Source organism: Vibrio sp. 811 (assembly GCF_033339195.1).
Genome location: NZ_JAWOUB010000004.1, coordinates 230,686 through 318,656, shown reverse-complemented (window position 1 = coordinate 318,656; position 87,971 = coordinate 230,686). Strand labels below are relative to the sequence as shown.

Below are 87,971 nucleotides of genomic sequence, written 5' to 3'. Positions count from 1 at the left end.
CTTTAAAATACAAAACGCCCGATGAAGTACATCGAGCGTTTTAGTTAAAAAGTGTCAACCCATATCAGGACGGGTCACTCTCAGTAAAAACGAGATTAAGCTTTTGCTTTAGCCGCTGCTTTAGCGATTGCTGCGAAGCTTTTCGCGTCTAGAGAAGCGCCGCCAACAAGAGCGCCGTCGATGTCTGGTTGTGAGAAGTAAGCTTCAGCGTTTTCTGGCTTAACAGAACCGCCGTATTGGATGATTACTTGTGCTGCAACTGCTTCGTCTTTCGCTGCGATTAGTGCGCGGATAGAAGCGTGGATGCGTTGTGCGTCTTCAGCTGTTGCTGCTTTACCAGTACCGATAGCCCAGATTGGTTCGTAAGCGATGATTGCGCCGTTTAGAGCTTCAACACCGTAAGTGTCGATAACTGCGTTGATTTGACGTGCACATACTGCTTCAGTTTCGCCAGCTTCGTTTTGCGCTTCAGATTCACCGATACAGAAAACAGGTGTTAGACCGTTTTCTTTTAGGAAGTTGAATTTCTTAGCGATGAACTCGTCAGATTCGTTGTGGTATTCACGACGCTCTGAGTGACCGATGATGATGTGAGTAGCACCGAAATCTTTCAGCATTTCTGGAGACATATCGCCAGTGAACGCACCGCTGTTGTTTAGGTCAGTGTTTTGAGCACCTAGGATGATCTTGTTACCGCCTTCAGCGATTACGCGCTCTGCTAGGTCGATGTAAAGTGCTGGTGGAGCGACTGCTACGTCAACACCTTCAACGCCTTCAAGTTCAGCGTTAAGACCAGTTAGCAGCTCAGTTACCATTGCTTTGCTGCCGTTTAGTTTCCAGTTACCCATCACTACAGGACGACGCATAGGAATATCTCCCTTATCTTTAATGTAAATAGTCAATTAATGTAAAAAATCTACGTAGGAATATAACAGAATAATGTGAACAGATCATGATTGGCGTCATGTCTTGTCCGGCTTTCTTTGTTGATTCGACCAAGCATCGATCCTGTTATTTTTGTCAAAAGCAACCGATTGGTGATCGCGTAGACAGAATGATAGTTCATTCCTCGGAAATTGCTGCTGAGATTGGTATTACTACGCGCTGGAATTAATTGTTGTAGAAAGGAATCAAAATGCCAAATCTCGTTTTAGAGTATTCAAACTCGGTGGAAGAACGCGTCAATGTTCAGGGGTTGCTGGAGGATTTACATAAAACGGCGTTAGAAAGTGGCCTTTTTGAACTCGCGTCAGTGAAATCTAGAACGCTCCGGTGCCACAATTGGTTAATAGGAGAGGAGGGTGATAGCCTCGACTTTATCCATATCAACTTTGATTTGTTATCTGGTCGATCCCAAGAACAAAAGCGAGAACTGTCACGAGCCTTGATGGCGACACTTCAAGAGCAAGCTAGTCACGTGCACAGTTTAACGGTCAATATCCGAGATATGGATATAGATAGCTTCCAAAAGGTAGTGAACTAGGTTGCGCTGAATTGCCCGAGAATAGCGAGGGGTTATTGTTACGAATTCTCAGCCTGGCTCTGCTTGTTGTAAGGTAGTTGTGGGCACCCAAGCTATCGGTGTCCTTTCCAAACTATATCGACTCGGCTAATCTATAACCTTTCTACTTTGGGGTAAAATTTGATGTCGACTAAAGAGTTACTGTTTTCTTTTCAAGGACGTATAAACCGTAAAACCTACTGGATTTGGAACGTCATTTACTATGTGTCCATTCTAGGCTTTGGTGCCGGTATCAGCCAACTGCTTCCTACTCTCTCCTATGTGCTTCTTCCTATTTTCTTGGTGGTTCTGTTGATCCCTGATTTGGCGATAACTACCAAGCGTTGGCACGACCGCAACAAATCGATCTATTGGCTAGCACTGAATATTCCGTTGATTATCGGACGAATTGCCACGCCAATGACCAGCCCTGCCGCGCAAGAGCCGTCGACCCCACAGATGTTCGTTGCTTCCATTTCTCTGATTTGTGGTTTATGGATTCTAATTGAATGTGGTTTCTTAAAGGGAACATCAGGACCAAACCAATATGGCCCTGAGCCGGAGTAATTACTTCAAGTATCGTGCTTGCTGAAAGTAGATTCTTAGTCTCGCTAAGGCTCGCTAGAATGACGAATTCTTTTGATTTAGAGTCTGTGAAAGCCATCGTCATTCTGAACAGCGAGGAACGAAGTGATTCAGAATCTATCGTCCGATTGAACAGTGGCCAAGGTGAGCGGGAAAGAATAGGGGCTTGCTGTTACCAGATCCTTAGCTTTGCTAAAGCTCGCTAGAATGACGATCCTTTTTGGTTTGGAGGCTGTTAAAGTCATCATCATTCTGAACAGCGAGGAACGAGGTGATTCAGAATCTACGCACAGAGTGCTCCGAGTTTGAAATAAACTGACTGAGCTCGCGAATTACAATGGAAAAGTAACAGCGAATAATGAAGGAGAATGAATCATCGATAAGACACCTTGCGTTTATATCCTAACGTCAAATAACAACGCCGTTCTCTACATAGGTGTTACCAGTCAGCTGCCCCAAAGAATATGGCAACATAAAAATGGAGTAGTGGAAGGATTTACTAAGAAATACAACGTTCATAAGCTCGTTTACTTTGAGTTATTCGACGATATGGCTACGGCTATAAACCGAGAAAAGCAGCTCAAGCAGTGGAAGCGTGAGTGGAAGTTAGCCTTGGTAAGAGAAACGAACCCTAACTTTCTCGATCTATCTACTGAGTATCAGTAAAAGTCATTCCTATCTTTAAACGCATTTAAGCTAACCACATCCGCTTTTTGTGTCGGTGCCGCTTCCCCTTCTAGCGCAGCTTTGAACTTCACGACCTGTTTTTGCAACTCGTTCATCAATACCACATTGGTGTGATGAGGGTTTTTACACGTTCTGATGACTCTATCAATGTGGCTTTGTTGAGCCCACAATCTTTCTTTCATATTTTCTGATGCGCTTTCGATCATCTCTTTCGCCATCTCATGACGAAATTGCTCAAAAGCTTCTGGGTCTCGCTCTGCCATTCGAACCATTTCATCGAATGGAGGAAGCGTTTGGGACGGGATATGACGTAGATTAGACATCGATGCTCTCCAAATCCTTATGGAAATTGCCTTTAGTTACTAAAAGCCTATACCACTAGAAAGAGGAGAGAGGATGAATTCTTCAGCCGTCTCACTTATAAGAGAAGCTTTCAGGAGTGAGATTGAATAAGTGCGGCATGTCGATGTTTGGTTGTGGTGGTTACTGCAGTTGTTGGATGCGGTAAACGCAGCGTCTTTGGCCACTAATGATGTGTTCGGTACGCTCTACTTTGGTGTCATGTCCAAGTAAAGACTGAAAGACACTTAATTCTGATTGGCACAAGCTTGGGCAGCGAGTTGCGGCTTTACAAATCGGACAGTGATTTTCGATCAAGATGAATCCGTTCTCATCTCTCTCGAGCTCTGCCATATAGCCTTCTTGCTCTCTTAATGTGACAAGTGTTTCTAGTTTGCTTTGCAGAGAGTCGCATTGCTCAAGATGCTGACGATAACTTTGTAACGTGAGTTTTTCCCTCTCTGATGTGACTTTTTCCAGTCCATCTTTGCCAAATATATGTTCGACAGCTTCTATAAACTGAATGGTCAACTCACCGTGACGGTCAGCAAATTGCTCATGACCTTTTTGAGTGAGAGACCAATGACGAGCAGGGCGACCAACTTTCACTTTTACGTCATGGATAGAAAGAATGCCATCATCTTCTAAACTTTGCAGGTGCTGACGAGCCCCCATGGTTGTCATACCTAGCTCAGAGGAGAGTTGTTTTGCAGTGACGGAGCCATCACGCTTAACGATTTGCAATATCCTATCTACGGTCTTCATATACCCACCATTTATACGTCAGTACATATTATGCGCGATAGGGTTAGTAAAGAAAAGTGTTGACTTAATTTGAGTGTGGATTTGTAGGGGCTATGTTCATATGAGCCAATATATGTCGTCATTCTGAACGGCGAGGAATAAGGTGATTCAGAATCTATCGTCCGGTTGAGCAGTGGTTAAGGTGACCAGCAAAGAATAGGAGCCTGCTGTTACCAGATTCTTAGTCTCGTTGGAGCTCGCTAGAATGACGAGTTCTTTTGATTTAGAGCTTATTAAAGCCTCCGTCATTCTGAACAACGAGGAACGAGAGTGATTCAGAATCTATTGTCCGGTTGTGCGAAAAGAAAGGCTCACACTCAGATTGAGCGAGAGCCTCGAGAAATGCTTAAAGAATAATATCACGCACTTCTGGATCTTTACGATCTAAGTAGTGAGTCGATTTGATGCGGCGAATAGTTCGGCATCGACCGCGTACGAGCAGCGTTTCTGTGGTTGCAATATTGCCTTGACGAGAGATACCTTCCAGCAAGTCACCTTTAGTGATGCCTGTAGCTGAAAATACCACATTGTCGCTACGAGCCATGTCTTCCATTTTGAGGACAACATTCGCTTTTACGCCCATTTCATCGCAGCGTTTTAGTTCATCTGCACCGTAAATGCGGTTTTCTTCAGTATCGCCTTTTACTTCGTGACGAGGAAGCAGGCGACCGTGCATATCACCGTCTAGCGCTCGAATTACCGCTGCTGATACAACCCCTTCTGGCGCACCGCCAATACAGTACATCATGTCCACTTCACTGTCTGGCATACAAGTTAGAATAGAGGCAGCGACGTCACCATCAGGCACCGCAAAAACACGTACGCCCATTGCTTGCATTTCTGCAATAACGTCATCGTGGCGAGGTTTCGCAAGGGTAATAACGACTAGGGTATCAAGTGGCTTGTTCAGGGCTTTTGCTACGTTCTCTAGGTTTTCTTTTAACGGCTTTTCTAAGTCAATTACGCCTTTTGCACCAGGGCCAACAACCAGTTTTTCCATGTACATATCTGGCGCTTTAAGAAAGCTGCCTTTCTCACCTGCGGCAAGTACGGCTAGTGCGTTCGATTGTCCCATTGCCGTCATACGCGTCCCTTCAATCGGGTCGACAGCGATATCCACTTCATCACCACCAATACCCACTTGCTCACCAATGTACAGCATTGGCGCATCATCGATTTCACCTTCACCAATGACAATTTCACCACTGATATCTGTTTTGTTCAGTAGCGTGCGCATAACTTCAACAGCTGCGCCATCGGCTGCGTTTTTATCGCCACGGCCAAGCCATTTGTAACCAGCCAGAGCTGCACCTTCAGTCACACGGGAAAATGCCATTGCTAAATCGCGTTTCATGATGTCTCCAAGTAAGCAAGAGGGAAGAAGAATTTGCGCGGCGATTCTATCACAAGGTCGAGTAAACGTTTGCCTTTTTGCGAGGCTTTTACTTTATCTAACTTGAATTTGATCAATACTTAGGGCGATTTTCAGCGTAGCGGGACGCAAAATCCTTGCTCAAAAATGCTTCGGCGACAAGAAAAGTCAGCGTTTAGTGAGATTGCGCTGATTTTTTGACCGAATGATGCAAAATATCGAATATAGTGAGTGTTTCTCATCGCGACGCTGAGTAGAATGAACCTTATATAGGTTAGGTGTGCATCAATCTCGCACATCGTCCCAACGGAATAACATAGGTAGGCCAAGATGTCTTTTGAAGTACTAGAACAACTAGAATCTAAAATTCAAACTGCAGTTGACACAATCACTCTTCTTCAGATGGAAGTCGAAGAGCTGAAAGAAGATAAAGCTAAACTTGCGGAAGAAGCTAACGAGCTTCGCTCTCAACGTGAAGAGCTAGAGCAAAAAGCACAACAAGCACAGCAAGAGCACGCACAATGGCAAGAGCGCATTCGTGCACTACTTGGCAAAATGGACGAAGTGGAATAATTCAGCTTCTTCATTCCAAATTAAAAACACCCGCGCTAAGCGGGTGTTTGTGTTTTAGGGAAGTAGAAAATGTTAAGACAAGGCTAGGCGCTGATAGCTAAGAGAAGACCCTATAACTTAGACACCTAAGACTCGCTATGCTTCTTCATCCAACTCTAAATCAATATTCAATGGTTCAGGCGACAGGATAATTCCGGTGCTATCAGCATAAATGTAATCTTCTGGAAGGAAGCTAACGCCGCCAAAGTTGACTGGTACATCCAATTCGCCAATACCCTGACTGGTCGCTCCAACAGGAATAGAAGCGAGGGCTTGAATGCCTAAGTTCATATCTTCAAGTTCATCTACTTCACGAACACAGCCGTAAACGACAATGCCTTCCCACTCGTTTTCTTCCGCAATGGTTGCGATTTCTGCATCGATAAGGGCTTTACGTAGGGAACCGCCACCGTCAATTAACAAAACGCGACCAAGTCCATCTTGCTCTAATGTCTCGCGGATCAACGAATTATCTTCAAAACACTTGATGGTGGTGATTTGCCCGGCAAATGAAGCGCGACCGCCAAAGTTACTGAACATTGGTTCAACCACATCTACCTGATCGAGGTAGATATCACAGAGTGCTGAGGTATTGTATTCCATAGCGTACCTTTCTAAACAGAAATTGGTTGTCTTTGAGTATATCTAGGCATTAAGTCAATGCAATGACAATCCTTTTTTAACTTACTAGAGTTTGAGCTACCACAATTGTTGCAAACAAAACGTTGGTGACTAAAGAGCATTTCACGATGACTGGCATCATTGGTGCTATCTGAGCGGGCTTTTGTGTATGCCAAACCGCTTTACCATGATCGGCCACGAAATAAATACTAAGTAAAAATGGCAAGCTAATCCAAACGGGTTTGTCTTGAATTAACAAGTAAGCCGCAAAGGCAAGAATAGCACCGCCAAGTAAAACAAAGTGGTACTGCTTGGCTTTGCGTTGACCCAAACGCACTGCGACCGTGCGTTTACCACACTCTCGGTCGTTTTCGATATCACGCATATTGTTGATGTTGAGTACTGCAACGGCGAGTAAACCGCAGCCTAGAGCAGGTAAGAATAGCGTGGTGTCTACGTGACCAGTATGCAAGAAGTAGGTACCGGATACGCCTAGTAGACCAAAAAACAAGAACACTGATATATCGCCAAGCCCCACGTAACCGTATGGTTTGCTACCCATGGTATAAGCAATGGCTGCGAGAATGGCCAAAATTCCCAGCCCGATAAAAGTAACAATGCTTTCCAGTGAACTTAGTGAATAGAAAACTAACACCAAGCCTGAGATTGCGGTCAGAACGATGTTAAAGATAATCGCTTGTTTCATCTGTTTAGCACTTACCGCGCCAGACTGCATCGCTCGTAATGGACCGAGGCGTTTGTCGTTATCTGTACCTTGAACGGCATCGCCATAGTCGTTTGCCAGGTTGGACAGAATTTGCAGCAATGTCGCGGTTACGAAAGCCATGATGGCAATCGTCAGTGAGAAATGACCCGCCGAGTACGCGAGCACGCTACCTGTTAAGATAGAGACCAATGCCAGAGGTAATGTTTTTGGACGAGCGGCTTCAAGCCAGATCTGTAGAGATTGTTTCATGGAAATTTCGTGCTAGTAACCAATGTGCCCAGTATAAGCACAAAGAGGCAGATACGCTATTGACCTAAAACAACTCAACTAGAAGTCAAAGGGTGATTCAGAATCTATCATCCGGTTGAGCAGTGGTGAAGGTGAGTGGGAAAGAATAGGCGTCTGCTGTTACTAGATTCTTAGTCTCGCTTGAGCTCGCTAGAATGACGAGATCTTTTTGATTTAGGTGTTGTCACAGTAACCGTCATTCTGAACAGCCAGGAACGAGGTGATTCAGAATCTATCGTCCCAATAGTGCCGTGGTTAAGGTGAGTGGGAAATAATAGGCGTCTGCTGTTACTAGATTCTTAGTCTCGCTTGAGCTCGCTAGAATGACGAGATCTTTTTGATTTAGATGTTGTCAAAATCACCGTCATTCTGAACAGCGAGGAGCGAGTGTGATTCAGAATCTATCGTCCCAATAGTGCCGTGGTTAAGGTGAGTGGGAAGGAATAGGAGCTTGCTGTTAGCTGAGTCTTAGTCTCGCTTGAGCTCGCTAAAATGACGAGGTCTTTTGATTTAGATGTTGTCAAAGTCACCGTCATTCTGAACAGCGAGGAACGAGTGTGATTCAGAATCTATCATCTGATTGTGCGGTGGTTACGGTGAGAGAGAAAGAATAGGCGTTTGCTGTTAGCAGATTCTTAGTCTCGCTTAAGCTCGCTAGAATGACGAGAGCTTTTGATCTAGATGTTGTCTAAGTCACCGTCATTCTGAACCGCGAGGAACGAGTTTGATTCAGAACCTATCGTCCGGTTGTGAAGTGGTTAAGGTGAGTTGGAAAGAATAGGCGTCTGTTGTTACCAGATTCTTAGTCTCGCTTGAGCTCGCTAGAATGACGAGACCTTTTGATTTAGATGTCGTCTAAGTGACCGTCATTCTGAACAGCGAGGAACGAGTGTGATTCAGAATCTATCGTCCGGTTGTGAAGTGGTTAAGGTGAGTTGGAAAGAATAGGCGTGTGCTGTTACCAGATTCTTAGTCTCGCTTGAGTTCGCTAGAATGACGAGAGCTTTTGATTTAGATGTTGTCAAAGTCACCGCCATTCTAAACAAAAAGCCCAGAAACAAGGTTCTGGGCTTTGGTAAAATAGATTGCGATTAAAGAATAAAGCGGCTTAGATCTTCATCTTCAATCGTGTCGCCTAAGCGTGCTTTCACATAAGCGGAATCAATAACGAATTTAGCGCCAGATTGCTCCGCTGCGTCGTAAGAGATTTCATCCATTAAGCGTTCCATAACGGTGTGTAAGCGACGAGCACCGATGTTTTCTGTGCTTTCGTTGACCGTCCATGCCGCTTCCGCGATTTGCGTGATGCCGTCTTCTGTGAATTCGATGTCCACATCTTCCGTTTTCATCAACGCAACGTACTGCTCTGTTAGAGAGGCTTTTGGTTCTGTCAGAATGCGTTTGAAGTCGTTGCTGCTTAGTGCTTCTAGCTCAACACGAATTGGTAGACGACCTTGCAATTCTGGGATCAAGTCAGATGGTTTTGCCACTTGGAATGCACCAGATGCAACAAACAGAATGTGGTCTGTTTTTACCATGCCGTGCTTGGTTGATACCGTGCTGCCTTCAATCAATGGAAGTAGGTCGCGCTGAACACCTTCGCGTGAAACGTCTGGGCCTGAGCTCTCGCCGCGTTTACAGATTTTGTCGATCTCATCGATAAATACGATGCCGTTGTTTTCAACGTTGAAAATCGCTGCTTCTTTTAGCTCTTCTTGGTTTACCAGTTTCGCCGCTTCTTCTTCCGCTAACGCTTTCATTGCGTCTTTGATTTTCAGCTTACGTTTTTTCTTGGTGTCGCCAGCGAGGTTTTGGAACATGCCTTGCAGCTGGTTAGTCATCTCTTCCATACCAGGAGGCGCCATGATCTCTACGCCCATTTGTGGTGCGGCTACGTCGATTTCAATTTCTTTATCGTCTAGTTGGCCTTCACGCAGTTTCTTACGGAAGATCTGGCGAGTGTGAGAAGACTCTTCCGTTTGCTCTGCTTGACCCCAGCTATCACGTGCTGGTGGCAGTAGCGCATCAAGAATGCGTTCTTCCGCTTGCTCTTCTGCGCGGAATTTCACTTTCTCCATCGCTTGTTGATGCGTCATTTTCACAGCGACATCTGTTAGGTCACGGATGATGGTTTCAACTTCTTTACCAACGTAACCCACTTCGGTGAATTTTGTCGCTTCAACTTTGATGAAAGGGGCATTTGCCAGTTTTGCGAGGCGTCGTGCGATTTCAGTCTTACCAACACCAGTAGGACCAATCATCAAGATGTTTTTTGGCGTCACTTCGGCACGCAAGCTTTCTTCAAGCTGCATGCGGCGCCAGCGGTTACGAAGTGCAATCGCAACCGAACGCTTGGCTTTTTCTTGACCGATAATGTGGCGGTTCAATTCATGAACGATTTCGCGAGGCGTCATTTCAGACATATTCTTTCCTTACTTCGTTACGATTACGCGGTTGGTTTTTCAGGCTCTACTGTTGAGTCTAGCTCTTCTACCGTGTGGTGATGGTTAGTGAAGACACAAATATCACCCGCGATATTGAGAGCTTTTTCCGCGATCTCACGAGCATCTAGATCTGTGTTTTCTAGTAGGGCGGTTGCGGCAGCTTGTGCGTAAGCACCACCAGAGCCAATCGCAATCAGGTCATGTTCTGGCTGTACGACATCACCATTACCGGTAATGATTAACGATGCGGTTTCGTCGGCAACGGCAAGTAAGGCTTCGAGCTTGCGCAAAGCACGATCGCTACGCCAGTCTTTGGCTAGCTCAACTGCCGCTTTGGTTAGGTGACCTTGGTGCATTTGCAGTTTGCTTTCGAAGCGCTCAAAAAGGGTGAAGGCATCCGCAGTACCGCCGGCAAAGCCCGCTAGTACTTGGTTGTTGTATAGGCGGCGAACTTTGCGCGCATTACCTTTCATTACGGTATTGCCTAGAGATACTTGGCCATCACCCGCGATGACGACTTTATTATTTCGACGTACAGATACAATGGTAGTCACAGTCGACCTCTTGATTATTTCTCTTTGGATTTAATTCAGTATATGGGGGAGGAGAAATGGGGATTCAAGGGGGCAAAAAGAAAGGCCCTAGGATCTTAGCTCCTAGGGCCTGAGTTTAAAGATTTTCTTTCCAAATCGCGCACGGCTCGATTTTCGCGCGTTGCAGTTTATGGCGGTCACGTTCTGCATCACGTTTGAACTTATACGGACCTAGCACCACGCGATACCATGAACTGCCTTCTTTCTTACGAATCTTGCTCGACATCCCTTGGAACGCGATTGCAAGCTTGCGCTCTTCCGCTTGTGCCTGAGTTTTGTACGCGCCACACTGCATGATGTAAGGAATTTTAGAAACTTCAATTTCTTTAGCCACAACTTCAACTTCACGTTTCGGTAGTGACTCAACATATTCCCATTTTTCTTCTGGTGGTGGCGGCAAGTCTTTTTTCGGCTTTGGTTTGCTGACAGTGGTTGTTGGCTGCTTCACGACTGGTTGTTTAGGTTCTGGGTCGCTACTCAAAAGGTAAAGACCATAGCCAAAACCGCCCACGAGCAAGATAGCGAGCAGGCCACTGCGCCAAGGTTTTTTTCTTCTCGGCGGCTGTTTTTTTGTCGACTTTTTTGGGGCGCCTCGCCCCCGTCTTACATAATCTCTATTTGCCACGGTTATTTCTGGTCATCAAGGATTCTTGCAAATATGTTAATCCAGAACGAGTTGAGAAAACACCCTATTGATAGAATCTTGATAGCTAAAGCGCGACAACGTCCGAGTGTAGGAGTGTGTTTCTGTTCTCGCTTATGTTTATTCGGGGATATACAAAAAGCAGGAGGGGTAAATAAAAAGCGGCGCCTTGGCACCGCTTTGGGGATGAATACCTAATCTTTAGGTTAAGGGCGCTGTGGTGGCGCTGCACTTCCACGAATGACGAGATTAGTTTCAAGCAGACGCGAGCCTGAATGCACGTCGTGGCCTTTTAACATCTCGAGCATCATTAGCATCGCTTGTCGACCAATCTCATAGCGAGGTTGAGAGATGGTGGTCAACGGTGGATCGCAGTACTGAGCGAAGTTAATGTCATCAAAGCCCACAACAGAGAGATCTTGCGGTACTCGTAAGCCAAGCTTTTTCGCTTCTTGAATTGCGCCGATGGCCATTGTGTCACAGTGACAGAAAATAGCCGTTGGTGGTTCTGGCAATTCGAGCAGTTTACGAACGGCTTTTGCTCCGCCATCAAAAGAGAACTCAGTAATGACACTATATTGTGGATCTTTATTGATGCCGGCACGGCGCAGGGCTTGTTGGTAGCCTTGCTGGCGGAACTGACACAATATTGCTGTATCTGGTCCAGAGATTTGAGCAATGCGTTTATGACCTAATTGAGTCAGGTAATTCACCGCTTCAAATGCTGAGGTCAGGTTATCAATATGTACTGTCGGAAGCTCGAGCTCTGGCGCAAATTCACACGCCATTACCATCGGAGGTAAGTTCTTTTGCTCTGGCTTACTGACATCGAATGGTAGATCTGTACCAAGCAGTAGCATTCCATCTGCCTGCTTAGTAAATACGAGGTTTACGAAAGAGCTTTCGCGTTTCTTCTGTTGTCCGCTATCGCCCAGCAGGACTAGATAGCCATGTTCCATGGCTGCATCTTCAATACCGCGAATAATTTCAGAAAAATAAGGATCACAGATGTCGGGAACGATAGTAACAATGGTTTTTGATTCGTTTCTACGTAAGTTACGCGCTAATGAGTTTGGAGAATAACCCGCTTCAAGTACGGCATCTTCTACTCTCTTTCTTGTAGAAGAAGAGACTTTCTCTGGATTCATTAAGGCTCGAGATACCGTAGCCGTAGACACTCCCGCAAGCTGGGCAACATCCTTCATTGTCGCCATAGTTTTTAACCTCTCATTTATTTTTTGCCAAGATGACGTTATTCCGGTTTGAAATCAGAGTAATCAAACCGAGTTAGAGCTGTGTTTGCTCTTCGCTCAGTTCGTGTTAACGAGTGGGAAAATGGATTCTTCACCGCGATATCAATTTGTGGGAATAGTCATTGTTTTAATCTAAGCCTGTGCAAACAAGTCACTTTAGACTTTTCTAATTTGGATAGTCTATTCATTTCTAAAGTGAAAGTTACGGTCTGTTTAACAAAAACTGTAATCTTGGTGTGATTCTGGTCACATTAAATGGTAATTCATTACATAGTTAAACGTTTGCTAGCTGAGATCTTGTGGTTCTATGTCTAAATTCCAGCGTACTTTCTTAGCATTTGGCAACAACTCAATAGCAGGTTTGGCACTGGTTAATAACTTTTGCATCAATGAACGATGCTGAGTTTGCAGTAATAGTTGCCAACGGTATTTACCAGCCCGCTTGGCCAAAGGTGAAGGAGTAGGGCCTAACACCATGCAGGAATCATCGAACAGAGGGTGTGACTCTAACGTAAAGCGAACCTGACGCAGGAAGTCTTCAACTACCTCACTTTGGTTCGCCTCTGCTTTAAACAGAGTCAAGAAACTATAAGGCGGAAGCTGAGCCAATTTGCGTTCTTCCAGAGCAGTCATAGCAAAGTGGCGATAGTTTTTTTGAAGCAGGGCCTGCAGCAAGCTGTGCTCAGGATGGTGGGTTTGTAGGATAACCTCGCCAGGTTTACTTGCGCGGCCGGCACGACCTGCGACTTGAATAAACAACTGCGCTAGTCGCTCGGAAGCGCGGAAGTCACTACTATAGAGAGAGCCATCAACATCCAAAAGAGCAACGAGCGTTACATTTGGAAAATGGTGCCCCTTAGCCAGCATTTGGGTGCCAATCAGAATTTGATGTTCACCTTTACGAATCGATTCAAGGGCATCTTCCAAACTACCTTTGCGACGTGTGCTGTCTCTGTCGATGCGAATGGCGTTGTATTCTGGAAATAACTGAGCCAATTGTTGTTCGAGTTGTTCCGTTCCTACGCCGACGGTAACCAATTGGGTTGAACCACACCCCTGACATTGATGAATCACCGGTTGTTGTGAGCCGCAGTGATGGCAGCGTATTTCGTTGCTGTAATGGTGGAACGTATAGTACGCATCACAGCGTTTACATTCTGCAATCCAACCGCATTCATGGCACATCAAAGCGGGCGAAAAGCCTCGACGGTTAAGAAACAACATTACTTGATTGCCCGCTTTTAAATGCTTGCGCATCTCGGCAATCAGTTGGGCAGATAAGCCACTTTCTAAATACTGACCTTTTACATCTAACACTTTATTAGTGGTTGGCACGGCAGAGCCAGCTCGTTGGGTTAGTGTTAAATGGTTATATTTGCCTGACAAGGCATTGTGCAATGTCTCCAGTGCAGGTGTGGCTGAGCCCAGAACAATCGGAACTTGTTCTTTATGAGCGCGCATTACAGCAACATCGCGTGCATGATAACGCAAGCTATCTTGCTGTTTGTAAGAGGTGTCATGTTCCTCGTCCACAATGATAATCCCGAGATCAGCAAAAGGCGCGAGTAGGGCAGAGCGTGTGCCGATAATGATTCCGGCCGCTTTGTCGCGTGCAGAAAGCCACGCATTCAGACGCTCCGTCTCGTTTAACCCGGAGTGGATGACGTCAACTGGCACATTAAAACGGCGTTTAAAGCGGTTGATGGTTTGGGGCGTTAAGCCAATCTCTGGTACTAAAACCAAGGCTTGTTTCCCTTGCTCTAAAACTGGCTTGATAAGGTTGAGGTACACTTCTGTCTTACCTGAGCCCGTGACGCCTTCTAATAAATAGGAGGCAAAACCTGTTTGGCTATTTACACTCGCAATAGCCAGCGCTTGTTCGTGGTTGAGCTTTGGCTTTTCGACGTCGCATTCAACGTGCTGTCCCCACTGGGTGATTACAGGCTTCTTCTCGATACGTTCAATCCAGCCTTTCTCTTCTAAAGACTTTAGTACTGTTGAGGCTATCTCTTGGTCGACAAATTCCTGGTGAGGCAAAGCGCCGTTAACCAACATTTGCAAGACCTTTTGTTGTTTGACCGCTCGACGATCAAGCCCTTGCATCAGCTTGTCTTTACCGGATTCGGTAATTTGCCACTCTTGTAGCGTCGCAAAATCTGCAGGCTTTCCTTTACGTAGAGCTGCTGGCATCGCATTGTGTAGCGTATCTCCAAGTGGGTATTGGTAGAACTGGCTGCACCAAGTCAGCAACGAATAAAGCTTTTCAGACCATATCGGCTGAGAATCAAGAACTGCTTTGATTGGCTTGAGTTGATCTTTGGGAAAGTCCGAGTGATTAACCATCGCGGTGACGATGCCAACTAACGTTTGGCGTCCAAAAGGTACGGAAACGCGTCCACCAATGATCGGAAACAGGTGCCCCGGAATGGCGTAATCAAATTGTTTGTCGAGCGGAACGGGTAATGCCACTCTAGCAATGGTTGGACGCATAAATTCTTAGCTATTAAAAAAGAGGGAAAGGAAATGAGAGTCTATTAAAATCGGTATGGAAATTCGAGTAAAGCAATGCGATTCAGCGTGAATCGTGCCTCTATGATTAGTCTGGCTAAAAAAGTGGCGAAAAAGTTGCCAAATGTGTTGATCCGAGCAATGTGATTCTTTACTATATCGCGCCTTGAGATATGGCTTCGGCAATTAGTTGATGCGGTATCCCATTTTATTATTAATTGCGTGTGGTGTGCGGCTTAGATTCGTATAGCGACACGGCCTACTATTGAGGTTATCCCATGAAAGCTGGTATCCACCCAGAATACAAAGCAGTAAAAGCGACTTGTTCTTGCGGCAACTCTTTTGAGTTCAACTCTACTCTAGGTAAAGAGTCTATCCACCTAGACGTATGTGACAAGTGTCACCCATTCTACACTGGTAAGCAACGTATCGTTGATACAGGCGGCCGTGTTGATCGCTTCAACAAGCGTTTCGGTGCACTATCAAGCGGTAAGAAATAATAGCAGCCGCTATTACGATTACAGTTTAGAAAAGGACGCTTCGGCGTCCTTTTTGTTTTAATGGCTACCAAGCGAAGAGGAATGTATGGGGTTTGGAATATTCCCGATTATTTTTCACTCAGCGCTTGCAACCTAAAGTGTGATCTGTATAATGCAGCGCACTGGTTAAGCCAGTTGTGAACCAATGAGCAGTGAGGAGCGAGCAAATCTAAGGATTTGCGAGGTAATGTATACTCAGCTTATGTTCGCGGTTAATACAATTAGCTATCTTTTCTTCGGAAAAACTATCCTCAAAGGTGACTTTGGCATATAGGGATAGTTAATCGAAAATTAACTGACAATGCGTCCTAATCTTGGATGCTACGGTTTCACATAAATCAATCGGCATTCTCTCGTCTTGACGAGTTTGAGTGGCGATATTGTTTGTGTAATTTATTAAATTTGGAGCTCTGTCTCATGCAGAACCAACGTATCCGTATCCGCCTAAAAGCTTTCGATTACAAACTAATCGATGCTTCTACAGCGGAAATCGTTGAAACAGCTAAGCGCACTGGCGCACAGGTTCGTGGTCCAATCCCACTGCCAACTCGTAAAGAGCGTTTCACAGTTCTTATCTCTCCACACGTTAACAAGAAAGCACGTGACCAGTACGAAATCCGTACTCACAAGCGTCTAATCGACATCGTTGAGCCAACAGACAAGACTGTTGATGCTCTAATGCGTCTAGACCTTGCTGCGGGCGTTGACGTTCAAATTAGCCTAGGTTAAGGGAGATTAGAAGTATGATTGGTCTAATCGGTCGTAAAGTGGGCATGACCCGCGTATTTACTGAAGAAGGCGTTTCTATCCCAGTAACAGTTGTTGAGGTTGAAGCTAACCGTGTTTCTCAAGTGAAAACTCTTGAAACTGACGGCTACGCAGCAATCCAGGTTACAGCTGGTTCTAAGAAAGCTAACCGTGTAAACAAAGCTGAAGCAGGTCACTTTGCTAAAGCAGGCGTTGAAGCTGGTCGCGGTCTTTGGGAATTCCGTTTAGAAAACGGCGAAGAGTTCGAAGTTGGTTCAGAACTAACTGTTGAACTATTCAACGAAACTAAGAAAGTAGACGTTACTGGTACATCTAAGGGTAAAGGTTTCCAAGGCGCTGTTAAGCGTTGGAACTTCCGTACTCAAGATATGACTCACGGTAACTCATTGTCTCACCGTGCTCCTGGTTCTATCGGTCAATGTCAGACTCCAGGTCGCGTATTTAAAGGCAAGAAAATGGCAGGTCACATGGGTGCTGAGCGTGTAACGACTCAAAACCTAGAGATCGTACGTGTTGACGCTGAGCGCAACCTGCTTCTTATTAAAGGTGCAGTCCCAGGCGCAACTGGCGGCAACGTGATCGTTAAACCAGCTGTTAAAGCATAACGTCTCAGGAGTAAGTAATGGAACTAATGGTTAAAGGTGCCGATGCACTAACTGTTTCCGAAACTACTTTCGGACGTGAGTTTAACGAAGCTCTTGTACACCAAGTAGTTGTTGCGTACGCAGCAGGTGCTCGTCAAGGTACTCGTGCTCAAAAAACACGTTCAGAAGTTTCTGGCGGTGGCGCTAAGCCATGGCGTCAAAAAGGTACTGGCCGTGCGCGTGCTGGTACAATCCGTAGCCCAATCTGGCGTACAGGTGGTGTTACTTTTGCTGCGAAACCACAAGATCACAGCCAAAAAGTAAACAAAAAAATGTACCGTGGTGCTATGAAGAGCATTCTTTCTGAGCTTGTTCGTCAAGAGCGTCTAATCGTTGTTGATAACTTCTCAGTTGAAGCACCAAAGACTAAAGAGCTAGTTGCTAAGCTTAAAGAGCTTGAGCTAACTGACGCTCTAATCGTGACTAGCGAAGTAGATGAGAATCTATTCCTAGCTGCTCGTAACCTATACAAAGTTGACGCACGTGATGTTGCTGGTATCGATCCAGTATCTCTAATCGCGTTTGACAAAGTTGTAATGACTGCAGAAGCAGTTAAGCAAGTAGAGGAAATGCTAGCATGATCACTGAAGAGCGTATCCTAAAAGTTCTACGTGCACCGCACATCTCTGAAAAAGCAACTATGGCAGCTGAGAAAGCGAACACTATCGTTTTCAAAGTAGCTAAAGATGCGACTAAAAAAGAGATCAAAGCAGCTGTAGAAAAGCTATTTGAAGTTGAAGTTAAGTCTGTAAATACTCTTATCACTAAGGGTAAGACCAAACGTCAAGGTCTACGCCAAGGTCGCCGCAGCGACGTTAAGAAAGCGTACGTTACTTTGAAAGAAGGTCAAGATCTTGACTTCGTTGGCGGCGCGGAATAACAGGAGTAGTTAAAAATGGCTATTGTTAAATGTAAGCCGACTTCCCCTGGTCGTCGTCACGTTGTTAAAGTTGTTAACGCTGACCTACACAAGGGCAAGCCATACGCACCTCTTCTAGAGAAAAACTCTAAGAACGGTGGTCGTAACAACAAGGGTCGTATCACAGTACGTCACATCGGCGGTGGTCACAAGCATCACTACCGTGTAGTTGACTTCAAACGTACTAAAGATGGTATTCCAGCGACAGTTGAGCGTCTTGAATACGATCCAAACCGTAGCGCAAACATTGCTCTAGTTCTTTACAAAGACGGTGAGCGTCGCTACATCCTAGCACCTAAAGGTGTTGTAGCTGGTGATGTTATTCAGTCTGGTGTTGATGCACCAATCAAAGCTGGTAACACTCTACCAATGCGTAATATCCCAGTAGGTTCAACAGTACATAACGTTGAACTTAAGCCTGGTAAAGGTGGTCAGCTAGCTCGTTCGGCTGGTGCTTACGCTCAAATCGTTGCTCGCGACGGTGCGTACGTAACTATCCGTCTACGTTCTGGCGAGATGCGCAAAGTTCTTTCTGAAGGCCGTGCAACAATCGGTGAAGTTGGTAACTCTGAGCACATGCTACGTGAACTTGGTAAAGCAGGTGCATCACGTCATCGCGGTATCCGTCCAACGGTTCGTGGTGTTGTAATGAACCCGATTGACCACCCACATGGTGGTGGTGAAGGCCGTACTTCTGGTGGTCGTCACCCAGTATCTCCTTGGGGTATGCCTACTAAAGGCTTCAAGACTCGTAAGAACAAACGCACTGACAAGTACATCGTACGTCGTCGTAACAAGTAATCTATATAAAGAGGAATCGCCATGCCACGTTCTCTCAAGAAAGGTCCTTTTATTGACCTACACTTGCTGAAGAAGGTAGAGAAAGCGGTGGAAAGCGGAGACAAAAAGCCTATTAAGACTTGGTCCCGTCGTTCAATGATCATCCCTACGATGATCGGTTTGACCATCGCTGTCCATAATGGTCGTCAGCACGTACCAGTATTTGTAACTGATGAAATGATCGGTCACAAACTGGGTGAATTCGCACCAACACGCACTTACCGCGGTCACGCTGCGGATAAGAAAGCTAAGAAGCGCTAAGGAGTAGATAATGGAAGCAATTGCTAAACATAACTTTGCTCGCATTTCGCCTCAGAAAGCTCGCTTAGTTGCGGATCTAATCCGTGGTAAATCTGTTGACCAAGCTCTAGAAATCCTAACGTTCAGCAACAAAAAAGCTGCTGCACTAGTTAAGAAAGTTCTAGAGTCTGCTATCGCTAACGCGGAGCACAACGAAGGTGCAGATATTGACGATCTGAATGTCGCAAAAATCTTTGTAGATGAAGGCCCAACCATGAAGCGTATTATGCCTCGTGCTAAAGGTCGTGCGGATCGTATCTTGAAGCGTTCAAGCCACATCACTGTTGTTGTAGCAGATCGCTAGAGACTAGGAGAGTAAGCAATGGGTCAAAAAGTACATCCAAATGGTATTCGTCTAGGCATCGTTAAGCCTTGGAATGCTACATGGTTTGCTAACACCAAAGATTTCGCTGACAACCTAGACGGCGACTTCAAGGTACGTCAGTTCCTTACAAGTGAACTGAAAAAAGCGTCTCTATCACGTATCGTTATCGAGCGTCCTGCTAAGAGCATCCGTGTGACTATTCACACTGCTCGTCCAGGCGTTGTTATCGGTAAGAAAGGTGAAGACGTTGAGAAGCTACGCGCAGCTGTAGCTAAAATTGCAGGTGTACCAGCGCAAATTAACATCGCTGAAGTACGTAAGCCTGAACTAGATGCGCAACTTGTTGGTGACAGCATCGCGTCTCAGCTAGAGCGTCGTGTTATGTTCCGTCGTGCTATGAAGCGCGCAGTACAAAACGCAATGCGCCTAGGCGCTAAAGGTATCAAAGTGGAAGTAAGCGGTCGTCTAGGCGGCGCTGAAATCGCACGTTCAGAGTGGTACCGTGAAGGCCGTGTGCCTCTACACACTCTACGTGCTGACATTGATTACGCAACTTCTTCGGCTCACACTCAATACGGTGTGATCGGCATTAAAACTTGGATCTTCAAAGGTGAAATCCTAGGTGGTATGCCAGCAGCTAACGCTGTAGAGCCTAAAGGCGACAAGCCTAAGAAGCAGCGTAAAGGCCGTAAGTAAGGAGTCGACAGATGCTACAACCTAAACGTACTAAGTTCCGTAAGGTTCAGACTGGTCGTAACCGTGGTCTAGCTAAAGGTACTGATGTAAGCTTCGGCGAATTCGGTCTTAAAGCTGTTGGCCGTGGTCGTCTAACTGCTCGTCAAATCGAAGCGGCACGTCGTGCAATGACACGTCACGTTAAGCGTCAAGGTAAAATCTGGATCCGTGTGTTCCCAGACAAACCAATCACAGAAAAACCACTTGAAGTTCGTCAAGGTAAGGGTAAAGGTAACGTTGAGTACTGGGTAGCCCAAATCCAACCTGGTAAGGTTATGTACGAAATGGGTGGTGTACCTGAAGAATTGGCACGTGAAGCGTTCCGTCTTGCGGCACGTAAACTGCCTTTCAAAACTACATTTGTAACTAAGCAGGTGATGTGATGAAAGCACAAGATCTACGCGAGAAAAGCGTTGAAGAGCTTAACGCTGAGCTAATGAATTTGCTACGCGAACAGTTCAACTTGCGCATGCAAGCTGCGACTGGTCAACTACAGCAAACTCATACTCTGAAAGCTGTACGCCGTGATATCGCACGTGTGAAAACTGTTTTGACTGAGAAGGCAGGCGCATAATGAGCGAAGTAAAACGTACTCAACAAGGTCGTGTTGTTAGCGACAAGATGGACAAGTCTATCACTGTTGCTATCGAACGTTTCGTAAAACACCCAATCTACGGTAAATACGTAAAACGTACGACTAAAGTACACGCACATGACGAGAACAACGAGTGTGGCCTAGGCGACACAGTTGAAATCGCAGAGTGTCGTCCACTGTCTAAGACTAAGTCTTGGACTTTGGTAAAAGTTCTAGAAAAGGCGAAGATTTAATCTCGTTAATTCTATGAAACTAAAGCGGCTCCAAAATATTTTTGGAGCCGTTTATTTTTTGACTACCCAATCACAAAAAAGGGTGGTACAATTCGCGTCCCTTTTAAAGAGGCAGCCCGACCCGTGATGGGTCTAGTTATTAATATTTAGCGGAGCACTAACATGATCCAAATGCAAAGTATGCTGGACGCAGCTGATAACTCAGGCGCACGCAGCGTAATGTGTATTAAGGTTCTGGGTGGCTCTCACCGCCGTTATGCACATATCGGTGACGTCATCAAAGTTACTGTGAAGGAAGCAATCCCTCGCGGTAAAGTTAAAAAAGGTGATGTTCTGAAGGCGGTGGTAGTGCGCACCCGTAAAGGCGTACGTCGTCCTGACGGTTCTGTCATTCGCTTCGACCGAAATGCTTGCGTATTGTTAAACGACAATACTGAGCAACCAATCGGTACACGTATCTTTGGTCCTGTGACACGCGAACTTCGTGGCGATAAGTTCATGAAGATCGTTTCACTGGCTCCAGAAGTTCTGTAAGGAGCACGTAGAAATGGCAGCTAAAATCCGTCGTAATGACGAAGTAATCGTTCTTGCTGGTAAAGACAAAGGCAAGAAAGGTAAAGTAACTAAGGTTCTAGCAACTGGTAAAGTTATCGTTGAAGGTATCAACCTAGTTAAGAAACATCAGAAACCTGTTCCAGCTATGGGTATCCAAGGTGGTATCGTAGAGCAAGAAGCAGCAATCGACGTTTCTAACGTGGCGATTTTCAACGCAGCTACTGGTAAAGCTGACCGTATCGGTTTCCGTTTTGAAGACGGCAAAAAAGTTCGTTTCTTCAAGTCTAACGGCGAAACCGTTTCTAACTAATAGAAGTAATTTGGAGTTCTACTATGGCGAAACTGCATGATTACTACAAGTCGTCTGTAGTCGCTGAACTGACCAAACAGTTCGGTTACACAAGCGTCATGCAAGTCCCTAGAATCGAGAAAATCACCCTAAACATGGGTGTTGGTGAAGCAATCAACGATAAGAAACTGCTAGAAAATGCAGCGTCTGATATGGCAACGATCTCTGGTCAAAAGCCACTTATCACAAAAGCGCGCAAATCTGTTGCAGGTTTCAAAATCCGTGAAGGCTACCCTATCGGTTGTAAAGTAACCTTGCGTGGCGAACGTATGTGGGATTTTCTTGAGCGTTTAATTAACATCGCTCTTCCACGTGTACGTGACTTCCGTGGTGTTAGCGCTAAGTCTTTTGACGGTCGCGGTAACTACAGCATGGGCGTTCGCGAGCAAATCATCTTCCCGGAAATCGACTTTGATAAAGTTGATCGAGTACGCGGTCTAGACATCACTATTACGACGTCTGCTGGTACTGATGAGGAAGGCCGTGCTCTGCTGGCTGCCTTTAACTTCCCATTCCGTAAGTAAGGTGAAGGGTTACTGTTATGGCTAAAAATTCAATGAAAGCACGTGAAGCAAAACGTGCGAAGCTAGTAGCTAAGTTCGCTGAAAAGCGTGCAGCGCTAAAAGCTATCATCAGCGATGTAAACGCATCTGAAGAAGATCGTTGGAACGCGGTTCTTACACTGCAATCTCTTCCACGTGATTCAAGTGCATCACGTCAGCGCAACCGTTGCAACCAAACTGGTCGTCCACACGGTTACCTACGTAAGTTCGGTCTAAGCCGTATTAAGGTTCGTGAAGCTTGCATGAAAGGCGAGATTCCGGGTCTTCGTAAGGCTAGCTGGTAATTGCCACTTAATCATTTGGAGTAAATCATATGAGCATGCAAGATCCGATTTCGGATATGCTGACCCGCGTTCGTAACGGTCAGGCAGCAAACAAAGTTGCTGTAAAAATGCCTTCTTCAAAGCTTAAAGTTGCAATTGCTGCACTACTAAAAGCTGAAGGTTACATCGTTGACTTCGCTGTTGAAGGCGAAGCAAAACCTGAGCTAGAAGTTACACTTAAGTACTTCCAAGCTAAACCAGTAATCGAGCAACTTAAACGTGTTTCTCGTCCAGGTCTACGTGTTTACAAGAAGAAAGATGAACTTCCTTCTGTAATGGGTGGTCTTGGTATTGCTATCGTTTCTACTTCCAAGGGTCTTATGTCAGACCGCGCTGCACGTAAAGCAGGTCTTGGTGGTGAAATCATCGCTTACGTAGCTTAATAAGGAGTAGACTATGTCTCGTGTTGCAAAAGCACCTGTCGCTATTCCAGCTGGCGTAGAGGTGAAACTAAACGGCCAAGAAATCACTGTAAAAGGTGCGAAAGGCGAACTAACTCGCGTTCTTAACAACGCAGTTGTAATCGCTCAGGAAGAAAATAACCTGACTTTCGGTCCTAAAGAAGGTGTTGCTAACGCATGGGCTCAAGCAGGTACTGCTCGCGCTCTAGTTAACAACATGGTTGTTGGTGTTACTGAAGGCTTTACTAAGAAGCTAACTCTTAAAGGTGTAGGTTACCGTGCTGCTATCAAAGGCAACGCTGTAGGTCTAACACTAGGCTTCTCACACCCAGTTGAGCACGAGTTGCCAGCGGGTATTAAAGCTGAATGTCCAAGCCAAACTGAAATCGTGATCACTGGTGCTGACAAGCAACTAGTTGGTCAAGTTGCGGCTGACATTCGTTCTTACCGTGAGCCTGAGCCATACAAAGGCAAAGGTGTTCGTTACGCAGATGAAAATGTGCGTACTAAAGAAGCTAAGAAGAAGTAAGGTAACACTATGGATAAGAAAGCATCTCGCATCCGTCGTGCTACACGTGCACGTCGTAAGATTGCAGAACTGGGTGCGACTCGCCTAGTTGTACACCGTACTCCTCGTCACGTGTACGCACAGGTTATCGCGGCTAACGGCTCTGAGGTTATCGCAGCAGCTTCTACTGTAGAAAAAGCGATCCGTGAGCAAGTGAAATACACTGGTAACGTTGATGCAGCTAAAGCAGTGGGTAAAGCTATTGCTGAGCGCGCTCTAGAGAAGGGCGTAACTGCAGTTGCATTTGATCGTTCTGGTTTCCAATACCACGGTCGAGTAGCGGCGCTAGCAGAATCTGCTCGCGAAGCTGGTCTGAAATTCTAAGGTAGGGTTGGAAGATGGCTAAAGAACAACAAGTTCAAGCGAATGATTTGCAAGAAAAGCTAATCGCAGTTAACCGTGTTTCTAAAACGGTTAAAGGTGGTCGAATCATGAGCTTCACTGCACTAACAGTAGTTGGTGACGGTAACGGTCGTGTAGGTTTCGGTTACGGCAAAGCTCGTGAAGTACCTGCAGCGATTCAAAAAGCAATGGAAAAAGCGCGTCGTAACATGACTACGATCGCTCTAAACGAAGGCACTCTTCACCACCCAGTGAAAGGTCGCCATTCGGGCTCTAAAGTTTACATGCAGCCTGCTGCAGAAGGTACTGGTGTTATCGCAGGTGGTGCGATGCGTGCAGTACTAGAAGTTGCTGGTGTACACAACGTACTATCTAAAGCGTACGGTTCTACGAACCCTATCAACATCGTTCGTGCAACGATCGATGCACTAGGTAGCATGAAGTCACCAGAAATGGTTGCTGCTAAACGTGGTCTAACTGTTGAATCTATTTCGGAGTAAGAACACCATGGCAACTATTAAAGTAACTCAAACTAAAAGCTCAATTGGTCGTCTGCCAAAGCACAAAGCTACTTTGCGCGGTCTAGGTCTTCGTAAAATCAACCACACAGTAGAACTTGAAGATACTCCGTGTATTCGCGGTATGATCAACAAGGTTTACTACATGGTTAAAGTTGAGGAGTAATCAGAATGCGTTTGAATACTCTAGCACCGGCTGCTGGCGCGAAAACTTCTGCGAAGCGAGTAGGTCGTGGTATCGGTTCAGGCCTAGGTAAAACTGGTGGCCGTGGTCACAAAGGTCAAAAATCACGTTCTGGCGGCAGTGTTCGTCCAGGTTTCGAAGGCGGTCAGATGCCTCTGAAACAACGTCTACCAAAATTCGGTTTCACTTCTCGTAAGAGCCTAGTGTCTGCTGAAGTTCGTCTAGCTGAGCTAGCGAAAGTTTCTGGTGACGTAGTTGATCTAAACAGTCTTAAAGCTGCTAACATCATCACTAAGAACATCGAATTTGTAAAAGTTGTTCTTTCTGGTGAAATCAACAAAGCAGTGACTGTTAAAGGTCTACGTGTGACTAAAGGCGCTAAAGCTGCAATCGAAGCTGCAGGCGGTAAAATCGAGGAATAATCTCGAGGAACGAGGTACAGATGGCTAAGAAACCAGGACAAGATTTTCGTAGTGCTCAGAGCGGCTTAAGTGAACTAAAGTCGCGCTTGTTATTCGTAATTGGTGCACTTTTAGTATTCCGAGCCGGCTCTTTTGTGCCGATTCCTGGTATTGACGCTGCTGTACTTGCCGATTTGTTCGAACAGCAAAAAGGTACCATCGTTGAAATGTTTAACATGTTCTCCGGTGGTGCTCTTGAGCGTGCATCTATATTAGCATTGGGCATCATGCCGTATATTTCGGCATCTATTGTTGTCCAATTGCTAACTGTAGTTCATCCAGCGTTAGCTGAACTCAAAAAAGAGGGTGAAGCAGGCCGTCGTAAGATAAGCCAATACACACGCTACGGCACGCTTGTACTTGCAACCTTCCAAGCTATAGGTATTGCAACTGGCCTACCAAACATGGTCGACAATCTGGTTGTTATCAACCAAACCATGTTTACGCTAATTGCTACCGTAAGTTTAGTAACCGGTACCATGTTTTTGATGTGGTTAGGTGAACAAATTACAGAGCGCGGAATTGGTAACGGTATTTCGATACTGATTTTTGCAGGTATTGTTGCTGGATTGCCTTCTGCAATCGGTCAAACAATCGAGCAAGCGCGTCAAGGTGAATTGCATGTACTTCTTCTGTTGCTAATCGCGGTATTAGCTTTTGCAGTAATTTACTTCGTTGTTTTCATGGAACGTGGTCAACGCCGAATCGTCGTTAACTATGCGAAACGTCAACAGGGTCGTAAAGTGTTTGCTGCGCAAAGCTCGCACTTGCCTCTTAAAATTAACATGGCAGGTGTAATTCCAGCGATCTTTGCATCAAGTATTATCTTGTTCCCAGGAACATTGGCTCAGTGGTTTGGTCAAAACGGTGAGAGCAGCGCGTTCGGTTGGTTAACTGACGTGTCTTTGGCTCTTAGCCCTGGTCAACCGTTGTATGTAATGCTTTATGCAGCAGCAATTATCTTCTTCTGTTTCTTCTACACGGCGTTGGTTTTCAACCCGCGTGAAACAGCAGATAACTTGAAGAAGTCTGGTGCATTCGTACCCGGTATCCGCCCAGGTGAGCAGACAGCGAAATACATTGATAAAGTAATGACACGTTTAACCCTTGCTGGTGCACTGTACATTACCTTTATCTGTCTGATTCCCGAGTTCATGATGGTCGCGTGGAACGTACGTTTCTACTTCGGCGGTACATCGCTACTAATCGTAGTTGTTGTAATTATGGACTTTATGGCACAGGTACAGACTCATCTGATGTCTCAACAGTATGATTCTGTGTTGAAGAAAGCGAATCTGAAAGGCTACGGCCGTTAATCCGGCGGTAGACTCAGTTTCATTTACGGAGTTTAGCAATGAAAGTTCGTGCTTCCGTTAAAAAAATCTGCCGTAACTGTAAAGTAATCAAGCGTAACGGTGTCGTTCGCGTGATTTGCAGTGAGCCAAAGCACAAACAGCGCCAAGGCTAATTAGCAGAAATTTTTACTTGAAAATGAAGGTTGGGTCGAGTATATTCCTCGGCCTACCTTTTGCGTGCAAAAGAAGTAGTATTCCGCAGCGTATCCATAACGGGCTTTGCTGCGGCTAATTCTTTTATAGAAACACTTAGGAGTGAATAATGGCCCGTATAGCAGGCATTAACATTCCTGATCAGAAACATGCAGTAATCGCTCTAACAGCGATCTACGGCATCGGTAAAACTCGCTCTCAAGCTATCCTAGCTGAAGTGGGTATTGCTGAAAATGTTAAGATCAGTGAACTAACTGAAGAGCAGATCGATCAACTGCGTGATGGTGTAGCTAAGTACACTGTAGAAGGTGATCTACGTCGTGAAGTATCTATGAACATCAAGCGTCTTATGGACCTTGGCTGTTACCGTGGTCTTCGTCATCGTCGCAGTCTACCACTACGTGGACAGCGTACTAAAACCAACGCTCGCACCCGTAAGGGTCCGCGTAAGCCGATCAAGAAATAATCGGGAAGGTAGAGTACAATGGCTAAACAACCAACTCGCGCTCGTAAGCGCGTACGCAAGCAAGTTGCAGATGGCGTTGCGCACATCCATGCTTCTTTCAATAACACAATCGTAACCATTACTGACCGTCAAGGTAACGCTCTTGCATGGGCTACTGCAGGTGGTTCTGGTTTCCGTGGTTCTCGTAAGTCTACTCCGTTCGCTGCACAGGTTGCTGCTGAGCGTTGTGCTGAAATGGCTAAAGAATACGGCCTAAAGAACTTGGAAGTTATGGTTAAGGGTCCTGGTCCAGGTCGCGAATCTACTGTTCGTGCACTAAACGCCGCTGGTTTCCGCATCACAAACATCGTTGATGCTACACCAATCCCTCATAACGGTTGTCGTCCACCTAAGAAACGTCGCGTATAACGTTTCTAGGACAATTGGAGAAGAATCATGGCAAGATATTTGGGTCCTAAGCTGAAGCTTAGCCGTCGTGAAGGCACTGACTTATTCCTTAAGTCTGGTGTTCGCGCGATCGATACCAAGTGTAAAATTGATAACGCACCAGGTGTACACGGCGCTCGTCGCGGTCGTCTATCTGAGTATGGCGTTCAGCTTCGTGAGAAGCAAAAAGTACGTCGTATGTACGGCGTTCTAGAAAAACAATTCCGTAACTACTACAAAGAAGCTGCTCGCCTAAAAGGCAACACTGGTGAAAACCTACTTCAGCTTCTTGAAGGTCGTCTTGATAACGTAGTTTACCGCATGGGCTTTGGCGCAACTCGCGCAGAAGCACGTCAGCTAGTTAGCCACAAAGCTATCCTAGTAAACGGTAAAGTTGTAAACGTTCCTTCTTTCAAAGTAGCGGCTAATGACGTTGTTTCTATTCGCGAGAAAGCTAAACAGCAAGCTCGTATCAAGGCAGCTCTAGAAGTTGCTGAACAACGTGAAAAACCAACTTGGATTGAAGTAGATGGTGGCAAGATGGAAGGTACATTCAAGCGTATGCCTGAGCGTTCTGATCTATCAGCTGACATCAACGAACAATTGATCGTCGAGCTTTACTCTAAGTAAGGTTTAAACTAAAGAGAGGACACAATGCAGGGTTCTGTAACAGAATTTCTTAAGCCACGTCTAGTTGACATCGAACAAATCAGCTCGACTCACGCAAAAGTAACTCTTGAGCCATTAGAGCGTGGCTTTGGTCATACTCTGGGTAATGCACTTCGCCGCATCCTTCTATCTTCTATGCCAGGTTGTGCTGTAACAGAAGTAGAAATTGAAGGCGTACTTCATGAGTACAGCACGAAAGAAGGCGTTCAAGAAGATATTCTTGAAATTCTTCTAAACCTTAAAGGTTTGGCTGTGCGCGTTGCCGAAGGCAAAGATGAAGTGTTCATTACTTTGAACAAATCAGGCTCGGGCCCTGTGGTTGCAGGTGACATCACCCATGATGGTGATGTAGAGATCGCTAACCCTGAACACGTAATTTGTCACCTAACGGATGACAACGCTGAGATCGCAATGCGTATCAAAGTTGAACGTGGTCGTGGTTATGTTCCAGCTTCTGCGCGTATCCATAACGAAGAAGACGAGCGTCCTATCGGTCGCCTACTAGTAGATGCTACTTACAGCCCAGTAGACAAAATTGCCTACGCTGTAGAAGCAGCTCGTGTAGAACAGCGTACTGATCTAGACAAGCTTGTTATCGATATGGAAACAAACGGTACTCTAGAACCTGAGGAAGCAATCCGTCGTGCAGCTACAATCCTAGCTGAACAATTGGATGCATTCGTAGATCTTCGTGATGTACGAGTTCCTGAGGAGAAGGAAGAGAAGCCAGAATTCGATCCGATCCTACTGCGTCCTGTAGACGATCTTGAACTAACAGTTCGCTCTGCTAACTGTCTGAAAGCAGAAGCGATTCACTACATCGGTGATCTAGTACAACGTACTGAGGTTGAGCTACTTAAAACGCCTAACCTTGGTAAAAAATCTCTTACTGAGATTAAAGACGTACTTGCGTCACGTGGTCTGTCTCTGGGCATGCGCCTAGAAAACTGGCCACCTGCATCAATCGCTGAAGATTAATCGATACTAGTTAGAAGGATTAGGTCATGCGCCATCGTAAGAGTGGTCGTCAACTCAACCGCAACAGCTCACATCGCAAAGCGATGTTCAGCAACATGGCTAGCTCTCTAGTACGTCATGAAGTTATCAAGACTACTTTGCCAAAAGCAAAAGAGCTACGTCGCGTAGTTGAGCCTTTGATTACACTAGCTAAGACTGACAGTGTTGCTAACCGTCGTCTAGCATTTGCACGTACTCGTGACAACGAAGTAGTTGCAAAACTATTTAACGAACTAGGTCCACGTTTTGCTGCTCGTCAGGGCGGTTACACTCGTATCCTAAAAGCTGGCTTCCGTGCTGGTGATAAAGCTCCAATGGCTTACATTGAGCTTGTAGATCGCCCAGCTGCTGAAGAAGCTGCTGAGTAATCAGTTCGTAAGAACGAGAAAGCCGAGCATTAGCTCGGCTTTTTTGTATCTGTAATTCAGTAAACCTTTATATCCAGCCTGCATTTATTTCAACCGATGCAGACTGGCAATTTAAAAAGTGATTATCACTTACGCTTATTTACTAGTATTCCACAACCCGCCCAACGAACTTAGAAGCCCTTCGCTAGCGCCTTGCTTGTTCAAGTAATCCAAGATTACTGGAGCAAACTGACTGATCATAGATGGGTCTAAACCTAACGTATCGAATGCACTTTTTACTGCACTGATATTCTCAATATTTCCTAGTAAGCTTTGTGCTCCTTGCAAGTTTGAAAGTCCAGGAATCAAAGACTGTAATTCACTACTATTTTCTTGCGAAAGCTGGCTTTGAGCCAAAGCGAGTAGTGCACCACTGCCTCCGGCTGCTTGCTCAGTGGATACTGGTAATTGGCTAGTTAGCATGTCTGTTAATGGAGACGACTCGGTGTTCAAGCTGCTGCCGACCATGTCCATCAGGCCACTTTCTTTACTTTTTTGAGTGACTGAATCTAAGAATGCGTGCGCACTACCAATGTTGATTGATAGGAGTGCTAGAGTTAGGAGTGTTTTACGCATAGTACCTCCAAAGGTTGAGCGTTTTTTAAAAGTGATTTTATTTTTAAAGGCTATCAGAGTGAAAGGTTCAGAGGTGAGAAAGTTTATTCAGTTTAGACAAAAAAACGGCGCTAGTGCGCCGTTTTATTTAATCATAATTGAAAATGGTTTCAATTAGATAATATCTAATAGTTCTACTTCGAAAACTAAAGCTGCAAATGGAGGGATAGCCGCACCAGCGCCACGCTCACCGTACGCAAGATCTTGTGGTACGTATAGCTTCCACTTAGAGCCAACAGGCATTAGTTGTAGTGCCTCTACCCAACCTTTGATTACACCTGTAACAGGGAATTCAGCAGGTTGACCGCGAGATACAGAGCTATCGAATACAGTACCGTCAGTTAGCTCACCGTGGTAGTGAACGCGAACTGAGCTTTCTGCTGTAGGAACTGCACCAGTACCTTCAGAAATGATTTCGTACTGAAGACCAGAGTCTAGAACGTTAACTTCAGGTCGTAGAGCGTTGTCTTTTAGGAACGCTTCGCCTTCTGCTGCCGCAATTTTTGCTGCTTCTTGGCGAGCTGTTTCTGCACGAGTGTGAAGTTCTTGTAGTGCTTTGTTGATTTCATCAATTTCGATTGATGGCATGTCACCAGTTAGTGCTGTTGCAATACCCGCTGCGATAGCATCAACGCTAAGACCTTCAAGACCAGAGCCTGCAAGTTGCTGACCCATTTGCAGACCAATACCGTAGCTTGCTTTTTGTTCTGCAGTTTCAAATTTAATTTCAGACATGAATGTCGCTCTTATTAGGAGTGATAAAGGTAACAGGATATCAGTTTCGAGCTTAGGTTTAAATGATTGCGACTGAATGCTTAATTGAGGCGGCCAGGTTGTGACTTATCTCTTACTCCAAGTGAAATTTCTGCTAATTTAATCCCAATTCCATTTTAGTTTGGTGAAAAACATATACTCTCCGCGTCGGTATTTTTATACTGACCGTAGAAGTATTAAGGGACTCATTACAATGAATCGTCGCAGAAAGAAAAAGCAGCAAGTCGACTATGTCGAATTGGTTAAACAAAAATTCGCTGCTATCGACTGGAAGCAGCCGTTCAACAAAGAGCAATGGTTGGAGCGTATACAGCCTGTTAAGCAGTTTTGGTTGCGTCTGCCTAAATTTCATCAGCGTGCTTTGATGGTCTTAGTGCCATTGATTCTGGTACTCCTTGTTATTCCTTTGCCAAATAAAACAGATCAACCAGTTGAGCAGACTGAGGTCGATCATCAACGCGTAGCGATTGAGCTGAACGCGCAGAGTTTAAGCCAGCAGAGAACCTCTCAGAACTCTGGACCGAAATCTGAAGACTGGAAAGAGTACACGGTTAAAAGTGGTGATACATTAGCGCAGGTTTTCAGAAGTAATCAGCTCTCTATGGCGGATCTTAGCGCTCTGGTCAAAATAGAAGGCAGTGATAAGCCGCTAAGCCAAATAAAGCAGGGACAGTTGATTCGCTTTAAGCTTAGTGACGAAGGCGAGTTAGATATGCTACAGCTGGAAAAAAGCGGGCGGTCCGTTATGTTTTTCCGTTTGTCGGATGGGACCTTTGGGCGTAACAAGTAAACGCTTCAAATGAAAAGACGCGAATATATCGCGTCTTTTTAGTTAGTTTTTTAATTCGATTAGTTTTCATAGTAACCAATCGAATTGAAACTTATAGCGCTACGGATTCTTTCCGCATATCCACATGAGGGATACCATCTTCAAGGTAGCACTCTGAGATAACCTTGAATCCATGACTTGCATAAAACTGGATGAGGTGTTCTTGAGCACCTATATCTATTGTCTGCCCTGGCCATAATGTTTCGCATTGTGCCAATGCCTTGTCCAATAACTTATGACCTAAGCCACCGCCTCGCGCGGTTTGCTTTGTCACCACTCGACCAATACTCACATTGTCATACGTGGTGCCTGCGGGCAGTAATCGTGCGCAAGCAACCAGTTCATCACTGTGATAGCCTATTAGATGATAAACGCCTTCGAGTGTGTCCTTACCATCCAGTTCAGGATAAGGGCAGGTTTGTTCAACAACGAATACATCCACACGCAATTTCATCATTTCATACAGCTGTGTGGTTGTTAGCTGAGCAAAGGGCAAAGTAATCCAAGTGAGCATGTTGTTATCCGTAATGAGAATAGAGTGACTGACTTTACTTTGTTTTGAGCTCATACTCATTAACAAAGGTTAATTAGCACTGGTTTTCCCACCAAATCTGGTGATAATGTGCCCTCTTTCCATCTCACCTGAGGATATCCCCGTGAGCAAACAAACATTCGATCAAGTTGGGCTGAACCCAGCGTTACTCGCCACACTTGATTCCCTGAACTATACCCACATGACGCCAATTCAAGCTTTGAGCTTGCCTGCAATCCTAAAACATCGTGATGTCATCGGGCAGGGTAAAACGGGCTCAGGTAAAACCGCTGCATTTGGTTTAGGGGTTTTATCGAACCTCAACGTCAAACGCTTTCGTGTCCAGTCATTAGTATTGTGTCCAACGCGTGAGCTTGCAGACCAAGTAGCGAAGGAAATTCGTACTTTAGGTCGCGGCATTCATAATATTAAAGTGCTTACTCTCTGCGGTGGGATGCCTATGGGGCCACAAATTGGTTCGCTGGAGCATGGTGCGCATATCCTAGTTGGTACTCCTGGTCGTATTTTGGATCACCTTGAAAAAGGCCGAATTGATCTTAGCGAACTGAATACCTTGGTGCTAGATGAAGCTGATCGCATGTTGGACATGGGGTTCCAAGACGCATTAGATGCAATCATCGATGCAGCGCCAAAGCAGCGTCAAACTCTACTTTTCAGTGCTACTTTTCCAGAAAAAATTGAGCAAATTGCGCAGCGTATAATGCAGACACCGGAAGTGATTAAGGTGGAATCGACGCATGATACCTCAAGCATTGCGCAGTACTTCTATAAAGTTGAAGGCTCGGAAGCACGTGATGAAGCATTGGCGAATTTGCTGCTGACTCACCAGCCAGAGTCCGCGGTGGTTTTTTGTAATACCAAAAAAGAAGTGCAAAGTGTCGCAGATGAGTTGCATCACAAAGGATTCAGCGTTATCGATATCCATGGGGACTTAGAGCAGCGTGAACGCGACCAAGCATTGGTGCAGTTTGCTAACAAGAGTGTGTCTATCCTTGTTGCAACAGACGTTGCAGCGCGTGGTTTGGACGTTGATAATCTTGATGCTGTCTTTAACTTTGAGCTATCGCGCGATCCTGAGGTTCATGTGCACCGTATTGGTCGTACAGGTCGTGCGGGTAGTAAAGGTTTAGCGTTCAGCTTTTTTGGTGAGAAAGACGGTTTACGTGTAGCTCGTATTGAAGAATACCTAGAGATGGACGTGGTACCAGCAACATTGCCTGCCAAATCAAATCAGCCGCCATACCAAGCGAAGATGGTTACGATTAACATTGATGGCGGTAAGAAACAGAAAGTACGACCGGGTGATATTTTAGGTTGTTTGACAGGAAAAAATGGTATTCCAGGCTCTCAAGTCGGAAAGATTCACCTGTTCCCTGTACGCGCTTATGTTGCCGTCGAAAAGTCTGTGGCTAAAAAGGCTCTACAGACCATTAGTAACGGCAAGATGAAAGGGCGCCAATTCCGGGCGCGAATTCTTAAATAGCTCAAATAGCAGAGAAAAAGCTCTTCGTTTGAAGAGCTTTTTTCTTTTTTGAGTTTATTTGAGAGTGTGATCTTTGGTTAAGCGCGCTTTGATTCGGCTCAAACTGATTGGCGTAATGCCGAGGTAGGCCGCAATTTGACTATCGGTAATACGTTGCTTTAAATCTGGGTAATGAGCGCAAAATAATTGATATCGTTCTTCTGGAGAGTAGAGCAACATAAAGCGTTCTTTGTTCTCTTTATTAATCAGTTGGTTTTCGAGTAGCTTTAAGTAAATGGCGTGCTTTTCTGCTCGCCAGTGATGCAACGTTTCAATTGGCAAGCAAAATAGCTGACAAGCGCTCAGCGTTTCCAATAAGTAAGGCGAAGGTTGGTCCTTTATTATGCTCTCAAACCCGATAACCCAGTCCTTCTCCCAATAAAATTCTTTACTGAATTCTTTGCCGTGCTCAGTAAGATAGCTTGCGTGGCATAACCCCTCAATGATGAAGTAAAGGTGTGAGCTAAACTCCCCTTGGTGATTAAGAATGTGGCGTGTAGGCAGTTCGAGCAACTCACCATTTTCAATAAGTTGGTTTGCTTCTGTCTCTAAAAAGCCATGTTTGACTAAGTCTGAAAAAAGATCGCTGTGCATGTGATAACTCAGAAACGGTTTTCTTTATTTTAACGGGTTTTATTGATAACAAAAAAGCGGCTCATGAGAGCCGCTTAGTGTTGTTGTCAAATCAACCTTATTTATTCAGATCGATTTGATAAATTGCGAAACCAATGTCGTCTGTTGACACGCGTTTCATTGGGTATTGTCCTTTCTCTTTGATGAACTGCGCCGCTTTATCGCTAGGGGAGGTTTCGAAACGAATATCTAGCTTGTTATCGGACTTAATCGGTGCGAAAGACCAGTTGTTGTCAGCGCTTGGTGTCACTTCTCCTTTTTCTTCACTCACGCGAGAAATATAAGTGGCGACGACAGAGCGGTTTTCATCTGGTGCGTCAAATGCAATGAAATCTGGGCCTGTACCAGGGAAAGTATTGCTATAAGCACGGTAGTTATTGGTTGCGATGATGAAATCTTGCTTCGGATTGACAGGCTTACCATTGAACGTCAGGTTCACAATACGCTGAGAATCCGGATTAATCACTTTACAATCCGCATCGTACTTCGGCGGTTGGGTAACGTCGATTTGGTAGTTAACCCCATCAATAACATCGAAGTTGTAAGTACGGAAATTATCCCAATCAATCAAAGATTGCGGTTTAGGATTGTTGATGTCGATGTGGTTGAATTGACCCGCACTGCACTCTAGCCATTCGCGAACTTCTTTACCTTTCACTTTCATCGCAACCAAGGTGTTTGGATATAAGTAAAGATCGGCCGCATTACGGAAGGTGAGCTGACCGGATTCTACTTCTGTAAAGTTATTCGGATCGTTCTTACGACCGCCGACTTTAAATGGTGCTGCCGCACTCAGTACTGGAATGTCAGAAAGGTCTGGGTCGCCTTGAATAAAGCGTTCTACGTAGTCTTTCTGAGCAAGGTTAACGATTTGAATGGTGGGGTCGTCCTGCACTAATGCCAAGAAGCTGTACATGACATCATTTGCTTTGCCGATTGGTTGGTTTACAAATTCACGAGTGCCTTTGTGATCTTCTTCTAACGCTTTCACAATATCTGCATCGGCTTTAGCTAATGACTTCTTATTTACTTTATCGAAGATAGGGCGTGCTTCTGCTTGGCCTTCGACGACTTGCCATCTGCCGTCTTTCTCTTTCAGCATCAAATCCATCACACCTACGTGACTTCCCCAGCGGCCCGGCATCACGGACGTTACACCATTGATGGTCCCTTTATCTATATCAACACCAGGTAGGTTTGCGAAGTCTTTCCCTGGGAAGACTGCGTGAGAGTGGCCAAAAGCAATCGCATCAATACCTTCAACTTCTGTGAGGTAGTAAACAGAGTTTTCAGCGCCTAGTTTGTATGGATCAGTAGAAATGCCCGAGTGTGGAATCGCCACAATCACGTCTGCGCCTTCTTTCTTCATTTGAGGAATCAGTTTCTCTGCTGTTTCCTTAATGTCTTTAGCAAAGACTTTGCCTTCTAAGTTTTTTTTATCCCACACCATAATTTGTGGTGGTACAAAGCCGATGTAACCCACTTTTATTTGATGCGCTTCGCCGTTTGTGTCTGTAAATGTGTGAGTTTTGATGAGGTAAGGCTTGAAGTAATGCTCACCGGTTTGTTTATCAAATACGTTTGCATTGATGTAAGGGAAGTTTGCCCCCTTCAACGTCGTTTGTAGGAAATCTAAGCCATAGTTGAACTCATGATTGCCAATGTTGCCCACATCGTAGTCTAGCTTGTTCATCGCTTTGTAGACTGGGTGCACGTCGCCGGGATTAATCCCCTTTGCCGCCATGTAATCGCCCATTGGGCTGCCCTGAATTAAATCACCGTTATCTACTAGTACCGTGTTTTCTGTCTCGGACTTAGCTTGTTTCACTATTGTCGCTGCGCGACTTAAACCGATTTGCTGTGATGGTTGGTCTTTGTAGTAATCGTAATCCATCACGTTGGTGTGAATGTCGGTGGTTTCGATAATACGAAGCTTGATGGTATCGGCCATTACTGGGCCAGCAAGCGTTAGCATGCCACTTAATACTGCGAGGGAAATAGGATGAACTGCCACTTTCATTTGGTGCTCCAATTCAATGATAAGGGGAAATCGTACTGCGTAATGTATCAAACACAGATGCAACTCGATGATAAAGATACAGAAAACTGTGAACATTAATCAGTTTACTGAACCTTATTCATATTAACCGCCGACTTTTTCACGCTTTTGAATGAGACCAAACAAAAACTTCTTAGCAGATTTTTGAATAAAAAATGAAATTTTAGAATTTCAGGTAATATAAACGCCCCGCCATAATGCTTGCATAACGATATCAATGGACGATGAGCAAGCACATGGCAACGAACGATTCAGTCACTTCTTTTCCTAAACCAAAGCCCCGGTTAGTTTCTGACAACCCAGTCGCTGGTGTTACTCGTTTTGCAAAGCAATCGCTACAGCCTGGTGAAGTCGCCTTAGTAGGTGCAGGACCAGGCGATCCTGAACTTCTGACGGTGAAAGCACTGAACTGCTTGCAGCAAGCTGACGTGGTTTTGTACGACTACTTGGTGTCTGAAGAAATCATGGCATTGATTCCAAGCGATACGATTTTGGTGTGCGTTGGGAAGCGAGCTGGGCATCACAGTGTGCCGCAGGAGAAGACGAATCAGCTTTTGGTGGATTTTGCCAAGCAGGGCTACAAAGTAGTGCGCATTAAAGGTGGGGATCCGTTTGTATTTGGTCGTGGTGGTGAAGAGTTAGAAGTGCTTGCTGATGCCGGCGTTCGTTTTCAAGTTGTCCCTGGCATTACCGCAGCAGCTGGCGCAACCGCTTATGCTGGTATTCCACTGACTCATCGTGATTATGCGCAATCAGCCATCTTTGTGACTGGCCACTTGAAAGAAGAAAGTGATGAGATGGATTGGTCCACGTTGGCGCGTGGGAATCAGACTTTAGTGATCTACATGGGGCTGATGAAATCACACTATATTCAGAATCAACTCATTAAGCATGGCCGTTCAGCGTCGACTCCGATTGCCATTATTGAGCGTGGCACGCAGATTCAACAAAAAGTATTTACGGGAGAACTCTCCCAACTCTCTGATTTATCGAAGGAAGCACAATCGCCATCTTTGATTGTTGTCGGAGAGGTAGTGCGACTGTCTCAAAAGTTAGACTGGTTTTTGTCTAGTACTGAATTCAACAAAAGTGCTATTGCCAACTCCATATAATTTCAGACCAAAGATTAGAGACGTAATGCGCCTTCAAGCTTAAAAAGGAAATACAAAACATGGACCAACAACGTTTAACTCACCTTAAACAACTCGAAGCGGAGAGTATCCACATCATCCGTGAAGTTGCGGCTGAGTTTGATAACCCAGTCATGATGTATTCGATTGGTAAAGACTCATCAGTGATGCTGCACCTTGCGCGTAAAGCTTTTTACCCAGGTAAGATTCCATTTCCATTACTGCATGTCGACACCGATTGGAAGTTCCGCGAGATGATTGAATTTCGTGATCGCACCGCGGCCAAATACGGTTTTGAGCTTTTGGTACATAAGAATCCAGAAGGTCTAGCCATGGGCTGTAGTCCGTTTGTTCATGGTTCTTCTAAGCACACTGACATCATGAAGACTCAAGGCTTAAAACAAGCGCTGAACAAGTACGGTTTTGATGCGGCCTTTGGTGGTGCGCGCCGCGACGAAGAGAAATCACGGGCGAAAGAGCGCGTGTATTCATTCCGCGATAAGAACCATACATGGGACCCTAAAAACCAACGTCCTGAGCTATGGAAGACGTACAACGGTCAGGTCAATAAGGGTGAGAGCATTCGTGTATTCCCACTGTCTAACTGGACTGAGCTTGATATCTGGCAATACATCTATTTAGAAAACATCGAGATCGTGCCGCTTTACCTCGCGGACAAACGCCCAGTTGTTGAACGCGATGGCATGCTGATCATGGTTGATGATGATCGTATGGAGCTTCAACCGGGTGAAGTGATTGAAGAGAAGAGTGTGCGCTTCCGTACCCTTGGTTGTTATCCATTGACTGGGGCCATCGAGTCTGAAGCAAACACTTTAACTGGCATTATCGAAGAGATGCTGGTGGCAACGTCGAGTGAGCGCCAAGGCCGAGCGATCGACCACGATCAGTCAGGATCGATGGAGCTTAAGAAACGTCAAGGTTACTTCTAAAGGATCTAAGGAAAGATAATGAACAGTGCAGTTGAAGCTCAATTAGCCGAGCTTGGTATCGAAGGCTATTTAACACAACACCAGTACAAGTCGTTACTTAGATTCTTGACTTGTGGCTCGGTGGATGACGGTAAAAGTACATTAATCGGTCGCTTACTCCATGACTCAAAACAAATTTATGAAGATCAGCTAGCGGCAGTGCATTCAGACAGCCAACGTGTGGGTACCACGGGTGAAAAGCCCGACCTTGCGTTGTTGGTCGATGGCTTACAAGCTGAGCGAGAGCAGGGGATCACGATTGATGTGGCTTACCGCTATTTCTCGACGCAGAAACGTAAATTCATCATTGCAGATACTCCTGGACACGAGCAGTACACACGTAACATGGCTACAGGTGCATCGACATGTGACTTAGCTGTGATTCTGGTTGATGCACGTAAGGGCATTCTCGATCAAACTCGTCGTCACTCTTTCATTTCCAACCTGTTGGGTTTGAAGCACTTTGTTGTGGCGATCAACAAGATGGACTTAGTGGATTACTCCCAAGAGCGCTTTGAAGAGATCCGCGACGAGTATTTGAAGTTCTCTGAGAATCTGACAGGGGATATTGATATTCAAATCATCCCGATCTCAGCGCTTGAAGGGGACAATGTGGTGGATAAAGGCCAAAACCTGACTTGGTTTAAAGGCCCATCATTGCTTGAGCTTCTTGAAACGGTCGATGTGGATCAAGAAAAAGGCGCGGGTGAATTCCGCTTCCCTGTGCAATACGTTAATCGTCCTAACCTCGATTTCCGTGGTTTTGCGGGGACCATTTCTTCTGGTTCGATCAAAGTCGGTGATGCCATTAAAGCATTGCCATCGGGTAAAACGTCAACAGTGGCACGTATTGTGACCTTTGATGGTGATATCGAAGAAGCTCGTGCCGGATTAGCTGTCACTCTGACGCTAAGCGATGAGATCGATATTAGCCGTGGCGATTTGATTGTTCTAGATAATGCTCAAGTGGAAACCACAAACCATTTGCTTGCCGATGTGGTGTGGATGACAGAGCAACCCCTGCAACCGGGTCGTGACTATGACATCAAAATCGCAGGTAAGAAAACCGTAGGTCATGTTGAAGCGATTCGTCATCAATATGACATTAATAATCTCTCGACTCATAGCTCGGCAGAGCTGCCATTGAATGGTATTGGTTTGTGTGAATGGTCTCTTAATGAGTCAGTCGCGCTGGACAATTATCAAGACTGTGCAGATACCGGTGGCTTTATCATTATCGATCGTCTGACAAACGTGACGGTTGGTGCTGGCATGGTTAAAGAGAGCCTCGCCGTGGTTGAGCGCGATTTGACGGGCATCTCTGCGTTTGAAGTTGAGCTTAATGCGCTTGTCCGTAAACACTTCCCACACTGGGAAGCAAAAGACGTCAGCCAGTTTCTGAAAAAGTAACTGGCTCACCCAAGTACGATAATTTCAGGCACTGTTTGCTGTTGTACTTGGGGTGTCGCTACCTAACTGAATTGCGAAATGTCGTTAGGTATTCTCCTAATACCAGAATGCTTCGGTGGAGCCCAAGAAACCGAGCATTCTGATGTTCTTTTCGCTTGCGCTGATTTTTGTCTGTTTGCTCGTTTGTCGGTGATTCATGGATAAATGAGTCGTTGTTGTGCCCTTTAGGGCTATTTGGTAAGGAAAGGCTATGTGGGAACAAGGGTTTGTGTTAGCGATTTTGCTTGGCATTATCACTTGCTTGCTTGTCACGAAAATTAAGCCTAGTTATGTCTTTGCGGGTGCCGCTTTTATTGCATTCATGGCTGGGATGATGGATTCAGCCACTATCGCATCCAATTTTACCAACTCTTCATTGTTAACTCTGGTTCTATTGATTCTTGCATCCTGTGCTCTAGAAAAAACACTGCTGATCAGTTGGGTGAGCCGAAGTATCTCTGAGGGCCAGTTAGGCAGCGTGATTGCTAAGCTCGGTGTGTCGACCGCCTTGCTCTCTTCATTTACGAATAATACCGCTGTGGTTGTCTCATTGATTGGGGCGATTAAGCGTAATCAGCAGCATGCACCTTCGAAATTACTTATTCCCTTGTCTTACGCCGCCATTTTTGGTGGCACGTTAACTTTGATTGGTACGTCGACTAACTTAATCATCAACAGCTTTGTCGAAGACGCAGGCTTACCGAGCCTGAGCTTTTTTACACCTACGATGATAGGTTTGGCTGTGCTGGTGGGAGGGATGCTGATTCTTATCCCGCTCAGCTACTTGCTACCGAATTATGATGATCAAAACCAAGAAGATTTACCTTACTTTCTTGAGTCTCGCGTTGAGCCTGGATCACCGCTAGTTGGGCGTACGATCAGCGAGAATAATTTACGTGCGCTGCGCAAACTGTTTCTTGCAGAAGTGGTGCGCGATGGTGTTACTGTTTCTTCTGTGGGACCGGATTTTGTGCTCAATGCAAAAGACCGCCTGTTATTTTGTGGCGATGTTGAGAGCGTCGCGACCCTGCAAGAAATTCCGGGCCTCAAGTTGTTTGGTCAGCAGCACTTAAATGGGCAAAACTTTATCGAAGTTGTGGTGAGCTCGTCGGCGACGTTTTGCTACAAAACCCTCAAAGAGAGCCGATTCCGCGACCGATTCGATGCCGTTGTTGTGGCGATTCGCCGAGGCCACGAACGCCTAGAAGGTGGCTTGGGTAGCATTACCTTAGCGCCAGGAGACACGTTAGTTCTGGTTCCAGGAAAGCGTTTTGAGTCTGAACGCCGAGCTCATCGTAAAGAGTTTGTTTTAGTGCATGACTTGGACTCTAGCGCTCGGCTTGATACGAATAAGTCTTCCATTGTATTACTGGGCTTTGCAGCCGTAATTGGATGCGCTCTATTAGAGTTAGTACCGATTATTAAAGGTCTAGCTGTGTACCTTATCGCGCTTATTGCGTTTGGTATTGTGCAGATTTCAGAACTGCGCCGCCGTTTTCCGATCGATATCGTCGTGATTGTCGGTTCCGCTTTGTCTATTGCTCAACTGATGATCTCTTCTGGATTGTCAGAAAGAATGGGAGTGATGTTTATTGAAGCGTTTAATGGCTGGGGAGTATTTGGTGCCTTGGTGGCGACTTATATCATGACATTGGTACTCACTGAATTGGTGACAAACAATGCCGCGGCTGCGCTTTCTTTTCCTATCGGCTATAGCATGGCGGTGGGTTATGGCGTGGATCCGATGCCATTCATCATGGCGGTTTTGTTCGGCGCGAGTGCGAGCTTTATCTCTCCCTACGGTTACCAAACTAACCTGCTGGTGTACAGCGTAGGAAATTACAAATTGACCGACTACGTGAGAATTGGAGTGCCAATTTCGATTGTGTACTCTGTATTAGTACTTACTTTGATCCCGGTCTTTTTCCCGTTTTAATTCCGATATTTACAAGGATACGTTATGACTGCCGAAACGACGGTAAAAGATGAAAACATTGTTTGGCACCAGCATTCGGTTGATAAACAGTTTCGTGCTGAATTAAAGAAGCAAAAACCTGCCGTATTGTGGTTCACTGGTTTATCTGGAGCGGGTAAATCAACCGTAGCAGGGGCGTTGGAAAATCGCCTTGCAGCATTGGGTTACCACACCTATTTATTGGATGGTGACAATGTACGACATGGTTTGTGTAGCGATTTAGGTTTTTCTGAACAGGACCGTCGCGAGAACATTCGTCGTATTGGTGAACTGGCGAAGTTGATGGCAGATGCGGGTTTAATTGTTCTGTCGGCGTTTATTTCACCGCATCGTGCAGAGCGGAAGTTAGTACGCGATTTATTGCCAGAAGGCGAGTTTATCGAAGTGTATGTCAATGCATCTCTAGAGGTTTGCGAAGGTCGAGATCCTAAGGGTTTATACCGTAAAGCCCGTGCGGGAGAGATTCCTAATTTCACTGGTATTGATTCGGAATATCAAGCGCCAGAGAACCCTGAAATCGATTTGCCCGCGGGAGAAAAGAGTGTCGATGAGCTGGTGGATTTGTGCTTAATCGATCTTAAACAACGCGGTGTGATCCGATAAAAAAGCATTTAGATCATAGGTGACCTAAAGCTCTTTGAGCTGCTTGAGAAGTATTTGGATCATAGGTAATCAAATGCTTCTCAAGCTGGCTAGACGGTATGATGAACCGTACTTTTAGCTTCACTATGGACACTAAATCTATGATTTAACAGTGCAAGCATTTGATCGTAGTATTCGGCATGTGGTTTGTTTCCGAGCAAGGTACAGAGCTCATTACCTGTGGGTGTGAAGCGGTAATATAAAAGGCGGACACCTTTACTGTTTACGTTCAGTGACAAGTTTTTACCTTGGTAGGTGAGGACCAACGGTGTCTCGATACTAATTTCGCCAGATTCAAGTTCGGCACTGTGCAGCAGCCCTAATTCAATTAAGAGCAACAAGCTTGAATACGGCAGTTGAAAACTTCCCATATTTAGGCTGTTAGCGACGTCTCGCTTGCCGAAGCTAAATATGCCTCCTTGCGCTTTGTAACCAATCAGCAGTTTTCTGCTGTGCTCCCCTCCAAAACTGCACGCTAAAGAGGCGGCTCTTTGCAGAGTTTGTGCTTCCTTTGGTGACATATCCTTGAGGGTTTTCAACGCTTTCATGGACGTTGAACCCGGATTGGTCACTTCACGCTTCATCACTTGAGCCCATAGCTTTTGCATCGCACTGTTATGGATGTCTTGAGCCATCTCAAAAAATCGATGCAACCAATCTTGGTCTGGCTCTCCCGCTGTCTCATCTCGGCATGAACTGTGCGCTAATTTTAAAATCTGTTCTAAGTTTTTTTGTCGCTGTTCTTGGTGTCTTTGCTCTCGCAATTGGGCTCTTTCAAACGCAGACTTGGCCGGCGGTTCGGTTTGCAGTAAGGCGTCAAGACCGTGTATTTGGGCTATGGTTTTTACCTTACTAGCACTGTCTTTTATGTAGCCTTGTTTCTTTTCTTGTTGCGTATTTTTTTTTGTGTCTGACTGATGTTCGATGACAACAGGTTGCTTTGTCGGGTCTGCCATTCGTTTTCCTACCAAGAACTGCGCGGTTCGCACGTTTAAATTTACACCTTATCTGACCAAGCGACCAGACAGGAGTTCTCAGTTTTTGAACGAATAGGGCTATTCAAAATGATAATGAGTTGTTAAAATTGTTATCGTTATTTTGGAGGGGCTATGAAGTTCTCAGAAGCAGGTAAACTCAAAAAGCACCTGTCGATAGCGTTTCTTTTGGTTATTTATGTGGGCGTATTAGCGTATTTATCTCGTTATATCGTGTAGCACAAAGCTAAAAAAGGCGCCAGTGTGACGCCTTAGGTGTAGCGAGGCTTATCGACGACTTAAATTACATATCGTCGTAGGCTTCTATTTCTGATCCCTCAATAACGTAAGCCGTTTCTGCCAGTTCGTGGTTTATCGTCTCGGTTTTCAACGTTCCAACCACATATATGACATCCCACAACTCTTGAACAGGCGCGCCTTTCGGAAACTTCACGTAAATGATCTGGTTTGGAGGCGGTGGTGGCACGTGAATACAAGCTCCAAAATATGGCACCAATAAAAATTCGGTGACGGTATCGGCATCACCTTCAAGTGGGATAACAAACCCTGGAATTTTAACTTGGCTTCCGTTCAGTTCTGGTCGAACGTTACCAATCTTGGACTGCTGGGCTGCGCCACCACTGTGATCAGATGCGGGCATGCCTATACTGTCGAATAATTTACGCTCTTTTTCTGGAACAAGGTCAATCCAGTCAAGCTTCAATGGTTCTTCGCTGGCCATAACAGGCGCTGTGAATGCGACGACCAGCAAGCAACTTGCGAGAATTTTTTTCCACATTTTATTAAATCCTTATTGTCATTCCGTCACTCAGTGACTGTCGGTAGGCGCGGAGTGCGGGAATGAAACCAATCACAATACCAGCGCATTGTACGAAACCTAATAGCATCCACTCATAAGTAGATAAGATGCTTAAGGTGAGATGTATTCCATAGTGCTGTTGGATGATCGGCTGCGCGATAGCAAGAATAGCATACAGCCCAGTAACGCCAGTAATAATACCAGCAGCAGTAAGCAAGCTGGCTTCACTAATTAAGAGTGAGAAAACATGACGAGGCCTTGCTCCCATGGCACGCAAAATCGCCATTTCACGGCGGCGTTCCTGTAGGCTAGTTAATAGACTGCTTAACATACCTAACAACCCTGCAATCACGACAAAACCAGATACTGCCATTAGGGCTTGCTCTGCAACAGACATCATTCCCCATAACTCATGCAACGCAACGCCGGGCATAATGGCGCTAAGCGGCTCTTTGGGGTAGGTGTTAATTTGTCTTTGCAGGGCGAAAGTTTGAATACGAGATTTCAAACCAACGAGCATAGCGGTAATTTGTTTGGGCTGAAAGTCTCTGTTTTTGAGATCTTGTGCCTTGGGTGTCGGGCCCAAACGCGCACCACTTTCCCACCCAACGTGAATGGCTTCGATGGCTTCCAATGATACATGGACAGTTTTGTCGACTGGTGTTCCTGTAGGTGCAAGGATACCGACAACTTTAAATGGCAGATTGTCATGACGGCTAAAGCCAACGTCGCTAATGCCGTGGGCAATGATGATTTCGCTACCGATATCATAACCAAGTTGTTTAGCGACATCAGAACCTAGTACGGTTTCAAATAAACCATTGAATTCTCTACCCTTGCTGAATGTTAGTGGTTGCTTACTTCCAAACTTGTAATGCTCAAAGTAACTGTGATTGGTTCCCATAACTCGGAAGCCTTTATGCGAGTCGCCAAGCGAGATTGGAATAGCCCAATCGACTGAACGATGATTGGCAAACTCTTGGTAGCTTTTCCAATCGATGTTGTTGGTCGCATTACCAATACGAAACACAGAATAGAGCAATAGGTTCACTTGCCCAGAGCGTCCACCAATAATGAGGTCTGTGCCTGAAATTGTATTGGCGAAGCTATCCTTGGCTTGAGTTCGGATACGCTCGACGCCCAAGAGGAGTACCACTGAAATCGCAACGGTCATGATGGTTAGAATTGCCGTCGCTTTGCGGTTCATCAAGCTCTTCCAGGCGAGCTTTACAACAGCACTCATGATATGGCTCCTAGGCTAGATACTTGATTAATGTCGGGTAGATTGAGCGTGCGATCGAATAAGGGTTCGAGTGTTGGGTCGTGGCTAACGAATACCAGTGTGGCATTGGCTTGATTCGCTTGCTCCATAAGGAGCTCAATAAATGCTTTACGATTGTCATAGTCTAAAGCTGAGGTTGGTTCGTCAGCGATCACTAACTCTGGATGTCCTATCAGAGCTCGAGCCGCAGCCACACGTTGTTGTTGACCAATACTCAATTCAGAGACAGGGCGTGTATGAAGCTCGTTTGGCAAGTGCAGTCGTTCTAGTAGGGCCTGAGCCTGTTCATTTAATGTTTGAGATGAGGCACCTAAATGGGCACGGTCACGTCGTATTTTACTGAACTGACATGGCAATAATACGTTTTCAAGTACGTTAAGGTACGGCAATAAATTGAACTGTTGAAAGATGTAGCCAATATGATTGGCGCGAAAGCGGTCTCTCTGACTGGCACTTAAACTAGCAAGGTCAGTATCGAGTACAGATAGAGAGCCTGAAGTTAATGTGTTAATCCCCGTCAACAAAGCGAGCAAGGTCGATTTACCGCAGCCACTTGGACCTTTGATAAACACATGCTCGCCTTGTGTAATGTGTAATTTGGGGATGTGGATGGTTGGGTTGGTTGAACCGGGCCAGAAAAATTGGGCATCCTCTAGCTCGACAACATTTGGTGTGGTTTCAGTCATATTAAATCACCAAAGCTGTGGCGTGTAAGTGGGTACTCACACGCCACTCGTGTTATTTGATTACGATTTGGGTGTTATCTTTGCTTAATTTAATTGCTGATTGCATGGTATCAGTGAATATATTGACGCTGATGGACTCTGTAGTTGGGAATTGGTTAAACCAATCGGTTTGGATTTGGCTAAGCTGATTAACTTGTTCGCAATTGAAGCGATATTGCACCGAAAATTCACCGTGACCGCCATGATCGTGCGCCTCATCATGATCGTCATGGTGGTCATGTTTATCATGATGTTCATTATGATCATGGTGTTCGTGTCCTTCATGATCGTGATGTGCATGGTCATCATGGTCGTGCTCACTATGATCATGTTCCTCATGAGTTTCGCTTAGGTTGTGGCTCACGTAAGCTTCTTCAACATTACAATCAGCTTGTGAGTTAATAGCGAACAATGCGTTGCTGTCTTCGAGTGTAGCGACGGCTTGTTTAAGCGCTTGCTCTTGTTGTGCGTTTTCTGGAGCATGTTCGAAACCCACAACATCAGCTCCAGGAGCTGTGATCTCTACTAACAGATCTTTGCCATCTTGGGCGATATTAAACTCGACGTGACCATGCACATGAGCACCATGCTGGCGGTATTCGTTTGCATTCGCTGCTGTCGATAAAGTGAGGCCAATAGCAAGGGCTAAAACGTGTTTTGATGACATTGTATTTTTCCTAATTTTACTGGCATTAACCAAAGGCGGTATTGCTCAGATTCGAGTTTCACTAAGTTATTGTTCCTGACACACTAGGTGCGGAAATGAACTCAATAATTTTGAGTGTGGAATAGTTTGGAAATTAAGCAAAATAAGGAGGGGCACGAGCAGCGCCAAGAACTTCTTCGCCGTACACGAGATGCAAAAAAACATGATGATGCTGGGCGCGCGTAAAAGTCGGTGTAGAGAGGGTAGGTTGTACCTTTGCTATACCGTGTTGAACACCAGAAAATAATTGGCAATGATGATGGGTATGATGGTCGGGCGTCAGATCGACTTGATGGAGTACAACCGCAAAGTTCCAAGCGATCAGCAACGCAACACTGAAAAATAAAGCAGTGCGATACCAATATCTTAGTGTTTTTTGCTGGTGGTGGTACATCTGAGCTCCTCTTACCGACTGTTATAATATAACACCCATAATGAATAAAAGTTCACTCTTTTGTTGGCTAGCAGAAAAATTTAACTCCACACATACGTGCCGAAAAATATTGGTAATACTCTCTGTGGAAGTGTCGCACTTATAAAGAGCAGAGTTGTCACTGCCCATGCTTCTAATCAAATTCATATAGCTCCTTACAACAAGAACAAGGAGCCATTCAATGAAGCTAGATGTTCTGTTTAATAAGCTCAATGACTTTTGTTATCTCATCTTGCTCAAGTGCGCCCTCTTTGACAAACAGAACTTTGCCCGTTTTGTCTTGAACAATAATGGCCGAGCTTTCTTCTTTCAGGTCCCAAGTATTGGCAACTACGCCATTTTCATCAAGAACCATGGATGACCAAGGAAACTCTTTTTTGCTGTCTTGAGCTGAAGACTTCACGAAAGAGCCTGTCCCCCAAATTGCATCATCTTGGTTGATGATAGTCGTCGTCTGGTAGCTTTCTTGTGGAAAATTTGCCGCTGTTATTGCCGACATTAAAGGGGCATTCATCTCTTTTGAACTGCTACGGCCTGCGATGGCTTGAATAACACGAACTTTGCCTTGCATATGTTGAGTTGCCCAGGGTTGGTATGCAACGCCTTCGCCTTGTAAAACAATCTCGCCGTAAGCGGCAACATTGACAGGAGGAACGCTTTTTCCTACTGATAAGTTGTGTGCAAAGGTCAAGCTTGGCGTTAAGGCCAGTAGTAGAGGTAGGAGAGTCTTAGTTTTCATATTGTTATATTCCGTACGAGGTTTGGAAGCTTCCAGTATATATCCAGATCTTAGAAATTTGTAGGACCGTTTATAACATTTATTTAACGTATGGAGTGGTGTAATCTTGCGTTATATTTAGAATTTGCTAAAATGAGTTCCGTCGCAAATTGCGCATTAAGATTGCAGAGGAAAAATAAGCAATCCGTGTTTTCTCAAAGGAATTGAGGTGAGTTATGCTACGTGAGTTTGCTGTATATCGACCATTACAAGTGGCCCGTTTTGTTAAAACGTTGTTCAAAGGTCAGTTTTTTATTGTCGGGGTTGGTTGTTTTCAGTTCGACAATGGCAAAGTGTTACTACCTGACGTCAACGATTATAAAAGGCTCACCATCTTTAAAGAAGTCAACCAAGTGATAGCATCATTATCGGCTTAGTTAGCTTGGTACCCACTTAGATTTAGAAAAGAGCGACCATATCGGTCGCTCTTTTTGTTGCTGGTTAGGTTTATCCTTGGAGGCTTGGTGGGAAGCAAACTCCCGTTCCTCCGATGCCACAGTAACCATCAGGGTTTTTCGCCAAATATTGCTGGTGGTAGGTTTCCGCAAAGTAATACGGACCTGCTGGTTGTATTTCGGTGGTGATGTTCGCGCGTTGCTCTTCTTGCAGTGCTTGCTGATACAAGAGTTTCGATTTCTCTGCGCTCTCGAGTTGCTCCGTCGAATAAGTGTAAATTGCAGAACGATATTGAGTACCTAAGTCGTTACCTTGACGCATTCCCTGAGTTGGGTCGTGTTTTTCCCAAAAAACAGCCAGTAGCTTTTCTAATGAGATGACGCGTTCATCGAAAACGACTCGTACGACTTCTGTATGACCCGTTTTACCTGTACAGACCTCTTCATAGGTGGGATTGGGTGTGTACCCCCCAGCGTAACCGACCGAAGTAGATACAACGCCGTCGAGTTGCCAAAATACGCGCTCAGCGCCCCAAAAACAGCCCATTCCGAGCAAAATCTGCTGTTGGTGTGACGCAAGAGGCGCCTTTAGGTTAGATTTATTTACAAAATGATGATCGTCAATCTGCATTGGTTGATCTCTACCTGGCAAGGCATCTTCTATACTGATCAATGTTTGTTTGTTGAGCATGGTATTTGTCCTTCAATACGTGTCTTAAATTTGCGAACTTTTTCATTTCGTCTGTATCTGATGCTGTGATGACATAGACCGCGTTAAACCTATTAATATTACAGACTTAGAATCTAATTGGCGTTATCATTATTTACGTTTACTTAACCTCATTCAGCCATAAAAGCATGATAAAAAAAGCTCTCCCCACCATTGTTGGCCTGTTTGCCTTTTCTCATGGTGCCTATGCCGATGTTTCTTTGACTTTGAAAGGCATTGATGGCGCTTTAGAAGAGAATGTCAGTGCGTATCTGTCATCTATTCCAGAGAAGGATTACTCCACTTCTCTGCGTTTTCAAGCGAGATTAGATCAAAGTATCACTGAAGCGCTTAACGCGCTTGGGTATTATCATGCAAAAATTTCATACTCTATTCCCGAAGCGAATGATGAGTTAATTGTGCTCATCAAGCCGGGCTTGCCAGTGAAAGTGAAAGTCATGGATGTGGTCATCACTGGAGAGGCCAAGGACGATGAAGAATTTGCAAAACTTATTGAGCGCTCTCCGCTCAAAGTTGGCCAAGTTTTGAATCAAGGCCAATACGACAGCCTTAAGTCAGGCATTCGTAACTTGGCGCTTCAGCGTGGTTACTTCAATGGTGAGTTTACGCTAAGTCGATTAGAGGTTATCCCTGATCTGAACGAAGCTAATGTCCGTTTGCACTACAGCAGTGGAATACGTTTCAATTTTGGCGACGTTTCTTTTATTGGCAACCACATCTGGGAAGACCGTGTCGCATCACTACAACCTTTTAAAGAAGGGGACCCATACAACGTTTCGAAGCTGGGCGAGTTTAACCAGAAGCTATCAAATACGGAGTGGTTTTCCTCAGTTTTTGTTGAGCCTGAATTGGATAGGCTTGATGATGGCCGAGACTTGCCAATTAAAGTGTCTTTATCTCCTGCTTCGAAGAATCAGATCGAGACGGGTATTGGTTACTCAACGGATGTCGGCGTTCGAGGAACGTTGAAGTGGAAGAAACCTTGGGTGAGCTCCCGAGGACACAGTTTCAACACTGCTTTATCCCTATCTAAGCCAGAGCAAACCGTGACTGCTTCTTACAAAATTCCTTTAGAAGATGTCGCTAACGATTATTATCAAGTTCAATATGGGCTTAAAAACCTAGACAACCGTGACACACAGAGTATCGAGTCTAACCTTGCAGTGGAACGTCATTGGTTAGCAGACGGTGGTTGGCATAATACCGTTTATGTTCGTCATTTGTACGAGAGCTTTACGCAAGGTTTACAAGATGATGAATTCAACTTCGTACTTCCAGGTGCGACATTTTCTCGGACTAGGGTTCGAGGGGGCAATATGCCAATGTGGGGAGACAAGCAAAGCATCACTATTGAGTATGGTGATACCGCTATGCTTTCTGAAACTAGAGTGCTCCGCTTAATTGGCTCGACTTCTTGGATTCGTGGTATTGGAGAGAATCATCGTGGTTTGTTCCGCTTAGAAGGTGGTGCGAATATTACCGATGAACTTGAAAAGCTATCACCGTCGCTGCGTTTCTTCGCAGGTGGTGACAATAATATTCGTGGTTACGGCTATGAATCTATTTCACCTGTGGATGAGAGTGGTGCTTTGACGGGTGGTAAATACATTGTTAGCAGTACATTAGAATACCAATATCGTGTTTATGGAAACTGGTGGGCTGCAACGTTTTACGATATTGGTGATGCGTTTAATGAAACACCAGATTGGAAATCAGGTGCTGGTGTTGGTATCCGCTGGGCGTCTCCGGTGGGCCCTGTTAGTTTTGATTTTGCATGGGGGATGGATGCAAAACCAGAACGAGAGTTTCGTATCCACTTCTCATTGGGGCCTGAGCTATGATCAAAATGATGTTTAAGTGGACCAAATGGCTGTCGCTCAGTTTGATTGGTCTATTGCTGTTGCTCATCATTATTGTCGCGACAGTTTTATTTACCCACCCAGGCCTCAAATTTGCCTTGTGGGGAGCCGAAAAAGCACTACCACAATTGCAGATTGAAAAAGTGCAGGGTTCATTGTTTCCTCGCTTCGAACTGCATAACGTCAGTTTTGTCGATGAGTCTTTGAATATCGATGCCAAAGTCGAGCGTTTAGCTTTGGCAGTGAACTTCCGCTGTTTCTTTGACCCTAAGGTTTGTGTCGATGAGTTAAGACTGCAGGGGCTTGACTTTAAGATGCCTGAGCTACCGCTAGCAAGCGAGGAGCAAGAGGAAACACCACCACTGCGTTCTATCAGTACGCCAGTGCCAATTTTTGTTAATAAAGTCAGCTTTAATGATATCAATGTCAATGTGTTGGGCAATCAAATTGATTGGCAAACGTTCTCGACCGCTTTGTCGATGCAAGGCGATCGTTTGGTGATCGCACCTACCGCGTTGAAAGACATTAATGTGGCTTTAGCACCAAGTGAAGCTGAACCTGAAGCGGTTGTTGAAGAGCCGAAAGAAGCCGATGCTACGCCGCAAGATATTGTGTTACCCGAAGTATGGATTCCGCTGACGGTGGAAGCGCGTCGTCTTGATATTCACAATTTCAAACTGGCAGGTGAAACGCCAGTGATCGTCAATCATCTTGGTTTGGTTGCAAGAGCAGGCGGTGAGCGTGTTGATGTCAAAACATTAGAGCTCGACATGCCAGAAGTGGAGGGCAAGTTGAGCACACAAGTGACGCTTTCTTCTGATTACCCTATCAAAGCGCAACTGGACGCGTTAGTGAAGCAAGCGGATGCGAAGGGACAAAAACTGTCGCTTTCGGTCTCGGGTTCGGTTGGTGATTTGTCACTAAATGCTACGCTTTCTGAGCTTGTACAAGCGGAGATCAAAGGTGATATTCAACCGCTTAAAACGCAGTTACCGTTTGATGTCGCGATTAAAAATGTACAAGCGCAATGGCCGCTATTTGGACAAAGCGATTACCAGGTTTCTGTACCAAGCTTGGCGGCAAAAGGCTCACTTGACGGCTACGAAGTCGCATTAGAAACCAAAGCTTCGGGCAAAGATATTCCCGCTGTTGATGTCGCACTAAACGGCAAAGGTACGTTAGAGCAAATTGACCTCGAAAGCCTTGTAGTGAAAACCTTAGGGGGCGAACTCTCTGGGAAAGTCATGGCCAATTGGGCCGCGCCAATCAACTGGCAAGCTGACTTAAACCTGAAAAACATTCAACCAGGTTTACAATGGAAAGAAGCTGAAGGGGATATCAGCGGTAACCTTTCGACTTCGGGTTCGTTAACAGAACAAGGCGGTTGGCAAGTCAGTTTGCCTAAGTTAGACATTGACGGCATTTTGCGAGGGTATCCGCTGAATGTTGAAGGGCAACTTGAAGCGTCTGATAAAAACGGCAAAGGCGAAGACATCCAACTTACCACTCAGGGTTTGGCGCTTTCTCATGGTCCAAACCAACTCAGTGCAAAGGGTAAGATAGATAAGCAAATTCTGATGGATGTTGAGGTTAACTTCCCTGATTTTGCGAAAAGTGTTCCGGACCTTGCAGGTAAGATGCAAGGTAAAGTCGCACTACGTGGTAGCTTGAAAGAACCAGACATCAATCTTGATCTCGCTTTAAATCAGATTAACTGGCAGCAACAGGCGAACGTAGAAACGATCACCTTAAAGGGTGATGTGAAGCCTCTGCCAGCACCAAAAGCGAACATAAGCCTTATTGCGAACAACATTACCTATGACGACATAAAAGTTGATAGTGCTGACCTTGAAGTCTCTGGGGATGAAAAACTGCATCAACTGACGCTCGATGTAGTGTCTGACCTGGTGTCGACCAGTTTAGAAATTGAAGGGACATTCCAGCAGAAACCAGAAATGATTTGGGATGGGGCGCTGCGCCGCTTGACGCTGAGCTCGCAACAAGGCCCGTGGGCGTTGCAAAAATCGACCGCGGTGAAGGTCAATATCGACAAACAGATCGCGAACGTTCAAGCGCATTGTTGGTTGCAAGCGGAGTCGAGCGTATGTCTAACCGAAGACATTAGTGTCGGTAAGAGTGGCCAGGCGAAGTTAGCCATCAATGATTTTGATTTTGACCAAATCAAACAATTCCTGCCGCCAGAAACCAAGCTGCAAGGCTCGGTTAATGCACAGGCTTTTGCTAAATGGGCACCAGAGAAAAAGCCTGAAGTAACCTTAAGTGTCAATATGCCAAAAGGCCAAGTTGAACAAGCGCTTGAACAGCCAATTAAAGTCGGTTGGGAAAGCTTCAACTTTAAAGCAGCATTAGCGAAAGACAAGCTTGATGCCGAGTGGCTATTTGATGTGAAAGATAACGGTGACTTGTCTGGTAAGGTTTCTTTACTGAATGTCTCGTCTGAAAAGCCCACTATTGATGGTAAGGTTTCACTCTCTACGTTCCACTTGGACTTCTTGGCACCGTTGATTGGTGAGTACAGCTTGTTTAAAGCAAACATGAATACTGACCTAGCGATATCAGGTGACGTTATGCATCCGAAGGTGAACGGTCAGTTCTTGATTGACCAAATGAAGCTACAGGGTGAAGTCACACCGATAGATATAAACTCAGGGCAGGTCGTCATCAACTTTAAAGGCCATCAAGCGGACTTGGATGCCGGAATTTTAACCCCGGATGGTGAGTTGAACGTTACCGGTGATGCCGACTGGCAGGACTTACAGAACTGGCGCACTAAAGCGCGTGTTTTTGCTAAAGAGCTCAATGTTGATGTGCCTCCAATGGTAAAAATCAAAGTTGAGCCTGACATGACAATAGATGTGACCCCTCAGCTTGCGAAAATTGAGGGTGATATTAATTTGCCATGGGGAAGAATTGTCGTCGAAGAGCTTCCACCAAGTGCAGTAGGCGTATCGAGTGATACCGTTATTCTCGATAAAAACTTGCAGCCAGTGGACGATGTGGCTGCGATGCCGTTTGATGTGGAAACGAACATCAACATTAAAATTGGTGATGACTTCCAACTTGCCGCTTTTGGCTTAAAAGGTGGGTTGAAAGGGAGCCTAAACGTGACACAAAAAGACAAAGGTCCGTTCATCGTTGGTGAAGTGAATGTTGTCGATGGTTCTTATCGTTCGTTTGGTCAGGACTTATTGATTAAAGAAGGTAAGATTCTGATGAATGGTCCACCAGATCAACCTTACTTGTCTATCAAAGCGATTCGTAATCCAGACAATACCCAAGATGATGTCATTGCAGGGGTACAAGTGTCGGGCCCAGCATCTGATCCGAGTATAGAAATTTTCTCAGAGCCCGCGATGAACCAAGCCAATGCACTTTCTTATCTACTTCGTGGTCAAGATATTGATGGTGAAGCCGGTGGTAATGCAATGACTACTACCTTAATTGGTTTAAGCTTGGCGAAGAGTGGGCGTGTGGTTGGTGAAATCGGTGAAGCCTTTGGCGTACAGGATTTACAGCTGGACACTGCTGGGTCGGGCGATGATTCGCAAGTGACGGTGAGTGGTTATATTCTGCCTGGTTTGCAGGTGAAATATGGTGTCGGCATCTTTAACTCCCTAGGTGAGTTCACTGTGCGTTACCGATTGATGCAAGACTTGTATTTAGAAGCGGTATCTGGTGTAGATAGCGCCGTTGACCTACTCTATCAGTTTGAGTTCGATTAAAGTGCTTTAACCTAAGCATACACAGTCATGACTAAGGAGTGGTTATGCAGCATTTGATTTTTGTCTACGGCACGTTACGCAAGGGAGAGTACAACCATCAGTATTTGCGCTCGGCGCAGTTTCTTGGTTTACATGAAACGGATGCTCAATTTGCAATGTATGACTTAGGCCCTTATCCAGCGTTGTCTGTTGGGCAACGCTCGATTCAAGGTGAAGTGTATCTGATTGATGATGAAACCTTATCTGAGCTAGATAGGTTAGAAGATGTGCCAGTGGAATATCGCCGAGAGAGCATCGTTACGCCTTTTGGCCAAGCTTGGATCTACTTATATCAAGATACTGAGCAGTTAACCGAAGAAATCGCTTCCGGAGATTGGTGTCAAAAGGTGTGAGCTATACTGACATTATCAATAGCAACGAGCTAAACACTAAGGAGTCACGATGAAAACATTCGTAATTGGAGTAATGGCGTTGCTTCTTGCTGCATGTGCACAAACAACACTACCGACTTCGAATAATGTGACCGATTGGCAAGTGTTTGGTAAGCAGTCAGCTTTAGATGGATTACGGGAGTTATCTGAGGAGCGAATTGCGAAGCTGGATGATGTTAACCATGCGACGCCAGAACTGATAATGGCTTATCAAGCGGGTTACCAGCAAGGCAAACAAGAGTATTGTGAGCAAAGTGCTTATATGCTCGGTGTTATCGGGCGGCCGTATTTTGGCATTTGTGATGATGTTGACCCCTTCTTTCAACATGACTACGACGCTGGACGAATGTCTTCAGCAGGCGCACCTATCTAGTTGACACAGGTAAGATGAAAGCAAAAGAGCTGCCCTAGAGCAGCTCTTTTTAATTTTGTATCAGCAGTGATGCTTATTTTTTCTGAGCTCGCTCGTAAGATTCTAGGATTTCAGCTTTGGCGGCAGCAACATCTGCCCAACCATCCACTTTCACCCATTTGCCTGCTTCAAGCTCTTTGTAACGCTCAAAGAATTGCGTGATCTGCGCTTTCAGTAGTTCTGGGATATCGTCCACATCTTGGATGGGCTCGTACTCTTTCGAGATTTTTGAGTGGGGAACCGCAAACACTTTTGCATCTTCACCCGATTCATCTGTCATCTTCAAAACGCCAACAGGACGGCAGCGAATGACTGAACCTGGCATGAGTGGGTATGGTGTTGGTACCAATACGTCGACTGGATCGCCATCAAGAGACAGGGTATTGTTCACATAGCCATAGTTGCATGGGTAGAACATTGGTGCAGACATGAAACGGTCGACAAATACAGCACCAGAGTCTTTATCTACTTCGTACTTGATTGGATCTGCATTTGCAGGAATTTCGATAACGACATAGATATCTTCAGGCAGCGACTTACCTGCTGGTACATGGTTTAAGCTCATTAGAATATTCCTTTTCATTAACGATGAGTCACACAAAAGCGGCTTCATCTGATGATAAATTCGCGTTTCACTTTAGCGACAAAAACGCGGCAGGTAAACACCTGCCGCGTTGGACAAAGGTCTGAAATTATTCTTCGTCGCGGTGCAGTTCAAGGAACTCTTCAACTTTGCGAACCATGTTCTTCGAACCCACAAAGAAAGGTACACGCTGGTGCAACTCAGTAGGCTTGATGTCCATAATGCGATTCACGCCGTCCGATGCAATGCCGCCAGCTTGCTCAATGAGGAATGCCATAGGGTTACATTCGTAAAGCAGGCGTAGCTTGCCTTGTGGGTGGCTTTGTGTGCTTGGGTAAAGGTAGATACCGCCTTTCAGTAGGTTGCGGTGGAAATCAGCAACCAGCGAGCCAATGTAGCGAGAAGTGTATGGGCGACCGTCTTCTGGCACGTTTTCTTGGCAGTACTTGATGTACTTCTTCACCCCTTGAGGGAAACGAATGTAATTACCTTCGTTGATGGAGTAGATCTTACCATCATCAGGAATCATCATGTTTTCATGAGAAAGACAGAAGCTGCCGATAGATGGGTCGTAAGTAAAGCCGTTTACGCCGTTACCAGTTGTGTATACCAACATGGTGGAGGAGCCGTAAATTACGTAGCCCGCAGCCACTTGTTTGTGACCAGGTTGTAGGAAGTCTTCTTCAGTTGGTGGAGTACCGATTGGAGAAACACGACGGTAAATCGAGAAGATAGTACCAACAGAGACGTTCACATCGATGTTAGAAGAACCATCAAGTGGGTCCATCAGTACTACATATTTGGCGTTTTGGTTGAGTTCTTTATTGAACGCAACTGCTTCGTCTTCTTCTTCACTGGCAACGCCACACACTTGATCACGAGCTTCAAGCGCGGCTTTGAACTTATCGTTCGCGTAAACATCGAGCTTTTGCTGATCTTCACCTTGGACATTTTCCGTGCCTACAGCACCAGTGATATCACCGAGACCCGCTGCGTTGATTTCGCGGTTAACGATTTTTGCAGCTAAACGAATGGAGGCTAAAAGGGATGATAGATCACCGCTAGCGTGGGGGAAATCCGCTTGTTTTTCGACAATGAACTCGCCTAGGGTGCGCAGTCCTGACATGGTTAATCCTTACATTTTCATTTCATTGGGGGTAGTGCGCAAGTGAGCATCTCTTTATGGATGTTAAACGATTGCGCTGGATGTAAGTTTAAGTCGCAGATCTTTTTAATGGTAATGAAGTAACTGTTTGAGATCTCAATTTATTTGTAGACTTGTTTGAGGGATTCATCAGTAAGCAAGAGGTTGTACAGTCTGTGTTCAACCTTGTCATATTTGTGAAAGGGACTGCAAGAAGAAGGCTAAAGTCACTCGCTTTTCAGGCGGTAATCGCGATAATGAAAGCATTAAAAAACGCATTACAAGGTTTAGTTTATGCACATTCATATCTTGGGTATCTGTGGCACATTTATGGGCGGCGCAGCGATTCTAGCGCGCCAATTAGGACATAAAGTCACTGGTTCTGATGCCAACGTTTATCCGCCAATGAGCACACTGCTTGAGTCTCAAGGTATTGAAATTATTGAAGGCTTTGACCCGTCTCAACTCGACCCTCAACCAGATCTTGTGGTGATTGGTAATGCGATGAGCCGTGGCAACCCTTGTGTCGAGCATGTGCTCAACACTAACATGCGTTACACCTCTGGCCCGCAGTGGCTCAACGAGTTTTTGCTGCATGATCGTTGGGTATTGGCGGTATCGGGTACACATGGGAAAACGACCACGTCGAGCATGCTTGCTTGGATACTTGAAGATTGTGGTTATCAACCGGGTTTCTTAGTCGGTGGGGTACTCGGTAACTTCGGAGTGTCTGCTCGTTTGGGTGAAAGCATGTTTTTTGTCGTTGAAGCCGACGAATATGACAGTGCTTTTTTCGATAAGCGTTCTAAGTTTGTGCATTACCATCCTCGCACTTTAATCATGAACAATCTTGAGTTTGATCATGCCGACATCTTCGATGATCTAGAAGCGATCAAACGCCAATTCCATCATTTAGTGCGAACTGTACCGGGCAATGGATTGATCTTAGCGCCGAGGCAGGATCAAGCGTTAGCGGGTGTATTAGAGCGTGGTTGCTGGACAGAAAAGCAGTTTTCAGGTGTTGATGGCGACTGGCAAGCGCACAAATTAGTGCTTGATGGCTCAAAATTTGACGTTGCGTTGCAAGGTGAGAAGGTTGGTACCGTCGAATGGAATTTGGTGGGTGACCACAATGTGGATAATGCGCTGATGGCAATCGCTGCTGCACGACATGTTGGAGTCACTCCGGATCTTGCTTGTCAGGCATTAGGGCGTTTCATCAATACCAAGCGCCGTTTAGAGCTGAAAGGTGAAGAACAAGGTGTGACGGTTTACGATGATTTTGCGCATCACCCAACGGCAATTGAACTTACTGTCGGTGGTTTGCGTAACAAGGTAGGTGAAAAACGCATCCTTGCTGTGTTAGAGCCGCGTTCTGCCACCATGAAGCGTGGTGTACACAAAAACACACTTGCAGAGTCACTACACAGTGCAGATGAAGTCTTCTTGTTCCAGCCAGATAATATCGAGTGGTCTGTGCAAGACATTGCCGACCAATGCAAACAGCCAGCGTTTGTCGATGCGGATATAGATAACTTTGTAGCCAAGATCGTCGAACGTGCGCGAGCAGGTGACCAAATTCTAGTCATGAGTAATGGTGGCTTCGGTGGTATTCACGGAAAACTTCTTGAGCAGTTAAAACAAAAAGCCTGATTGATATGCAAAACAAAACACAACCCTCTCACAAAAAAGCCATCACGTTGGCATTAACGGGGGCTTCTGGTGCTCCCTACGGCCTTCGTCTTTTAGAATGCTTGGTTGCGGCGGATTATCATGTCTACGTTCTGATTTCTTCGGCAGCTCGTGTTGTGATGGCAACCGAGCATAATCTTAAGCTGCCAAGTGGTCCAGAAGCAGCGCAGCAAGCATTGGTAGAGCACCTGAACTGCAATCCCGATAACATCACCGTTTGCGGTAAAGATGACTGGTTCTCACCGGTTGCGTCTGGTTCTGCTGCACCAAAGCAAATGGTGGTTTGCCCATGTTCTGCGGGAAGCGTTGCAGCGATTGCGCATGGTATGTCAGATAACTTGATCGAACGGGCCGCTGATGTAGTAATGAAAGAGCGCGGGCAGCTGTTGCTCGTGGTTCGCGAAACGCCATTCTCAACGCTACATCTTGAGAACATGCACAAGCTATCGCAAATGGGCGTCACCATCATGCCAGCGGCTCCGGGTTTCTACCATCAGCCAAAGAGCATTGAAGACTTAGTGGACTTTATGGTGGCGAGAATTCTCGACCACTTAGGTATTGAGCAAGGTTTGGTGCCTCGTTGGGGTTATGACCAGCGTTCGTGAGCTGATTGTGTAACCACTCAAATACCTTTACAATCCATCCAACTCATCGGGGAGCAAACCCATTTAGCATTGAGTCAATCAATGCATTGGGGCGCTGAGACCTAAGTGTTTAACTAGGGACCCGTATTACCTGAACCAGATAATGCTGGCGTAGGAATTGAGTCTGGATATTGGAAGTCCTTAATAGCCGCCTCAAACCCTGTGCCGCTCAACTTATTTCTCTGAAATACTCATGGAGAGCGAGCAGTGAAACCCACTCTAAATCTGATTGCCCTAGCTGCAATTACTTCAACTTCAGCGTTTGCCGCTGAAAACACATTAACCATCTATACCTACGACTCTTTTGCCGCAGATTGGGGGCCGGGTCCTAAAATCGAGCAAGCTTTTGAAGCAAAATGTGGCTGTGACGTTAACTTCGTAGCGTTGGACGATGGTGTGTCGATTCTGAATCGTCTTCGTCTTGAAGGCGGTAATAGCAAAGCGGACATCGTATTAGGTTTGGATAACAATCTGATGGCAGAAGCGAAGAAAACCGGTCTGCTTGTCGAGCACGATGTGGATACGGCTAACACAGTGTTACCAAACGGTTGGAGTGACACGACGTTTGTACCGTACGATTACGGCTACTTCGCGTTTGTGTACAACAAAGAGAAACTGGCTAATCCGCCGAAAAGCATGAAAGAGCTGGTGGAAACGCGCGACGATCTGAAAGTGATTTACCAAGATCCACGGACTTCAACGCCGGGCCAAGGCTTGATGCTATGGATGAAATCTATTTATGGCGACGATGTGACGCAAGCGTGGCAGAAGCTAGCGAGCAAAACCGTAACGGTCACGAAAGGTTGGTCTGAGGCGTATTCTATGTTCCTCAATGGTGAGTCCGATTTAGTGCTTTCTTACACCACTTCACCTGCGTACCACTTAATTGCGGAAAACGATTCGAAGTTTGCTACGGCGAATTTTGCTGAAGGCCACTACATGCAAGTTGAAGTCGCCGCCAAAGTGAAAGGGGCAAAAAATTCAGAACTTGCTGATCAATTTATGAGTTTCATTTTAAGTGATGAGTTCCAATCGGCGATGCCAACGGGTAACTGGATGTACCCAGTCACTGACGTTGAGTTACCTAAAGGTTTTGAAACTTTGAGTGTTCCAAGCAAGTCGTTGAGCTTTAGTGCTGATGAAGTGGCAAAAATGCGTAAGTCTTGGATTCGCGAATGGCAAAGCGCATTGACGTTTTAGCTGACGTTTCCATCCTCATCTGAATGAGATAGGTTTTACCTTTGAATTCTGTTCCAAAAATAGGTTTAGGGGTCGCGATGATCATCGCGACCTTTGTTATTTCTGCCCTAGGTGCTTTGATTGTTCAAGCCCCTTCACTTGATGTGTCTGTGGTATGGGGCGACCCGTACTATCAACATGTCACCAAGTTCAGTTTCTACCAAGCGTTTCTTTCCACATTGCTCAGTGTTGGCTTTGCCATTCCAGTAGCGCACGCACTTTCGCGTCGCCAATTTATTGGTAAATCATTACTGCTTAAGCTGTTTGCATCGACACTGGTTTTGCCGGTTTTGGTTGGTGTTTTTGGGCTGTTAGCGATTTATGGCAACAGTGGTTTGTTGGCGCAGTGGTTGCAAAGTTTCGACACTAAACTGCCATTCTCTATTTACGGTTTGAACGGCATTTTACTCGCCCATGTGTTCTTTAATTTACCTTACGCGGCACGATTGCTTCTGCAAGCCTTGGAGTCTATTCCTGCCGAGCAGCATAAGCTTTGCGCGCATCTTGGGATGAGCCATTGGGATAAGTTTCGCTGGGTAGAATGGCCGCGTTTAAGGCAGCAGCTTCCCCACGTTTGTGGGTTGGTGTTTATGTTGTGCTTTACCAGTTTTGCCACTGTAATGGCGTTGGGGGGCGGGCCAAAATCCACCACCATTGAATTGGCCATTTACCAAGCGATTAAGTTTGATTTTGATTTACAAGCTGGGGCGTTATTGGCGCTGTGGCAGATGCTGTTATGTGGACTGCTTGCTATTGGAGTGCAGAAGTTAACAAGGCCTGTTTCTATCAGTGCTGGAAGCACATCGGTACAGCAATATTTGACGAAGGATCATGGGTGGTCAAAAGCTTGGGATAGCTTTTGGATCATAGGTGCCTTTTTACTGGTAATACCGCCGTTATTGATGGTGTTACTGAGTGGCATCAACCAACAAGTTTGGACAGTATTAACCGATGAGCGTTTTTGGTCTGCGCTATTGAACTCCCTCAAAGTCGCCTGTGTCGCTAGCGCGCTTGCGGTCGCTGCAGGGGTGTCCATACTATTGACCAGTCGCCGTTGGCGGTTGCAGTACAAAAACACGCGAGCCGATCAGATAGAGTTAATCGGCACCATTATTTTGGTGACTCCAGGTCTGGTGATTAGCACCGGTTTATTCTTACTACTGCGCGCATTTACCGATGTTTTTAGCTTGGCATTTTTTGTCGTGATTTTGGTGAACGGTTTGATGGCTTTGCCTTACGTGATCAAAACGCTAGCGCAGCCAATGCTGCACATTGAACAACAGTATCAGTATGTATGTGCCAGCTTAGGCATGCGTGGCTGGCAACGGTTTAAAGTGGTGGAGTGGCAGGCGCTACGCAAGCCGTTTGCACATGCGTTTGCGATCAGCTTTATGTTTGCGATTGGCGATTTAAGTGCTATTGCGTTGTTTGGCGGACAAGAGTTCCGCACTTTACCTCTGTATTTATTCCAGCTGCTTGGCAGCTATCAGATGGACGCGGCTGCGGTGGTATCGGTGACCTTATTGTTGTTGAGTGTGGGCTGTTTTGCCTTGATTGAGAAAGTATTGAAAACGAAGGAGAGAGCGTAATGTTAGTGTTGGATGATGTGCAGTACACCTACCAACGTGAACTGTTTCGTTTTGACTTAACGATTGAGCAAGGACAGATTGTGTCGCTGATGGGACCAAGTGGGGCAGGGAAGTCAACCTTGCTGGCGTTGGTGGCAGGATTCATCCATCCTGACCGTGGTGATATTTGTGTTGATGGTGAGTCCATTGTGCGTAAAGAGCCTTATCTGCGTCCGTTCTCTATGTTGTTCCAAGAGCACAATTTGTTTGCTCACTTATCGGTGCGTGACAACATCGGTTTGGGCTTACACCCAGGGCTAAAGCTTACGGTGGACCAAAATCGTCAGATTGAACAAGCCGCGCAGCAAGTTGGTGTTGCAGAGTACCTCGACCGTTTGCCAGAGCATCTTTCTGGTGGCCAGCGTCAACGTGTTGCCTTAGCGCGTTGTTTTGTTCAGCCTCATCCCATGTGGCTATTGGATGAGCCGTTCTCGGCGCTTGATCCGGTGTTGCGTGAAGAGATGCTGAGCTTGGTAAAAAAACTCGCAGCAGAGCGGGGAATAACCGTATTGATGGTCACGCACCATTTAAGCGATGCCAAAGCGATTGCCAGCCACTTTGTGTTTGTGGCAGATGGTAAAGTGGAAGCCGCGGGTGATATGTCTGCATTGAGTGAACAGCATGCTAGTGAGAAGCTTGCGGCATTTATCCGAGCAGCATGCTAGTGCCTGATAGTTGCTAGGTTATGCTTCTCCGCAGCACAAACCATGCCGAGGGCCAAATTCAAATTGAGATCTTAAGCTCATGATATGGTCAATCATTGCTTGTACACGCCGTGGGCGGTTTGCTCCAGGACGATAGACTAAATAAATAGGCATTGGTACCGTGTGCCATTGCGGTAACACTCTGACTAAGGTGCCACTTTCTAGCTCTTGCGTCATGTTCTGCACAGGTAAGTTAGCGATGCCTAGTCCTTTAAGTGCGCCTTTCAATATTGCTTCTACAGTTGTACTTGAGAAGTTACTGGTTATTGAAACATTGACGGTATTATCGTGTGAGATCAGCGTCCAAGGCCCTATTTCTGAAACATATTGATACCTCAAACAGTTGTGTTTTGTCAGATCTTCTGGCGTTTCAGGTACGCCGAACTCAGCTAAATACTCAGGGCTAGCAGCCAGGACTCGAGTGGTATAGCCTAATTTTTTTGCGATCAATCGATCATCAACTATCTGACCGACTCGAATTGCCATATCAAAGCCGTGTGAAAACAGATCAACAAAATCGTTCGATGCTTCTAACGCAATTTGTACTTTTGGCCATTGTTTTAAAAATGGCAAAAAGATGTGTTCCGCCATATACGCATCCAACGCTGGTGGCGCGGAAATACGCAGCCGGCCTTGGATCTGTTGTTCCATCTCCTGTACGTCATGGCCAATTGAGTGGAATTCCTCAACTAAGCTTGCAGCACGCTCTAAAACCATTTGGCCAGCTTCGGTGATCACTAACTTTCGGGTTGTGCGCTCTAGCAGTTTGGCTTCAAAGTGTTGTTCGAGTTTGGTTATGGCTTTACTAACAGTAGATTTTGGTAGGTTTAACTCCAGCGCGCACTTGGTTAAGCTCAGTAGTCGACAGCTTGTGACAAAGATAGAAAGCGTTCTAAAGTCAATTGTTTCTAAATTGCGAACAATCACTTTCAATTATCCATATTGTTTCAATATTAATCTGATTATAGTCTGGCACCTCATCCTTAGCCATCAAGTTATTGTCATTTGAGGTAAACACCATGTCCAACTCTGTAGACTTATTTTCTCCTATCGAACTCGGTCAATTAGCATTAGATAACCGTGCCATTATGGCGCCTTTAACGCGAGCTCGTGCTGGCGCAGACCATATTCCTAATGACCTTATGGTTGAATACTACGCTCAACGTGCGAGTGCCGGACTTATCATTGCTGAATGCACCATGGTGATGGAAGGTACGTCTGCTTTCATGGCAGAGCCGGGCATTTACAACGAAGAGCAAATCGCAGCTTGGAAAAAGGTAACGGATGCGGTTCATGAGAGAGGCGGTAAGATTGTACTGCAAATTTGGCATGCGGGACGAGCTTGTCATCCTGATCTGAATGAAGGAAAAACACCTGTAGCGGCGAGCGCATTGGCCATTCGTGATGAATTAGTCCATACCCCTTCGGGTAAGCAAGCATATACGGTACCACGAGCACTCGAAGTGGATGAGATAGCTTCCATTGTTGCGGCGTTTAAACAAGGTGCAGAAAACGCCAAGAAAGCAGGCTTTGATGGGGTCGAGATACATGGCGCCAATGGTTATCTTATTGATAACTTCCTTCGTGACGGTTCAAATTTGCGTACCGATGAATACGGTGGTTCGGTTGAAAATCGTGCTCGATTTTTACTTGAGATAGTGAAAGAAGTCGTTGAGGTGTGGGGACCTGGAAGAGTCGGTCTGCGCACATCTCCGCTAAATGGATTTAATGACATGAAAGACAGTGATCCAGTTGGCTTGGTGCGTTACTTAGCAGAGCAACTTAATTCTTTCGATCTTGCTTATTGGCACGTGATGCGTGCGGATCTGAAAGGCGTACAAAAAGCAGATGTTCTCAAGCCAGCACGCGAAAACTATCAAGGTCACTTAATGGCGAACGTGGGCTACAGTGCACAAGAAGCGGCAACAGCAATTGCAGAAAACAAAGTTGATGTGGTCGCATTTGGCGTTCCCTTTATCGCAAACCCAGATTTAGTTGAGCGATTTAAGAAAAATGCACCTCTTAATGAGGCGAAACCAGAACACTTTTATTTGGGTGGAGCAGAAGGTTATACCGATTACCCAGTGATGGCATAACCCTTACTTGTTTCATATAAAAAGGACGCTAATGTTAGCGTCCTTTTTCGTTTCTGTATTTACTTAGCCTTGCGGTTTTACGACCATCACATTGATTGGAGAATATTCCACAACCTTACTCGCGACAGAGCCAAGCATTACTTTATTGATTTTAGAGCGCTTGTGGCTTGGCATAATGATGAGATCAGCGCCTAAACGTTCTGCATAATCAAGAATGGTCGCGTAGGCCTTGCCTTCAGCAACATGCACTTGGTAAACCACATCTTCAGCAATATGCTCATTAGCGAAAGTTTTTAGTTGCTGCTTCACGTCTTGCTTCATTTTGGCCGCAGCATCTTTCGGAAAGTATGTGGCAACCATCGACATGTGAATACCAGGTAGTACAGTCAGAAGATGGATTTGAGCATTTGCTTGCTTTGCCTGCCAAACCGCTAGTTCAACCGCTCGGTCTGAAAAGCCTTGGTCATTTAGATCAACCGGAACAAGAATTTGTTTGTACATTCAATGTCTCTCATTAAGGCCCCTTTATCCTCGGGGCCAAATCGGTTATGCGCTCAATTGTTCCTTACGAGCACGACGTTTTTGGTTCATTGCAAGCACCAGCAAAATCATTAAGCATGGTACAAACACCCACTCTTTCATCGGACGGTCTGCATCCTGGATAACCCACTTGATTTCCCAATCAAAGTCGATACCTGCGGACTCTGCTGGACTACCAAATTCAACCATATCGACAATCATTTTGTTGTCACTTTCGGTCAGCATCAGACCCATAGATGAAATACGTGCGTCTGCTGTTGTCGCACTGTCTTCGAATGGAAGACGAACCGTTTTCTCAATGTAGTCGCCCTCAAGGTTTTCACCGGCAACACGTAACTCCAATGATTCTCCTACATTTAGTGTTTCCGTGATTTGAGCTACCTCAACGCCAGGAGAAAGAACTTTCGCTGGGTACAGCATGTCCCACCAAAAACCTGGACGGAAAAACGAAAACGTCAGTACTAATAATAGGACTGTTTCCCACCACTTGTTACGCGTGAACCACCACCCTTGAGTTGCCGCAGAGAAAATCAGCATTGCAATGATCGATGAGATGACCGTGAGTGCCAAATGCCACCAAGAGTCGATCCCCATTAACAATAACTGGGTATTGAACACAAACATGAACGGCAAAATAGCGGTTCGAATATCGTAAGTAAAACCTTGGATACCGGTACGAATTGGATCTGATTTCGCAATTGCGGCTGCTGCAAAAGCTGCAAGACCTACAGGTGGGGTATCGTCGGCCAAAATACCAAAGTAGAAAACGAACAAGTGCACCGCTATCAACGGAATAATCAAGCCATGCGCCGCGCCGAGCGTAACAATAACCGGCGCCATTAGCGTAGAGACCACGATGTAGTTCGCCGTTGTTGGCAGACCCATCCCCAGAACCAAGCTAATGATGGCGGTAAACAGCAGCATAAGAATGATACTGCCACCAGAGATAAACTCGACGAAGTCGGTCATCACTAGGCCGATACCCGTTAGTGTAACAACACCAACAACGGTGCCCGCTGCCGCGGTTGCAACGCCGATACCAATCATATTGCGCGCACCAGAAACTAAGCTCTCGGCAAGATCGACAAAGCCATCTTTGGTTTGCTGAAGCATGTCTCCTTGCTTTGACAGCAGTGCAATCAACGGACGTTGAGTCAGCAAAATGAAAATCATGAATACCGTTGCCCAGAATGCCGAAAGGCCAGGTGAGAAACGTTCGACAGTCAAACACCAAACCAATACGACGATAGGGAGTAGGTAGTGCAAGCCTGACTTAACGGTTGGGCCAGGATCAGGTACTTCTGTTAATTCTGCATCAATCTCAATTGCGCCATCTTGCACGTGATTTGCTGAGACTTTCACCAACCCAACGTACGCGATTAATAGTGCGACGGTAACAATTGGTGTCGCGGCATCACCAAAGACGTCCTTTGTCCAACCCACTCCGTAGTAAACCAATGCGCTGATCACACACAATCCTAAGATTGTGCCAGTAAAGGACAGCAGACTTTGTACTAGTGTTGGGTTGTGGCGACGAGGAAGGCCCGTCATGCCTGCTTTACATGCTTCAAGGTGAACAATGTAAATTAAAGCAATATAAGAGATTAGCGCTGGAAGTAGGGCAGCTTTAATCACCTCAACGTAGGAGATACCGACGTATTCCACCATCAAAAATGCTGCTGCACCCATGATTGGCGGTGTTAACTGACCATTGGTTGAAGCCGCTACCTCTACCGCACCCGCTTTTGTGCCGGGAAAGCCAACACGCTTCATCAGTGGAATCGTAAAGGTGCCAGTTGTTACTACGTTTGCGATTGAAGAACCAGAAACCAGACCAGATAAACCTGATGCAACAACGGCCGCTTTAGCTGGACCACCTTTCATATGGCCAAGCAACGAGAAGGCAACTTTAATGAAGTAAGCACCAGCACCAGCGCGTTCCAGCATTGCTCCAAACAATACAAACAAGAAGACAAAAGAGGTAGAAACACCTAGCGCAACTCCAAATACGCCTTCAGTTGTTAGCCACAAGTGAGACATGGCCTTGTTCAAGCTTGCCCCTTTGTGCGCGATAACGTCAGGCATGTAAGGGCCTGCAAAGGTGTAAGTAAGGAAAACAGCAGCCACGACCATTAATGGTGGACCAAGTGCTCGGCGTGTTGCTTCTAAAAGGAGGAGCATACCGATAACAGCAACAACGATATCAACTGTTGTCGGTGCGCCTGAGCGTCCTGCTAGCTCAGTATAAAAAAGGTATATATAGGCTGCTGAAAAGCTGCCAGCCAACGCGAGTATCCAATCAACAAGAGGGATATGATCGCGAGGAGAATTCTTCATCGCTGGATAAGCAGTGAAAGCCAAAAAGATCGCGAAAGTAAGGTGGATAGATCGCGCTTCCGTGTCGTTCAGTACGCCAAAATTGAAAATAAATGGTAACGGGGATGCGTACCATAATTGAAATAGTGACCAACACAGAGGAACAAACCAAAGGATTCGTCCTTGCATTCCCGAAGGGCTACGTGCACCTGTGTCTGCCTGAGCCACCATTTCTTGCACATCTTGTGACGGAGCTTGATTCGTCGCCATGTACTTTTTCCTTATTATTGATGGTCCTGTCTGATTTTTATCGAGAACCACACTTCGCCTCTATCAGTGTAGTGAATGGAGCGAAGTTTGCTTTCGAGTATTTTGCTGCCTGAACTCAAAGTGTTGATTGTTGGATACTCTGTTAGGCGGCGTTTAAGTTTTCTTGGGTATGAGCTCGCAGTTTTCAGAAGAAAACTGGCGAATGAAGCATACAGTTAGAACGTGCTACAACCTGTATGCTCAAACAGGCAGAAAATATTCTTTCCTGCCTGTATGTAGAGTCTGAGGAAATTACTTAATTAGACCCATTTCTTTGTAGTATTTTTCTGCACCTGGGTGAAGAGGAATAGAAAGACCAGCTTTCACCATGTCTTCTTTCTTCAAGTTTGCGAATGCAGGGTGTAGACGCTTGAAGGTATCAAAGTTTTCAAACACAGCTTTTGCCACGTTGTAAGCGACATCGTCTGAAACATCAGAGGTCGTTACCATTGTTGCTGCAACACCAAAGCTGTTTACGTCTTTGTCTGTACCGCGGTACATACCAGCCGGTACTGAGCTAAAGGCGTAGTATGGGTTGTCGGCAACAATTTTATCGATTTTAGGGCCTGTTGCTGAAACTAGCTTCGCATCACATGATGTGGTTGCTTCTTTGATTGAACCGTTCGGGTGGCCGACCATGTAAATGAAGGCGTCAATTTTGTTATCACAAAGTGCCTGAGAGCGTTCAGAGCCTTTTAGCTCAGACGCCAATTTGAAGCTGTCGTTTGTCCAACCCATCGCTTCCATGACAACGCCCATCGTTGCACGGTCACCAGAGCCTGGATTACCGATGTTTACGCGCTTACCTTTCAGGTCTTCAACGTTTTCAATACCTGAATCTGCACGCGCAATGATGTTGAAAGGTTCTGTATGAAGAGAGAACATTGCGCGTAGCTTCTTGTACGGGCCTTGTTCTTCAAACTTGCTCGTACCGTTGTAGCCGTGGTACTGCCAATCCGATTGCACGATACCAAAATCTAATTCGCCTGCACGGATAGTGTTAACGTTGTAAATTGAGCCACCAGTCGATTCTACTGAACAACGGATGTTGTGGTCTTTACGACCTTTATTTACCAACTTACAGATAGCACCACCAGTTGGGTAGTAAACACCTGTCACAGAGCCAGTACCGATGGTAATAAACTCTTGAGCGTTAACTGCGCCTGCGCCCATTACGGCTGCAGCGATAGTGCCTACTTTGAGAAGTTTGTTAAATGCCATGAATTTCCCTTCCTTATATTCATTATTTACCCGGAAATAACCATAAATCACTTCTGGAGTTTCCTATTTGGAAACGGCACCTTTTTCAATCCAATCGTTTGAAAAAGCGAGCGAATCATAACAAAAAATTGGCAGAAAATTATCCAATTGTTAAATGTTATAGTTGATAAGTCTGAATTTTGTATCAGGGGATAGGATTCAATTTGTGATTTAATTCTTTTTATAACAATTACTTAATTAACGTTTAGTGACTGAAATGAAAAAGATCAATTGCGTGATGTTAATCACAAAACGGATGGTTAAAGAATGAGCGGAGTGAGCAAAAAATTTACATAAATTATGGGCTACAAAATGAGACTTCTTTTATAACCCACAATGAGTTAGCTGATTGAAGCTTTATAGAACTTAACCAGTATATTCGAACAGCTCGCACACTGATTTGAAGAGTTGCTCAGTCGTAATTGCCATGGTTGGCGTAATGAAAATGGTATCGTCACCCGCGACAACACCAAGAATACCTTCGGATTTACCGAGTGAATCAAGCAAGCGAGCAATCAACTGCGCTGCACCTGGGCCGGTGTGAATTACTACTAACGCTGCGTTACGATCGATGTCTAGTACCAGTTCACGCAGAGAGCTGCTGACTGTTGGGACACCTAGCTCAGCAGGAAGACAGTAAACCATTTCCATTTTTGCATTGCGCGTACGGACGGCGCCAAATTTAGTCAGCATACGTGAGACTTTAGATTGGTTGATACTCTCAAACCCTTGCTGTTTGAGTGCGTCAACAATCTCGCCCTGTGAGCCAAAGCTTTCTTCTTTTAACAGGGCTTTAAAGGCGCGAACTAAGTTGTCTTGTTTTTCTGAATTGCGCATAGTCATTACAAATCTCTTATTACGGGTAAGCAATTTTGCATATTCTCGCATATATATTCAGGCGGTGCCAAAGAGTCCCAGGATTATGTTAGATGCGTCACTGTAAACTATATACCACATAGAATTCTTTAGCGCGCTGAAGTAGGGCTGTATCTGTTTTCTTGAATTCCTTGTCATTTCAACAGAATAAAAGAATAATCCAAGCCCCATTTGTAGCACGGTAACAGCGAGTTGCGCGAGGTCGCAAAGCTAGCGTTAATTGATTGTAATCAAGTTGTGATTCCGATAGCTTTATTTAAGTTGGTTACAAACTACCCTACGAATACGTTTATAAGAGAAATACTCTCAAGGAGAACTACATGAAAGTAGCCGTTATTGGTGCCGCTGGTGGCATCGGTCAAGCCCTGGCCCTTCTACTTAAGAACCGTCTTCCTGCTGGTTCTGATCTAGCCCTATATGATATTGCTCCAGTAACTCCTGGTGTGGCCGCTGATCTTAGCCACATCCCTACGCCAGTTTCTATCAAAGGTTACGCTGGTGAAGATCCTACTCCAGCACTAGAAGGCGCGGATGTTGTGCTAATTTCTGCTGGTGTTGCGCGTAAGCCAGGTATGGATCGTGCGGATCTATTTAATGTAAACGCTGGTATCGTTAAATCGCTAGCGGAGAAGATTGCGGTTGTTTGTCCGAAAGCTTGTGTTGGTATCATCACAAACCCTGTAAATACAACAGTGCCAATTGCTGCTGAAGTTCTTAAAAAAGCGGGTGTTTATGATAAGCGTCGTCTATTTGGTGTAACAACGTTGGATGTTATCCGTTCAGAAACGTTTGTTGCTGAGCTAAAAGACAAAGATCCAGGTGACGTTCGCGTGCCAGTAATTGGTGGTCACTCTGGCGTAACGATCTTACCTCTACTGTCTCAAGTAGAAGGTGTTGAGTTTACAGCTGAAGAAGTAGAAGCATTAACGAAACGTATTCAAAATGCAGGTACTGAAGTTGTAGAAGCGAAAGCGGGTGGTGGTAGTGCAACACTATCAATGGGCCAAGCTGCATGTCGCTTTGGTCTGTCTCTGGTTCGTGCTCTTCAAGGTGAAGAAGGCGTAGTTGAGTGCGCTTACGTTGAAGGCGACGGCGAACACGCGACGTACTTCGCGCAACCTGTGAAACTGGGTAAAGAAGGCGTTGAAGAAGTACTAAGCTACGGCAAACTCAGCGATTACGAAAAGTCTGCATTAGACGGTATGCTAGAAACACTAAATGGCGACATCAACATTGGTGTTGAATTCGCAAAGTAATCTAGAAAGCCTATATAAGAAGAAAGCCGATCATTTTGATCGGCTTTTTTGATCCTTGATTTCTCAACTTCGTAAAAATGGTCGAATAAAACCACGTAGTGAAGGAGAAGATGATGGAAGCGAGTCGAATCCGTAAAGGCATGGTTGTTGAGTGCCAACAAGGCGTCGGTACGATATTAGTGGTCGACCATGAAGCAGAGACGGTATTGTTGTCCAAACAAGGGACTGAACAGCAACTCGCCGTTAGCTTTGATGAAATAGAAGATGATCCACAACTGCATGGCGGTAGTGACAGATATTACTAGCGCCTCGGGGCGTCGTCATTAGGTATCAAACGTAAAAAAGGAAGAGCATGCTCTTCCTTTTTGCTATAAGTCTTGCGTTATGGGTAGCTATTGATTACTTCGTGCGTTGTACTGCGACATGAGCCAGAGTAACAAGCGCTTGTTTGTATTCAGACTCTGGCAACACTGATAGTTCTGCGATTGCTTTGTCTGCTTCTTCTAGAGCTTTTTGCGTTGTGTATTCCAGAGAGCCTGCTTCTTTCATGACCGCAAGAATTTCTTCTAAGCGATCCATGCCATTCGCTTTCTCAATCGCTTCACGAATCATGATGGCGTTTTCTGGTGTGGTATTACGCATAGCATGGAGTAGAGGTAAAGTTGGCTTGCCTTCGGCCAAGTCATCACCCACATTTTTACCCATGTCTTCGCCATCAGAAGTGTAATCCATGACGTCATCAATGAGCTGAAACGCAGTGCCTAGATACTTACCGTAATTTTGCATTGCGATTTCAACATGCTCAGGAGCATCATTTAAGATTGCACCGATTTGAGTTGCGGATTCAAATAAGCGCGCAGTCTTAGAGTAGATGACTTGCATGTAGCTTTCTTCTGTCGTGTCAGGGTCGTTACAGTTCATCAACTGCTGTACTTCACCTTCGGCGATCACGTTTACGGCATTGCTCATTAGTTTAAGGATCTTCATGGATCCTAGTTCCGTCATCATCTGAAATGAGCGTGTATAGATAAAGTCCCCAACTAATACGCTAGCCGCATTGCCAAATGCTGCATTCGCAGTGGCTTTACCACGGCGCATGTCTGATTCATCTACCACGTCATCATGCAGCAAAGTCGCTGTATGGATGAACTCAATAAACGCAGCTGCCATTGTATGACCATTGCCTTGGTAACCAAGTGCACGGGCTGACAGTATCGCTAAAAGCGGTCTTAGACGTTTGCCTCCACCACTCACGATATAAAAACCGAGCTGGTTGATTAAAGAGACATCAGAATTAAGTTGGGCTTGAATTGTTTCATTCACTTTTGCCATGTCATCGGCAGTAAGCGCTTGGATAGTTTTAAAATCCATCGTATATCCGGCTGAAGTTAGACCCTGCAAGGCTTATTCGATTTATATAATTGTCGAATAATACACTAAAAAACGTTGATTAATACATTACTAAAGGGCATGATTGCCGCACTTTTCTTTGGCGATTAGCTTTTCGCCAATTTTTTCAAAATATGGCTTGTCATAGGAGCATCTATTCTGTAGAATCTGCGCCCTATTGATGATTAGTTTAGCGCACACCCTCAAGAAAGGCTGTGCGGAAAAAGCGGAGTAAAATATGTACGCTGTTTTCCAATCTGGTGGTAAACAACACCGTGTAAGCGAAGGTCAAACTCTTCGTTTAGAGAAATTAGACGTTGAAACTGGTGCAACTGTAGAATTTGATAAAGTTCTTCTTGTTGCTAACGGCGAAGACATCAAAGTTGGTGCTCCTCTTGTAGAGGGCGGCAAAATTGTTGCTGAAGTTGTACAACACGGTCGTGGCGATAAAGTTAAAATCGTTAAGTTCCGTCGTCGTAAGCACTCTCGTAAGCAACAGGGTCACCGTCAGTGGTTCACTGAAGTGAAGATCACTGGTATCAACGCTTAATCTATTAGGAGAGTTTAACAATGGCACACAAAAAAGCTGGTGGTTCTACTCGTAACGGCCGCGATTCAGAAAGCAAACGTCTAGGTGTTAAGCGTTTCGGTGGTGAATCTGTACTTGCAGGTAACATCATCGTTCGTCAACGTGGTACTAAGTTCCACGCTGGTAACAACGTAGGTATCGGTAAAGACCACACTCTATTCGCTCTTACTGAAGGTAAAGTGAAGTTCGAAGTGAAAGGTCCTAAGAACCGTAAGTTTGTAAGCATCGAAGCTGAGTAATTAGGTTTTTAACCAAATTACTTAATAGCTTTAAGCTGAATTCAAAAGCCCTGCCGAATCGGCGGGGTTTTTTATTTGTGGCAGTCGACATATCGAAGTTTCTCGCTAAGATCCTAAGCGATTTGAATCTGGGAGCTTAGATCTGTCATCTGCTAAAATTGTCGGATGACATAGTAAGATTTAATCCACGCACGAAGTAGTCGGAGTAAAAGATGAAGTTCGTAGATGAAGCGGTAGTAAAAGTTCAGGCTGGTGATGGCGGTAGTGGCGTTGTCAGTTTCTGGCGTGAAAAATTCATCACTAAAGGTGGCCCTGATGGCGGTGATGGCGGTGACGGTGGTGATGTTTATATCCAAGCTGATGAAAACCTAAATACCCTGATTGATTACCGTTTCCAGCGCTTCTACGAAGCTGAGCGTGGTGAAAACGGTCGCGGTGGTAACTGTACAGGTAAGCGTGGTAAAGACATTGTTCTTCGTGTACCTGTGGGTACGCGCGCTGTGGATATCCACACAAATGAAATCGTGGCGGAAGTTGCTGAACACGGTAAGAAAGTGATGATCGCAAAAGGCGGTTGGCACGGTCTAGGTAACACGCGTTTCAAATCTTCAGTAAACCGCGCGCCTCGTCAGAGAACATTGGGTACAAAGGGTGAAGTACGCGAAATTCGCCTTGAGCTATTGCTTCTTGCTGATGTGGGTATGCTTGGTCTACCTAATGCTGGTAAATCAACCTTTATCCGCGCAGTATCAGCAGCAAAACCGAAAGTCGCTGATTACCCATTCACGACTTTGATCCCAAGCTTGGGTGTCGTAAGTGTCGTACCAGAGAAAAGTTTTGTTGTTGCAGACATCCCTGGTTTGATCGAGGGTGCAGCAGATGGCGCTGGCCTTGGTATTCGATTCTTGAAGCACTTAGAGCGTTGTCGAGTGTTGCTGCACATGATCGATATTATGCCAATTGATCAGTCCGATCCGGTGCAAAATGCATTGACGATCATTGATGAACTAGAACAATACAGCGAAAAACTGGCAAGTAAGCCGCGCTGGTTAGTGTTCAACAAAGTTGATCTAATGCCTGAAGAAGAAGCGAATGAGAAGATCCAAGAAATCTTAGACGCACTAGGTTGGGAAGACGAGTACTTTAAGATCTCGGCGATCAATCGTAACGGTACTAAAGAGCTTTGTTACAAACTGGCTGACTTTATGGATAACCTACCTCGCGAAGAGGAAGAAGTGGCTGAAGAAGATAAAGTTAACTTCATGTGGGATGATTACCATAAAGATGCTATGGCGGGTAAAGACGTTATCACTGAAGATGACGACGACGATTGGGATGACTGGGACGATGAAGAAGATGACGGTCACGTTGTCTACGTTCGTGACTAATCAGAACGGTCAAACAATGCCTGTTTGCCTATAATTCATTAAGCCGCAATTATTTATTGCGGCTTTTTTTGTATCTAAATCATATTTAGGTGATGTGATTTACGGCACAATAACTGATACGTCGTGTTTTTTTGAGGGTTAGTTTGGCCCTCGCGCGTATGAATGAGTAACACCCTAAAAGGAATTAGACTTATTTATGACTCTAGAAACCATACCGCCTAGAGAGTTGGCGGTATCTACTCAACGATCGATTTCTCGTCTTGTCGCCCAAGCCGGACAAATGCTACTTGCTCATGGTGCTGAAAGTACTCTTGTGAGCGATATTATGCGTCGTATTGGCCTTGCTTGTGGGGTGAATGAAGTTGCGGTAGCACTATCAGCTAATGCATTGGTTGTGACGACGGTAATGGATGGGCATTGCATCACCACCACCCGAAGCTGCGCTGATCGTGGCATCAATATGCGCGTTATTACGCAAATTCAACGAATCTGTATCATGATGGAACGTGGTTTGCTCGATTCAACCATGGCGCAGAAAAAGCTGAACGCTATCAGTCCAGAGCGTTATAACCGCTGGTTGGTGGTGTTTATGATTGGCTTGTCTTGTGCGGCATTCAGTCATCTAGCTGGTGGTGATTGGGGAGTATTCATTATGACCTTTTTAGCTTCAGCTGGTGGCATGATCGTTCGCCAAGAAATTGGTCATCGTCATTTCAACCCTCTATTGAACTTTGCTGCGACCGCTTTTGTGACCACCTTAATTTCAGCACAGGCGGAAATTTACCAAATCGGTAATCTACCTACCGTAGCAATGGCATCGTCAGTATTAATGCTTGTACCTGGTTTCCCACTCATTAACTCTGTCGCAGATATGTTGAAAGGCCACATTAATATGGGGATTGCTCGATTTGTGATGGCTAGTTTACTAACGTTGGCGACATGTTTGGGGATCGTTGCTGCGATGAGTGTAACTGGAATTTGGGGGTGGGCTATCTAATGAGTTTATTTGATTTGATGTTTGGCCTTTTGAATGACATGTTTTTTGCGGCGATTCCCGCTGTAGGATTTGCATTGGTTTTTAACGTACCACAAAGAGCTTTAGTGTATTGCGCTGTTGGTGGCGCGATTGGTCATGGTAGCCGCTACTTGATGATGCAGTTTGGCATTCCTATTGAGTGGGCAACCTTTTTTGCTGCGACGTTAGTTGGGATGATTGGTGTGTACTGGTCTCACCGTTTTCTCGCGCATCCAAAAGTGTTTACTGTGGCTGCTTTGATCCCGATGGTGCCGGGTGTGTTTGCGTACAAAGCAATGATCGCTATGGTAGAAATCAATCATGTTGGCTACTCACCCGAGCTTGTCGCAACCTGTATGGAAAACTTTCTTAAGGCCATGTTTATTATTGCAGGTTTAGCTGTTGGTCTTGCGGTTCCAGGGCTGTTATTCTATCGCCGCAGACCAATTGTATAAGGACCTAACATGATCATTAGTATGATTGCCGCGATGGCCGACAATCGCATCATTGGCAAAGACAATCAAATGCCTTGGCATCTTCCCGCCGATTTCGCTTGGTTTAAGCGTTGTACCATGGGAAAACCGGTTGTGATGGGACGCAAAACCTATGAGTCTATTGGTCGCCCTTTACCAGGTCGCTTGAATATTGTTATTAGCCGTGATGAGACACTAAAGATCGAAGGCGTCACTACCGTAACATCGATTGAGCAGGCTCTGGAAGTCGCAGGTGATGTGGAAGAAGTGATGATCATTGGTGGTGGTGCGATTTACACCACTTGTCTGCCTATGGCCAATAAACTGTATGTAACACACATTGAAGCGGCCATTGATGGTGATACTCAGTTCCCAGATTGGGGAGACGAGTTTAAGGAAACTTACTCAGAAATGTATCAAGCCGATGAGAAGAACGCCTACAACATGCGCTTTACTGTGTTAGAAAAGTAATTCGAGATTAACACCGCGTAGTTAATACGGTAATGCCGTTCGTATAACAGCGAGCGGCCATCCCAACCTACCGTCATCCTGAAAAGCGACGAAAGAGCGAGATTCAGGAGCCTCTATACGAGTACTTTGTTGTCAAAGGTATTTCTATCTATTCGCAGCGCGAGGATATTAGATTTCTAGTCTCGTTAAGGCTCGTTGGAATGACCCTACAGGAGGTGTTAAGTGACAGGTATTCCTCCTACTATGGATTATCGACTGTTATTCAGTGTTTAACTTAACGCATCCTGAGTAAAAATTTTCTTATCTTCCCAACGGATCATGGTTAGGCTTCCGCCCCAAACACAGCCAGTATCTAGCCCGATGACTTCGTTGTTCATATAACCTTGCAGTGCAGCCCAGTGCCCAAAGAGCACCGCTTTGTTTAAGTGGATACGTTTAGGCACCTCAAACCATGGAATAAGTTCGTTACCGGAAACTTGTTGCGGTGGCAATTTACAATCCATATCCAAACGACCATCAGGGAAACAAAAGCGCATCCGCGTAAAAGCATTGATAATATAGCGGTATCGGTCCAAACCCTGTAGAGAGTCATCCCAGGAATCCGGTTGATTGCTGTACATGTTTTTTAATAGCCAAGGCAGCTCTTCACTTTGGATGATGCGCTCAACTTCACGGGCACACTTTCTCGCTGTTTTTAGATTCCACTGCGGTGATATGCCAGCGTGACACATCACGAACTCGTCATGCTCGGCCAATAGAGGTTGCTGAGCTAGCCATGTCAGTAATCCCTCTTTGTCGGGGGCCGTGAAAATAGGTGCGGTTTTATCTTTGTCTTTGACCTTTTTTATCCCGTGAGCCACAGCGAGAAGATGGAGGTCGTGATTACCAAGCACCACGATTGCGCTTGCGCCAAGTGACTTCACAAAGCGTAACGTTTCTAGTGATTTAGGCCCTCTGGCGACCAAATCACCAGCAAGCCAAAGTTGGTCTTTTTTCGCAGAGAAAGATACTTTTTCTAGTAGTCGCTGCAATTCATCAAAACAGCCTTGGATGTCACCAACAATATAGGTAGCCACTGAATCTCCAATTTACTAATTTAAAACATTTGGAACAGCCAAGCGAAATGGTTCAATTTCGGTGATGAACTCTTGCCCTTTCTCATCCAGCATTTTGTAGTGTCCTTGCATAACGCCGACAGGGGTTTCTAACGCGGTTCCGCTACTGTACGTGTATTCATCATTGCTTGGAATAAAGGGCTGCTGGCCTACCACTCCGTCACCTTCAACCGTCATTTGCTTGCCATTCGAGTCTGTGATTAGCCAGCGGCGGCTCACTAACTGTACGGTTTGTTGGCTAAGGTTTTTGATGGTGATGATATAAGCGAAAACGTAGCGTTGTAGCTCTGGGTTGGACTGTTCTTCGATGTATTTGGTGTGAACTTGAATTTTGATGCAAGGTTGAATGACGTCCATGTGCACTCCTCAGAAACGTAATATCCCAATAATAATAAGCCAAACCTACAAGGGTTTGGCTCATTGTTTGAGTTCTTAGTGCTGCGGGTTATCCGCAAGCCAGTTCGCCATTGCGACGAATTGTTCTAGCGTCAGGTTCTCTGGACGCATGCTTGGATTAACACCTAGCTCTTCTAGTACTTCTGTGCTTAACAACGATTTGTAGCAGTTACGAACGGTTTTACGACGTTGGTTAAAGCCTTCACGACAAACGCGATCGAGCAAACGCAGATCTTTCGCCGGGCATGGCAGCTCTTCGTAAGGCACTAAACGAACAACGGCAGAATCCACTTTCGGTGGTGGAACGAATGCCGTTGGCGGTACTTCCAGTACTGGTACCACTTTACAGTAGTACTGAGCCATTACCGTTAAACGGCCGTAAGCTTTGCTGCCAGGGCCGGCGGCTAAGCGGTTTACCACTTCTTTTTGCAGCATAAAGTGCATGTCTTGAATGTCTTTATGGAACTCAAAAAGGTGGAACATCAATGGTGTAGAGATGTTGTATGGCAAGTTACCAAAAATGCGCAGCTTGTTGTTTGGCTTCACTAGTTGAGTGAAGTCAAAACGCATAGCGTCACCCTCATGGATGGTCAACTTATCTGCCAGTTCAGGGTGAGTACGTAGGCGTTCCGCCAGATCGCGGTCTAATTCGATAACTGTGAACTTATCTACTTCACGACCTACTGGCTCAGTGATTGCACCAAGACCAGGACCGATTTCAACCAGGTTTTGACCTGGTTTTGGGTTAATCGCTGATACGATTCCATCAATAATGTATGGATCGTTCAGGAAGTTTTGACCAAAACGTTTACGCGCTTTGTGTCCTAAATGGACATCATTTCTCATTGTTTCTTCTCTACCAAATCTATCGCATGCGTGAGCGCTGTTCGGAAACTCCCTGTATCCGCTTGACCTGTCCCTGCCAGATCTAATGCAGTACCGTGGTCCACCGATGTTCTAATAAAAGGTAGACCAAGAGTAATGTTTACTGAACGACCAAAGCCTTTGTATTTTAATACTGGCAACACTTGATCATGGTACATGCCTAAAACAGCATCAGCATCATTTAAATATTTTTCATTGAAAATGGTATCAGCCGGCAGAGGGCCGATCAGGTTGATACCTTTTTCTTGTCGAATTTTTTCCAGTGTCGGAGTGATGGTTTCGATCTCTTCACGACCTAAGCAGCCATCTTCGCCAGCATGAGGGTTAAGCCCGCAAACGTAGATGTTTGGTTGTGCGATAGCAAACTTTTCTACAAGGTCTTTATGAAGAATATCGATGATTTTTTCTAATCGCTCTTCGGTGACTGCTTTGGACACATAAGCTAAAGGAATATGTGTTGTAACCAGAGCCACGCGTAGTCCTTCCGTTGCTAGCATCATTACGACTAGCGGCGTTTGTGACTTCTCGGCGAAAAATTCAGTATGACCACTGAATGCAACACCTGCGCGATTAATCACCCCCTTATGAACAGGGCCGGTGACAATAGCATCAAATTCATCATTCATACAGCCTAAAGCCGCTCTTTCTAGCGTTTTTAATACATAGTGGCCATTCGCTTCATTGAGCTCGCCTGCGACCGCAGGTTCCGATATTTGGATATGGTCAACGATAAGCGTGCCCGATTTTTGTGCTTTAGGTGTTTCTTCTGGATTGTAATCAGACAGTTGGACTTCGATGCCAAGCTGCTTGGCTCGCTCCGTCAGCATATTCTTATCGGCACAGACGACAATTTGGTGCGCCCAATCTTCTTTCGATAGGGCAAGCACTAAGTCTGGGCCGATACCCGCAGGTTCCCCTGCGGTTACGACAATTCTACGAATTGTATTAGTTGTCATTGTTGTCATCCACGATTTCAACAAACGCACTTGCGCGTAGCTCTTGCATCCATGCGCCCGCTTCTTCATTAAATTTACGGTTAAATAGAATACGGTAAGCTTTGTTCTTCATCGCTGAGTCAGTACGGTCAACTTGGCGACGATCCAACACTTCAACGATATGCCAGCCGTGAACGGTTTTGAACGGTTCGCTGATTGAGCCAACTGGCAGAGTTTCTACTTGGTGCTTGAATTCTGGCACGTAAAGATCTGGCGTTTGATAACCTAGTTCACCGTCTTGTGCTGCCGAGCCAGGATCTTGACTGTATTGTGTTGCCAATTGAGCGAACGTTGCTTCACCGGCTTTGATGCGGCGTACAAATTCATTCAGTTGCTTCTTCGCCCCTTCGTCGCTCAGAATCACGGTTGGTTTAATCAAAATATGACGCGCATTTACTTCCGTTACCGCAACCGTTTCTAGGCCTTTTACATCCTCTATTTTTAGGATGTGGAAACCAACGCCACTACGGAATGGACCAATAATGCTGCCTTTGTTTTGCATCTTGATCTGATCAGCAAAGATGGTTGGCATCTCTTCTTTACGCATCCAGCCCCAATCACCACCTTGTAAAGCTTTAGGACCTTTAGAGTAGGTGTAGGCCATCTCCGTAAAATCTGCACCTTCGTTTAGCTTTTTCGCGAGCGCTTTAGCTTCTGCTTCTACAGCAGATTTTTCTTTATCGTCAGAGAAGCGCAGTTGAATGTGTCCAATTTTGTATTGAACAGTCGCATTGGTTTCTTGTGATAGTTGCTCAGCAAGGCTATCTACCTCTGCTGGAAGGATATTAATACGGCGACGAACCAGTGCATTGCGGGCTTCTGATGCGGCGATTTCCTTACGAATTCGTTCGCGGAATTCTGGGTAACTTAAACCTTCACTTTCTACAGAAGCGGCGAGTTGTTCTACTGTTTGCTCATTATTACGTGCGATCTCTGCAATCGCTTGGTTTAAACGGTTGTCGTCAATACGCACACCAATACGGTCTGCTTCTTGGCCTTGCAACGTATCAATGATAAGTTTTTCAACGACTTGTTCTTTTAACACGCTGGTAGAAGGTAAGCTCTTTCCACTTTGACGTGCGTTGGCTTGCAGCGTTTTCATCGCTGTTTCGATGTCGCTTTGTAGAACTACACCGTCGTTCACGATGACCGCAACCTTATCGATCTCTACTGGTGCTGCAACCGCTCCGCAAGAGAGTAGGGTCGTGAATAAGATTGATTTCCAAATTTTCATTTAAAATTCCGTCAGTATTTTTGAATAGGCGTCTTATTCATTTAAGACGCCTATTTTGATTAATTGTTCAGATAGAATGGGCGGCCGTACTTAATCGCGTTGTCAGAACCATCCAGTTCTTTGACTGCAGTGTCTTCACGCTGATTGGTCGCAAAGCCTTGAATACCGAAGTTAACGCTAAAGTTATTTTCGTATTCAGGTGATGCCCCAGTGCTGCCGATAGTTTGGTTTTTCCAACCAAGCAATTGGTTGGCGTAAGTCACACCAATGTACCAACAGTCAGACTGGTAACGCAGGCTCGCTAGCCATTCTAGGTCCGCATTTTCATTGAGGTCGTAGTAGTATTGACCACTTGCAGACCAGTTCGGGTTGAACTCGTAGGCCGCTACAATACCTGCTTGTGAAATGCCTTTACGAGTAATTGTGTCTAGGTTTTCGAGAATGATCGTATCTTCGATGTATTCACGCGTGACGTAACGATAGTTACCCTGAATAAAGCCACCGTTAAATTGGTACTCTAAGGTACTGTTCGCCAACTGCATGGAGCTCAAATCGATATCGTATTGAATTCCACCGTGATAGAACAAGTAATCGTTGTAGTTGAAATCGGCTTCAATCGCCCATGATGAATAGTTGGTGGTCTCATCCGGAAGATTTGGGCTGTTGCTCAGTTTGGTCTTTTTATCGAAGTAGTAAATCTGACCAAATGAAACGTTAAGACGCTCTTTATAGTCATCATCAAAGAAGCGAGTACTCGCACCGTAGCTTAACTGGTTCGCCGAGGCGATTTTATCAATGCCACTGTACTTACGACTGCGGAATAGCCCGTAGTAGTCGGTTTGTAGCAAGGTGGTATCGTAATTGTAGATGTTGGTTTGATCTTCTTCAGGTACGTACAAGTACTGCAGCTGAGGCTCCAGTGTTTGGGTGTAGCCCTTGATCCAGCTTGTATCTCGTTCTAAGTAAAGTTGCGCATGCGTACGGAACTCAGGAATAACACGAGAAACTTCATCATCCAACTGGTTTTGCAAGTTTACATCTGTCAAACCCGTTAAGTCTTGAGAGTAATACGTAGAGAGCACGCGCGCTTCTGTTGTCCACGTTGCCCATGAGTTTGAGAGCGGTAATGTAAGCCCTGGTTCAATGTGAACACGGGTCGCATTTGGTCGCGCAGCATCGCTCGTATCGAAGCGGCTGACTTGGCTCTTCACGTCAAAGTTAAGGTAATCTCCCCACAACGGCGTGTAGTAGTTCAAGTCTAACTGAGGAAGCAGGCGATAAGGGCGGTTCTCTTCTTTCAATAAGATTTGGAAGTCACGAACGGTTAACGAGGCATCCCAGAAGTCAGAACGATATTGTACTTGTCCTTCTTGAACCAGTTGACCATCTTCACGGTTACCAATGTTGGAGTCGAGATCGAGGAAGTAATCAATATCACTCACTTTTGAGTAATCGACTTTGACTATCCACTGTTTATTGATGATACCGTCGTGTTTAACTTGGTAGCCCCAACGAGACTCGTCCTGATATTTGCGATCACTATTGAGGTATTCGCCTTTGATTTCCCCATTTCCCCAACCATCTGTTAGGTAGCGGAAATCAGTATCGAGTTTTGTACCACGTTGCTGCATATAGAGCGTGGTGAGTGTCATGTCATATTGAGGCGCGATGTTCCAATAGAATGGCACCTCGACTTCCATACCATCACTAGAACCATACGATAAAGAAGGGAAGAGGAAACCCGTTTTACGCGTATCTCCAATTGGCATGGTTAGATACGGCACATAGAAAACAGGCACATCTAACACTTCAAATCGAGGGTGGTGCAGCGTCGCTGTCTCTTCATCTTGGTCAACATCGATGCCTGACGCAACCAATCGCCATGAATTATCGCCTTGAGGGCACGATGTGATAGAGCCGTCTTCGAGTTCATAAACCGACTGACCTGTGCGAGCGATATAGGCTGCAGTGCCTCGACCTTGTTGGCAAAGGAACTGATAATCAGTGTTCTCAAGTGAAAACGTATCTTGATTAATGTCGTTAGTAACACGATCAGATCGAGCTTTGACTTGGCCGTCATTGAAAGTCACGTTGCCTTCGGCAACCACGACGTTGTCTTGTTGGTGCAGCGTTACGCTATCTGCGGTAATTTTCTTCTGGCCTTGGGTGACTTGTACATTACCTGAGTACTGAGCTTTGTCACCATTGATGGCTTGCAGGGTGTCAGCTTCTACCACTACTGGGGTATTAAGAGCGTCCTCCTCGCCACTTGTATCGACCAAACATTGATCTGTGGCGGGCATTTCCTGCACACTATCATGGATATTCGCTTCAGCTTGAGTGGTGGGTACAAACAAGGCGGTGCTGATAGAGGCCGCTAAAAATGTGCGGGAGAAATGTTGCATTGAATTGAACTTTCCTGTGTCACTACTACTCGATGGCTATAGGGCTTGTTGTACCCTAGCGTAATAGCCAAATGAATCAACTATAGTCGCATTTATCCCAGCGTATTGATTCACTGTGGCATAATGACGACAAAATAGCTGCAAAGATAAGCAGGCGAAATGGCCTAGCCGAAATAAAACTAATTCCATTATCATAAAGGAAATCGTTGCATCCGGCACTATAAGACCGCCGTCGTCGATAAAAATTCATTGATAGAGAACACATAATGCATATTTTTGGCAAAATTCTGGGTGCCTTTTTTGGCTTGTTACTTGGCGGGCCGCTAGGTTTACTCTTTGGCTTATTTATTGGCCATCAATTCGATAAAGCACGTCGCTTGAGTCAAGCCGGGTTCTCTACTGGCGGCTTTGGAAAAGGGCCAAGTCAAGCTCAACGCCAGGAAGAGTTTTTTAAAGCGGCGTTTGCGGTAATGGGACATGTGGCAAAAGCGAAAGGCCAAGTCACCAAAGAGGAAATCCAACTGGCTTCTGCCATGATGGACCGCATGAATTTGCATGGCGAACAGCGTCGCGCAGCGCAAGACGCGTTTCGTGAAGGTAAAGACAGCGACTTTCCGTTAGAAGATGTTCTTGTTCGTGTGAAAATTTCGACAGCTGGTCGCTTTGACTTGTTGCAATTTTTCTTAGAGCTGCAAATCTCGGCGGCCTTTGCAGATGGCTCAATCCACCCGAGTGAACGAAATGTACTACACAAAATTGCACGTGGTTTGGGTTTCTCTTCTGAGCAATTAGAGCGTCGTTTGCAAATGCAAGAAGCCGCATTTCGTTTCCAAAGCCAGGGCGGCTTTCATGGTCAGCATCAAGGCCAATCTTCTGGTGGTAGCTGGCAACAAGCTTCACAAGCAGATCAACTGGCTGACGCGTACAAAATTCTGGATGTGTCTTCAGATGCCGACAGTAAAACCGTCAAGCGTGCTTATCGTAAATTGATGAACGAGCATCACCCGGACAAATTGATGGCTAAAGGTTTACCACCAGAGATGATGAACGTCGCGAAAGAGAAATCTCAAGAGATTCAAAACGCTTACGATCTTATTAAGAAGGTTAAAGGCTTTAAGTAGTCGGACGTTTTCTATCAAACATTTGGATGAAAAAAAGGGCACTCAGTGCCCTTTTTTTCATGTCTTAGTCTTTGAGTTGCCGGTGTCTTTAGCTTTTGGCCTATTATGTCCCTAATGCTAATTGACCTCACATCCCCCCAGTTTAGTTGGCTTGATTCAAGTCCCAATCGTATTCGTATTTCACTTTGCCAGAGAAGTTTTTGTATTGCGGTGCGTACTTTGCGATGTGTTTGAAGATTTGTTTTTCTCCACCAAAGTCCGTTGCAAACCAATCATAAATAGAAGACAGCTGTGCCGTGTTACCTTGGATAGATACGCCTTTGCTGCTGTTGATAAATGTTTTGGCGGCACTATCCAGTAGAGCTTGCGTGTTGTCAGCAGTGAATGCTTGAGCTTGTAGGTTAGGGCATCCCAAACTTGCACAATTTACGGCGTAATGCGTTCTTGGGTCATTCCAAATTGGACGCAAAATTCGATGTTCAATATCGTTTAAAGTTAGATCCTTCCCGTTGACCACGACCACATCGTCTCCCCAAGGACCAAAGCTAAATAAACCACCTAGCTTGGTGATTGATTCGACTGGATAGTTATCCAAAATAAGATCTACCGTGATGGCGTTGTAAAGGTTTACCCAATAGGCATATTGCTCTGCTTGGCTGTATTGTAGAGGGTCTAGTTTTGCCAAACGCTGGATGTATTGTTTCAGCTTGGTTTTATCGACAGAGGAGACTTGGCTGTAACGAAACAAGGTATTCTCGCCTTGTTCAACTAAATAAGTATCGAGTAGTTGTTGCCATTCTTGATGAGAAATTTGGGTTTGGTTGGCTTGATTCGATTGTTTCCAATATGGCCATAAGTCGGATTTTGGAGCGGAAAATGTCGAGAAAGAAACCAGAGCACACAACAGCAATAACAGACGCTTCATAGAGATACCTTTGAATGAGATATTGTTGATAGTGTAGACCAGTTTAGTGCTTGTTTTCTTTCAGTAATCAGTGGTCTTTATTCGCCGTCATTCTGAGGAGCATAAGCGATATCAGGAATCTAATACCCACAAACTCTTGAGTAAAGACAGTATGAATCTGCACAGTGCGCTCTGGCAGTAGATCCTGAATTACACTCCTTCGTCGCTGTTCAGGATGACGAATTTCAACAGAGGCGTTCGGTATTCTGTAAGCAAAGCGATATGAGAACAGTTACCCAAAACATTAAAAGGGCCGACAATTGCCAGCCCTTGATTTGTGTATTTACTAACGCGTCTTAACGCAAGAAGCTTGGAATATTCGCTTCGTACTCGGCAATCTTATCTTCGTGCTGAAGGGTTAGACCAATGTTGTCCAAACCGTTTAGCAAGCAATGACGACGGAACGAATCGATTTCAAAGCTGTACTCTTTGCCGTTGGCGCGAACCACATTCGCTTCTAGGTCTACTTCCACTTCTGCGCCTTCATTCGCCTCAACAAAATGGAAGATTTCATCCACTTCTTGCTCAGTCAAGCGAACTGGTACCATTTGGTTGTTGATCGAGTTGCCGTAAAAAATATCGGCAAAGCTTGGTGCGATCATCGCTTTGATGCCGTAATCCGCTAGTGCCCACGGTGCGTGCTCACGAGATGAGCCACAGCCGAAGTTTTCACGAGCCAGCAAGATAGACGCGCCTTGGTAGCGAGGTGCGTTCATCACGAACTCTGGATTTGGCTGTTCGCCAGCATCGTCTAGGAAGCGCCAGTCATGGAATAGGTGCTTACCAAACCCTAGGCGGGAGACCTTTTGTAGGAACTGCTTTGGAATGATGGCATCAGTATCAACGTTCGCTGCATCTAGAGGAACAACTAAGCCTGTGTGTTGTTTAAAGCCTGACATTGGTTTGCTCCTTAGT

102 protein-coding genes and 1 riboswitch (1 of these 103 running past the window's edge) are annotated in these 87,971 nt (G+C 45.4%); of the genes, 61 read left to right on the top strand and 41 right to left on the bottom strand.

Going from position 1 to position 87,971, the window contains the following annotated elements:
* Window positions 1–95: 95 nt before the first annotated feature.
* Complete coding sequence (tpiA, locus tag R7Q46_RS10015; RefSeq protein WP_005384863.1) at window positions 96–866, bottom strand: triose-phosphate isomerase; 771 nt, start codon at window positions 864–866, stop codon at window positions 96–98.
* A 269-nt stretch (window positions 867–1,135) separates the two neighbouring features.
* Here tpiA and R7Q46_RS10010 point away from each other — a divergent pair, with 269 nt between their 5' ends.
* From R7Q46_RS10010 to R7Q46_RS09995, 4 genes are all read left to right on the top strand, one after another.
* Window positions 1,136–1,483: a 5-carboxymethyl-2-hydroxymuconate Delta-isomerase gene (locus tag R7Q46_RS10010; protein ID WP_017820736.1), complete on the top strand. Its 348-nt coding sequence runs from the start codon at window positions 1,136–1,138 to the stop codon at window positions 1,481–1,483.
* Window positions 1,484–1,645: 162 nt separating this feature from the next.
* Entirely contained in the window at window positions 1,646–2,068 is a 423-nt protein-coding gene (locus tag R7Q46_RS10005) for a DUF805 domain-containing protein (protein WP_005384868.1), read from the top strand.
* Window positions 2,069–2,127: 59 nt separating this feature from the next.
* Entirely contained in the window at window positions 2,128–2,292 is a 165-nt protein-coding gene (locus R7Q46_RS10000) for a hypothetical protein (protein ID WP_318077481.1), read from the top strand.
* Between the two features lie 166 nt (window positions 2,293–2,458).
* Window positions 2,459–2,752: a GIY-YIG nuclease family protein gene (locus R7Q46_RS09995; RefSeq protein ID WP_054866031.1), complete on the top strand. Its 294-nt coding sequence runs from the start codon at window positions 2,459–2,461 to the stop codon at window positions 2,750–2,752.
* Here the strand turns inward: R7Q46_RS09995 and R7Q46_RS09990 are convergent.
* The 3 genes from R7Q46_RS09990 to glpX all read right to left on the bottom strand — a co-directional run bounded on the left by R7Q46_RS09990 (window position 2,746) and on the right by glpX (window position 5,270).
* Window positions 2,746–3,096: a DUF3135 domain-containing protein gene (locus tag R7Q46_RS09990; RefSeq protein WP_318077480.1), complete on the bottom strand. Its 351-nt coding sequence runs from the start codon at window positions 3,094–3,096 to the stop codon at window positions 2,746–2,748. The two genes, R7Q46_RS09995 and R7Q46_RS09990, sit on opposite strands and share 7 nt — an antisense overlap.
* Window positions 3,097–3,256: 160 nt before the next feature.
* A complete protein-coding gene (locus R7Q46_RS09985) occupies window positions 3,257–3,877 on the bottom strand; it encodes a helix-turn-helix transcriptional regulator (protein ID WP_149191994.1) in 621 nt (206 codons plus the stop codon).
* A gap of 385 nt (window positions 3,878–4,262) precedes the next feature.
* Window positions 4,263–5,270: a class II fructose-bisphosphatase gene (gene glpX, locus R7Q46_RS09980; protein WP_005383180.1), complete on the bottom strand. Its 1,008-nt coding sequence runs from the start codon at window positions 5,268–5,270 to the stop codon at window positions 4,263–4,265.
* Between the two features lie 348 nt (window positions 5,271–5,618).
* Between glpX and zapB the strand changes: the two genes are divergently transcribed.
* On the top strand, window positions 5,619–5,861 hold the full coding sequence (gene zapB / locus R7Q46_RS09975) for a cell division protein ZapB (protein WP_005379536.1): 243 nt from the start codon (window positions 5,619–5,621) through the stop codon (window positions 5,859–5,861).
* A 135-nt stretch (window positions 5,862–5,996) separates the two neighbouring features.
* On the opposite strand, the gene rraA is transcribed toward zapB, so the two are convergent.
* The 7 genes from rraA to priA all read right to left on the bottom strand — a co-directional run bounded on the left by rraA (window position 5,997) and on the right by priA (window position 14,959).
* Window positions 5,997–6,503, bottom strand: a complete 507-nt coding sequence (rraA, locus tag R7Q46_RS09970; protein WP_005379537.1) for a ribonuclease E activity regulator RraA — start codon at window positions 6,501–6,503, stop codon at window positions 5,997–5,999.
* A 76-nt stretch (window positions 6,504–6,579) separates the two neighbouring features.
* Window positions 6,580–7,497, bottom strand: a complete 918-nt coding sequence (locus tag R7Q46_RS09965; RefSeq protein WP_005397953.1) for a 1,4-dihydroxy-2-naphthoate polyprenyltransferase — start codon at window positions 7,495–7,497, stop codon at window positions 6,580–6,582.
* Between the two features lie 1,130 nt (window positions 7,498–8,627).
* Complete coding sequence (gene hslU / locus R7Q46_RS09960) at window positions 8,628–9,959, bottom strand: HslU--HslV peptidase ATPase subunit (protein ID WP_025768349.1); 1,332 nt, start codon at window positions 9,957–9,959, stop codon at window positions 8,628–8,630.
* Between the two features lie 23 nt (window positions 9,960–9,982).
* Complete coding sequence (gene hslV / locus R7Q46_RS09955; RefSeq protein WP_005383176.1) at window positions 9,983–10,534, bottom strand: ATP-dependent protease subunit HslV; 552 nt, start codon at window positions 10,532–10,534, stop codon at window positions 9,983–9,985.
* 115 nt (window positions 10,535–10,649) lie between these two features.
* A complete protein-coding gene (gene ftsN / locus R7Q46_RS09950) occupies window positions 10,650–11,198 on the bottom strand; it encodes a cell division protein FtsN (RefSeq protein WP_017820300.1) in 549 nt (182 codons plus the stop codon).
* 224 nt (window positions 11,199–11,422) lie between these two features.
* Window positions 11,423–12,451, bottom strand: coding sequence for a DNA-binding transcriptional regulator CytR (gene cytR / locus R7Q46_RS09945; RefSeq protein ID WP_254901949.1), 1,029 nt, complete (start codon window positions 12,449–12,451; stop codon window positions 11,423–11,425).
* A 303-nt stretch (window positions 12,452–12,754) separates the two neighbouring features.
* Complete coding sequence (gene priA, locus R7Q46_RS09940; protein WP_318077479.1) at window positions 12,755–14,959, bottom strand: primosomal protein N'; 2,205 nt, start codon at window positions 14,957–14,959, stop codon at window positions 12,755–12,757.
* Between the two features lie 296 nt (window positions 14,960–15,255).
* Here priA and rpmE point away from each other — a divergent pair, with 296 nt between their 5' ends.
* The 29 genes from rpmE to rplQ all read left to right on the top strand — a co-directional run bounded on the left by rpmE (window position 15,256) and on the right by rplQ (window position 29,593).
* Window positions 15,256–15,477 (top strand): 50S ribosomal protein L31, encoded by a 222-nt coding sequence (rpmE, locus tag R7Q46_RS09935; protein WP_005379546.1) that lies wholly within the window; start codon window positions 15,256–15,258, stop codon window positions 15,475–15,477.
* Window positions 15,478–15,933: 456 nt separating this feature from the next.
* Window positions 15,934–16,245: a 30S ribosomal protein S10 gene (rpsJ, locus tag R7Q46_RS09930; protein ID WP_004410492.1), complete on the top strand. Its 312-nt coding sequence runs from the start codon at window positions 15,934–15,936 to the stop codon at window positions 16,243–16,245.
* 14 nt (window positions 16,246–16,259) lie between these two features.
* Window positions 16,260–16,889, top strand: a complete 630-nt coding sequence (rplC, locus tag R7Q46_RS09925; protein ID WP_005379555.1) for a 50S ribosomal protein L3 — start codon at window positions 16,260–16,262, stop codon at window positions 16,887–16,889.
* A 17-nt stretch (window positions 16,890–16,906) separates the two neighbouring features.
* A complete protein-coding gene (gene rplD, locus R7Q46_RS09920) occupies window positions 16,907–17,509 on the top strand; it encodes a 50S ribosomal protein L4 (protein ID WP_005379556.1) in 603 nt (200 codons plus the stop codon).
* Window positions 17,506–17,808: a 50S ribosomal protein L23 gene (gene rplW / locus R7Q46_RS09915; protein ID WP_004398471.1), complete on the top strand. Its 303-nt coding sequence runs from the start codon at window positions 17,506–17,508 to the stop codon at window positions 17,806–17,808. The genes rplD and rplW overlap by 4 nt, the downstream gene beginning before the upstream one ends.
* A gap of 15 nt (window positions 17,809–17,823) precedes the next feature.
* Window positions 17,824–18,648, top strand: coding sequence for a 50S ribosomal protein L2 (gene rplB / locus R7Q46_RS09910; RefSeq protein WP_005383168.1), 825 nt, complete (start codon window positions 17,824–17,826; stop codon window positions 18,646–18,648).
* 21 nt (window positions 18,649–18,669) lie between these two features.
* Window positions 18,670–18,948, top strand: a complete 279-nt coding sequence (gene rpsS / locus R7Q46_RS09905; RefSeq protein WP_004394525.1) for a 30S ribosomal protein S19 — start codon at window positions 18,670–18,672, stop codon at window positions 18,946–18,948.
* A gap of 10 nt (window positions 18,949–18,958) precedes the next feature.
* Window positions 18,959–19,291: a 50S ribosomal protein L22 gene (gene rplV, locus R7Q46_RS09900; protein ID WP_005383164.1), complete on the top strand. Its 333-nt coding sequence runs from the start codon at window positions 18,959–18,961 to the stop codon at window positions 19,289–19,291.
* A gap of 18 nt (window positions 19,292–19,309) precedes the next feature.
* A complete protein-coding gene (gene rpsC, locus R7Q46_RS09895; protein WP_005383161.1) occupies window positions 19,310–20,008 on the top strand; it encodes a 30S ribosomal protein S3 in 699 nt (232 codons plus the stop codon).
* Window positions 20,009–20,019: 11 nt separating this feature from the next.
* On the top strand, window positions 20,020–20,430 hold the full coding sequence (gene rplP, locus R7Q46_RS09890; RefSeq protein WP_005379577.1) for a 50S ribosomal protein L16: 411 nt from the start codon (window positions 20,020–20,022) through the stop codon (window positions 20,428–20,430).
* Complete coding sequence (rpmC, locus tag R7Q46_RS09885) at window positions 20,430–20,621, top strand: 50S ribosomal protein L29 (RefSeq protein ID WP_005379576.1); 192 nt, start codon at window positions 20,430–20,432, stop codon at window positions 20,619–20,621. Before rplP ends, rpmC begins: the two co-directional genes overlap by 1 nt.
* Entirely contained in the window at window positions 20,621–20,875 is a 255-nt protein-coding gene (gene rpsQ, locus R7Q46_RS09880; RefSeq protein ID WP_005379575.1) for a 30S ribosomal protein S17, read from the top strand. Before rpmC ends, rpsQ begins: the two co-directional genes overlap by 1 nt.
* A gap of 162 nt (window positions 20,876–21,037) precedes the next feature.
* A complete protein-coding gene (rplN, locus tag R7Q46_RS09875) occupies window positions 21,038–21,409 on the top strand; it encodes a 50S ribosomal protein L14 (protein ID WP_004410450.1) in 372 nt (123 codons plus the stop codon).
* Window positions 21,410–21,422: 13 nt separating this feature from the next.
* Entirely contained in the window at window positions 21,423–21,740 is a 318-nt protein-coding gene (gene rplX / locus R7Q46_RS09870) for a 50S ribosomal protein L24 (RefSeq protein ID WP_005379574.1), read from the top strand.
* A 23-nt stretch (window positions 21,741–21,763) separates the two neighbouring features.
* Window positions 21,764–22,303, top strand: a complete 540-nt coding sequence (rplE, locus tag R7Q46_RS09865; protein WP_005379573.1) for a 50S ribosomal protein L5 — start codon at window positions 21,764–21,766, stop codon at window positions 22,301–22,303.
* 17 nt (window positions 22,304–22,320) lie between these two features.
* Window positions 22,321–22,626, top strand: a complete 306-nt coding sequence (gene rpsN, locus R7Q46_RS09860; protein ID WP_004410442.1) for a 30S ribosomal protein S14 — start codon at window positions 22,321–22,323, stop codon at window positions 22,624–22,626.
* Between the two features lie 29 nt (window positions 22,627–22,655).
* Window positions 22,656–23,048, top strand: a complete 393-nt coding sequence (rpsH, locus tag R7Q46_RS09855; RefSeq protein WP_005379572.1) for a 30S ribosomal protein S8 — start codon at window positions 22,656–22,658, stop codon at window positions 23,046–23,048.
* Window positions 23,049–23,061: 13 nt separating this feature from the next.
* On the top strand, window positions 23,062–23,595 hold the full coding sequence (gene rplF / locus R7Q46_RS09850) for a 50S ribosomal protein L6 (protein ID WP_005379570.1): 534 nt from the start codon (window positions 23,062–23,064) through the stop codon (window positions 23,593–23,595).
* A gap of 9 nt (window positions 23,596–23,604) precedes the next feature.
* The gene (gene rplR / locus R7Q46_RS09845) at window positions 23,605–23,958 is read left to right on the top strand and encodes a 50S ribosomal protein L18 (RefSeq protein WP_005379568.1); all 354 of its coding nucleotides are present in this window, start codon (window positions 23,605–23,607) and stop codon (window positions 23,956–23,958) included.
* A 14-nt stretch (window positions 23,959–23,972) separates the two neighbouring features.
* Window positions 23,973–24,476 carry a 30S ribosomal protein S5 gene (gene rpsE / locus R7Q46_RS09840; RefSeq protein WP_004745894.1) on the top strand — a complete coding sequence of 168 codons (504 nt, stop codon included), beginning with the start codon at window positions 23,973–23,975 and terminating at the stop codon, window positions 24,474–24,476.
* Window positions 24,477–24,483: 7 nt separating this feature from the next.
* The gene (rpmD, locus tag R7Q46_RS09835; RefSeq protein ID WP_005379565.1) at window positions 24,484–24,660 is read left to right on the top strand and encodes a 50S ribosomal protein L30; all 177 of its coding nucleotides are present in this window, start codon (window positions 24,484–24,486) and stop codon (window positions 24,658–24,660) included.
* Window positions 24,661–24,665: 5 nt separating this feature from the next.
* Window positions 24,666–25,100 carry a 50S ribosomal protein L15 gene (gene rplO, locus R7Q46_RS09830; protein WP_005383155.1) on the top strand — a complete coding sequence of 145 codons (435 nt, stop codon included), beginning with the start codon at window positions 24,666–24,668 and terminating at the stop codon, window positions 25,098–25,100.
* A gap of 20 nt (window positions 25,101–25,120) precedes the next feature.
* A complete protein-coding gene (gene secY / locus R7Q46_RS09825; RefSeq protein WP_005379562.1) occupies window positions 25,121–26,455 on the top strand; it encodes a preprotein translocase subunit SecY in 1,335 nt (444 codons plus the stop codon).
* A 38-nt stretch (window positions 26,456–26,493) separates the two neighbouring features.
* Window positions 26,494–26,607 carry a 50S ribosomal protein L36 gene (gene rpmJ, locus R7Q46_RS09820; RefSeq protein ID WP_000868186.1) on the top strand — a complete coding sequence of 38 codons (114 nt, stop codon included), beginning with the start codon at window positions 26,494–26,496 and terminating at the stop codon, window positions 26,605–26,607.
* Between the two features lie 149 nt (window positions 26,608–26,756).
* Window positions 26,757–27,113 (top strand): 30S ribosomal protein S13, encoded by a 357-nt coding sequence (gene rpsM / locus R7Q46_RS09815; protein ID WP_005383154.1) that lies wholly within the window; start codon window positions 26,757–26,759, stop codon window positions 27,111–27,113.
* Between the two features lie 18 nt (window positions 27,114–27,131).
* Window positions 27,132–27,521 (top strand): 30S ribosomal protein S11, encoded by a 390-nt coding sequence (gene rpsK / locus R7Q46_RS09810; RefSeq protein WP_001118870.1) that lies wholly within the window; start codon window positions 27,132–27,134, stop codon window positions 27,519–27,521.
* A gap of 27 nt (window positions 27,522–27,548) precedes the next feature.
* Window positions 27,549–28,169 (top strand): 30S ribosomal protein S4, encoded by a 621-nt coding sequence (gene rpsD / locus R7Q46_RS09805; protein ID WP_005383146.1) that lies wholly within the window; start codon window positions 27,549–27,551, stop codon window positions 28,167–28,169.
* A gap of 24 nt (window positions 28,170–28,193) precedes the next feature.
* On the top strand, window positions 28,194–29,186 hold the full coding sequence (locus R7Q46_RS09800) for a DNA-directed RNA polymerase subunit alpha (protein WP_005383143.1): 993 nt from the start codon (window positions 28,194–28,196) through the stop codon (window positions 29,184–29,186).
* A 26-nt stretch (window positions 29,187–29,212) separates the two neighbouring features.
* On the top strand, window positions 29,213–29,593 hold the full coding sequence (gene rplQ / locus R7Q46_RS09795; RefSeq protein ID WP_005383141.1) for a 50S ribosomal protein L17: 381 nt from the start codon (window positions 29,213–29,215) through the stop codon (window positions 29,591–29,593).
* 135 nt (window positions 29,594–29,728) lie between these two features.
* On the opposite strand, the gene R7Q46_RS09790 is transcribed toward rplQ, so the two are convergent.
* Both R7Q46_RS09790 and R7Q46_RS09785 read right to left on the bottom strand, forming a co-directional pair.
* On the bottom strand, window positions 29,729–30,208 hold the full coding sequence (locus R7Q46_RS09790; RefSeq protein ID WP_017820297.1) for a DUF2780 domain-containing protein: 480 nt from the start codon (window positions 30,206–30,208) through the stop codon (window positions 29,729–29,731).
* A 153-nt stretch (window positions 30,209–30,361) separates the two neighbouring features.
* A complete protein-coding gene (locus R7Q46_RS09785) occupies window positions 30,362–30,982 on the bottom strand; it encodes an FKBP-type peptidyl-prolyl cis-trans isomerase (protein ID WP_005383137.1) in 621 nt (206 codons plus the stop codon).
* Window positions 30,983–31,214: 232 nt separating this feature from the next.
* On the opposite strand from R7Q46_RS09785, the gene R7Q46_RS09780 reads away from it, so the two are divergent.
* On the top strand, window positions 31,215–31,811 hold the full coding sequence (locus R7Q46_RS09780; protein WP_318077478.1) for a LysM-like peptidoglycan-binding domain-containing protein: 597 nt from the start codon (window positions 31,215–31,217) through the stop codon (window positions 31,809–31,811).
* Window positions 31,812–31,902: 91 nt separating this feature from the next.
* On the opposite strand, the gene R7Q46_RS09775 is transcribed toward R7Q46_RS09780, so the two are convergent.
* Entirely contained in the window at window positions 31,903–32,364 is a 462-nt protein-coding gene (locus tag R7Q46_RS09775; RefSeq protein ID WP_318077482.1) for a GNAT family N-acetyltransferase, read from the bottom strand.
* A 142-nt stretch (window positions 32,365–32,506) separates the two neighbouring features.
* On the opposite strand from R7Q46_RS09775, the gene dbpA reads away from it, so the two are divergent.
* A complete protein-coding gene (gene dbpA / locus R7Q46_RS09770; RefSeq protein WP_318077476.1) occupies window positions 32,507–33,886 on the top strand; it encodes an ATP-dependent RNA helicase DbpA in 1,380 nt (459 codons plus the stop codon).
* A 54-nt stretch (window positions 33,887–33,940) separates the two neighbouring features.
* Here dbpA and R7Q46_RS09765 read toward each other — a convergent pair whose 3' ends face one another.
* Window positions 33,941–34,519 carry a Crp/Fnr family transcriptional regulator gene (locus tag R7Q46_RS09765; RefSeq protein ID WP_213871821.1) on the bottom strand — a complete coding sequence of 193 codons (579 nt, stop codon included), beginning with the start codon at window positions 34,517–34,519 and terminating at the stop codon, window positions 33,941–33,943.
* Between the two features lie 97 nt (window positions 34,520–34,616).
* Window positions 34,617–36,578: a 2',3'-cyclic-nucleotide 2'-phosphodiesterase gene (gene cpdB, locus R7Q46_RS09760; RefSeq protein WP_318077475.1), complete on the bottom strand. Its 1,962-nt coding sequence runs from the start codon at window positions 36,576–36,578 to the stop codon at window positions 34,617–34,619.
* A gap of 275 nt (window positions 36,579–36,853) precedes the next feature.
* On the opposite strand from cpdB, the gene cobA reads away from it, so the two are divergent.
* The 5 genes from cobA to cysC all read left to right on the top strand — a co-directional run bounded on the left by cobA (window position 36,854) and on the right by cysC (window position 42,763).
* Window positions 36,854–37,729 (top strand): uroporphyrinogen-III C-methyltransferase, encoded by an 876-nt coding sequence (gene cobA, locus R7Q46_RS09755; RefSeq protein ID WP_031780800.1) that lies wholly within the window; start codon window positions 36,854–36,856, stop codon window positions 37,727–37,729.
* A gap of 59 nt (window positions 37,730–37,788) precedes the next feature.
* Complete coding sequence (cysD, locus tag R7Q46_RS09750; RefSeq protein WP_005379592.1) at window positions 37,789–38,697, top strand: sulfate adenylyltransferase subunit CysD; 909 nt, start codon at window positions 37,789–37,791, stop codon at window positions 38,695–38,697.
* 18 nt (window positions 38,698–38,715) lie between these two features.
* A complete protein-coding gene (cysN, locus tag R7Q46_RS09745; RefSeq protein ID WP_017820290.1) occupies window positions 38,716–40,146 on the top strand; it encodes a sulfate adenylyltransferase subunit CysN in 1,431 nt (476 codons plus the stop codon).
* A 250-nt stretch (window positions 40,147–40,396) separates the two neighbouring features.
* Entirely contained in the window at window positions 40,397–42,121 is a 1,725-nt protein-coding gene (locus R7Q46_RS09740; RefSeq protein ID WP_017820289.1) for an SLC13 family permease, read from the top strand.
* 24 nt (window positions 42,122–42,145) lie between these two features.
* Window positions 42,146–42,763, top strand: a complete 618-nt coding sequence (gene cysC, locus R7Q46_RS09735; protein WP_005379598.1) for an adenylyl-sulfate kinase — start codon at window positions 42,146–42,148, stop codon at window positions 42,761–42,763.
* Between the two features lie 89 nt (window positions 42,764–42,852).
* Here cysC and R7Q46_RS09730 read toward each other — a convergent pair whose 3' ends face one another.
* The 7 genes from R7Q46_RS09730 to R7Q46_RS09700 form a co-directional block, all read right to left on the bottom strand.
* Window positions 42,853–43,758: a TIGR03899 family protein gene (locus R7Q46_RS09730; protein ID WP_262639322.1), complete on the bottom strand. Its 906-nt coding sequence runs from the start codon at window positions 43,756–43,758 to the stop codon at window positions 42,853–42,855.
* A gap of 322 nt (window positions 43,759–44,080) precedes the next feature.
* Window positions 44,081–44,575, bottom strand: coding sequence for a DUF3299 domain-containing protein (locus R7Q46_RS09725; protein WP_005379600.1), 495 nt, complete (start codon window positions 44,573–44,575; stop codon window positions 44,081–44,083).
* A 4-nt stretch (window positions 44,576–44,579) separates the two neighbouring features.
* Window positions 44,580–45,839 (bottom strand): ABC transporter permease, encoded by a 1,260-nt coding sequence (locus R7Q46_RS09720; RefSeq protein WP_005379602.1) that lies wholly within the window; start codon window positions 45,837–45,839, stop codon window positions 44,580–44,582.
* On the bottom strand, window positions 45,836–46,564 hold the full coding sequence (locus tag R7Q46_RS09715; RefSeq protein ID WP_005379603.1) for an ABC transporter ATP-binding protein: 729 nt from the start codon (window positions 46,562–46,564) through the stop codon (window positions 45,836–45,838). Before R7Q46_RS09715 ends, R7Q46_RS09720 begins: the two co-directional genes overlap by 4 nt.
* Window positions 46,565–46,616: 52 nt before the next feature.
* On the bottom strand, window positions 46,617–47,270 hold the full coding sequence (gene zrgA, locus R7Q46_RS09710; RefSeq protein WP_025768357.1) for a zinc uptake protein ZrgA: 654 nt from the start codon (window positions 47,268–47,270) through the stop codon (window positions 46,617–46,619).
* A gap of 133 nt (window positions 47,271–47,403) precedes the next feature.
* Window positions 47,404–47,703 (bottom strand): DUF2607 family protein, encoded by a 300-nt coding sequence (locus R7Q46_RS09705; protein ID WP_005379608.1) that lies wholly within the window; start codon window positions 47,701–47,703, stop codon window positions 47,404–47,406.
* A gap of 226 nt (window positions 47,704–47,929) precedes the next feature.
* Complete coding sequence (locus tag R7Q46_RS09700; protein ID WP_005383122.1) at window positions 47,930–48,481, bottom strand: YtfJ family protein; 552 nt, start codon at window positions 48,479–48,481, stop codon at window positions 47,930–47,932.
* A gap of 215 nt (window positions 48,482–48,696) precedes the next feature.
* On the opposite strand from R7Q46_RS09700, the gene R7Q46_RS09695 reads away from it, so the two are divergent.
* Entirely contained in the window at window positions 48,697–48,897 is a 201-nt protein-coding gene (locus tag R7Q46_RS09695) for a DUF1107 domain-containing protein (RefSeq protein ID WP_318077473.1), read from the top strand.
* Window positions 48,898–48,967: 70 nt separating this feature from the next.
* Here R7Q46_RS09695 and msrA read toward each other — a convergent pair whose 3' ends face one another.
* Window positions 48,968–49,606 carry a peptide-methionine (S)-S-oxide reductase MsrA gene (gene msrA / locus R7Q46_RS09690; protein WP_005379620.1) on the bottom strand — a complete coding sequence of 213 codons (639 nt, stop codon included), beginning with the start codon at window positions 49,604–49,606 and terminating at the stop codon, window positions 48,968–48,970.
* 167 nt (window positions 49,607–49,773) lie between these two features.
* Here msrA and R7Q46_RS09685 point away from each other — a divergent pair, with 167 nt between their 5' ends.
* From R7Q46_RS09685 to R7Q46_RS09670, 4 genes are read left to right on the top strand one after another with little or no spacing between them, the layout of a single operon-like run.
* Window positions 49,774–51,486, top strand: a complete 1,713-nt coding sequence (locus R7Q46_RS09685; protein ID WP_318077472.1) for an autotransporter assembly complex family protein — start codon at window positions 49,774–49,776, stop codon at window positions 51,484–51,486.
* Window positions 51,483–55,247 carry a translocation/assembly module TamB domain-containing protein gene (locus R7Q46_RS09680; protein ID WP_318077471.1) on the top strand — a complete coding sequence of 1,255 codons (3,765 nt, stop codon included), beginning with the start codon at window positions 51,483–51,485 and terminating at the stop codon, window positions 55,245–55,247. The genes R7Q46_RS09685 and R7Q46_RS09680 overlap by 4 nt, the downstream gene beginning before the upstream one ends.
* A gap of 44 nt (window positions 55,248–55,291) precedes the next feature.
* On the top strand, window positions 55,292–55,639 hold the full coding sequence (locus tag R7Q46_RS09675; protein ID WP_025768359.1) for a gamma-glutamylcyclotransferase: 348 nt from the start codon (window positions 55,292–55,294) through the stop codon (window positions 55,637–55,639).
* Between the two features lie 49 nt (window positions 55,640–55,688).
* Window positions 55,689–56,051: a DUF2799 domain-containing protein gene (locus tag R7Q46_RS09670; RefSeq protein ID WP_025768360.1), complete on the top strand. Its 363-nt coding sequence runs from the start codon at window positions 55,689–55,691 to the stop codon at window positions 56,049–56,051.
* Window positions 56,052–56,124: 73 nt separating this feature from the next.
* Here the strand turns inward: R7Q46_RS09670 and ppa are convergent, their stop codons facing one another.
* Both ppa and fbp read right to left on the bottom strand, forming a co-directional pair.
* Window positions 56,125–56,655, bottom strand: coding sequence for an inorganic diphosphatase (gene ppa / locus R7Q46_RS09665; protein ID WP_213903658.1), 531 nt, complete (start codon window positions 56,653–56,655; stop codon window positions 56,125–56,127).
* A 127-nt stretch (window positions 56,656–56,782) separates the two neighbouring features.
* Complete coding sequence (fbp, locus tag R7Q46_RS09660; protein WP_005383114.1) at window positions 56,783–57,799, bottom strand: class 1 fructose-bisphosphatase; 1,017 nt, start codon at window positions 57,797–57,799, stop codon at window positions 56,783–56,785.
* A 312-nt stretch (window positions 57,800–58,111) separates the two neighbouring features.
* On the opposite strand from fbp, the gene mpl reads away from it, so the two are divergent.
* The 5 genes from mpl (at window position 58,112) to thiQ (ending at window position 63,685) form a co-directional block, all read left to right on the top strand.
* A complete protein-coding gene (gene mpl, locus R7Q46_RS09655) occupies window positions 58,112–59,470 on the top strand; it encodes a UDP-N-acetylmuramate:L-alanyl-gamma-D-glutamyl-meso-diaminopimelate ligase (protein ID WP_318077470.1) in 1,359 nt (452 codons plus the stop codon).
* 5 nt (window positions 59,471–59,475) lie between these two features.
* Window positions 59,476–60,114 (top strand): flavin prenyltransferase UbiX, encoded by a 639-nt coding sequence (locus R7Q46_RS09650; RefSeq protein ID WP_033906022.1) that lies wholly within the window; start codon window positions 59,476–59,478, stop codon window positions 60,112–60,114.
* Window positions 60,115–60,151: 37 nt separating this feature from the next.
* Window positions 60,152–60,288: riboswitch (TPP riboswitch) on the top strand.
* Between the two features lie 72 nt (window positions 60,289–60,360).
* Window positions 60,361–61,353, top strand: a complete 993-nt coding sequence (gene thiB, locus R7Q46_RS09645; protein WP_318077469.1) for a thiamine ABC transporter substrate binding subunit — start codon at window positions 60,361–60,363, stop codon at window positions 61,351–61,353.
* Window positions 61,354–61,394: 41 nt separating this feature from the next.
* Window positions 61,395–62,981, top strand: coding sequence for a thiamine/thiamine pyrophosphate ABC transporter permease ThiP (thiP, locus tag R7Q46_RS09640; protein WP_086046505.1), 1,587 nt, complete (start codon window positions 61,395–61,397; stop codon window positions 62,979–62,981).
* Window positions 62,981–63,685: a thiamine ABC transporter ATP-binding protein gene (gene thiQ / locus R7Q46_RS09635; RefSeq protein WP_005379648.1), complete on the top strand. Its 705-nt coding sequence runs from the start codon at window positions 62,981–62,983 to the stop codon at window positions 63,683–63,685. The genes thiP and thiQ overlap by 1 nt, the downstream gene beginning before the upstream one ends.
* Before the next feature lie 18 nt (window positions 63,686–63,703).
* Here the strand turns inward: thiQ and R7Q46_RS09630 are convergent, their stop codons facing one another.
* Window positions 63,704–64,651, bottom strand: a complete 948-nt coding sequence (locus R7Q46_RS09630) for a LysR family transcriptional regulator (protein WP_005379650.1) — start codon at window positions 64,649–64,651, stop codon at window positions 63,704–63,706.
* A 92-nt stretch (window positions 64,652–64,743) separates the two neighbouring features.
* On the opposite strand from R7Q46_RS09630, the gene R7Q46_RS09625 reads away from it, so the two are divergent.
* Window positions 64,744–65,820: an alkene reductase gene (locus tag R7Q46_RS09625; RefSeq protein ID WP_025768366.1), complete on the top strand. Its 1,077-nt coding sequence runs from the start codon at window positions 64,744–64,746 to the stop codon at window positions 65,818–65,820.
* 63 nt (window positions 65,821–65,883) lie between these two features.
* On the opposite strand, the gene R7Q46_RS09620 is transcribed toward R7Q46_RS09625, so the two are convergent.
* The 4 genes from R7Q46_RS09620 to argR all read right to left on the bottom strand — a co-directional run bounded on the left by R7Q46_RS09620 (window position 65,884) and on the right by argR (window position 71,082).
* Window positions 65,884–66,321, bottom strand: a complete 438-nt coding sequence (locus R7Q46_RS09620) for a universal stress protein (protein ID WP_005379654.1) — start codon at window positions 66,319–66,321, stop codon at window positions 65,884–65,886.
* A 45-nt stretch (window positions 66,322–66,366) separates the two neighbouring features.
* Window positions 66,367–68,946 carry a TRAP transporter permease gene (locus R7Q46_RS09615; protein WP_017820274.1) on the bottom strand — a complete coding sequence of 860 codons (2,580 nt, stop codon included), beginning with the start codon at window positions 68,944–68,946 and terminating at the stop codon, window positions 66,367–66,369.
* A gap of 291 nt (window positions 68,947–69,237) precedes the next feature.
* The gene (locus tag R7Q46_RS09610) at window positions 69,238–70,206 is read right to left on the bottom strand and encodes a TAXI family TRAP transporter solute-binding subunit (protein WP_318077468.1); all 969 of its coding nucleotides are present in this window, start codon (window positions 70,204–70,206) and stop codon (window positions 69,238–69,240) included.
* 405 nt (window positions 70,207–70,611) lie between these two features.
* A complete protein-coding gene (gene argR / locus R7Q46_RS09605; RefSeq protein WP_005379659.1) occupies window positions 70,612–71,082 on the bottom strand; it encodes a transcriptional regulator ArgR in 471 nt (156 codons plus the stop codon).
* A 359-nt stretch (window positions 71,083–71,441) separates the two neighbouring features.
* On the opposite strand from argR, the gene mdh reads away from it, so the two are divergent.
* On the top strand, window positions 71,442–72,377 hold the full coding sequence (mdh, locus tag R7Q46_RS09600) for a malate dehydrogenase (protein WP_005379660.1): 936 nt from the start codon (window positions 71,442–71,444) through the stop codon (window positions 72,375–72,377).
* A 113-nt stretch (window positions 72,378–72,490) separates the two neighbouring features.
* Entirely contained in the window at window positions 72,491–72,682 is a 192-nt protein-coding gene (locus tag R7Q46_RS09595) for a hypothetical protein (protein WP_005379661.1), read from the top strand.
* Between the two features lie 94 nt (window positions 72,683–72,776).
* On the opposite strand, the gene ispB is transcribed toward R7Q46_RS09595, so the two are convergent.
* Window positions 72,777–73,748, bottom strand: coding sequence for an octaprenyl diphosphate synthase (ispB, locus tag R7Q46_RS09590; protein ID WP_005383097.1), 972 nt, complete (start codon window positions 73,746–73,748; stop codon window positions 72,777–72,779).
* Between the two features lie 256 nt (window positions 73,749–74,004).
* On the opposite strand from ispB, the gene rplU reads away from it, so the two are divergent.
* The 6 genes from rplU (at window position 74,005) to folA (ending at window position 77,941) form a co-directional block, all read left to right on the top strand.
* Window positions 74,005–74,316, top strand: coding sequence for a 50S ribosomal protein L21 (gene rplU, locus R7Q46_RS09585; RefSeq protein WP_005383096.1), 312 nt, complete (start codon window positions 74,005–74,007; stop codon window positions 74,314–74,316).
* 20 nt (window positions 74,317–74,336) lie between these two features.
* The gene (rpmA, locus tag R7Q46_RS09580) at window positions 74,337–74,594 is read left to right on the top strand and encodes a 50S ribosomal protein L27 (RefSeq protein ID WP_005383095.1); all 258 of its coding nucleotides are present in this window, start codon (window positions 74,337–74,339) and stop codon (window positions 74,592–74,594) included.
* Window positions 74,595–74,806: 212 nt separating this feature from the next.
* Window positions 74,807–75,982, top strand: coding sequence for an Obg family GTPase CgtA (gene cgtA / locus R7Q46_RS09575; protein ID WP_005383091.1), 1,176 nt, complete (start codon window positions 74,807–74,809; stop codon window positions 75,980–75,982).
* A 196-nt stretch (window positions 75,983–76,178) separates the two neighbouring features.
* On the top strand, window positions 76,179–76,979 hold the full coding sequence (locus tag R7Q46_RS09570) for a threonine/serine exporter family protein (protein ID WP_005379664.1): 801 nt from the start codon (window positions 76,179–76,181) through the stop codon (window positions 76,977–76,979).
* Complete coding sequence (locus tag R7Q46_RS09565; RefSeq protein ID WP_005379665.1) at window positions 76,979–77,452, top strand: threonine/serine exporter family protein; 474 nt, start codon at window positions 76,979–76,981, stop codon at window positions 77,450–77,452. The genes R7Q46_RS09570 and R7Q46_RS09565 overlap by 1 nt, the downstream gene beginning before the upstream one ends.
* Window positions 77,453–77,461: 9 nt before the next feature.
* The gene (gene folA / locus R7Q46_RS09560) at window positions 77,462–77,941 is read left to right on the top strand and encodes a type 3 dihydrofolate reductase (RefSeq protein WP_005379666.1); all 480 of its coding nucleotides are present in this window, start codon (window positions 77,462–77,464) and stop codon (window positions 77,939–77,941) included.
* Window positions 77,942–78,210: 269 nt separating this feature from the next.
* Here the strand turns inward: folA and apaH are convergent, their stop codons facing one another.
* The 6 genes from apaH to lptD form a co-directional block, all read right to left on the bottom strand.
* The gene (apaH, locus tag R7Q46_RS09555; protein WP_213871828.1) at window positions 78,211–79,017 is read right to left on the bottom strand and encodes a bis(5'-nucleosyl)-tetraphosphatase (symmetrical) ApaH; all 807 of its coding nucleotides are present in this window, start codon (window positions 79,015–79,017) and stop codon (window positions 78,211–78,213) included.
* Between the two features lie 15 nt (window positions 79,018–79,032).
* A complete protein-coding gene (apaG, locus tag R7Q46_RS09550; protein ID WP_005379668.1) occupies window positions 79,033–79,413 on the bottom strand; it encodes a Co2+/Mg2+ efflux protein ApaG in 381 nt (126 codons plus the stop codon).
* Between the two features lie 75 nt (window positions 79,414–79,488).
* A complete protein-coding gene (rsmA, locus tag R7Q46_RS09545) occupies window positions 79,489–80,298 on the bottom strand; it encodes a 16S rRNA (adenine(1518)-N(6)/adenine(1519)-N(6))-dimethyltransferase RsmA (RefSeq protein ID WP_005379669.1) in 810 nt (269 codons plus the stop codon).
* Window positions 80,295–81,293, bottom strand: coding sequence for a 4-hydroxythreonine-4-phosphate dehydrogenase PdxA (pdxA, locus tag R7Q46_RS09540; protein WP_053306854.1), 999 nt, complete (start codon window positions 81,291–81,293; stop codon window positions 80,295–80,297). Before pdxA ends, rsmA begins: the two co-directional genes overlap by 4 nt.
* Window positions 81,283–82,566, bottom strand: a complete 1,284-nt coding sequence (gene surA / locus R7Q46_RS09535; RefSeq protein ID WP_318077466.1) for a peptidylprolyl isomerase SurA — start codon at window positions 82,564–82,566, stop codon at window positions 81,283–81,285. Before surA ends, pdxA begins: the two co-directional genes overlap by 11 nt.
* 59 nt (window positions 82,567–82,625) lie before the next feature.
* Entirely contained in the window at window positions 82,626–84,971 is a 2,346-nt protein-coding gene (lptD, locus tag R7Q46_RS09530) for an LPS assembly protein LptD (protein ID WP_033906028.1), read from the bottom strand.
* A gap of 266 nt (window positions 84,972–85,237) precedes the next feature.
* Between lptD and djlA the strand changes: the two genes are divergently transcribed.
* Window positions 85,238–86,092, top strand: a complete 855-nt coding sequence (djlA, locus tag R7Q46_RS09525; protein WP_005383076.1) for a co-chaperone DjlA — start codon at window positions 85,238–85,240, stop codon at window positions 86,090–86,092.
* A gap of 142 nt (window positions 86,093–86,234) precedes the next feature.
* Here djlA and R7Q46_RS09520 read toward each other — a convergent pair whose 3' ends face one another.
* The 3 genes from R7Q46_RS09520 to leuC form a co-directional block, all read right to left on the bottom strand.
* Entirely contained in the window at window positions 86,235–87,017 is a 783-nt protein-coding gene (locus R7Q46_RS09520) for a DUF547 domain-containing protein (protein ID WP_170893667.1), read from the bottom strand.
* Window positions 87,018–87,352: 335 nt separating this feature from the next.
* On the bottom strand, window positions 87,353–87,955 hold the full coding sequence (gene leuD / locus R7Q46_RS09515) for a 3-isopropylmalate dehydratase small subunit (protein WP_042522424.1): 603 nt from the start codon (window positions 87,953–87,955) through the stop codon (window positions 87,353–87,355).
* Window positions 87,956–87,966: 11 nt separating this feature from the next.
* Window positions 87,967–87,971, bottom strand: the 3' portion of a protein-coding gene (gene leuC / locus R7Q46_RS09510) for a 3-isopropylmalate dehydratase large subunit (RefSeq protein ID WP_005379681.1). It continues 1,396 nt past the right edge of the window; only the last 5 of its 1,401 coding nucleotides appear in the window; its start codon lies off the right edge, out of view; it ends in the stop codon at window positions 87,967–87,969.

What these genes read in the sequence shown, in the direction of transcription:
- tpiA (WP_005384863.1), bottom strand. Translation starts at nt 866, where the DNA reads ATGCGTCGTCCTGTAGTGATGGGTAACTGGAAACTAAACGGCAGCAAA.
- rplC (WP_005379555.1), top strand. Translation starts at nt 16,260, where the DNA reads ATGATTGGTCTAATCGGTCGTAAAGTGGGCATGACCCGCGTATTTACT.
- R7Q46_RS10005 (WP_005384868.1), top strand. Translation starts at nt 1,646, where the DNA reads ATGTCGACTAAAGAGTTACTGTTTTCTTTTCAAGGACGTATAAACCGT.
- mdh (WP_005379660.1), top strand. Translation starts at nt 71,442, where the DNA reads ATGAAAGTAGCCGTTATTGGTGCCGCTGGTGGCATCGGTCAAGCCCTG.
- R7Q46_RS09730 (WP_262639322.1), bottom strand. Translation starts at nt 43,758, where the DNA reads ATGGCAGACCCGACAAAGCAACCTGTTGTCATCGAACATCAGTCAGAC.
- lptD (WP_033906028.1), bottom strand. Translation starts at nt 84,971, where the DNA reads ATGCAACATTTCTCCCGCACATTTTTAGCGGCCTCTATCAGCACCGCC.
- R7Q46_RS09670 (WP_025768360.1), top strand. Translation starts at nt 55,689, where the DNA reads ATGAAAACATTCGTAATTGGAGTAATGGCGTTGCTTCTTGCTGCATGT.
- rpmA (WP_005383095.1), top strand. Translation starts at nt 74,337, where the DNA reads ATGGCACACAAAAAAGCTGGTGGTTCTACTCGTAACGGCCGCGATTCA.
- R7Q46_RS09800 (WP_005383143.1), top strand. Translation starts at nt 28,194, where the DNA reads ATGCAGGGTTCTGTAACAGAATTTCTTAAGCCACGTCTAGTTGACATC.
- rpsM (WP_005383154.1), top strand. Translation starts at nt 26,757, where the DNA reads ATGGCCCGTATAGCAGGCATTAACATTCCTGATCAGAAACATGCAGTA.
- R7Q46_RS09740 (WP_017820289.1), top strand. Translation starts at nt 40,397, where the DNA reads ATGTGGGAACAAGGGTTTGTGTTAGCGATTTTGCTTGGCATTATCACT.
- rplX (WP_005379574.1), top strand. Translation starts at nt 21,423, where the DNA reads ATGGCAGCTAAAATCCGTCGTAATGACGAAGTAATCGTTCTTGCTGGT.
- rplW (WP_004398471.1), top strand. Translation starts at nt 17,506, where the DNA reads ATGATCACTGAAGAGCGTATCCTAAAAGTTCTACGTGCACCGCACATC.
- rpmJ (WP_000868186.1), top strand. Translation starts at nt 26,494, where the DNA reads ATGAAAGTTCGTGCTTCCGTTAAAAAAATCTGCCGTAACTGTAAAGTA.
- mpl (WP_318077470.1), top strand. Translation starts at nt 58,112, where the DNA reads ATGCACATTCATATCTTGGGTATCTGTGGCACATTTATGGGCGGCGCA.
- R7Q46_RS09675 (WP_025768359.1), top strand. Translation starts at nt 55,292, where the DNA reads ATGCAGCATTTGATTTTTGTCTACGGCACGTTACGCAAGGGAGAGTAC.
- R7Q46_RS09700 (WP_005383122.1), bottom strand. Translation starts at nt 48,481, where the DNA reads ATGAAAACTAAGACTCTCCTACCTCTACTACTGGCCTTAACGCCAAGC.
- R7Q46_RS10010 (WP_017820736.1), top strand. Translation starts at nt 1,136, where the DNA reads ATGCCAAATCTCGTTTTAGAGTATTCAAACTCGGTGGAAGAACGCGTC.
- R7Q46_RS09705 (WP_005379608.1), bottom strand. Translation starts at nt 47,703, where the DNA reads ATGTACCACCACCAGCAAAAAACACTAAGATATTGGTATCGCACTGCT.
- rpsE (WP_004745894.1), top strand. Translation starts at nt 23,973, where the DNA reads ATGGCTAAAGAACAACAAGTTCAAGCGAATGATTTGCAAGAAAAGCTA.
- R7Q46_RS09680 (WP_318077471.1), top strand. Translation starts at nt 51,483, where the DNA reads ATGATCAAAATGATGTTTAAGTGGACCAAATGGCTGTCGCTCAGTTTG.
- rplQ (WP_005383141.1), top strand. Translation starts at nt 29,213, where the DNA reads ATGCGCCATCGTAAGAGTGGTCGTCAACTCAACCGCAACAGCTCACAT.
- R7Q46_RS09785 (WP_005383137.1), bottom strand. Translation starts at nt 30,982, where the DNA reads ATGTCTGAAATTAAATTTGAAACTGCAGAACAAAAAGCAAGCTACGGT.
- zrgA (WP_025768357.1), bottom strand. Translation starts at nt 47,270, where the DNA reads ATGTCATCAAAACACGTTTTAGCCCTTGCTATTGGCCTCACTTTATCG.
- glpX (WP_005383180.1), bottom strand. Translation starts at nt 5,270, where the DNA reads ATGAAACGCGATTTAGCAATGGCATTTTCCCGTGTGACTGAAGGTGCA.
- R7Q46_RS09615 (WP_017820274.1), bottom strand. Translation starts at nt 68,946, where the DNA reads ATGGCGACGAATCAAGCTCCGTCACAAGATGTGCAAGAAATGGTGGCT.
- R7Q46_RS09620 (WP_005379654.1), bottom strand. Translation starts at nt 66,321, where the DNA reads ATGTACAAACAAATTCTTGTTCCGGTTGATCTAAATGACCAAGGCTTT.
- priA (WP_318077479.1), bottom strand. Translation starts at nt 14,959, where the DNA reads ATGCGTCCAACCATTGCTAGAGTGGCATTACCCGTTCCGCTCGACAAA.
- R7Q46_RS10000 (WP_318077481.1), top strand. Translation starts at nt 2,128, where the DNA reads ATGACGAATTCTTTTGATTTAGAGTCTGTGAAAGCCATCGTCATTCTG.
- R7Q46_RS09595 (WP_005379661.1), top strand. Translation starts at nt 72,491, where the DNA reads ATGGAAGCGAGTCGAATCCGTAAAGGCATGGTTGTTGAGTGCCAACAA.
- cgtA (WP_005383091.1), top strand. Translation starts at nt 74,807, where the DNA reads ATGAAGTTCGTAGATGAAGCGGTAGTAAAAGTTCAGGCTGGTGATGGC.
- surA (WP_318077466.1), bottom strand. Translation starts at nt 82,566, where the DNA reads ATGAAAATTTGGAAATCAATCTTATTCACGACCCTACTCTCTTGCGGA.
- rplF (WP_005379570.1), top strand. Translation starts at nt 23,062, where the DNA reads ATGTCTCGTGTTGCAAAAGCACCTGTCGCTATTCCAGCTGGCGTAGAG.
- cobA (WP_031780800.1), top strand. Translation starts at nt 36,854, where the DNA reads ATGGCAACGAACGATTCAGTCACTTCTTTTCCTAAACCAAAGCCCCGG.
- cysN (WP_017820290.1), top strand. Translation starts at nt 38,716, where the DNA reads ATGAACAGTGCAGTTGAAGCTCAATTAGCCGAGCTTGGTATCGAAGGC.
- apaG (WP_005379668.1), bottom strand. Translation starts at nt 79,413, where the DNA reads ATGGACGTCATTCAACCTTGCATCAAAATTCAAGTTCACACCAAATAC.
- R7Q46_RS09775 (WP_318077482.1), bottom strand. Translation starts at nt 32,364, where the DNA reads ATGCTCACTTGGATTACTTTGCCCTTTGCTCAGCTAACAACCACACAG.
- R7Q46_RS09520 (WP_170893667.1), bottom strand. Translation starts at nt 87,017, where the DNA reads ATGAAGCGTCTGTTATTGCTGTTGTGTGCTCTGGTTTCTTTCTCGACA.
- rraA (WP_005379537.1), bottom strand. Translation starts at nt 6,503, where the DNA reads ATGGAATACAATACCTCAGCACTCTGTGATATCTACCTCGATCAGGTA.
- R7Q46_RS09765 (WP_213871821.1), bottom strand. Translation starts at nt 34,519, where the DNA reads ATGCACAGCGATCTTTTTTCAGACTTAGTCAAACATGGCTTTTTAGAG.
- thiQ (WP_005379648.1), top strand. Translation starts at nt 62,981, where the DNA reads ATGTTAGTGTTGGATGATGTGCAGTACACCTACCAACGTGAACTGTTT.
- rpsS (WP_004394525.1), top strand. Translation starts at nt 18,670, where the DNA reads ATGCCACGTTCTCTCAAGAAAGGTCCTTTTATTGACCTACACTTGCTG.
- djlA (WP_005383076.1), top strand. Translation starts at nt 85,238, where the DNA reads ATGCATATTTTTGGCAAAATTCTGGGTGCCTTTTTTGGCTTGTTACTT.
- rplP (WP_005379577.1), top strand. Translation starts at nt 20,020, where the DNA reads ATGCTACAACCTAAACGTACTAAGTTCCGTAAGGTTCAGACTGGTCGT.
- secY (WP_005379562.1), top strand. Translation starts at nt 25,121, where the DNA reads ATGGCTAAGAAACCAGGACAAGATTTTCGTAGTGCTCAGAGCGGCTTA.
- R7Q46_RS09990 (WP_318077480.1), bottom strand. Translation starts at nt 3,096, where the DNA reads ATGTCTAATCTACGTCATATCCCGTCCCAAACGCTTCCTCCATTCGAT.
- rplR (WP_005379568.1), top strand. Translation starts at nt 23,605, where the DNA reads ATGGATAAGAAAGCATCTCGCATCCGTCGTGCTACACGTGCACGTCGT.
- R7Q46_RS09985 (WP_149191994.1), bottom strand. Translation starts at nt 3,877, where the DNA reads ATGAAGACCGTAGATAGGATATTGCAAATCGTTAAGCGTGATGGCTCC.
- zapB (WP_005379536.1), top strand. Translation starts at nt 5,619, where the DNA reads ATGTCTTTTGAAGTACTAGAACAACTAGAATCTAAAATTCAAACTGCA.
- R7Q46_RS09610 (WP_318077468.1), bottom strand. Translation starts at nt 70,206, where the DNA reads ATGGCATTTAACAAACTTCTCAAAGTAGGCACTATCGCTGCAGCCGTA.
- folA (WP_005379666.1), top strand. Translation starts at nt 77,462, where the DNA reads ATGATCATTAGTATGATTGCCGCGATGGCCGACAATCGCATCATTGGC.
- ppa (WP_213903658.1), bottom strand. Translation starts at nt 56,655, where the DNA reads ATGAGCTTAAACCATGTACCAGCAGGTAAGTCGCTGCCTGAAGATATC.
- R7Q46_RS09570 (WP_005379664.1), top strand. Translation starts at nt 76,179, where the DNA reads ATGACTCTAGAAACCATACCGCCTAGAGAGTTGGCGGTATCTACTCAA.
- R7Q46_RS09720 (WP_005379602.1), bottom strand. Translation starts at nt 45,839, where the DNA reads ATGAGTGCTGTTGTAAAGCTCGCCTGGAAGAGCTTGATGAACCGCAAA.
- rpmC (WP_005379576.1), top strand. Translation starts at nt 20,430, where the DNA reads ATGAAAGCACAAGATCTACGCGAGAAAAGCGTTGAAGAGCTTAACGCT.
- rplU (WP_005383096.1), top strand. Translation starts at nt 74,005, where the DNA reads ATGTACGCTGTTTTCCAATCTGGTGGTAAACAACACCGTGTAAGCGAA.
- rpsN (WP_004410442.1), top strand. Translation starts at nt 22,321, where the DNA reads ATGGCTAAAAATTCAATGAAAGCACGTGAAGCAAAACGTGCGAAGCTA.
- rpsK (WP_001118870.1), top strand. Translation starts at nt 27,132, where the DNA reads ATGGCTAAACAACCAACTCGCGCTCGTAAGCGCGTACGCAAGCAAGTT.
- R7Q46_RS09625 (WP_025768366.1), top strand. Translation starts at nt 64,744, where the DNA reads ATGTCCAACTCTGTAGACTTATTTTCTCCTATCGAACTCGGTCAATTA.
- rpsJ (WP_004410492.1), top strand. Translation starts at nt 15,934, where the DNA reads ATGCAGAACCAACGTATCCGTATCCGCCTAAAAGCTTTCGATTACAAA.
- rpsC (WP_005383161.1), top strand. Translation starts at nt 19,310, where the DNA reads ATGGGTCAAAAAGTACATCCAAATGGTATTCGTCTAGGCATCGTTAAG.
- rplE (WP_005379573.1), top strand. Translation starts at nt 21,764, where the DNA reads ATGGCGAAACTGCATGATTACTACAAGTCGTCTGTAGTCGCTGAACTG.
- R7Q46_RS09780 (WP_318077478.1), top strand. Translation starts at nt 31,215, where the DNA reads ATGAATCGTCGCAGAAAGAAAAAGCAGCAAGTCGACTATGTCGAATTG.
- R7Q46_RS09650 (WP_033906022.1), top strand. Translation starts at nt 59,476, where the DNA reads ATGCAAAACAAAACACAACCCTCTCACAAAAAAGCCATCACGTTGGCA.
- R7Q46_RS09965 (WP_005397953.1), bottom strand. Translation starts at nt 7,497, where the DNA reads ATGAAACAATCTCTACAGATCTGGCTTGAAGCCGCTCGTCCAAAAACA.
- rplV (WP_005383164.1), top strand. Translation starts at nt 18,959, where the DNA reads ATGGAAGCAATTGCTAAACATAACTTTGCTCGCATTTCGCCTCAGAAA.
- cysC (WP_005379598.1), top strand. Translation starts at nt 42,146, where the DNA reads ATGACTGCCGAAACGACGGTAAAAGATGAAAACATTGTTTGGCACCAG.
- ispB (WP_005383097.1), bottom strand. Translation starts at nt 73,748, where the DNA reads ATGGATTTTAAAACTATCCAAGCGCTTACTGCCGATGACATGGCAAAA.
- R7Q46_RS09715 (WP_005379603.1), bottom strand. Translation starts at nt 46,564, where the DNA reads ATGACTGAAACCACACCAAATGTTGTCGAGCTAGAGGATGCCCAATTT.
- rpsQ (WP_005379575.1), top strand. Translation starts at nt 20,621, where the DNA reads ATGAGCGAAGTAAAACGTACTCAACAAGGTCGTGTTGTTAGCGACAAG.
- R7Q46_RS09685 (WP_318077472.1), top strand. Translation starts at nt 49,774, where the DNA reads ATGATAAAAAAAGCTCTCCCCACCATTGTTGGCCTGTTTGCCTTTTCT.
- R7Q46_RS09725 (WP_005379600.1), bottom strand. Translation starts at nt 44,575, where the DNA reads ATGTGGAAAAAAATTCTCGCAAGTTGCTTGCTGGTCGTCGCATTCACA.
- rpsD (WP_005383146.1), top strand. Translation starts at nt 27,549, where the DNA reads ATGGCAAGATATTTGGGTCCTAAGCTGAAGCTTAGCCGTCGTGAAGGC.
- R7Q46_RS09790 (WP_017820297.1), bottom strand. Translation starts at nt 30,208, where the DNA reads ATGCGTAAAACACTCCTAACTCTAGCACTCCTATCAATCAACATTGGT.
- rpmD (WP_005379565.1), top strand. Translation starts at nt 24,484, where the DNA reads ATGGCAACTATTAAAGTAACTCAAACTAAAAGCTCAATTGGTCGTCTG.
- argR (WP_005379659.1), bottom strand. Translation starts at nt 71,082, where the DNA reads ATGCGCAATTCAGAAAAACAAGACAACTTAGTTCGCGCCTTTAAAGCC.
- cysD (WP_005379592.1), top strand. Translation starts at nt 37,789, where the DNA reads ATGGACCAACAACGTTTAACTCACCTTAAACAACTCGAAGCGGAGAGT.
- rplD (WP_005379556.1), top strand. Translation starts at nt 16,907, where the DNA reads ATGGAACTAATGGTTAAAGGTGCCGATGCACTAACTGTTTCCGAAACT.
- rpsH (WP_005379572.1), top strand. Translation starts at nt 22,656, where the DNA reads ATGAGCATGCAAGATCCGATTTCGGATATGCTGACCCGCGTTCGTAAC.
- rsmA (WP_005379669.1), bottom strand. Translation starts at nt 80,298, where the DNA reads ATGAGAAATGATGTCCATTTAGGACACAAAGCGCGTAAACGTTTTGGT.
- hslU (WP_025768349.1), bottom strand. Translation starts at nt 9,959, where the DNA reads ATGTCTGAAATGACGCCTCGCGAAATCGTTCATGAATTGAACCGCCAC.
- fbp (WP_005383114.1), bottom strand. Translation starts at nt 57,799, where the DNA reads ATGTCAGGACTGCGCACCCTAGGCGAGTTCATTGTCGAAAAACAAGCG.
- rplB (WP_005383168.1), top strand. Translation starts at nt 17,824, where the DNA reads ATGGCTATTGTTAAATGTAAGCCGACTTCCCCTGGTCGTCGTCACGTT.
- cpdB (WP_318077475.1), bottom strand. Translation starts at nt 36,578, where the DNA reads ATGAAAGTGGCAGTTCATCCTATTTCCCTCGCAGTATTAAGTGGCATG.
- rplO (WP_005383155.1), top strand. Translation starts at nt 24,666, where the DNA reads ATGCGTTTGAATACTCTAGCACCGGCTGCTGGCGCGAAAACTTCTGCG.
- msrA (WP_005379620.1), bottom strand. Translation starts at nt 49,606, where the DNA reads ATGCTCAACAAACAAACATTGATCAGTATAGAAGATGCCTTGCCAGGT.
- R7Q46_RS09695 (WP_318077473.1), top strand. Translation starts at nt 48,697, where the DNA reads ATGCTACGTGAGTTTGCTGTATATCGACCATTACAAGTGGCCCGTTTT.
- pdxA (WP_053306854.1), bottom strand. Translation starts at nt 81,293, where the DNA reads ATGACAACTAATACAATTCGTAGAATTGTCGTAACCGCAGGGGAACCT.
- rpmE (WP_005379546.1), top strand. Translation starts at nt 15,256, where the DNA reads ATGAAAGCTGGTATCCACCCAGAATACAAAGCAGTAAAAGCGACTTGT.
- leuD (WP_042522424.1), bottom strand. Translation starts at nt 87,955, where the DNA reads ATGTCAGGCTTTAAACAACACACAGGCTTAGTTGTTCCTCTAGATGCA.
- rplN (WP_004410450.1), top strand. Translation starts at nt 21,038, where the DNA reads ATGATCCAAATGCAAAGTATGCTGGACGCAGCTGATAACTCAGGCGCA.
- R7Q46_RS09565 (WP_005379665.1), top strand. Translation starts at nt 76,979, where the DNA reads ATGAGTTTATTTGATTTGATGTTTGGCCTTTTGAATGACATGTTTTTT.